This window comes from Kitasatospora sp. NPDC033851 (assembly GCF_055576085.1).
Map to the genome: position 1 here is coordinate 1 of NZ_JBVIRL010000009.1, position 111,842 is coordinate 111,842.

108 protein-coding genes and 3 pseudogenes (1 of these 111 running past the window's edge) are annotated in these 111,842 nt (G+C 72.1%); 56 read left to right on the top strand and 55 right to left on the bottom strand.

Going from position 1 to position 111,842, the window contains the following annotated elements:
* Positions 1–128 precede the first annotated feature (128 nt).
* Complete coding sequence (locus ACZ51D_RS18805) at positions 129–1,091, bottom strand: alpha/beta hydrolase (RefSeq protein ID WP_465662886.1); 963 nt, start codon at positions 1,089–1,091, stop codon at positions 129–131.
* Between the two features lie 95 nt (positions 1,092–1,186).
* Between ACZ51D_RS18805 and ACZ51D_RS18810 the strand changes: the two genes are divergently transcribed.
* Complete coding sequence (locus tag ACZ51D_RS18810) at positions 1,187–1,840, top strand: TetR/AcrR family transcriptional regulator (protein ID WP_465662888.1); 654 nt, start codon at positions 1,187–1,189, stop codon at positions 1,838–1,840.
* A gap of 99 nt (positions 1,841–1,939) precedes the next feature.
* Here the strand turns inward: ACZ51D_RS18810 and ACZ51D_RS18815 are convergent, their stop codons facing one another.
* The 4 genes from ACZ51D_RS18815 to ACZ51D_RS18830 all read right to left on the bottom strand — a co-directional run bounded on the left by ACZ51D_RS18815 (position 1,940) and on the right by ACZ51D_RS18830 (position 5,394).
* Positions 1,940–2,704: a class I SAM-dependent methyltransferase gene (locus tag ACZ51D_RS18815; protein ID WP_465625055.1), complete on the bottom strand. Its 765-nt coding sequence runs from the start codon at positions 2,702–2,704 to the stop codon at positions 1,940–1,942.
* A 139-nt stretch (positions 2,705–2,843) separates the two neighbouring features.
* The gene (locus ACZ51D_RS18820) at positions 2,844–3,542 is read right to left on the bottom strand and encodes a DUF998 domain-containing protein (RefSeq protein ID WP_465662890.1); all 699 of its coding nucleotides are present in this window, start codon (positions 3,540–3,542) and stop codon (positions 2,844–2,846) included.
* Positions 3,543–3,706: 164 nt separating this feature from the next.
* Positions 3,707–3,910 (bottom strand): hypothetical protein, encoded by a 204-nt coding sequence (locus ACZ51D_RS18825; RefSeq protein ID WP_465662891.1) that lies wholly within the window; start codon positions 3,908–3,910, stop codon positions 3,707–3,709.
* Positions 3,911–4,596: 686 nt separating this feature from the next.
* Complete coding sequence (locus ACZ51D_RS18830; RefSeq protein ID WP_465662893.1) at positions 4,597–5,394, bottom strand: class I SAM-dependent methyltransferase; 798 nt, start codon at positions 5,392–5,394, stop codon at positions 4,597–4,599.
* Between the two features lie 292 nt (positions 5,395–5,686).
* On the opposite strand from ACZ51D_RS18830, the gene ACZ51D_RS18835 reads away from it, so the two are divergent.
* Together ACZ51D_RS18835 and ACZ51D_RS18840 are read left to right on the top strand one after the other, a co-directional pair.
* Positions 5,687–6,469 (top strand): hypothetical protein, encoded by a 783-nt coding sequence (locus tag ACZ51D_RS18835; RefSeq protein ID WP_465662895.1) that lies wholly within the window; start codon positions 5,687–5,689, stop codon positions 6,467–6,469.
* A gap of 49 nt (positions 6,470–6,518) precedes the next feature.
* Entirely contained in the window at positions 6,519–6,947 is a 429-nt protein-coding gene (locus ACZ51D_RS18840) for a hypothetical protein (protein ID WP_465625045.1), read from the top strand.
* A gap of 40 nt (positions 6,948–6,987) precedes the next feature.
* On the opposite strand, the gene ACZ51D_RS18845 is transcribed toward ACZ51D_RS18840, so the two are convergent.
* Positions 6,988–9,087 carry a galactose-binding domain-containing protein gene (locus ACZ51D_RS18845; RefSeq protein WP_465662897.1) on the bottom strand — a complete coding sequence of 700 codons (2,100 nt, stop codon included), beginning with the start codon at positions 9,085–9,087 and terminating at the stop codon, positions 6,988–6,990.
* 393 nt (positions 9,088–9,480) lie between these two features.
* Between ACZ51D_RS18845 and ACZ51D_RS18850 the strand changes: the two genes are divergently transcribed.
* Positions 9,481–10,101, top strand: a complete 621-nt coding sequence (locus ACZ51D_RS18850; protein ID WP_465625043.1) for a hypothetical protein — start codon at positions 9,481–9,483, stop codon at positions 10,099–10,101.
* Between the two features lie 57 nt (positions 10,102–10,158).
* Here the strand turns inward: ACZ51D_RS18850 and ACZ51D_RS18855 are convergent, their stop codons facing one another.
* Entirely contained in the window at positions 10,159–11,325 is a 1,167-nt protein-coding gene (locus ACZ51D_RS18855; protein ID WP_465625041.1) for an alanine--tRNA ligase-related protein, read from the bottom strand.
* Positions 11,326–11,923: 598 nt separating this feature from the next.
* On the opposite strand from ACZ51D_RS18855, the gene ACZ51D_RS18860 reads away from it, so the two are divergent.
* Together ACZ51D_RS18860 and ACZ51D_RS18865 are read left to right on the top strand one after the other, a co-directional pair.
* Positions 11,924–12,490, top strand: coding sequence for a carbonic anhydrase (locus tag ACZ51D_RS18860; RefSeq protein ID WP_465662899.1), 567 nt, complete (start codon positions 11,924–11,926; stop codon positions 12,488–12,490).
* A gap of 227 nt (positions 12,491–12,717) precedes the next feature.
* Complete coding sequence (locus ACZ51D_RS18865; protein WP_360504756.1) at positions 12,718–13,644, top strand: alpha/beta hydrolase; 927 nt, start codon at positions 12,718–12,720, stop codon at positions 13,642–13,644.
* Positions 13,645–13,788: 144 nt separating this feature from the next.
* On the opposite strand, the gene ACZ51D_RS18870 is transcribed toward ACZ51D_RS18865, so the two are convergent.
* Both ACZ51D_RS18870 and ACZ51D_RS18875 read right to left on the bottom strand, forming a co-directional pair.
* Positions 13,789–14,424 carry a DUF6215 domain-containing protein gene (locus ACZ51D_RS18870; protein WP_465662901.1) on the bottom strand — a complete coding sequence of 212 codons (636 nt, stop codon included), beginning with the start codon at positions 14,422–14,424 and terminating at the stop codon, positions 13,789–13,791.
* A gap of 265 nt (positions 14,425–14,689) precedes the next feature.
* The gene (locus tag ACZ51D_RS18875) at positions 14,690–15,799 is read right to left on the bottom strand and encodes an FAD-dependent oxidoreductase (RefSeq protein WP_465662903.1); all 1,110 of its coding nucleotides are present in this window, start codon (positions 15,797–15,799) and stop codon (positions 14,690–14,692) included.
* A 123-nt stretch (positions 15,800–15,922) separates the two neighbouring features.
* On the opposite strand from ACZ51D_RS18875, the gene ACZ51D_RS18880 reads away from it, so the two are divergent.
* Together ACZ51D_RS18880 and ACZ51D_RS18885 are read left to right on the top strand one after the other, a co-directional pair.
* The gene (locus ACZ51D_RS18880) at positions 15,923–16,525 is read left to right on the top strand and encodes a TetR/AcrR family transcriptional regulator (RefSeq protein ID WP_465662905.1); all 603 of its coding nucleotides are present in this window, start codon (positions 15,923–15,925) and stop codon (positions 16,523–16,525) included.
* A 198-nt stretch (positions 16,526–16,723) separates the two neighbouring features.
* Complete coding sequence (locus ACZ51D_RS18885) at positions 16,724–17,584, top strand: patatin-like phospholipase family protein (RefSeq protein ID WP_465662906.1); 861 nt, start codon at positions 16,724–16,726, stop codon at positions 17,582–17,584.
* 73 nt (positions 17,585–17,657) lie between these two features.
* Here ACZ51D_RS18885 and ACZ51D_RS18890 read toward each other — a convergent pair whose 3' ends face one another.
* The 4 genes from ACZ51D_RS18890 to ACZ51D_RS18905 all read right to left on the bottom strand — a co-directional run bounded on the left by ACZ51D_RS18890 (position 17,658) and on the right by ACZ51D_RS18905 (position 21,223).
* Complete coding sequence (locus tag ACZ51D_RS18890; RefSeq protein WP_465625031.1) at positions 17,658–18,632, bottom strand: hypothetical protein; 975 nt, start codon at positions 18,630–18,632, stop codon at positions 17,658–17,660.
* Positions 18,633–18,820: 188 nt separating this feature from the next.
* Positions 18,821–19,282 carry a hypothetical protein gene (locus tag ACZ51D_RS18895; protein ID WP_360504768.1) on the bottom strand — a complete coding sequence of 154 codons (462 nt, stop codon included), beginning with the start codon at positions 19,280–19,282 and terminating at the stop codon, positions 18,821–18,823.
* Positions 19,283–19,408: 126 nt separating this feature from the next.
* Positions 19,409–20,248, bottom strand: a complete 840-nt coding sequence (locus ACZ51D_RS18900) for a DUF4389 domain-containing protein (RefSeq protein ID WP_465662908.1) — start codon at positions 20,246–20,248, stop codon at positions 19,409–19,411.
* A gap of 138 nt (positions 20,249–20,386) precedes the next feature.
* Positions 20,387–21,223, bottom strand: a complete 837-nt coding sequence (locus ACZ51D_RS18905) for a DUF4190 domain-containing protein (RefSeq protein WP_465662910.1) — start codon at positions 21,221–21,223, stop codon at positions 20,387–20,389.
* A 1,020-nt stretch (positions 21,224–22,243) separates the two neighbouring features.
* On the opposite strand from ACZ51D_RS18905, the gene ACZ51D_RS18910 reads away from it, so the two are divergent.
* From ACZ51D_RS18910 to ACZ51D_RS18940, 7 genes are all read left to right on the top strand, one after another.
* Positions 22,244–23,257: a 3-oxoacyl-ACP synthase III family protein gene (locus tag ACZ51D_RS18910; protein WP_465625025.1), complete on the top strand. Its 1,014-nt coding sequence runs from the start codon at positions 22,244–22,246 to the stop codon at positions 23,255–23,257.
* Positions 23,254–23,997: a glycosyltransferase family 2 protein gene (locus ACZ51D_RS18915; RefSeq protein ID WP_465625023.1), complete on the top strand. Its 744-nt coding sequence runs from the start codon at positions 23,254–23,256 to the stop codon at positions 23,995–23,997. Before ACZ51D_RS18910 ends, ACZ51D_RS18915 begins: the two co-directional genes overlap by 4 nt.
* A gap of 121 nt (positions 23,998–24,118) precedes the next feature.
* Positions 24,119–25,621, top strand: a complete 1,503-nt coding sequence (locus ACZ51D_RS18920; RefSeq protein ID WP_465662912.1) for an AMP-binding protein — start codon at positions 24,119–24,121, stop codon at positions 25,619–25,621.
* Positions 25,618–26,847: a cytochrome P450 gene (locus ACZ51D_RS18925; protein ID WP_465662914.1), complete on the top strand. Its 1,230-nt coding sequence runs from the start codon at positions 25,618–25,620 to the stop codon at positions 26,845–26,847. Before ACZ51D_RS18920 ends, ACZ51D_RS18925 begins: the two co-directional genes overlap by 4 nt.
* Complete coding sequence (locus tag ACZ51D_RS18930) at positions 26,847–27,758, top strand: NAD-dependent epimerase/dehydratase family protein (protein ID WP_465662916.1); 912 nt, start codon at positions 26,847–26,849, stop codon at positions 27,756–27,758. Before ACZ51D_RS18925 ends, ACZ51D_RS18930 begins: the two co-directional genes overlap by 1 nt.
* 114 nt (positions 27,759–27,872) lie before the next feature.
* Positions 27,873–29,075, top strand: coding sequence for a CapA family protein (locus tag ACZ51D_RS18935; RefSeq protein WP_465662918.1), 1,203 nt, complete (start codon positions 27,873–27,875; stop codon positions 29,073–29,075).
* Positions 29,076–29,420: 345 nt separating this feature from the next.
* Entirely contained in the window at positions 29,421–29,627 is a 207-nt protein-coding gene (locus ACZ51D_RS18940; protein WP_360504783.1) for a cold-shock protein, read from the top strand.
* A 160-nt stretch (positions 29,628–29,787) separates the two neighbouring features.
* Here the strand turns inward: ACZ51D_RS18940 and ACZ51D_RS18945 are convergent, their stop codons facing one another.
* Positions 29,788–30,939 (bottom strand): hypothetical protein, encoded by a 1,152-nt coding sequence (locus ACZ51D_RS18945; RefSeq protein WP_465662920.1) that lies wholly within the window; start codon positions 30,937–30,939, stop codon positions 29,788–29,790.
* A 318-nt stretch (positions 30,940–31,257) separates the two neighbouring features.
* Here ACZ51D_RS18945 and ACZ51D_RS18950 point away from each other — a divergent pair, with 318 nt between their 5' ends.
* From ACZ51D_RS18950 to ACZ51D_RS18970, 5 genes are all read left to right on the top strand, one after another.
* Positions 31,258–31,974: an effector-associated constant component EACC1 gene (locus ACZ51D_RS18950; protein ID WP_465625011.1), complete on the top strand. Its 717-nt coding sequence runs from the start codon at positions 31,258–31,260 to the stop codon at positions 31,972–31,974.
* A 54-nt stretch (positions 31,975–32,028) separates the two neighbouring features.
* A complete protein-coding gene (locus tag ACZ51D_RS18955) occupies positions 32,029–33,168 on the top strand; it encodes a serine hydrolase domain-containing protein (RefSeq protein ID WP_465662922.1) in 1,140 nt (379 codons plus the stop codon).
* 484 nt (positions 33,169–33,652) lie between these two features.
* On the top strand, positions 33,653–34,291 hold the full coding sequence (locus ACZ51D_RS18960) for a ParA family protein (protein ID WP_360504791.1): 639 nt from the start codon (positions 33,653–33,655) through the stop codon (positions 34,289–34,291).
* Positions 34,291–35,502 (top strand): ParB/RepB/Spo0J family partition protein, encoded by a 1,212-nt coding sequence (locus tag ACZ51D_RS18965; protein ID WP_360504793.1) that lies wholly within the window; start codon positions 34,291–34,293, stop codon positions 35,500–35,502. The genes ACZ51D_RS18960 and ACZ51D_RS18965 overlap by 1 nt, the downstream gene beginning before the upstream one ends.
* A gap of 261 nt (positions 35,503–35,763) precedes the next feature.
* Positions 35,764–36,243, top strand: coding sequence for a DUF6882 domain-containing protein (locus ACZ51D_RS18970; RefSeq protein ID WP_465662924.1), 480 nt, complete (start codon positions 35,764–35,766; stop codon positions 36,241–36,243).
* A gap of 63 nt (positions 36,244–36,306) precedes the next feature.
* Here the strand turns inward: ACZ51D_RS18970 and ACZ51D_RS18975 are convergent, their stop codons facing one another.
* On the bottom strand, positions 36,307–36,885 hold the full coding sequence (locus ACZ51D_RS18975; RefSeq protein ID WP_360504796.1) for a hypothetical protein: 579 nt from the start codon (positions 36,883–36,885) through the stop codon (positions 36,307–36,309).
* Between the two features lie 293 nt (positions 36,886–37,178).
* Between ACZ51D_RS18975 and ACZ51D_RS18980 the strand changes: the two genes are divergently transcribed.
* A complete protein-coding gene (locus ACZ51D_RS18980) occupies positions 37,179–37,721 on the top strand; it encodes a HEAT repeat domain-containing protein (protein WP_465662926.1) in 543 nt (180 codons plus the stop codon).
* 60 nt (positions 37,722–37,781) lie between these two features.
* Here the strand turns inward: ACZ51D_RS18980 and ACZ51D_RS18985 are convergent, their stop codons facing one another.
* Entirely contained in the window at positions 37,782–38,714 is a 933-nt protein-coding gene (locus ACZ51D_RS18985) for an alpha/beta hydrolase (protein ID WP_465662928.1), read from the bottom strand.
* A gap of 70 nt (positions 38,715–38,784) precedes the next feature.
* Here ACZ51D_RS18985 and ACZ51D_RS18990 point away from each other — a divergent pair, with 70 nt between their 5' ends.
* Together ACZ51D_RS18990 and ACZ51D_RS18995 are read left to right on the top strand one after the other, a co-directional pair.
* Positions 38,785–39,261: a MarR family winged helix-turn-helix transcriptional regulator gene (locus ACZ51D_RS18990; protein WP_465624997.1), complete on the top strand. Its 477-nt coding sequence runs from the start codon at positions 38,785–38,787 to the stop codon at positions 39,259–39,261.
* A gap of 227 nt (positions 39,262–39,488) precedes the next feature.
* Positions 39,489–40,334 carry an AraC family transcriptional regulator gene (locus ACZ51D_RS18995; protein WP_465662930.1) on the top strand — a complete coding sequence of 282 codons (846 nt, stop codon included), beginning with the start codon at positions 39,489–39,491 and terminating at the stop codon, positions 40,332–40,334.
* A gap of 100 nt (positions 40,335–40,434) precedes the next feature.
* On the opposite strand, the gene ACZ51D_RS19000 is transcribed toward ACZ51D_RS18995, so the two are convergent.
* The 3 genes from ACZ51D_RS19000 to ACZ51D_RS19010 all read right to left on the bottom strand — a co-directional run bounded on the left by ACZ51D_RS19000 (position 40,435) and on the right by ACZ51D_RS19010 (position 41,911).
* Entirely contained in the window at positions 40,435–40,653 is a 219-nt protein-coding gene (locus tag ACZ51D_RS19000; RefSeq protein ID WP_465662932.1) for a hypothetical protein, read from the bottom strand.
* Positions 40,654–40,853: 200 nt separating this feature from the next.
* Complete coding sequence (locus ACZ51D_RS19005) at positions 40,854–41,675, bottom strand: hypothetical protein (RefSeq protein ID WP_465662934.1); 822 nt, start codon at positions 41,673–41,675, stop codon at positions 40,854–40,856.
* Complete coding sequence (locus tag ACZ51D_RS19010; RefSeq protein ID WP_465662936.1) at positions 41,672–41,911, bottom strand: hypothetical protein; 240 nt, start codon at positions 41,909–41,911, stop codon at positions 41,672–41,674. The genes ACZ51D_RS19005 and ACZ51D_RS19010 overlap by 4 nt, the downstream gene beginning before the upstream one ends.
* Before the next feature lie 126 nt (positions 41,912–42,037).
* On the opposite strand from ACZ51D_RS19010, the gene ACZ51D_RS19015 reads away from it, so the two are divergent.
* Both ACZ51D_RS19015 and ACZ51D_RS19020 read left to right on the top strand, forming a co-directional pair.
* The gene (locus tag ACZ51D_RS19015; RefSeq protein ID WP_465624987.1) at positions 42,038–42,610 is read left to right on the top strand and encodes a TetR/AcrR family transcriptional regulator; all 573 of its coding nucleotides are present in this window, start codon (positions 42,038–42,040) and stop codon (positions 42,608–42,610) included.
* Between the two features lie 84 nt (positions 42,611–42,694).
* Complete coding sequence (locus tag ACZ51D_RS19020) at positions 42,695–43,864, top strand: damage-control phosphatase ARMT1 family protein (RefSeq protein WP_465624985.1); 1,170 nt, start codon at positions 42,695–42,697, stop codon at positions 43,862–43,864.
* Positions 43,865–44,014: 150 nt separating this feature from the next.
* On the opposite strand, the gene ACZ51D_RS19025 is transcribed toward ACZ51D_RS19020, so the two are convergent.
* Together ACZ51D_RS19025 and ACZ51D_RS19030 are read right to left on the bottom strand one after the other, a co-directional pair.
* Positions 44,015–45,154, bottom strand: coding sequence for an alpha/beta fold hydrolase (locus tag ACZ51D_RS19025; protein WP_465624983.1), 1,140 nt, complete (start codon positions 45,152–45,154; stop codon positions 44,015–44,017).
* A gap of 270 nt (positions 45,155–45,424) precedes the next feature.
* A pseudogene (locus ACZ51D_RS19030) lies at positions 45,425–46,549 on the bottom strand (DUF4185 domain-containing protein).
* A 416-nt stretch (positions 46,550–46,965) separates the two neighbouring features.
* Here ACZ51D_RS19030 and ACZ51D_RS19035 point away from each other — a divergent pair.
* The 3 genes from ACZ51D_RS19035 to ACZ51D_RS19045 are packed head-to-tail and all read left to right on the top strand — an operon-like array spanning position 46,966 to position 49,616.
* Entirely contained in the window at positions 46,966–47,367 is a 402-nt protein-coding gene (locus ACZ51D_RS19035) for a WXG100 family type VII secretion target (RefSeq protein ID WP_465624981.1), read from the top strand.
* 3 nt (positions 47,368–47,370) lie between these two features.
* Complete coding sequence (locus tag ACZ51D_RS19040) at positions 47,371–49,080, top strand: alpha/beta hydrolase (protein WP_465624979.1); 1,710 nt, start codon at positions 47,371–47,373, stop codon at positions 49,078–49,080.
* Positions 49,077–49,616: a hypothetical protein gene (locus ACZ51D_RS19045; RefSeq protein WP_465624977.1), complete on the top strand. Its 540-nt coding sequence runs from the start codon at positions 49,077–49,079 to the stop codon at positions 49,614–49,616. Before ACZ51D_RS19040 ends, ACZ51D_RS19045 begins: the two co-directional genes overlap by 4 nt.
* A gap of 144 nt (positions 49,617–49,760) precedes the next feature.
* On the opposite strand, the gene ACZ51D_RS19050 is transcribed toward ACZ51D_RS19045, so the two are convergent.
* The 3 genes from ACZ51D_RS19050 to ACZ51D_RS19060 form a co-directional block, all read right to left on the bottom strand.
* Entirely contained in the window at positions 49,761–50,753 is a 993-nt protein-coding gene (locus tag ACZ51D_RS19050; protein ID WP_465624975.1) for an asparaginase, read from the bottom strand.
* A gap of 226 nt (positions 50,754–50,979) precedes the next feature.
* The gene (locus tag ACZ51D_RS19055) at positions 50,980–51,888 is read right to left on the bottom strand and encodes a CehA/McbA family metallohydrolase (RefSeq protein WP_465624973.1); all 909 of its coding nucleotides are present in this window, start codon (positions 51,886–51,888) and stop codon (positions 50,980–50,982) included.
* A 265-nt stretch (positions 51,889–52,153) separates the two neighbouring features.
* Positions 52,154–53,161 carry a GlxA family transcriptional regulator gene (locus tag ACZ51D_RS19060; RefSeq protein WP_465624971.1) on the bottom strand — a complete coding sequence of 336 codons (1,008 nt, stop codon included), beginning with the start codon at positions 53,159–53,161 and terminating at the stop codon, positions 52,154–52,156.
* A 52-nt stretch (positions 53,162–53,213) separates the two neighbouring features.
* Between ACZ51D_RS19060 and ACZ51D_RS19065 the strand changes: the two genes are divergently transcribed.
* Together ACZ51D_RS19065 and ACZ51D_RS19070 are read left to right on the top strand one after the other, a co-directional pair.
* Positions 53,214–53,609: a cupin domain-containing protein gene (locus ACZ51D_RS19065; RefSeq protein ID WP_465624969.1), complete on the top strand. Its 396-nt coding sequence runs from the start codon at positions 53,214–53,216 to the stop codon at positions 53,607–53,609.
* Positions 53,610–53,767: 158 nt separating this feature from the next.
* On the top strand, positions 53,768–54,310 hold the full coding sequence (locus ACZ51D_RS19070; RefSeq protein WP_465624967.1) for a hypothetical protein: 543 nt from the start codon (positions 53,768–53,770) through the stop codon (positions 54,308–54,310).
* 36 nt (positions 54,311–54,346) lie between these two features.
* On the opposite strand, the gene ACZ51D_RS19075 is transcribed toward ACZ51D_RS19070, so the two are convergent.
* Positions 54,347–55,666: a histidine-type phosphatase gene (locus ACZ51D_RS19075; protein ID WP_465662938.1), complete on the bottom strand. Its 1,320-nt coding sequence runs from the start codon at positions 55,664–55,666 to the stop codon at positions 54,347–54,349.
* Between the two features lie 344 nt (positions 55,667–56,010).
* Between ACZ51D_RS19075 and ACZ51D_RS19080 the strand changes: the two are divergent.
* Both ACZ51D_RS19080 and ACZ51D_RS19085 read left to right on the top strand, forming a co-directional pair.
* A pseudogene (locus ACZ51D_RS19080) lies at positions 56,011–56,618 on the top strand (inorganic phosphate transporter).
* Positions 56,615–56,860 (top strand): hypothetical protein, encoded by a 246-nt coding sequence (locus ACZ51D_RS19085; RefSeq protein ID WP_465624963.1) that lies wholly within the window; start codon positions 56,615–56,617, stop codon positions 56,858–56,860. Before ACZ51D_RS19080 ends, ACZ51D_RS19085 begins: the two are co-directional and overlap by 4 nt.
* Positions 56,861–57,071: 211 nt before the next feature.
* On the opposite strand, the gene ACZ51D_RS19090 is transcribed toward ACZ51D_RS19085, so the two are convergent.
* Entirely contained in the window at positions 57,072–57,299 is a 228-nt protein-coding gene (locus ACZ51D_RS19090) for a hypothetical protein (RefSeq protein ID WP_360504834.1), read from the bottom strand.
* Between the two features lie 540 nt (positions 57,300–57,839).
* Here ACZ51D_RS19090 and ACZ51D_RS19095 point away from each other — a divergent pair.
* The 3 genes from ACZ51D_RS19095 (at position 57,840) to ACZ51D_RS19105 (ending at position 60,462) form a co-directional block, all read left to right on the top strand.
* A complete protein-coding gene (locus ACZ51D_RS19095) occupies positions 57,840–58,043 on the top strand; it encodes a cold-shock protein (RefSeq protein WP_045694210.1) in 204 nt (67 codons plus the stop codon).
* A 368-nt stretch (positions 58,044–58,411) separates the two neighbouring features.
* Entirely contained in the window at positions 58,412–59,965 is a 1,554-nt protein-coding gene (locus ACZ51D_RS19100) for a DEAD/DEAH box helicase (protein WP_360504836.1), read from the top strand.
* Positions 59,966–60,246: 281 nt separating this feature from the next.
* Positions 60,247–60,462, top strand: coding sequence for a hypothetical protein (locus ACZ51D_RS19105; protein WP_465624960.1), 216 nt, complete (start codon positions 60,247–60,249; stop codon positions 60,460–60,462).
* A gap of 22 nt (positions 60,463–60,484) precedes the next feature.
* Here ACZ51D_RS19105 and ACZ51D_RS19110 read toward each other — a convergent pair whose 3' ends face one another.
* The 8 genes from ACZ51D_RS19110 to ACZ51D_RS19145 form a co-directional block, all read right to left on the bottom strand.
* Complete coding sequence (locus ACZ51D_RS19110; protein WP_465624958.1) at positions 60,485–61,702, bottom strand: glycosyltransferase; 1,218 nt, start codon at positions 61,700–61,702, stop codon at positions 60,485–60,487.
* A 70-nt stretch (positions 61,703–61,772) separates the two neighbouring features.
* Complete coding sequence (locus ACZ51D_RS19115) at positions 61,773–62,804, bottom strand: alpha/beta fold hydrolase (RefSeq protein ID WP_465624956.1); 1,032 nt, start codon at positions 62,802–62,804, stop codon at positions 61,773–61,775.
* Positions 62,801–63,034, bottom strand: a complete 234-nt coding sequence (locus tag ACZ51D_RS19120; RefSeq protein WP_465624955.1) for an acyl carrier protein — start codon at positions 63,032–63,034, stop codon at positions 62,801–62,803. The genes ACZ51D_RS19115 and ACZ51D_RS19120 overlap by 4 nt, the downstream gene beginning before the upstream one ends.
* A 48-nt stretch (positions 63,035–63,082) precedes the next feature.
* Positions 63,083–64,075: a beta-ketoacyl-ACP synthase 3 gene (locus ACZ51D_RS19125; RefSeq protein WP_465624954.1), complete on the bottom strand. Its 993-nt coding sequence runs from the start codon at positions 64,073–64,075 to the stop codon at positions 63,083–63,085.
* A 58-nt stretch (positions 64,076–64,133) separates the two neighbouring features.
* Positions 64,134–65,042 (bottom strand): alpha/beta fold hydrolase, encoded by a 909-nt coding sequence (locus tag ACZ51D_RS19130; RefSeq protein WP_465624952.1) that lies wholly within the window; start codon positions 65,040–65,042, stop codon positions 64,134–64,136.
* Positions 65,043–65,155: 113 nt separating this feature from the next.
* Entirely contained in the window at positions 65,156–65,479 is a 324-nt protein-coding gene (locus ACZ51D_RS19135; protein ID WP_360504850.1) for an acyl carrier protein, read from the bottom strand.
* A 44-nt stretch (positions 65,480–65,523) separates the two neighbouring features.
* Entirely contained in the window at positions 65,524–66,576 is a 1,053-nt protein-coding gene (locus ACZ51D_RS19140; protein ID WP_465662940.1) for a beta-ketoacyl-ACP synthase III, read from the bottom strand.
* Positions 66,577–66,957: 381 nt separating this feature from the next.
* On the bottom strand, positions 66,958–67,731 hold the full coding sequence (locus tag ACZ51D_RS19145) for a hypothetical protein (RefSeq protein WP_465624950.1): 774 nt from the start codon (positions 67,729–67,731) through the stop codon (positions 66,958–66,960).
* Between the two features lie 437 nt (positions 67,732–68,168).
* On the opposite strand from ACZ51D_RS19145, the gene ACZ51D_RS19150 reads away from it, so the two are divergent.
* The 3 genes from ACZ51D_RS19150 (at position 68,169) to ACZ51D_RS19160 (ending at position 70,911) form a co-directional block, all read left to right on the top strand.
* Positions 68,169–69,680: an MFS transporter gene (locus ACZ51D_RS19150; RefSeq protein ID WP_465662942.1), complete on the top strand. Its 1,512-nt coding sequence runs from the start codon at positions 68,169–68,171 to the stop codon at positions 69,678–69,680.
* Positions 69,568–70,233, top strand: coding sequence for a TetR/AcrR family transcriptional regulator (locus ACZ51D_RS19155; protein WP_465624946.1), 666 nt, complete (start codon positions 69,568–69,570; stop codon positions 70,231–70,233). The genes ACZ51D_RS19150 and ACZ51D_RS19155 overlap by 113 nt, the downstream gene beginning before the upstream one ends.
* A 159-nt stretch (positions 70,234–70,392) precedes the next feature.
* Positions 70,393–70,911, top strand: coding sequence for a DinB family protein (locus tag ACZ51D_RS19160; protein WP_465624944.1), 519 nt, complete (start codon positions 70,393–70,395; stop codon positions 70,909–70,911).
* Here the strand turns inward: ACZ51D_RS19160 and ACZ51D_RS19165 are convergent.
* Entirely contained in the window at positions 70,898–71,071 is a 174-nt protein-coding gene (locus ACZ51D_RS19165) for a hypothetical protein (RefSeq protein ID WP_465624942.1), read from the bottom strand. The two genes, ACZ51D_RS19160 and ACZ51D_RS19165, sit on opposite strands and share 14 nt — an antisense overlap.
* Positions 71,072–71,711: 640 nt before the next feature.
* Between ACZ51D_RS19165 and ACZ51D_RS19170 the strand changes: the two genes are divergently transcribed.
* Positions 71,712–73,070, top strand: a complete 1,359-nt coding sequence (locus ACZ51D_RS19170; protein WP_465662944.1) for an alpha/beta fold hydrolase — start codon at positions 71,712–71,714, stop codon at positions 73,068–73,070.
* On the top strand, positions 73,067–74,659 hold the full coding sequence (locus tag ACZ51D_RS19175; protein WP_465624938.1) for an alpha/beta fold hydrolase: 1,593 nt from the start codon (positions 73,067–73,069) through the stop codon (positions 74,657–74,659). The genes ACZ51D_RS19170 and ACZ51D_RS19175 overlap by 4 nt, the downstream gene beginning before the upstream one ends.
* A gap of 196 nt (positions 74,660–74,855) precedes the next feature.
* Here ACZ51D_RS19175 and ACZ51D_RS19180 read toward each other — a convergent pair whose 3' ends face one another.
* Both ACZ51D_RS19180 and ACZ51D_RS19185 read right to left on the bottom strand, forming a co-directional pair.
* Positions 74,856–75,911 (bottom strand): aldo/keto reductase, encoded by a 1,056-nt coding sequence (locus tag ACZ51D_RS19180; RefSeq protein ID WP_465624070.1) that lies wholly within the window; start codon positions 75,909–75,911, stop codon positions 74,856–74,858.
* Positions 75,912–76,024: 113 nt separating this feature from the next.
* Positions 76,025–77,062 carry an SMP-30/gluconolactonase/LRE family protein gene (locus tag ACZ51D_RS19185; RefSeq protein ID WP_465662946.1) on the bottom strand — a complete coding sequence of 346 codons (1,038 nt, stop codon included), beginning with the start codon at positions 77,060–77,062 and terminating at the stop codon, positions 76,025–76,027.
* 144 nt (positions 77,063–77,206) lie between these two features.
* Here ACZ51D_RS19185 and ACZ51D_RS19190 point away from each other — a divergent pair, with 144 nt between their 5' ends.
* The gene (locus tag ACZ51D_RS19190) at positions 77,207–78,463 is read left to right on the top strand and encodes an alpha/beta hydrolase fold domain-containing protein (protein WP_465662948.1); all 1,257 of its coding nucleotides are present in this window, start codon (positions 77,207–77,209) and stop codon (positions 78,461–78,463) included.
* A gap of 89 nt (positions 78,464–78,552) precedes the next feature.
* On the opposite strand, the gene ACZ51D_RS19195 is transcribed toward ACZ51D_RS19190, so the two are convergent.
* The 5 genes from ACZ51D_RS19195 to ACZ51D_RS19215 form a co-directional block, all read right to left on the bottom strand.
* Positions 78,553–79,035, bottom strand: coding sequence for a nitroreductase family deazaflavin-dependent oxidoreductase (locus ACZ51D_RS19195; RefSeq protein WP_465624075.1), 483 nt, complete (start codon positions 79,033–79,035; stop codon positions 78,553–78,555).
* 315 nt (positions 79,036–79,350) lie between these two features.
* The gene (locus ACZ51D_RS19200; RefSeq protein ID WP_465662950.1) at positions 79,351–80,391 is read right to left on the bottom strand and encodes an alpha/beta hydrolase; all 1,041 of its coding nucleotides are present in this window, start codon (positions 80,389–80,391) and stop codon (positions 79,351–79,353) included.
* A gap of 304 nt (positions 80,392–80,695) precedes the next feature.
* On the bottom strand, positions 80,696–81,862 hold the full coding sequence (locus ACZ51D_RS19205; protein WP_465662952.1) for an alpha/beta hydrolase: 1,167 nt from the start codon (positions 81,860–81,862) through the stop codon (positions 80,696–80,698).
* Between the two features lie 343 nt (positions 81,863–82,205).
* Positions 82,206–83,009 carry a hypothetical protein gene (locus ACZ51D_RS19210; RefSeq protein ID WP_465624080.1) on the bottom strand — a complete coding sequence of 268 codons (804 nt, stop codon included), beginning with the start codon at positions 83,007–83,009 and terminating at the stop codon, positions 82,206–82,208.
* The gene (locus ACZ51D_RS19215) at positions 83,006–83,638 is read right to left on the bottom strand and encodes an RNA polymerase sigma factor (protein ID WP_465663109.1); all 633 of its coding nucleotides are present in this window, start codon (positions 83,636–83,638) and stop codon (positions 83,006–83,008) included. The genes ACZ51D_RS19210 and ACZ51D_RS19215 overlap by 4 nt, the downstream gene beginning before the upstream one ends.
* A gap of 56 nt (positions 83,639–83,694) precedes the next feature.
* Between ACZ51D_RS19215 and ACZ51D_RS19220 the strand changes: the two genes are divergently transcribed.
* The 7 genes from ACZ51D_RS19220 to ACZ51D_RS19250 all read left to right on the top strand — a co-directional run bounded on the left by ACZ51D_RS19220 (position 83,695) and on the right by ACZ51D_RS19250 (position 90,091).
* Positions 83,695–83,925 carry a carboxymuconolactone decarboxylase family protein gene (locus ACZ51D_RS19220; RefSeq protein ID WP_465662954.1) on the top strand — a complete coding sequence of 77 codons (231 nt, stop codon included), beginning with the start codon at positions 83,695–83,697 and terminating at the stop codon, positions 83,923–83,925.
* Between the two features lie 184 nt (positions 83,926–84,109).
* Positions 84,110–84,310: a hypothetical protein gene (locus ACZ51D_RS19225; RefSeq protein WP_465662956.1), complete on the top strand. Its 201-nt coding sequence runs from the start codon at positions 84,110–84,112 to the stop codon at positions 84,308–84,310.
* 268 nt (positions 84,311–84,578) lie between these two features.
* Positions 84,579–86,615, top strand: a complete 2,037-nt coding sequence (locus tag ACZ51D_RS19230) for a S8 family serine peptidase (protein ID WP_465624084.1) — start codon at positions 84,579–84,581, stop codon at positions 86,613–86,615.
* 362 nt (positions 86,616–86,977) lie between these two features.
* Positions 86,978–87,595: a hypothetical protein gene (locus ACZ51D_RS19235; protein WP_465624086.1), complete on the top strand. Its 618-nt coding sequence runs from the start codon at positions 86,978–86,980 to the stop codon at positions 87,593–87,595.
* Positions 87,596–88,196: 601 nt separating this feature from the next.
* The gene (locus ACZ51D_RS19240; protein WP_465662958.1) at positions 88,197–88,694 is read left to right on the top strand and encodes a hypothetical protein; all 498 of its coding nucleotides are present in this window, start codon (positions 88,197–88,199) and stop codon (positions 88,692–88,694) included.
* 145 nt (positions 88,695–88,839) lie between these two features.
* A complete protein-coding gene (locus tag ACZ51D_RS19245) occupies positions 88,840–89,577 on the top strand; it encodes a YcnI family protein (protein ID WP_465662960.1) in 738 nt (245 codons plus the stop codon).
* Between the two features lie 148 nt (positions 89,578–89,725).
* Positions 89,726–90,091, top strand: a complete 366-nt coding sequence (locus ACZ51D_RS19250; protein WP_465624091.1) for a hypothetical protein — start codon at positions 89,726–89,728, stop codon at positions 90,089–90,091.
* 67 nt (positions 90,092–90,158) lie between these two features.
* On the opposite strand, the gene ACZ51D_RS19255 is transcribed toward ACZ51D_RS19250, so the two are convergent.
* Complete coding sequence (locus tag ACZ51D_RS19255) at positions 90,159–90,929, bottom strand: hypothetical protein (protein ID WP_465624093.1); 771 nt, start codon at positions 90,927–90,929, stop codon at positions 90,159–90,161.
* Positions 90,930–91,106: 177 nt separating this feature from the next.
* Entirely contained in the window at positions 91,107–91,793 is a 687-nt protein-coding gene (locus tag ACZ51D_RS19260; RefSeq protein ID WP_465624094.1) for a TetR/AcrR family transcriptional regulator, read from the bottom strand.
* Positions 91,794–91,996: 203 nt separating this feature from the next.
* Between ACZ51D_RS19260 and ACZ51D_RS19265 the strand changes: the two genes are divergently transcribed.
* Entirely contained in the window at positions 91,997–92,869 is an 873-nt protein-coding gene (locus ACZ51D_RS19265) for an NmrA family NAD(P)-binding protein (protein WP_465662962.1), read from the top strand.
* 387 nt (positions 92,870–93,256) lie between these two features.
* On the opposite strand, the gene ACZ51D_RS19270 is transcribed toward ACZ51D_RS19265, so the two are convergent.
* Positions 93,257–94,009 carry a phosphotransferase family protein gene (locus tag ACZ51D_RS19270; RefSeq protein WP_465662964.1) on the bottom strand — a complete coding sequence of 251 codons (753 nt, stop codon included), beginning with the start codon at positions 94,007–94,009 and terminating at the stop codon, positions 93,257–93,259.
* Positions 94,010–94,493: 484 nt separating this feature from the next.
* On the opposite strand from ACZ51D_RS19270, the gene ACZ51D_RS19275 reads away from it, so the two are divergent.
* On the top strand, positions 94,494–94,646 hold the full coding sequence (locus tag ACZ51D_RS19275; protein WP_465662966.1) for a hypothetical protein: 153 nt from the start codon (positions 94,494–94,496) through the stop codon (positions 94,644–94,646).
* Positions 94,647–94,736: 90 nt separating this feature from the next.
* On the opposite strand, the gene ACZ51D_RS19280 is transcribed toward ACZ51D_RS19275, so the two are convergent.
* The gene (locus ACZ51D_RS19280; protein ID WP_465662968.1) at positions 94,737–95,711 is read right to left on the bottom strand and encodes a GlxA family transcriptional regulator; all 975 of its coding nucleotides are present in this window, start codon (positions 95,709–95,711) and stop codon (positions 94,737–94,739) included.
* Positions 95,712–95,926: 215 nt separating this feature from the next.
* Here ACZ51D_RS19280 and ACZ51D_RS19285 point away from each other — a divergent pair, with 215 nt between their 5' ends.
* Positions 95,927–96,880 (top strand): NADP-dependent oxidoreductase, encoded by a 954-nt coding sequence (locus tag ACZ51D_RS19285; RefSeq protein ID WP_465662970.1) that lies wholly within the window; start codon positions 95,927–95,929, stop codon positions 96,878–96,880.
* A 148-nt stretch (positions 96,881–97,028) separates the two neighbouring features.
* Here ACZ51D_RS19285 and ACZ51D_RS19290 read toward each other — a convergent pair whose 3' ends face one another.
* Complete coding sequence (locus ACZ51D_RS19290) at positions 97,029–97,766, bottom strand: GbsR/MarR family transcriptional regulator (RefSeq protein ID WP_465624106.1); 738 nt, start codon at positions 97,764–97,766, stop codon at positions 97,029–97,031.
* Between ACZ51D_RS19290 and ACZ51D_RS19295 the strand changes: the two genes are divergently transcribed.
* On the top strand, positions 97,677–98,840 hold the full coding sequence (locus ACZ51D_RS19295; protein ID WP_465662972.1) for a serine hydrolase domain-containing protein: 1,164 nt from the start codon (positions 97,677–97,679) through the stop codon (positions 98,838–98,840). The genes ACZ51D_RS19290 and ACZ51D_RS19295 overlap by 90 nt on opposite strands.
* A gap of 221 nt (positions 98,841–99,061) precedes the next feature.
* A complete protein-coding gene (locus ACZ51D_RS19300) occupies positions 99,062–99,766 on the top strand; it encodes a DUF4232 domain-containing protein (protein ID WP_465662974.1) in 705 nt (234 codons plus the stop codon).
* Between the two features lie 354 nt (positions 99,767–100,120).
* On the opposite strand, the gene ACZ51D_RS19305 is transcribed toward ACZ51D_RS19300, so the two are convergent.
* The 5 genes and pseudogenes from ACZ51D_RS19305 to ACZ51D_RS19325 form a co-directional block, all read right to left on the bottom strand.
* Positions 100,121–101,452, bottom strand: coding sequence for a nucleotidyl transferase AbiEii/AbiGii toxin family protein (locus tag ACZ51D_RS19305; RefSeq protein ID WP_465662976.1), 1,332 nt, complete (start codon positions 101,450–101,452; stop codon positions 100,121–100,123).
* Positions 101,449–102,177 carry a hypothetical protein gene (locus ACZ51D_RS19310; RefSeq protein WP_465662978.1) on the bottom strand — a complete coding sequence of 243 codons (729 nt, stop codon included), beginning with the start codon at positions 102,175–102,177 and terminating at the stop codon, positions 101,449–101,451. The genes ACZ51D_RS19305 and ACZ51D_RS19310 overlap by 4 nt, the downstream gene beginning before the upstream one ends.
* 101 nt (positions 102,178–102,278) lie before the next feature.
* Positions 102,279–103,103, bottom strand: coding sequence for a polysaccharide deacetylase family protein (locus tag ACZ51D_RS19315; protein WP_465662980.1), 825 nt, complete (start codon positions 103,101–103,103; stop codon positions 102,279–102,281).
* Positions 103,104–103,376: 273 nt separating this feature from the next.
* A pseudogene (locus ACZ51D_RS19320) lies at positions 103,377–103,601 on the bottom strand (IS630 family transposase); the annotation flags it as partial.
* Positions 103,591–104,028: a hypothetical protein gene (locus tag ACZ51D_RS19325; protein WP_360503803.1), complete on the bottom strand. Its 438-nt coding sequence runs from the start codon at positions 104,026–104,028 to the stop codon at positions 103,591–103,593. The pseudogene ACZ51D_RS19320 and the gene ACZ51D_RS19325, both read right to left, overlap by 11 nt.
* Positions 104,029–105,049: 1,021 nt before the next feature.
* On the opposite strand from ACZ51D_RS19325, the gene ACZ51D_RS19330 reads away from it, so the two are divergent.
* Positions 105,050–105,829 (top strand): class I SAM-dependent methyltransferase, encoded by a 780-nt coding sequence (locus ACZ51D_RS19330; RefSeq protein WP_465662982.1) that lies wholly within the window; start codon positions 105,050–105,052, stop codon positions 105,827–105,829.
* A 266-nt stretch (positions 105,830–106,095) separates the two neighbouring features.
* On the opposite strand, the gene ACZ51D_RS19335 is transcribed toward ACZ51D_RS19330, so the two are convergent.
* Positions 106,096–106,782: a response regulator gene (locus ACZ51D_RS19335; RefSeq protein ID WP_465624117.1), complete on the bottom strand. Its 687-nt coding sequence runs from the start codon at positions 106,780–106,782 to the stop codon at positions 106,096–106,098.
* Entirely contained in the window at positions 106,779–108,224 is a 1,446-nt protein-coding gene (locus ACZ51D_RS19340; protein ID WP_465662984.1) for a sensor histidine kinase, read from the bottom strand. Before ACZ51D_RS19340 ends, ACZ51D_RS19335 begins: the two co-directional genes overlap by 4 nt.
* 186 nt (positions 108,225–108,410) lie before the next feature.
* On the opposite strand from ACZ51D_RS19340, the gene ACZ51D_RS19345 reads away from it, so the two are divergent.
* Positions 108,411–108,998 (top strand): hypothetical protein, encoded by a 588-nt coding sequence (locus ACZ51D_RS19345; protein WP_465624121.1) that lies wholly within the window; start codon positions 108,411–108,413, stop codon positions 108,996–108,998.
* Entirely contained in the window at positions 108,995–109,666 is a 672-nt protein-coding gene (locus tag ACZ51D_RS19350) for a class I SAM-dependent methyltransferase (RefSeq protein ID WP_465624123.1), read from the top strand. Before ACZ51D_RS19345 ends, ACZ51D_RS19350 begins: the two co-directional genes overlap by 4 nt.
* 182 nt (positions 109,667–109,848) lie before the next feature.
* On the opposite strand, the gene ACZ51D_RS19355 is transcribed toward ACZ51D_RS19350, so the two are convergent.
* Positions 109,849–111,842: the 3' portion of an ATP-binding protein gene (locus ACZ51D_RS19355; protein WP_465662986.1), read on the bottom strand. Its footprint extends 1,156 nt past the window's final position; 1,994 of the gene's 3,150 nt are visible here — the last part of the coding sequence; the start codon falls outside the window, past its right edge — the gene reads right to left on this strand; the stop codon is at positions 109,849–109,851.

The window sequence follows — 111,842 nt, forward strand, 5'->3', positions numbered from 1 at the left end:
CCCGGCACCGATCACCGCACCCACCGCGGCAGACCTCGCCGACCTCGTCGGGCGAACCCACACCAAGAACGCCAAGTAATTAATCGGCGGCTCCCTGGGTCCGAGCGCGGGGTGCCTTCCCTGCTCCCTCACTTCGACAGGGCCGCGCGGAGGAACCGGAGGATCTCCGCCTGGGCGGCCTCGGCCTGAGGTTCGACGCCGGGCAGGGAGAGGAACGCGTGCTTCGCGCCCGGGTATTCGGAGAGCCGTAGGGGAGTCCCGGCCGCGCGCAGCCGCTCGGCGTAGCGGCGGCCGTGGTCGGCGAGGGCGTCCTGGGTGGGCAGCACCACGAGTGCCGGGGCGAGGCCGCTCAGGTCGTCCGCGTGCAGCGGCGAGAGTGCGCGGGCGTCGGTTCCCGGCGGGGCGGCGAGCCGCTGGAAGAGCCGCAGTAGCGGCAGGGCCCGGGTCGGGCTGTAGGCGTACTCGGCCATCGAGGCGTGGTCGAACATCGCCTCAGTCACGTCGCCTACGGGGTTGACCAGCACCTGCGCCGCGAGTTCCAGGCCGGCTTCCCGGGCGCGGATGGCCGTCAGGGCGCTGATCAGCGCGCCGCAGCTCTCGCCGAGGACGGCCGTGCGCGCCGGGTCGACGCCCCACTGCGCGGCGTGCCGCAGCACGTGGTCGAGCACGTCCCAGCCGTCGTCGGCGGCGTCCGTGAGCGGGCTGTCCGGGGCGAGGAGGCGGTGCTCGACGGAGACGACGAGCGCGGGCAGTCGGGTGGCGAGATGGCTGTTGGTCCAGTCGCACTGCGCCGCCGTGCCCACGAAGCCGCCTCCGTGGACATGGAGCACGAGTGGCAGGTCGGTTCGGGCGGCGGCTTCGCCGTCGCCCGGCGGCGCCGGCCGGTAGACCCGGACCGGGAGGTCGCGTCCGGGCAGCGCGATCCGTCGCCAGTCGATGGCGGCGGCGGGGTCCGGCTCTCCGAGGATCGCCCGCGCCGCGTTGGAGGCCCGGAAGCGGTTCTCCGCGTCGCGGTAGGCGAGTAGTTCCTCGGTCGTGATCGCCGAGAAGTCCGGCTCCGGCGGCCGCGCGGCGGTAGTGGTCTCGCTCATGTGTCCTTCTCCCCCTCTGAGTTGTCCTCATTATGCACGCACCGCGTGCAACGCCAAGTGCATAGACTAGGCTGAGTCCTGACGAGAGGGGCGAGATGACTGGCCGAAGGCGATGGTCGACCGAGGAGATCCTGGATACGGCGACGGAACTCCTGCGCACGGGCGACGCCGAGTCGTTCAGCGTGCGCAAGCTCGCCGCCGTGCTCGGGACCGACTCCTCCAGCCTCTACCGCCACTTCCGCAACAAGACCGAACTGCTGCGCGCGGTCGCCGACCGGATCCTGCTCGCCGCCATGGACGGCCACCGCCCCGAGGGCGACTGGAAGCAGCGCATCACCGCCCTTGGCCTGCGCCTGCGCGAGGCCTTCGGCGAGCAACCCCAACTCGCCACGGTCTGGGGACGCTACGGGTCCGGCGGCACCGGATCCCGGCTGGTCATGGAAGAACTGCTGCAGGCCCTGCGCACGTCCGGCCTGCCCGACCAGGAGATCCCGGCGCGCTACCACCGCATCGTGACCCTCCTCGCCGCGCTGATCTCCTCCGAGGCCGGCATCAGCACCATCACCCCCGAGGAGTACGAACAGGGCATGGAGCAGTTCCGCGTCGCGGTGCTCGGCGCCGACCCCGAACGCTTCCCCGCCCTGGCCCACTTCGCCCGCGACGTCCGCCCCCTCGGCGCGGACCGCCGCGCCGCGTTCGAGGAGATCCTCGCCGCCCAACTCGCCCACGTCGAGGCCCGGATCCCCTGACGTGCCGGATCACGAGTTCGGTGCGGTCGGAAGAGGAGGGCCGCCCCTTCCTCGGATCGCCAACGTACTCGGGCCGCCGACATACTCGGGCCGCCGAACTTACCCGGATCGCCGACGCGCGAGATGGACGATGATGTCGGCGGCGATCTCGACCGTCTCGGGCAGGACCCGCGTGATCGCGTCGTACGTCTGTTGCCGCCTCGATCGCGGCAGTTGGAGGTACGCCGAGACGGTCGACAGGTAGCCGACGTAGTCAGGAGCGCTCATCGTCAAGCGCCGATTGATGACGGCCTGCTGGACGTCGAGGAACAACGGAGACCGCTGCAGCTCCGTACCCGGCCACTGCATTTCCTCATCCGGAGCAGTCCCGTCGGGAGACGGAACCTCGTCGCTCTCCAGGAACGGCGCCCGTGCCGCACGCACAGACTCCTCGACAGCCGGATCGGCCGGCTGAACCGGGCCGCCGAACGAGGCAAACACACCGTCCGGTTCCAGTAGCGCGGCCACTCTTGGCCACCGGCCCTCCGGGCGTGTCCAATGCAGGGCTGCCGCCGCATAGACCAACCCATGGGTTTCGCCCGGCCGCAGGTCCTCCAACGCGGCCCGCACGGTCGTCACGTTCGCGGGCACGGCCTTGTTCAGCTCGGCGAGCATGGCGGCGTCGGGCTCCGTCGCCGTGACCGTGACCCCATGCTCGGTGAACAGGCGGGTTGCCTTGCCTGTCCCCGCACCGATCTCCAGGGCGGTCCGAACCGGCCGGCCCGCGTACGCCATCACCACGTCGAAGAGCTCTGCGGGATACCCCGGCCGGAACCTTTCGTAGGCTTCCGCGATTGCGCCGAAGCTCAGTGCACGAGCAGACATGCCGAGCATCCTGGCACGACCGGGGCAGAGAGCGTCTGGCAGTACTCCGTGGTTTCGACGGCGGCAAACTGATCAACGGCCGCGAACGGCACAGCGTGGTCGACACGCTCGGCCTGCTGCCCGTGACCCGCCGGCCCGTTCAGGCGCGGGCGGTTGTCAGCGGCGCGGGCCCTGGGTCGGCGGAGCCGGTCAGGGCCCGCCGAGTCGCCAGGGCCAGCAGCACCAGGCCGATCGAGGCGGCCAGGGCGAGGGCTCGTTCCGCGTAGCCGGCGCCGTCGTGTCCGTGCAGTCCGATGAAGGCGATCACCCCGATGAACATCACCGAGCTGAAGGCCAGCGCGAAGCCGGAGTACCCCTGCCAGGCCGGGACGGCGCGGAACCGGGCGGCCAGGACGGACGGCGTGATCACCATGACCGGGAAGCTGAGGAACGAGATCGCCAGGTGCCCGGTCGCGTGCCAGGAGGCCGAACCGAGGCTCTGTACGCACCCGGGATCGGCCGCCCGGCAGTCCAGCCGGAAGAACAGGTCCCAGACGTTGTCCAGCCCCAGCGGGGTGGCGGCCACCAACCACGCGGCCACCGGCCGCCTCCCGCCGCCGGAGGCCAGCGCCGGGCCCAGCGCGAACAGGGCGAACGCGATGGTCAGCAGGCCCGCGACGCCCTGCGCCGTGAGCACGAACCAGGGATGACTGGCCGTCAGCGCACCCAGGTCACTGATGCCCTCCGCAGACACCCGGTAGTGCCGGCCTTCCGCGAGACTGCCCACCAACCACGAGACGGTGAAAAGGAGTTGGGCGACGATGGCACCCCAGACCAGTGCCCCGCGCGTCCTGCTCATCCGCCGGCCCCCTACCGTCGATGTCAACCACTGCGCTACTCGTACGGTTGTGTCAGTTCGGGGCGTCCCTCGCGCCGCCGACGACGACAGACTCGGCGAGAACACGGGCCACGAGCCGCAGCCCACCGGGTCCGCACCCCGGACACGTCCTACGGGTTCGGGTTCTACAGGTAGTGCCCCTGGTTCGCCGCTTCCATCCCCGGCGCCACGGGCGCGGCGAGTTCGGCGAGTTCGTGGGCCCCGGAGACAGCGGACGCCGGCACCTCCCGCTCGGCAGCGTGCGACGGCGTCGCGAGGCCGAACGAGGCACCCGCCACGACGACACTCGTGACAGCCAGCCTCGCGAACCCGCCAGTCACATCCGGCATGTGCTACCTCCCCGTTCATCACCCGCCCTGGTAGCGGAAGTTGACGCGCCCAGGTAACCACCGCCGGACACGGGACACAACCCTCCCGACCGCACCGCCCGGGGGGACGGGCCCCGGCCGCCCCGTGATCGACTTCGACGGCGGGCTGCTGACCTGCTAATATTCTTCTCGTCGCGAGGGAGATGATTCCTCGCCAGGCGTCAGCGGTGCTACCAGAGCACGCCCTACTTTCAGTAGGGAGAGTCCGTGCAACCCGGGCCTGGCGCTCCACTGTCGGACGAGGTCCGGTACCCACACGGGTACCGGACCTCGCTCGCGTTCACAAGCCGTTCACGGGCCGGACGAAACGGATGTGCCACCTTCGCGCGTTGGGTCGGCACGGTGATGATGGCAGGTCCGCTCTTCACGGCAGTGCTGGTAATCGCGCCCTTCACGCCGGCCTCGGAGTTGCACGCCTTCCTCCATGCCAACAAGCGCGTGCAAATCGAGCAACGGCGGCTGACGGCGACGCGCCGGATGGCCCCGTGACCGACCTCGGCTCCCACCACGCCCGCGGTGCCCACCACCCCCGCAGCGCATGACGACGGACTCCGACGTGGTGCGGTGGGGGCGCGACACGTGCTCGTGTCGTTCACGAGGCTCTCCGCCTCAAGGAGCGCAGTCTGCCGGCGGGAACGCCGGGGCCGTCAGCGGGTGACGGTCACCACCAGCGCGCTGAGCGGCCCCTCGACCGGGCCGGTGCCGAAGCGGTCGGCGATCGCCGCCGTGACCGTCCGGGTCACCTCGTCCAGGCTGTGCCCGCCCCGGGCCTCGATCTCGCCGCGCAGCGGGGTGCCCTGGCACAGGGCCGTCGCCACGTCCTTCGCCGAGTCGGCGCGGCCCCGTTCGGTGACGGTCTCGATCTGCGGGACGCTGGTGAAGCCGCCGTCCGCCAGGTCCCGCGCGATCGCGGATGCGTCGTGGTATCCGTACGGGATGCGGCTCAGGAAGTCCGGCGGGTCGGCGGGGAAGAGCTCGGCGGCGGTCGCCTCGGTCACCGCGAGGAAGTCGTTCGCCGCGATGTCGTTCCACACGCTGAACGACAGGACACCGCCGGGCCGCAGCACCCGGACGGCCTCGCCGAAGGCGCGCGGGCGGTCGGGGAAGAACATGGCCCCGAACTGGCAGACCACGGCGTCGCAGGAGCCGTCCGGGAACGGCAGTGCCATGGCGTCCGCCGCGGCCCAGCGCACCGGGCGGGCGAGCGGCACGGCCTGCGCGCGGTCGAGCATCGGCCGGCTGAGGTCGGTCGCGGTGATCGAGGTGTCCCTCGGCAGGACGGCGGCCAGCTCGCGGGTGAGCGCGCCGGTGCCGGCGGCGGTCTCGAGCACGTCCCGGGGGTGGCGCTGCGCCAGGCGCCGTGCCAGGTCGCGGGCGTAGGGGCGGAAGAGCAGCGGCACGAGGTACCGCTCGTAGACGTCGGGGACCGCGCCCTCGAAGGCCATGCCATCGCACCTTCCGTCGCATGCGGCGGGACCGGTGGCCCACCGCCGGGCCCGTGCGCGGCACCCGGTGGTGCGAGTCTGGCACGCCCGGCGCGCCCGTCCCGGCCACGGCACACCGGCGGTGCCGGCCGCCGGGCCGCCGGGCCGCCGGGGCGGCCTGCTGCACGACGCCTCCCCCGCCACGGTCCCGGTGAAAAGCCTTGAGGGCGTCTCCCGTGCTCTCTAGGATCGTGGGGCGGGGGCACCCCGGCGGGGTGGGACGAGCGCGGTGGGACGAGCGTGGGGGGTGGCAGTGACGGCTACTCAGCGATCACTGATCGTCGACGGCACCCTGAAGTTCTTCGCCTTCGTGTTCGGTTCGGGGGCGTTCGTCTTCAGTACCCTGGCCGGCTCCAACACCAACCGTCAGCTGGAGTTCATCCTCTACGGCATCGCCACGACCGCGCTGACTCTGCTGGTCGGATCGGTGGAGGCCAGGCGGGCGCGCACGGTGCACGGACAGATCGAGGCGCTGGCGCGGGAGACGTCCCGCGGTCTGAACGAGTTGGTGACGGCGGTCGCCCCGGGCACCACGTTCACCGCCAACATCAGCGGCCTCCTGGCCGCTTCGGAGGATCCGAGCGCCGAGCGCGGGCGACTCGACCAGGCTGTCGCAGCGGCCGCCGCCAGGATCCACCACTCCTGTCGAGGCGTCTACTACTCGTGGAATCCGGTGACCACGACCTTCACCTGCCGCGGACGCTCCCTCGACTCGGCCTCGCCGGTGGAACGGATCGGTCCCGGTGACTTCGGGATCGGCGCCCTGCGCAAGGTCGTCGCCACCGGTCGGGTGTTCCGCCGGACCGCCACGAAGTCCTACTTCCGGGGCAACGTCCCCGGAACCCCCGCGGACGACGCAGTGGTGATCGTCCGGGTGCAGGCAGGGACCGTACCGCTCGGCGTGCTCGCGGTGGACGCGAAGACGGACTCCTGGAGCGATGTCTTCCACGACCCCGACCGGCAGGAGTTCAGCGACCAGAACGTACGGCAGCTGCTGATGCTGGCCGATCTGCTCGCCGGCGGGCTGGCCGGCTGAACCCGACACCGCAACGGGCCGGGCGCAGCGCCCCCAGGAGGAGGAGCGAATGAGCAGCGGGTACAACGCGGCACCCGACGGCCCGCGGCGCCGCGGCTTCCGCAGGCGGGCGGTCCGGGCGGAACGGGGCTGGGAGGAGGGCGACATCGAACCCTACTTCTTCGACCCCGGCGAGTTCACCGGCGGCGCCGAGGGCGACGCCGCTGCGCAGATCGAGGAGATCCACCGCAGCTCGCCCGGCAGCCGGCTGGGGCTCTCGTACGCCATCCTCGGCTCGGCCGCCCTCGGCCTGTTGCTCTGGTTGTACTCCCGTACCGTGTGGGCCTTCGCACCTGCCGGGTTGGCCGTCCTGGCTGTCGTCGTGCTGGTCTGGTTCGAGGTGACGGACCGGGCCGAACGGTCCCGGCGCCGGATCGCGCGGACGGGCCGCACCGGATGGGAGTCGGCTCCGGGCGAGGGCGAGTTCCGGGAGCGGTGAGGCCCACGGACCCCGACCCCGCCCAACAGTGGCCCGGTGCCTAGCTGCTGTAGACGCCGACCTCGTGCAGCGAGTAGCCCCACTGGGTGCCGCGCTGCACCCCGTGGATGCGGACGTGGCGGGCCGGGACGCCGGCGAACCGTGCGGTGTCCAGGCCGCCGTCGCCGGTGGTGGTGGACCACACCGGCTGCCAGTTGCTTCCGTCGGTGGAGACCTCGATCCGGTACGCCCGCGCGTAGGCGCGTTCCCAGTCCAGCGTGACGCGCCCGACGAGGTTGGTGGACCCGAGGTCGACCTGGAGCCACTGGTCGTCGCTCCACTCGCTGGCCCAGCGGGTACCCGGGTCGCCGTCCACCGCCCGGCCGGGCGCGTAGCTGACGAACGGGTTCCACCACTCGGTGGTGCTGGCCGTGGCCGGGCGGCCCGCGGCCAGGTTCACCGTGGCCCGGTGCCGCTCCGAGGCCCCCCAGGTGGTGAGGTAGGACTCGGCTCCGTGGAAGAGGTCGTCCACCACGCCCTGGCCGCCGACCTGCCGGATGTCCTCCAACCAGTCCGGTACCAGGCCGTAGTGCGCGGCGCCGTCCGTGTTGATGTCCCAGGTGCGCGCGCCGGTGGTCTGGCGGTCGATGAGGGACCCGCCGTCCGCGCTGCGGAACGGGTAGCGCACCGGGTTCGCGGTGTCCGCCCCGCGCGGGCCGGGCCAGCCGCCGACGCCGTTCATGTCGGTGCCGTAGCCGTACCCCACGTGGTACTTGGCGCGCAGCGCGTCGGTGCGCTTGGCCTCCGCGCTGAACGCCTCGGCGCCGTTCATGTACTGGGCGACGAAGCCGCCGAGCTGGTAGACCCGCTCGATCCAGTCGAGGTCCATCCAGCTGTGCGAGGAGAGCACGCCCGGGTAGGACTCGGACTCCAGGATGTCGAAGGACCGCCCGGCCGCTTTGACGCTCATGTGGTCGACCTCGAGCATCATCTTGCGTTTCATCAGCCCGCGCACCGCGTACTCGCCGAGGTCGGTCAGTCCGCGGCTGTTGCACTGCGCGTCGCCGGCGTAGGCCGGCACCGCCACCCCCGCCGGGAGCTGCTTCTGCGCCTCGGGCGCCGGGGCGAGGCCGATCGGGTTGTCGTGCTGCGGCCCGGCGCACTTCTCGGTCTTCCAGAAGGTGCCGGTCGAGAGGAACTGGCCGACGTTGATGGCCGTCCCGAGCGCGCCCTCGTCGAAACGCACCCCGCAGAGCGCGTTGTCGAACTTGTGGCAGAGGAACATGCTGCGCACGCCCAGCCCGTACAGCTCGTCCAGGCCGCGGTCGATGTCGGCCTTTCCGCACTGGGCGACGTCGAGGATCTGCTTGCAGCCGAACGGCTCGGAGGTCTCCACACCGAGGACGACGGCCAGCTTGCCCTGCTCGATCACCTCGCGGGCCTGCGTGCTGTCGGTGACGATCCGGAACCAGCCCTTGCCCGGCCCGCCGTACATCGTGTCGACGTACGCCTGCAGCTCGTACGTCTTCTGCGCCTGGAGCCGGATGGAGGTCATCTCGTCGCAGCTGCGGTCCTTGAAGAAGTAGACCGAGCAGATCACCCCGTTGGTGACCAGGTCGTTGACGAGGACCCGCTGGCCGCCGCGCCAGGCGCGTTCGATCCAGGCGTAGTAGTTCTGCTGGTGGGTCAGCGAGTCGTGGGCCGGCCAGTCCTTGAAGGTCGGCCAGCCGACCGGGTCGTGCTTGCCGTCGCCGCCCTTGGTGACGAAGTCGAAGATGGCGAGCGAGCCGTCGGGGTAGTGCTCGGGGCAGTCCTTCAGCGCGTCCGCGATCCCGGCTGCGGAGAAGGACTTGCCGCAGATGAGTCGGCCGCCGAAGGCCTCGTTGGCCATGATGTGGTCGTGCGCGTCGACGAAGCCCCGGACCTTGCCCTGGGCGTCGGTCCCGCGGAACGGCTCGCCCGTGACGTCGATCTGCGAGTCGGGCACGGGCCGTGCGGTCGGGGTCCACCAGCCCGTCCCACCCGTCCCGTCGGTCTCGCCGGTCCCGGCGCCCCCACCCGGCGCCGCGGGCGCCGGAGCGGCGAGCACCATGGCGGCCAATGTGAGGAGTGCGGCCAGAAGTGCGACGAATCCGCGCCTGCTGCTGCGGAGTTGGTGCATGGTCACCACCCGGGTCCGAGGTGAGGGGGTGGCGCGGCCGGGCACCGGGCACCGTCCGGGACGCGCGGACCGACCCGTCCGGGCCGGTTGTCATGGACCGCGCACTCGGTGTGACGAGGATCGCCGTTGTTGGACTGGGAGTCAATAGCCGTGCGTGGGCCGGGCGTCGGCCCTCCGTGGCGAGGGATGCGGGTGCGGGGCTTCGCAAAAGGAGTTTGAGGCCGCCGGCACGCGTGCTGTACTGGGCACATGGGGGTTGACGACGGGCGGATGCGGCTGCAACTGACGAGCCATCCGATTGCCGGTCCAGGATCAGGCCTCGGACCCGGCCTCGGATCGGGACCAGGATCCGGCCTCGGATCGGGGCGCGGCCGGATCCTGAGCACCGGTCCCATGCTCCGCAACACGTTCGTCCTCCCGCCCGACAGCCAGGTAGGCTATCTGTACGCGAACCGCGCCGATCTCCTCCGCCTCGGCGCCCTGTTCCGCGTCGCCGCGACGAGCCCGCACAGCGCGATCCACATCCCGGTCCCGCCGGCCGACCGACTGGTGACCTCCCTCGGCGGCGGCGACGCCCGGCCGCGGCCCGTGCTCCTGGCCCGTGAGGACACGGGACTGCGGCCTTCCGACTGGCCGGGTCTGCGGCACGGGATGCGCCGCGCCTCGGCGCCCTTGACGGTGACCGCCCCGGCGGCACGGTCGCACGATCGGCCCGACGACGTCCGTCGCCGAGCCGATCGCCACCCCGCCCGCTTCGCCGAGCACGCCGCGACGATCATCATCACCGCCCGCGCCGAACTCCTGTTCTGGATCGGCGACTGGCTCACCGCCGTCGGCGACCAAGTCGCCCAGGACAGCCACGTCCATCGGCACGGCGAGAGCTTCCTCGGCGACATGGTCGGATTCTTCGACCCCCATGGCACGAACCGGCCCATGCACGCGTTCTGCGTCGTCGCCGTCGAACCGATCTTCCACAAGGCCCGCTGGCGCAAGCAGCGAACGCCCGTCGGCTGACCCGGGACGACGAAGGGCGGATCCCGGGAGAGCGGCCGGGGCGCGTCGGTTGCACCGTCACCGCGACCGCAGGTCCAGGACGAGGTCGCGCGGCAGGCCGTGGGTGTCGTGGAGGTAGTGGAGGTCGTCCTCGGTCAGCGGGCCGCGGAAGCGGGGGCGGGAGAGCACCCGGCGGCCGCGTTCCAGGAGGCGGTCGAACCGGAGTTCCTCGTCGAGCAGCACCCGGCGCACGGACTCCGGGTCCACGTCCTGGCGGAAGCGGTCCAGGGTGTGCCGGACCAACTCGAGCGGCAGGTCGCCGAGTCCGCGCCGCGGGTCGTCCCGGCGGAGCACCGTGAGCACCCGGCGTACCAGGCGGCGCAGCACGTAGCCGCGGCCGGTGTTGGACGGGCGGACGCCGTCGCCGATGACGACGATGCCCGAGCGCAGGTGGTCGCAGACCAGCCGCAGTGACGGTTCGTCCAGCTGCCACAGGGGCGGGACGAGGCGGCGCCAGGGGTCGAAGACGTCGCACTCGAAGACCGACGTCCGGCCCTGCAGCAGCGAGGAGAGCCGTTCCAGGCCGAGTCCGGTGTCGACGTTGCGTTGGGGCAGCGGGACGAGTGTGCCGTCGTCGAGGCGCCGGTGGCGCATCATCACGTGGTTCCACACCTCCACCCAGCGGTCGTCCCGGGTGGGTGTCGACTGCGGCGGGGTGTCGCCGGTCCACAGGAAGATCTCCGAGTCCGGGCCGCACGGGCCGGTCGGCCCGTTGGACCACCAGTTGTCCTCGACGGTGAGTTCGACCGGCACGCCGCGGTCCTGCCACAGCTCCAGCGAGCCGGTGTCCGGGCCGACCCGGTCGTCGCCGCCGAAGACGGTGACATGGAGCCGGCCGGGGTCGATGCCGAGCCCGTCGGTGAGCAGCCCGTAGCCCCAGTCGAGGCTCTGCGGGCCCTCGTAGTCGCCGAGGGACCAGGTGCCGAGCATCTCGAAGACGGTCAGGTGGGTGCGGTCGCCGACCTCGTCGAGGTCCGTGGTGCGCAGGCAGCGCTGGACGTTGACCAGCCGCCTGCCGAGCGGGTGCGGGCGCCCCTCCAGGTAGGGCGTGAGGGGGTGCATGCCGGAGGTGGTGAACAGCACCGGGTCTCCGGGCGGGGGCAGCAGGGTCGAGCCGGTGATCCGGCGGTGGCCGCGCTCCTCGAAGTACTCGATGAAGGTGCGGACGAGCTGGTCGGTGTTCACGGGGTGGCTCCTTGGCGTGAGTCGCGTGAGTCGCGTGAGTCGTGTGTGTCAGGGGACGACGCACCGGACAACAGGTCCACGCGATCATCGGAACCGAGGAGGAAACACCTCGAAGCCACCACCGGCGGACCGTTTCCGGTCGCCGTGGGGAGGGGTACGTCAGGCGGCGGCAACCGGCGAGCTGGTCGCTCGCGCGGTGGCGGTGATCGGGCCGGTGACGTTCATGGCAGCGAGGGTAACGCGGCCGGCGCCCCGGGGCACCCGATTTTCCGCCCGGACGGCCCGACGGGCTGCCCGAGCGGGTTCCGTGGGCCGTTCGCGGCAATGTGGCCCGCGCCCGCTTGCGCCTTCCGCCGGGCCACCCGCACCCCGCTGGACAATCGGCCCGGTCGAGGCACGGAACGTGTCCGAGCGGCATCGAGGGGATCAACCGATGGAAAGAACCGGACACCCGGGTCGTAGGACGCTGATTGCCGGCGGCCTCGCGGGCGCCGCGGCCGCGCTCACGGGGTGCGCGGCGACGAGGGCGGCCTCGTCCTCGACCAGTGCTTCGCCGCAGGCACGGCCCACCACGCCCGCCGCGGCGTTCACGAGGCTGATGGACGGCAACAAGCGCTGGGTGAGCGGAGACCTCCACCACCCCGACCGGGATCCGAACCGGCGTCAGTTCGTCGCCCAGGAACAGGAGCCCTTCGGGGCGATCCTCTCGTGCATCGACTCGCGGGTGCCGCCCGAGCTCCTCTTCGACACCGGCCTGGGCGACCTCTACGTGATGCGCACGGGCGGGGAAGCGGTCGGCCCGGTGGTCACCGGATCCGTCGAGTACGGGCCCATGACGAGTGCCACCCCCCTCGTCGTGGTCCTCGGTCATCAGCGCTGCGGCGCCGTCAAGGCGGCGTACGAGTCCCTCCGTGACAACAAACCGCTGCCCGGCAACCTGCAGGCGATCGTCAAGGCCCTGCAGCCGGCGTACGAACAGGCGGCCCGGGAAGGCGGCGCCGACCCGGTCGAGACCATGGCCCGCGCCCAGGTCACGCTGACCGCGGCCGATCTGCGTTCCAACCAGGACCTGGCCCCACTCGTGGAGAAGGGCTCCCTCGCCGTGGTCGGCGCCTACTACTCGCTCGACACGGGCGCGGTGGAAGTCCTGTCCGGCACGCCCTGACCCGCCGGACGAGCCGTACGCGCCGGGGCGCCGTCCCCGCGGCCGGGGCGGCGTGGTGTCGTGCGGATGACGCAACGTCGGTGCGCGCGGCCTGTCGGGCGCAGCGTCATTTGACTGTTCCGCCGGCCTCCTCCCGGGCCCAGAGTGAGGTCCGGGGCGACGCCCGCCCGGAACGGGGGCGGAGCCGACGAGCAGGCGACGAGCCGACCGACAGGAAGAGTGCCCGCATGGCCAGGTCCGACATCAGTTTCGACAGCGCCGGCATCGAGATCGCCGCGCACCTGTACATCCCCGACGATCCGGCGCCCCGCCCGCTTGCGGCGCTGGTGGTCGGCCACCCGGGCACGGGGGTGAAGGAACAGACCTCCGGCGCGTACGCGCGGCGGATGGCCGAGCGCGGGTTCGTCACCCTCGCCTTCGACGCGGCCCACCAGGGCGAGTCGGGGGGTCTGCCTCGAGGGCTGGAGGACCCGGCCCAGCGTGTGGAGGACTTCAAGGCCGCGGTGTCGTACCTGGTCACCCGTGAGGAGGTCGCCGAAGGGCGGATCGGCCTGCTCGGCATCTGCGCGTCCGGCGGCTACTCGCTGGCCGCCACCGGCGGTGACCGCCGGGTCCGGGCGGTGGCCGCCGTGTGCACCGCCGATCCCTCCCGCCAGTTCCGGCTGGGGGCCGACGGCGGCCAGGACCCGGCGGTCTTCCGGGCCCTGCTGGACGCGGCCGCCCGGGCCCGCACCGCCGCTGCCCGCGGCCAGGACCCCGGCGTGATGACGATGTTCCCGCAGACGGCCGAGCAGGCGGGCGCGCTCGGCGGCGAGCACGGCGCCGAGGGCTTCGAGTACTACTGCACTTCGCGCGGCGAGCACGAGCGGTCCGCGAAGTTCCTGGCCTGGGAGAGCATCGACAGGCTGGCCTGTTACGACCCGTTCTTCGCCGTCCCGCTGATCGGCCCCCGCCCGATGCTGCAGATCGTCGGCGAGCGTGCCGTCACCTCCTGGATGGCTGTCGAGGCGCACCAACGGGCCACCGGACCCAAGGAGTTGTACCGGATCGAGGGCGCGAGCCACGTCGACCTCTACGACCGGGAGGAGTACATCGACCCGACCGTCGACAAGCTGGCCGAGTTCTTCACGGTCCACCTGGGTGCCGAAAGCTGACCGCGGGCGGCGGCGGGCGGCGGGGGCGGCACGGGGTCGTCGCGAAGGGGCCGGCGTACGAGCTGCCGGCCCCGCTCGCGCTGCTCGCCCGCAGTTCGCCCCTCCCCCTCGCCGCCGCCTCACGGTGTCGGCCGTGGCGCGGACCTACTGGGCGGCGACCCAGCCCGGGAGGGTCGGCAGCACCGTTTCGGCGACCCGGCGCAGAGCGGCGTCGTCGGGGGCCTGGCCGTCCTGCCGGAAGACGGTGAACTCGTAGGCCCGGCCGCCGGGGTCCTTGGGATCCCACGCGACGACGATGTTCCGCGTGACGGGGCCGTCCCCGCCGGACTTCCCGTTCGAGGGGAAGAGTTTCAGCGCGTGACCGGAGTAGGTCACCGCGGGGTGACCGAGAACGGTGGCCCGCTCGGCGTGGAACTGCTGGGTGTCGGCCATCGACCAGACCGAGGTCTGACTGTCCGAGACGCCGACGACACTGCGCTGCAGGCGCACCTCCGCCATCGCCACCCCGTTGGCGAAGGTCCCGGGCTGCGCGGTCGAGACGTGGTCGTCCGGCGTGCCGAGCAGGGTCGGCAGATCAGGGCGGTTGAGCGCGGCGCACAGCGCCTGGTACGCCGCCGCGGGGTCGTTGGGTCCGGGCCCGCTGCATGTCGCCGGCGTGCGGTTCTCCTTGAGGACGCCCAGCCCCCACAGGGCGGCCAGGGTGCCGAAGGCCAGCACCGACGCAACCGCCGCGACCACCACGACGCGGTTCGTTCTGTCGTGGTCCTTGCCGGTTTCCATCTTGGGATCCCCCTCCCCGGAACGCTCGTCCTCGGCCACTCGGGGAGCCGTGAGCGGAGACGATCTTACGGTGCCGCGCTAGCGCCACGACCACGAGGTCCGCCGACACCCGACCCCCTGACCTGCGCGGTCATGGGTTCCCTGCCTCCGCCACCGGAACCGGGGACAGTGCGGCCGGGGACGGTGGAGTCGGGGGCGGTGGGGCCGGGGCGGTGCGGCCGGGGCGGTGGGGCCTGGGCGGTGGGGCCTGGGCGGTGGAGTCCGCTCAGGGGGTCGTCGCGGGGACGAGGTGGTCGAGCCCCTGCGCGCTGGCCGTCGCGGCTTCGATCGAGCGCGGCAGCATGACGCTCTCGTAGGCGCGGACGGCGTCGTCGACGCCGGCTTCGGTCACGAGGGCGTGGGCGAGGTCGGAGCCGTCGAGCATGGCGAGGTTGGCGCCCAGCCCGACCGGGGGCATCAGGTGTGCGGCGTCGCCGAGCAGCGTGACGCCGGGAACGTGCTCCCAGGTGTGCGAGGCGGGCAGGACGAACAGGGGCCGGTTGACGTATCCGTTGTCGCTGTCGCGCAGGAGGTAGCGCAGGCTCTCGTCCCAGCCGTCGAACATCCCCAGCAGGTGGGTGCGTACGGCCTGCCGGTCGCCGAGGTCGACACCGGCGGCCGCGTGCCAGTCCTGCGGCGCGCGCAGCGCGATGTAGGCGCGGATGTGGCCGTTGCTGTTGCGCTGGGCGACCAGGGTCCGGCCGGTTCCCTTGGCCAGCATCGATCCGTTGCCGACCAGCCGCGCGAGGTCGCGGTGGCGGGTGTCGCAGTGGTCGAATCCGGTCTCGACGAAGGTGACGCCGGTGTAGCCGGGTGCGGCGTGCGACAGGGCCGGGCGTACGCGCGACCAGGCGCCGTCGGCGCCGACCACCAGGTCGAAGTCCTCGGCGGTGCCGTCGGCGAGGAGCAGTCGGCAGGTGCCGTCCGGCAGCGGGGTGACCCCACGGACGGCGCGGTCCCACCGCACGGTGCCCTCGGTGATCGAGTCCAGGAGCAGACCGCGCAGTTGGCCCCGGTCGATCTCGGGGCGGCCGCCGTCGGCGGAGGGCCCCTGCTGCGCGATGAGGGCGCCGGTGGCGAAGTCGAGGACGCGCCACTCGTCTCCCTCGGGGCGGGCAAGGGCGTGGAACCGGTCGAGAAGTCCCGCCGAGCGCAGGGCGGCCTGGCCGGTGTCGGGGTGCATGTCGAGGGTGCCGCCCTGGGGGCGGGCGTCGGCGGATGCCTCGCGTTCGAAGACGGTGACGGAGCGGCCGTGCTGCTGGAGGACTCGGGCGCAGGTGAGGCCGCCGAGGCCGGCGCCGACGATCGCGATGCGGGGGTCACGGGCAGAGTTCACGGGAGTGTCCTTCGGGAGGTGGATGAGTTGCCGGGAGCCCGGCACCACCAAGAAACCACACTCACTAAAAAAGCACAATGACTAAACTTTTGCAGTGGATGCACCATGGGGTACGGTGGGCGAGTGACCGAACCGACCGAACCGACCGGGCGCCGCGAGCGCAAGAAGGCCCAGACCCGCCAGTCCCTGGCCGACGCCGCACTCGAGCTTTTCCTCGAACACGGCTACGACCAGGTCGGCGTCAAGGACATCGCCGACGCCGCCGACGTCTCGGTGACCACCCTGTTCAAGCACTTCTCCGGCAAGGAAGCCCTGGTCTTCGACCAGGACGACGACCTGGAAGCATCCCTCGTCGCCGCCGTACGCGAACGCCCCCCGGGCCGGTCCATCCCGCAGGCGCTGCGCGAGCACCTCCTGCTGAAGCAGACCCAGCTCTCCATCCACGCCGCGGACCCGCGATTCGCCGACTTCACCCGCCTGGTGGAGGACACCCCCGCACTGCGCGACTACGCCCACCGCATGTGGACCCGCCACGAAGCCGCCCTGACCCGGGCCATCGCCGAGGCCGTGGGCGCACCCGAGGACGACGTCAGCTGCGCCGCCCTGGCCCGCTTCGCCCTCGAGGCCCGCGGCCTCATCCTGCGCCACGCCGAACCGCGCCGAGCCGCCGACGAAGCCTTCGCACTCCTCGAACACGGCTGGGCAGCCTCCCACCCGGGCAACTGACCCGCTCCGCGAAAAGCCCCGGCGGGCCCGGCTACGGCTACGGCTACGGCTACGGCTACGGCAATCGAAACCCGCCACTGACACCCGATCGGGGCCCGCAAGGCGGGGCCAACGTGCGCCGCCCGCTGCCGGTGTACCCTCACACTCAAGGTGAAACGGGGATCAGTCCCCGATTCGCGGCCAGGGGAGAGGAGTGCCATGAACGGGACGGCGCTGGTGCTGGGCGGCGGCGGACCGGTCGGCGGTGCGTGGCTGACCGGCGTACTCGCGGGCCTCGCCGACGGCGGAATCGACCTGACGGCCGCCGACACCGTCATCGGCACCTCGGCCGGAGCCGTCTTCGGCGCCCGCCTCGCGAGCGGCGAACCCGCCCGCGACCTGTACGAACGTCAACTGGCCGGCCTCGACCGGGTCGAGATGGGTGTCACCGCCGCACAGACCCTGCGCTTCCTGTGGGCGGCCCTCGCCACCCGCGACCCGGAACGCTCCGTCCGGCGCCTGGGCCACGCCGCCCTGACCGCGCGCACCACCCCCGCCCACGACCTCCACGACACCATACGCACCCTGCTGCGCGACGCCACCGCCTGGCCCGCGCAGACGACGCTGCGCATCACCGCCGTGGACGCGGAGACCGGCAGCGTCGAAGCCTTCGACGCGGGCTCCGGCCTCGACCTCGCCGACGCGGTCGCCGCCAGCTGCGCCGTCCCGCTGGTCTGGCCGCCCACCACCGCCCTCGGGCGACGATGGATCGACGGCGGCACCCGCTCCACCGGCAACCTCCAACTGGCCGCCGGCCACCGGCAGGTGCTGGCCGTCTCGCCCGTGCCCACCGCTGTCGGGCCGCACCCCAGCGCCCAGCAGCAGACAATGGAACTGCGCGCCGCCGGCGCGCGCACCACCCTGATCACCCCTGACACCGACGCCCGCCGCGCCATGGGACGCGACCTGACCGCCAACGCCCGGCGCCCCGCCGCCGCCCGCGCCGGCCACCGGCAGGGCACGGCCCTCGCCGCCTCGCTCGCCCGCACCTGGCCGGCGCGGCGCACGACCGGGGAGTGAGCGGCGGGGCGGATAACGGCGACGCCAACCGATCGGGCCGCCGCCCCGCCCTGCGGCACCGACGGCTGGAGCGTCAGCCGACGCGCAGCGTGAGGACCGCGGTGTGCACGCGTCCGTCGGTCTGGAACTGCAGGAAGACCCGCCAGTTCCCGGGCCTGCCAAGCAGGGCGTAGAAGGTCAGCGTCGGCCCGCCGTGATCCCCGTTGACGCGGGTGATGGGGTGGAGGTGGGCCAGCGCCTGGTCCCCCTCGTGGAAGGCGCTGAGGTGGGCGTAGCTGTCGAGGTACGGCTGCAGGTCGGTGACCGGTCGGCCGTCCTCGCTGATCGTGACGGTGAGCGGGCCTGCCCGACCGGCCGTCAGGTCGCCCCGGACGGCGACGGTGTACCCGTCGACCGTGGTGCTGTCGGTGACGGCGGGCAGAGGCGCCGGGGCCGCGTCGCCGGGCACCGTCACGGTGCGGCTGAGGACGAATTCGCTGCCCTTGCGGGGGCCGGTGTTCGGTGTGAAGGAGGCGTACAGCCGCCAGTCGCCCGGTTCGAGGGCAGCCAGGTCGGCGGCCCAGGTGCCGTCGGCGGCCATCGTGGGGTGAAGGTGCTGGTAGCCGGTGAGGTCCGAGCGGATCGCATAGAAGTGCAGTTGCTTGCCCTGGACTTCGGCGAAGTCGGTGACCGGCTTTCCGTCCGGCCCGACGACGGTGAACGGATAGCTCACCGCCTGGCCGGCCGGGAGTCCGGTGGCCCGCGAGTCGAGGCGGTAGCCGTCGCTCTCGGCGGCGAGCCCCTCTCCGGCCGGCATGCCGGGCATCCCCGCTGCGCCGGTCACGCCGGGTGTCGCCGTCGTGCCGTGGTCCATACCCGGCATTCCGGAGTGCTCGGTGTGCGCGGAGTTCGCGGAGTTCGCGGAGTTCGCGGAGTTCGCGGAGTTCGCGGAGTTCGCGGAGTTCGCGGACGAGCTTCGCGCAGGCAGCACGAGCAGGGCGATCGAACCGACGGCCAGCACGAGGGAACAGGCCCAGAGGAAGCGGTGTCCCATCCAACGATTGCTCACTGCGAACCTTTCCTGCGCCCTTCGGCCGATCAGGCCGCGATGCCCAGGAGATCCGGAAGGCCCGGCATCGATAACGGAAAGTCGATGCCTTCGCGGGGGCGGCCTTCGCGGGGGCGGCCATGGTGAAGAGTCCACCGGCAGCCGGGAGGTGTTCGGCCCCCCTTCAACCCGCTGGGCCTGTGCCCTGCCTACCGTCCCAGCTGGTCCGCCAGGGCCTCGATGGTGCGCCGCCTCGGGGTGAGGGCCGCGACCGCCGATCCGTCCGCGAAGTGCAGCCGGAACCGGGCCATCGCCTGCAGCCTCGGACGGCGTTCGATTCGCGTGACCAGGTGGCGCGGTACGTGCCACAACACCTCGCCGGCCTTCCGGATGTCGCGCGCCGAGACGAACGCGACGCGCCGGTCGGTGACCACGAGCAGCTTGTGGATCGCCGTACCGGCACCGGTCGGGAAGCCGTGCGCCAGGCTGCCCGTCTCGCCCGCGACCGCGCCGACCCTCGCCAGCCTGTTCCCGAGTTTCGCGCCCGCCCCGTCCCCCAGGCCCTTGGCCCCGGCCACCGGGTAGACGGTAGCCACGTCCAGCGTCCGCTCGCCCGCTTCCAAGAGCGGTTCCACGGCCTGGCGGTAACGGTTCACCAATTTGTCGGTCATTCGCTCAGGCTAGCGAAGATCACGAGCCGGCCGACCACCCGTACGGCGCTGCCCCGATCCCCGTGAAACGAACGGCTACCAGCGACTACGACCGGCTACCAGTGGCTGCGAGCAGCTACCAGCGGCTTACGACCGGCCCGTCGGGTTCCGGAACGCGCGGTCGGCGGGGCCCGGCACGAGGGGGGCGATGACGTGCTGGGTCGGGTTGGTGGTGTCGTCGGCGCCGTCGTCCGAGTTCACCGAGGTGGTGATCGAGCTCGTCGCCCAGGAGACCACGCCGAGGAGGATGAAGACGACGAGCAGGCCGCGTCCGGCGCCGCTCAGGACGAGCGGGCGGGTGGCCGACACCGGGCCGTCCGGCTCGCTGCCCGGCTCCTCGCCGAACAGGCGCTTGGGGTAGGCGGAGGAGAGCATCACGAAGTAGGCGGTACAGCGCATCCGGTAGCGCAGGATCGCGGTCGTCGCCTCGTACAGCGGCTGCGGCATCCGGCCGAGGACCAGCACCACGAGCCAGATCACGAACGACACCATCCACCAGCCCGCGTACAGCAGGCCCTGCACGATCGCGGCGGGGATGACGAGGATGATGCGGAAGAGGACGGCGAGCCGGTTCAGCTCGCCCGGCCGCAGTCCGACCTGCACGGGGTGGTCGGGGGCGTCGAACCGGAACGGCGGGTAGCGGTCCACGGTGAGCATCAGGTAGGCGGCGAAGCGGGTCTCGTACGGAACGAACGCGGTGAGGTAGTCCACCGCGAAGCCGGGCAGCCGGCCGAGCACCAGCGCGCCGAACCAGCCGATGACGGCGACGAAGAACGCCACCACCGACAGCACCCACACCACCACGAACTGGGGGATCAGCAGCAGCACGCGCAGCAGCACCGTCCAACGGTTCTGTGCACCGGCCGCCGGCATGTCCAGCACCGGGAGCCACTCACGGCTGACGGGGGCGGGGGGTGCCTGCCACATCCGGGCCTCCACGGTCTCGGGACGACGGGGCCCGGAGGTCGGACGGCCGGGCGTCCTCCGAAGATCGCAGCACCCCGCCCGGCCCGCGCGCCACGCTGCGCCGGACGGGTCAGCGCTTCGCAACCTGCGGGGGCCGGGTCAGTCGGGCGAGCCCGACCAGATGACGTTCTTGCGCTGCAGCCCGGAGCCGTAGTTGAACTCGACGGTGAAGGGATCCGCCGCGCCGATCGGCAGGGCGTACGCGGACAGGCCGGTCGCCTCCTGGCCCGGCGACAGGGAGCCGGCGAGGACCTTCAGCCGGTTGCTCCCGTCGATCAGCGAGTAGACGAGGCCGCCCTTGGCGTCCCTGACGAACGGCATGCCCGATCCGTACAGGGAGAGCTCCTGGGATCCGGTGTTGACGACGGTGATCTTCACCTGGATGATCCTGGCGTTCTTGGGGGCCTCGAACACCGTCTCGCTCGGCACGTACGGCACCGGCGCGGCCATCGTGACCTTCAGCCCGTCCCCGTACGTGTAGGACTGGCCGAACGACAGGCGCCGGGCCCGCTCGTCCGCGGCCGCCTTCTCCCGCTCGGCCTCGACCCTCTTCTGCTCGGCCTCGACCCGCTCCTTCTCCTTCGCCGCCCGTTCCCGGGCGGCCTGGATCGCGGCCTCGGCGCGAGCGCGTGCGGCATCCGCCTCCGCCCGCCGCTCCTCGTTGACCGCCTGCACCCGTACCACGACGAACGCCCCGGCACCGACCGAGACCAGCAGGCCGGTGACACCCAGGATCACGCCCGCGAGCGCATTCGCCCGGTTGGTCGCCACGCCCTTGCGCACGTGGCCCAGGCCGATGGCACCGAAGACCACGGCGAGCAGGGCCGGCAGCCAGGACAGCCAGAACAGGACGACGGCGAGGCCGAGGACCGTACCGACGATCCCGAGCACCATCGCCGCGGTGCCCAGGCCGTTGCGGGGCTGCGGCGCCGGCATCGGATACGGCGGCCAGTACGGCACACCCGGGGCCTGCCCGGGGGCAGCGGCAGGGGCCGGGACCTCTCCGGGGGCCGCGGCAGGTACGGCAGCAGTCGCGACGGCAGGCGTAGGCGTAGGCGTAGGCGCAGGGACCGTGGCCCCGCCCGGCGCCGGAGACTTGCCCTGACCCGGGTCCGGCGGCGCCCACGGGTTGCTGTCGGCCGACCCCTCGGCAGACTGCGGGCTGCTGTCGGCCGACCCCTCGGCAGACTGCGGGCTGTCGGGCGGGACGGAAACGGTCATACGGGATCCTTCGAGAACGTTCAGATGACGAGCGGCCGTCCAGCCCCGGGTCGAGGTCTTCCTGACGCCCCGGCGACGGCGGCCCCGGCCTCCCCGCGAGAGCGGTCACCAGCCCGGGCCGCACCCGCACGCCGGCACCCCCGGGACGGGACACCACCAGGGCCGGCGCGTGATCAACATACAGGCGCCCGGAAACGGCCCCCACACCGCGGTCCGCAGCCCGACCCAGGACCCGCAGGCGAGGTTCGTCGGCGCCCGACCGGTCAGGTAGCGCGGCGGTTGACCCCGTGGAAGCCGAGCCCGGTGAGCGCGGCGCCCGCGAGGAGGTAGAGCGCGGCGTGGTTCAGCGTGGTCGCGTCGAGCCGGATGAGGCGAACCAGCTACTCGTGACGACGCCGCCATGACGGCAGCGACGTCGTATCCATGCCATCCGCCCGCCGCCACTGAACGACGCTTCGCAATCCGCGCACGACTGACAGCGAAGCGTCATATCGGCGCGGCTTGCCACAGCGCCTGCCGATCACTCAGTTCAGCACCACGGGCGCGACAATCAGCGGCCGGCCATGGAAGGGATCCGATGGAGAAGGCCACGACCGAACGTACTGTGAACGGCGGTCCCTCGCTGCCCGGGGGCGGGATGCGGCGGGTTGCCCAGGCCCGGTCGGGTAGGCGGTCGGGCCTGGCTGAGTACCCGTACTCAGGCCGGGCGGCCGGGTCCGGCCGGAGCATGGGGGCATGCAACCAGCAGCGATACCGAGGATCGGCATCACCGCCGTCGGCTCCCATCTGCCGGCCCGCCGGCTCACCTCCGGGCAGCTCCAGGACGAGGTCACCGCGGGCGGCCGACTGGCCCTGCCGGAGCGGATGTTCGAGAAGGCGACCGGCATCCGCACCCGGCACTTCGCCGGCGACGACGAGTTCGCCTCCACCCTTGCCGTCGGCGCGGCGCGGCGCGCGCTCGCCGCTCGCGGGCTGCAGCCGCAAGACGTGGACCTGCTGCTGTTCGCCTCCGCCACCCGGGACGTGTGCGAGCCGGCCACCGCGCACATCGTGCAGGCCGAACTCGGCACGCGTGCGCACGCGTTGGACGTCAGCAACGCCTGCAACAGCTTCCTCAACGGGATCGACCTGGCCCGCGCGATGATCCTGGCCGGACGGGCCCGGCGCGCGCTGGTCGTCACCGGCGAGACGCCCAGCCGGGCGATGCGCCGCACGCCGTCCTCCCCGCAGGAGGTCCGGGACGGCTTCGCCGGCTACACCTTCGGCGACGCCGGGGCGGCCGTCGTCGTCGAGGCCGTGGAGCACGGCGGCATCCTGGAGGTCGAGACCGCCACCGCCTCGGAGCACTGGGAGGCCGGCGGCATCCCCGGCGGCGGCTCCCGGCACCCGCGCGGCGACGAGCACAGCTACTTCCGGGGCGGCGGCAAGGAGCTGCGCGGCATCTTCGAGGAGATCGGCCCCGCCGTCCTGGCCCGGCTCGCCGCCCGCACCGGCCTCGGCTGGGACGACTACGCCCGGGTCCTGGTGCACCAGGTGACGGTCCCGTACCTGGAGCGCTTCGTCGAGCTGACCGGGGTGCCGCCGGAGAAGCTGGTGCTCACCGTGCCGGAGCTCGGCAACATCGCCAGCGCCACGCTGGGCGTGCAACTCGACCGGATTCGCGGCACGTTGGCGCCCGGCGACAAGGTCCTGCTGGTCGGGCTCGGCGGCGGCGTCAGCCTGATGGCCGTGGTCTGGGAAGCGTCGTGAGGACCGACCTGTGGGTGGTGGTCCCCGCCTTCCAGGAGGAGGCCCGGATCGGGGGCGTGCTGCGCGCCCTCGCCGCCCAGCGCGACCGCGACTTCACCCTGCTCGTCGCCGACAACGGCTCCACCGACGGCACCGTCGCCGCCGTCCGCGCCTTCGCCGCCCACGCGCCGTTCCCGGTCGAGGTGGTGGTCGAGCCGGACAAGGGCGTCGGCTCGGCGGTGGACACCGCCTTCCGCCACGCCATCGCCCGCGGCGCCGCCCTGCTCGCCCGCACCGACGCGGACTGCCTGCCCGAACCCGGCTGGACGGCCGCGGCCCGGGCCGCTCTGGTCGCCTCCGGCGGCCTGGTCTGCGGCCGGGTCACCGCCCGCCGCGACGAGCACGGGCCGGCCGGGAGCGCGGTGTTCCTGGTCCTGGTCGCGCTCGGCGCCTTCTTCGGCCGGATCCGGCCCGCCCACCGCCGCCGGCACGGCTACCTGACGCCGTACCGGATGCACGCGGGCAACAACATGGCGATCACCGCCGAGCTGTACCTGGCCGTCGGCGGCATGCCCCGCCGGCCCTCCCCCACCGACCGGGCGTTCCTCAACACGGTCCGCCGCCACACCACGGCGGTGGTGCGCCGCCGCGACATGGTGGTGCAGAACTCCACCCGGCGGATCCGCGCGTACGGCGTGGTGGGCACCGCCCGCTGGTACCTGGAACGCGGCGCCGACCCGCGCCCCGTCGACGTCCGCTGAACCGGCCGGTGACAGTCGGCGATAGCCGATGACTGCTGGTGACCGGCGGTTTCCGCCGCCCCGACGTACGCCGTCCCGACGTCCGTCCTGCCGATCCCGCGCCCCGAAAGCAGCCCCTGCCGTGCTCGACCGCCTCGCCCACGTCCTGCGCACCGACCACCCCGACCGGCCCGCCGTCCTGCGCCACACCCGAACCGGCGCCATCCGACCGGTGATCCGCCGCGGCGAACTCGCCGACCTGGCCGACGGCTACGCCGCCGCGCTGCACGCCCACGGCCTGGGCCCCGGCGCGACCGTCGGCGTCGCCGTCCGCCCGGGGCCGCGCGCGCTCGCCGTCATGCTCGCCGCACACCGGCTGGGCCTGCGCATCGCCGTCCTCGACCCGACCGCCGGGCCCGACGTGCTCGCCGCCCGGCTCGCCCTGGCCCGCCCCGATCTCGTCCTCGCCGACGCGGCCGCCCAGGCCGTGGCCGGCTGGGCCGGGCCCTTCGCCCGCCGCGCCGACCTGGCGCTGCCCTGCCTCGCCGCGCTCGGGCCGGTCGCCACCCTGGGCCGCCGGCTGCCCGGCTGCGCACCGCGCCTGCGCCCGGCCGGTACCGCCCCGCCCACCGCTCCCCCGCCGGGCGACGACGACGACCGCAACGGAGACGCGGTGATCGTCTTCACCTCCGGCACCACCGCCCGTCCGCGCGCCGTCGTGCACACCCGGGACGGCCTGGCCGCCGGGCTGCGCACCGTCGCCGACCTGGTCGACCCGCGCCCCGGGACGGTCGTCCTCGGCGGGACCTTCTTCGTCCTCGTCCCGGCACTCGCCGCAGGCGCCGCCGTCGTCCTGCCCGCCCGTCGCCCCGCCGCGCTCGGCCGCCAGCTCGCCCGGCTCGCCCCCGCCCACACCTATCTCACCCCGCCGCAGCTGCGCGCCGCCCTCGCCGCCGGGGCCCGCTTCACCGGCCGGGTCTGGACCGGCTCCGCCCCCGCCGACGCCGGCCTGCTGCGCCGCGTCAAGCAGTCCGGCGCCCACCAGGCCTGGAGCGTCTACGCGTTGACCGAACTGTTCCCCGCCGCCGCGGTCGAGGAGGCGGAGAAGAGTGCGCACGGCGGGGACGGCGACCTGGTCGGCGCACCCCTGCCCGGCGTCCGCGCCCGCATCGACACCAACACCGGCACCGGCACCGGCGGTGAACTGCTGCTCACCGGCCCCGGCGCCCGGCACCGCTACCTCGGCGAGGAGCCCGACCCCTGGGTGCGCACCGGCGACCGCGCCGCCCTCACCCCGGACGGCCGCATCGTGCTCGCCGGACGCCTCAAGGACATGGTGCTGCGCCGCGCCGAGAACATCTACCCCGGCCTGTACGAACCCGCGCTGCACCTGCCGGGCGTCGAACTCGCCGTCCTGGTCGGCGTGCCGGCCGGGGACGGCGACGAGCGGCTGGTCGCCCTGGTCCAGCCGGCCCCGGGCACCGACCCGCGACGGCTGCGCGAGGACCTGCGTCGGCCGCTCGACCGGATGAGCGCGGCCCGGCCCGACGCCGTCCTGTTCGGCGAGGTCCCGCTCGCCGGCCGCTCCCGCAAGCCCGACCGCGCGGCGGCCGCCGCGCACTGCGCCCGGGAGTTGGCCCGGTGACCCACCAGCCGACCGACCAGACGACCCAGCCGACCCACCAGCCGACCCACCAGCCGACCCAGCCGCCGTCCGACCAGCCAACCCGTCCGATGCCCCCACCCGCCGCCGCCCGCCGGGCCCGCCTCCGCGACCGCCGGGTCTACCTGCGCAGCCACCCGGTGCTCTTCGCCCTGCTCGCCGCCACCCGCCGCCGCCCGGTGGTCCGGCTCGGCCGAACCGTGCTCGTGCACGGCGGCGAGGCCTACCGCGAGGCACTCACTCGGGTGCCGCTGGACCGCACCGCACCCGGCACCACCGGCGGCGCGGCGGCCGAACTCACCGACGGCGGCCTCCTGTTCGACCAGGACGGCGCCGAGCACCGCGTCGCCCGCCGCACCCTGGCCGGCGGGCTCAACGCCGCCGCGCAGCAGCGGATCCGCCCCCACTGGCAGGCGTTGCTCACCAGACGGATCCCGGACCTGGCCGACGGCGAGCTCGAACTCGTCGCCCTGGCCCGCGAACTGGCCGGTGTCACGACCGCCGCCCTGACCGGCGCGACGGGCTGCCCGCACCAGCTCGCCCACGCCGCGGCCGAGGCCGCCGCCCACGCCGCCCGCGACCACCTCCCCGGCCCCCGTCTCCGCCTGCGCCTCCGCCGCGGCGGCCCGGGCACGGCCGACGCCGCGGCCCGGCTCACCGCCCTGCTACCCGACGCGCGCGACGCCATGGTGGCCGTCGCCGCCGTGAACACCACCGTGGCCGCCCTGCCCCGGGCGGTCGCCTGGTGCGCCGACGCCGGGCTCTGGCCGGCCGTGAGCGAGGCGACCGCGCCGCGCCTGGCCGCCGAACTCCTGCGCCTGACCGCGCCGTCCCCGCTGCTGCCCCGGGTCGCCGCCGCCGACGCCACGCTCGCCGGGCACCCCGTACGGGCCGGCGACCGGCTGATCCTGGTCGCCCGGCACGCCGCCGGGGCCCACCTCCGCACCCCTGCCTACGACCCGTCCGCCGGCCACGCCACCGATCCAGCCGCCCAGCCCGCCGCCCACGCCACCGACCCGGCCGCCGCCCAGGCCGTCTTCGGCGCCGGACCGCACGCCTGCCCCGGTGCGGGCCTGGCCCGCACCCAACTCGCCGACGTGCTCCTCGCGTTGGCTCCTCACCGGCCGGTCGTCACCCGCGCCCGGGTCGACTGCCGATCCGCCCTGCCCGGCTACGCCGAACTCACCCTCCGACGGGGAAGGCCCTGATGCGCGTCTCGATCACCGGCGCGACCGGCTTCTGCGGCGCCCACCTCGCCCGCACCGCTGCCGCCCTGGGCCTGGACGTCACCTGCCACGGCCGCCGCCCCGGCCCGGTCGGCCGCCACTCCCCCTGGGACGCCACCGCGGGCGAACCCGACTTCACCGGCGCCGACCTCGTCGTCCACTGTGCCGCCGCCGTCGCCGACCTGCCCCCGGGTCACCCCGCCGAAGCCCACCAGCACGCCGTCAACGTCACCGGCACCGAGCGCGTCCTGCGCGCCGCCGCCGGCCGCCCCCTCGTCCACGTCAGCAGCGCCAGCGTCTACGACCCGCGCACCACCGGGAGAACAACACCCGCCCTCACCGAGGACCACCCCACCACCGCCGGCCACCTCAACGCCTACGGCCGCACCAAGGCCGCCGCCGAACGACTCGCCCTCGCGGCCGGCGCCGTCGTCCTGCGCCCCCGCGCCGTCTACGGGTACGGCGACCCCCACCTCGTCCCGCAACTGCTCGTCCGCGCTCGGCACGGCGTGCTGCCACTGCCCGGCCCCGACATCCCGCTCAGCCTGACCGCCGTCGCCAACCTCACCGACGCCTGCCTGGCCGCCCTCGGCCTCACCGGCACCCCGCCCTGGCCGCCCGGCGCCTACAACATCGCCGATGCCACCCCCTACCGCCGCGACGACGCCCTACGCCACGTCCTCACCGCCCACCGCCTCCCCGCCCGCATCGCCCACCTCCCCGCCCCTCTTGCCCGCCTCGCCGCCCGTACCGGCCGCGTCCCCGGCCTCACTCCCTACACCGTCGACCTCCTCACCCGCGGCGTCGTCCTCGACCTCACCCGCGCCCACGCCCAGGGCTGGCACCCCGCCCACGGCCTCGCCGACTACCGCTGCCCCCGCCTCGACCGCTGATCGGGCCGAAGGGACAGCGCCCCGACGGGTCCGTCGGCGTGGGGTCGAGGGGGAGCGGCCGGGGCGTCGCATAGTCGGAAGGCCGATGACACCTTCCGATCATGAGACGAGACGATGATGCGTCTGCCCCGCCGACCGGCCGTCACCATGGCCGTCGCGCTGCTCCTCGCCCCCGCAGGCTGCGGCTCCCCGACGGCGCCGTCGGCGGCCGGCCGGAGCCCCACCGTCGCTGCGCCCGCCGGTGCCACCGCCACCCCGTCCCCGACCGGGCCGCGGGCGTTCACCCTGGTCGCCACCGGCGACGTGCTGCCGCACACCGAGATCATCCGGCAGGCCAAGGAGGACGCCGGCGGGGACGGATACGACTTCCGCCCGATGTTCGCCGACGTCAAACCGCTGATCAGCGGCGCGGACCTCGCCATCTGCCACATGGAGACCGTCTACGGCGCCGACGGCGGGCCGTTCACCGGCTACCCGGCGTTCAAATCTCCGCCGCAGGTCGCTGCCGCCCTCAAGGACGCCGGCTACACCGCCTGTGACACCGCCTCCAACCACACCCTCGACGACGGCCCGGACGGCATCCGGCGCACGCTCGACGCCATGGACGCCGTGGGCCTGGCGCACACCGGCTCCGCCCGCGACGAGGCCGAGGCCGGAAGGCCCGCGCTGCTCCGGGCCGGCGGCGCCACCGTCGCGCACCTCGCCTACACCTACGGCACCAACGGAATTCCGCTGCCCACAGGCCGGCCCTGGGCGGTGAACCTGATCGACCGGGACCGGATGCTCGCCGACGCGCGCGCCGCCCGGGCGAGCGGTGCGGACCTCGTGGTGGTGAGCATCCACTGGGGCACCGAGTGGCAGGACGCGCCGAACGACCAGCAGCTCACGCTGGCCCGCGAACTGGCCGCCGGGCAGGGCGCGGGCCGGCCCGACATCGACCTGATCCTCGGCACCCACGCCCACATCCCGCAGGCCTACGAGAAGATCAACGACACCTGGACGGTGTACGGCCTCGGCGACCAGCTCGCCGGGCACATGTTCACCTACGACGGCGCCGAGGATCCACGCGGCAACTGGAGCTCCATCGCCCGGTTCACCTTCGCCCCGCCGGGCGCGCAGGGGCAGCGGTGGACGGTCGCCAAAGCCGAGTTCATCCCCCAGGTGACGGACCTCGGGCCGCCCTACCGCGTCCTCGACCTACGCCAGGCCGCCCGCCGCAACCCCGGCCGCGCCGACTACGCCCGGGCCCTGGAGCACATCCGCTCGGCGGTGCTCAGCCGGGGCGCCGCCACGTCGGGGCTGGCCATGGTCCCCTGAACCCGGTGGCGGCCCGCGGGCCGCTATTGCTTTCCGGCAGGGTGGAGTGGATGAGCCTTTCAGCTACTGAAGCGACCGAGTTCCGGAGGTGGTGTTCACACCGACGGCGGACGGCATTCGAACCCGAGAGCCACGGATCGACGGTGCGGGATCGGCGTCCCGGTGCCGGGCGGCACGGGCCCGGAGGTCGACGACTGCTCCGCCCGCACCAACCCGGCCGCCGACACCGGCGGTCCCGCTTGGTTCGAGACCGCGTCGGGAGGAGAATGATCAGGTGCCGGAGCCGAGCTGAGGCTGCGGTCGGCGTGGCTCTCATGCCGTGGATTGAGACGAGGGACAGCACCGATGGCAACAGGCGTTGTGAAGTGGTTCAACGCGGAGAAGGGCTTCGGCTTCATCCAGCAGGACGATGGCGGCCCGGACGTGTTCGTCCACTTCTCCGCGATCCAGGGGTCGGGCTTCAAGGAACTGGTCGAGGGCGAGGCCGTCGAGTACGGCCTCGTGCAGGGTCCCAAGGGGCCACAGGCGGAGAACGTCACCCGTATCAGCTAGGGATCTTCGACCGGGCCGGAATGCCTGGTCAGGGCCCGTGCACAAGGCACAGGGGTGTCCTCGAAGCCGTCCGACGGCTTCGAGGACACCCCTGCGTGTTGTGGGGCGGGCAGCGGCAGGGCGCCGGCCCGGCCCGGCCCGGGAAGCGTGCGCGGCAGCGTCAGTGGCCCGCGCCGGGGCTGCGGTCGTCCAGCACCACCCGGGGCCGATTGTCCGGGCCGTCCGGCGTGCCCGTTCCCGGCCGGGTCGCATTGACGACCTCGGCGATCCGCTCGTACGCGGTCACGGCCAGCGACCACGTCTCGATGCTGCGCTCGGCGTCCAGGCCCCGGTGCACCGTCGTGTGCAGGGCGTTGAGCAGCGCGACCGCACTGCGGCCGGACAGGACGGTGTCGGGGTGCTTGTCGAGGTCGGTGCCGCCTCGTTCCCAGTCGCGGCGCTGGTCGCGGTCGGTGCCGGCCGGGTCGGTGAAGTGCGGGTTTCGGTCGTCGGTGCCTGCGGTGCGGACCTGACCGGCGAGGAAGTCCCAGGTGTGCGGGTGGCAGGCGATGACGAGCTTGTGGACGGCCGAGGCCTTGCGCAGGGTGGCGACGTGGGCGGGCCAGGCCATCGTGGGCGGGATGAGGTCGCTGGTGCCACCCGCCGGCGGCCGCAGCGGAGCCCCGGCCGTGGTGGTGCGGGCCTGCTCCGGCGCGGCCGACGTGTCGGCGGCCGGTTCCTGGGGCGCGGGGGAAGCGTGGAGTTGCTCGGCCAGGACCTGCCGGATGTAGTCGCGTACGGCCGGGGGGACGTCTTCGGCGCCGGGCCGGGGGGTGGGCTCGGTCATGGCTGGTTCCTCCGTGCTGGTGGTGATGGTGGTCGGGTCCGGGGCGGGGCCCGGAACGGAGTCGTCGGCCTCGAGGCGGGCGGGGACGAGGTCCTGCTCGTCGAAGGCACCGGGGCCGGGTTGCGCCGCGGTGGCGTCGGGTTCCACCAGCTGCTGCTGCGCGGCTGGTGCGCCGAGGCGATCGGGGTGGCCGGGGTGACCGGCCTGAGCGAGGTCGAGGCGGGCCTGGGCGAGGTCGGCGAGGAGTTCCTCGATGCGGTGCTGCTGCGCGGAGTTGTCCTTGCGGAGCTTGGCGGCCTCGGTCTGCTCGGCGCGCAGGACTCCGATGAACCGGTCGCCGTGCTCGGTCAGTTCGGCCCGAACGGAGGCGAGCAGTCCGCTGATCATCTCCTGGTACCGGGCGGGGAGCCCGTCCAGTTGCGTGCGGACTTCGGACAACTCGGTGACCAGCGATTCGACGTTCCGGCCGGTCTTCGTTACGGGCACTGGCTCTCCCGGGTATCGCGGGCCTTCCCTCGGCCGCGGCGCACTCAGGGTGGCGGTCCGGCTGAGCGCCTTTCCCGAAGATCGGACGGTCTGTCCGGAACACGATCGACTACTGTCCGAAAGCGCCTGGCTACCGAACGATTGTGCGGCGAGGCGTCGATCCTGGACAACGCACGGCGGATCCCGCTCGCCCGCTCGGCCGGACCGTTCGCGTCACCGGGCGGCCCGCAGAAGTTGGCCACTCGGCCGACGGCTGCCTGCCATCATCCCGCTGAGTCCCAGGCCTGTGCCCGGGACGTGAGGCGATGGAGGGGCGCGATGGACGCGCGGATCAGGATCACCGGCGGCGACGAGGTGCGGGAGACGGCGGAGCTGTGGGACTGGCTGCGGCGCGAACGCGCGCTCGCGGGGCTGGTCCGGGCCGTCCCGACCCCGCCCGCCGACGGGGAGTTGGGCGGGGTCCATGAGGTCCTGGAGGTTGCCCTCGGCGCCGGCGGCGCGGGCGCGGTGGTGGCCAGGGCGCTGGAGGTCTGGCTGCGGACCCGGCGCTCGGACGTGACGGCCGAGGTGACGACGATGAGTGAGCCGCCCGAACCACCCGCGTTCGCCGACTCCCGGGCCATCCTGATCGGCACATCACCGCCATCCCGGACCCGGCCAACCCGGCTTCGCAGGTGCCGGTCCTGCGACGGCTCGCCAAGGGGACCCGGGACGACCTGCTGCACGCCGGCCGCCGTGGCCGGCAGCGACTGTCTCCAGCAGACGACCGGGAAGGTGACGGACAAGCAGACGAAGGACGGCACCGGCACCGACTTCGACCTGACCATCGCCCGCGATTGGGCCCACGCCGACACCTCCACGGTCGACCAGGCGTTCTACGACGCCGTGGCGACCGGCTCGCAGGTGAGCCTGAAGCTCTGGAAGGGCCGGGTGATGGAGATCTCCCAGCAGGGCCACCGCTACGTCGTCGAGTACACCCCTTTCCTCGCCTGCGCGCGGGATCCTTCCGGCCGTCAGCCGAGTTGGAGTTCGTGAGCCGGCCCCGCAGCCGCGGGGCCCGGGCAGCGGACGAAGGGGGACGAGGGCGGGATGGGGAGCGGAACGGCGCCGGACAACGCGGCGCAGCGGCGGGTCGAGGCGGTCCTGGAGGAGGTCACCGGCTCCGGTGCGGAGCTCGGCGTGCAGGTGGCCGCGTGGCTGGACGGTGAGCTGGTGGTGGACGCCTGGGCGGGCGCGGCCGACCGGGCCGGGGACCGGCCGATGGGGCCGGACACGCTGGTGCCGGCCTGGTCGATCGGGAAGGGGGTGGCGGCCGCCCTGGTGGCGGTGCTGGTGGACCGGGGCGTGCTGGCGTACGGGGACCCGGTGGCGCGGTACTGGCCGGAGTTCGGTGCGGCCGGCAAGGAGCGGATCACGCTGGGCCAGGTGCTCTCCCACGTGGCCGGGCTGCCGCAGCTGCCGGCGGACGTGACGCCCGAACGGCTGCTGGACCTTCCGGCCACGGCCGCCTGGCTCGCCGGGCAGGAGCCGCTGTGGAAGCCGGGCAGCGCGGTCGGCTACCACGCCTGGACGTACGGGGTGCTGGTGGCCGAGATCCTGCGCCGCGCCACCGGCCGGGGCTGCGACGAGCTGCTGCGCGAGGAACTGGCCGGGCCCCTCGGGATCGCCGACGACCTGCTCTTCCACGCCCCAGAGCACCTGCTGCCGCGGGTGGCCACCTGTGACGACGGCGGCTGGGCGGCTCGGCTGGAGGGGATCCCGGCCGGAGCTCCGTTCTTCGTCTGCGCCCCGCGCGCCGTGCTCCCCGTGGCCGGGCTGGCCAACCGCGCCGACTTCCGGCGCACGCCGCTGCCGGCCAACGGTGTGATGACCGCGCGTGCGGTCGCCCGGCTGTACGCGGCGCTGGCGGGCGGCGGTGAGCTGGACGGGATGCGGCTGCTCTCGGGACCGGCCCTGCGGGAGGCGACCACGGTCCGCGCGAGCGGCGTGGACCGGATGCTGGGCATCCCGTGGACGATGGGCTACGGCTTCCTGATCGGGGACGCCTCCTCGCCGCCGGTGCGTCCGGCGGGCGGCTTCGGCCACAGCGGGTCGGGCGGCAGCACGGCGTTCGCCGACCCGGCGCACCGGTTCTCCTTCGCCCTCGTCAAGAACCGGATGACCACCGGCGGCCTGGACGCCCGACTGGCCGCCGAGATCCGCACGGCGCTGGGCATCGCGGACGGCTGAGGACACGACGGGCCGCCGGGCCGCCGCATCCCCGGCGGCCTGTGCGGCCCCAGCGGCGCGTCGTCGGCGGCGGGGGAATTCCGGCGGCTTCCGATCTGCCGGTCCGTCACAATCCCGGAACGTCACTTCCTGCTGATTATCCGGGTGCGCGATTCGGCGAGTGCCGCGACCGATTCCTGTTCACTCCCCCCTCCCCCGCAGGTCGCTCCCCGAACACGGATCGCCGGGGCGAACCGTCGTTCCCACGAGGGGACGACCGGTTTCCGGCAGGGAATCTCGTACGGAATCCGATACGGAATCAGGCCCGGGAGCCGACCATTGTGCGCAAACACAGGCGGGTCGCGTCAGACTCCCAGTTGATCTTCTGAGATGCTGTTCCTGTCCGCCGTTCACGACTTCGAACGGCGGGCGTCCGCAGTACCGGGTAGTCCGCCCGGGAAGCCCACGGAGAGAACGGAACATCATGAAGCCATCCGTGCTTGTCGTGTCCACCGACCCCCAGGGGTCCGCCGTCGTCTGGGCGGAGAGAGTGGGCGACAACCTGCCCTTCGACTTCATGGCGGCGCACGACCATGCCGAACAGCTGATCCACCTCAAGAACACCGGCGCGAAGATCCACGTCATCGCCAACCAGAAGGGCGGCGTGGGCAAGACCACCACCACGGTCAACCTCGCGGCGTGCACGTTCGACGTCCTCGGCGAGAAGGACGAGTACGAGCACATCTTCATCGACACGCCGGGCACCCTGGCCGACGAGGAGATCCTGCGCCGGGCCCTGGAGATAGCGGATGACGTCCTGGTCCCGATGATCACCGAGCCGCTGTGCTTCGACCCGACGGCCCGGACCATCCAGAAGGTCATCGAGCCGATGAACATCCCCTTCCGGATCGTCATCAACAACTGGGACCCCCGGGACGGCCGCGCCGACCTCGAGGACACCGAGGCGTACATCGCGGCGAAGGGCTGGCCGCGTGCCAAGACCGTCCTGCGCCGCTACAAGATCCACTCGCGGGCGGTCGCCGAAGGCACCGTCGTCACCCAGTACAAGGAGAGCGGCACCGCCTACCGGGCCCGCGAGGACTTCTTCCGGCTGTCCCTCGAGCTCGGGTACGGAGGCCGCTGATGGCAGGCCGTCGCGTCTCCTTCGCCTCGATGGCCACCGACCCGGTCGTCGACGCCCCCGGCGTCGACAGCGCCAACTCCGCGGCCAACAACACCCCGGCCCGGTGGATCCCCACCGCCAACTGCCTCCCCAACCCGCGCAACCCCCGCGACGAACTGGGCGACCTCTCCGACCTGGCGAGCATCAAGGACCGCCAGCTGCAGAGCTGCCTCGCCGTCACCCCGGCCGCCTACCTGCGGCTGTGGCCGGAGGACCGGCAGGCACTCGGCGCGGGCCCGCAGGACGTGGTCGTCGTCAACGGCAACCGCCGCCGCGCCGCCGCGCAGCTGTACGGGCGCGAGCAGCTGCTCGTCGTCGTCGACGACACGGTGGCGGAGTCCAAGGCGACCCTGCTGCGGGCCGCGCTCGACGAGAACATGGCGCGCAAGGACTTCGACCCGATCGAGGAGGCCAACGCGGTCCTGCTCATCGTGGCGCAGTACCCCACCGCCAAGGAGGCCGCCGAGGCCGAGGGCTGGTCCCAGAGCTGGATCTCGCACCGCAAGAACCTGCTGAAGCTCCACCCCGAGCTGCAGCGCCAGGTGCGGGCCAAGGCGCGCGGCGAGGAGGGCGTCTCCATCAACGTCGCGCGCCGGCTGGGGTCGGTGAAGGGCATCGAGGAGATGTCCCTGGCCCAGCAGACGTCGGAGCTGGAGCAACTGCTCCAGGCCGACGCCGACGCGGTGGCGGCCAAGCGGGCGGCGAGGCTGGAGGCGAAGGCCGCGCCCAAGGCCACTCCTGCCGTCGCGCAGGCTCCGCAGCCGGTGGTCACATCTGCACCGGCCGCCCAGCCGACCGCTCAGCCGGCCGCCCGGCCGGTGGCGGAGGCGGCACCGTCGGCGGCGGCACCGGCTGCGGCGGAGCCCGCGGCCCCCGCCGCACCTCGGCCGGAGCCTGCTCCGCGCAGTCCGCTGCCGGACGCCGAGCCCGCCACGGACACCGACCGATTTTCCGCGGAAAATTCCGAGCCGCTCCCGATGCCGGAGCAGCGGGCCGTCGTCCCGTCGTCGGACGAAGCGCCGTCGGCCGCCACTCCGTCGACGGAACTCGGCAACGTCGACTGGCACGACGTCGAGGAACTGGCAGACGCCATCTGCCGCACCCTCTCGGCCGACGAGGCCTACCGCCTCGCCGACGCCCTGGCCAACCGTCTGCTGACGACCAGCAGCTGACACGTGCGTGGTGTCCCGCCTTGCCCATCGGGTGAGGCGGGACACCACGTCTCTTTGAGGCCCCGGCGGGGCATTCCGACCGGCGCCTCCATCGCATGCCTCTCGGAGACTGGGCGGGCCATCCCGAGCCACGGCGCCGGACCCATGACACGATGCCAGTCCTCCCCGCGCCCGCAGGGGCCGACCGCATTCGTCATCCGGCCCAGCCCCGGCCGCCTCGTGAGAGGATCCTGCCGATATTTCTGCGCGAGGAGGCACACGGTGGACGACCGCTCGAAGCATGACCACTCCGGATGGGAGGAGGTCGTGCTCGCGGCCCGCGAGCGTGCCCGCTCGCGGCAGGCCCACATGGTCGAGCGGTTCGGGCTCTCGGGGGATGTGCAGTACCACTGGTCGATGGACGATGCGCAGATCGCGTGGTCCCACGCCGGGAAGGTGTTCCTCACCGGCCGACTCACGATGATCGGCAGCGTCAGCCTCGCCCAGCAGTCCTGGCTGTGGTCCTGGGCGAACGGGTCACTGCCGCAGGCCGTCCTGGGCGACATCGAGCGGGTCCGGCAGTTCGGCGAGGCGAACGACTACCCCGTCCTGCCGTGGCCGGGCTTCGACTACCACCCCGAACTCGTCGCCGAGGCCCGGATGGTCGCGGCATCCGTGCTCGACGCCGAGGGCCTGTGGGCGGAGTCCCTGGATGACGTACAACTCCACTTTCTGGTCCACGACTTGGTACTCGCCGGCTGAACGACGGTCACGGGCCCAGCGGCACTCGGCACTGCCCGGTGCCGTGGACGTGCCTGGAACGCCTCACCCGGTGCGGACCCAGGCAGTGAAGTCGTCAGCGAGTCCGGGCGGGTTGGCCGCCTCGGTCCGGCGGGCGATGGCCTCGTAGTACTCCAGCTCGTGGAGGATCACGGGCACCGGCCTGCCGATGGTGTTCTCGATGACGCCCTCGTCGTGGAGGTCGCGAGCGAGCTGCACGCACGTCTGGTTGAAGTTGGCCTCGATCAGTGCGGCAGTCGGCCCGACGGTGGTCATCCAGTCGTCGGGGTGGGCGGGGTCGTCGTACCAGAGTCCGAGGTCGGCGATCCACCGGTGGCGGGCTGCGGCTCCGTCGGGGTCTCGGGTGAGGTCGCCGATGACAGTGAGCTCGTTCTGGAGCCAGAAGGCGTAGTTCCAGCGGGCTTCTGCCTCGTCGGAGGCGTTCGCGATGCTGCGTCGGAACTGAGCTTCGGTGTTGAATCCGATGGTCAGCGTGGGCTGTCGCGGGTCGTCCCGCTCGTTGTCGACGAAGAACGAGAGGACGTAGATGTCCGCTGCCTCGGCAGCCGGGATCGAGCTGATCGCTCGCGTGGCGAGGGTTCGGAGATGGTCCTGGAAGGTCACGGGGTCGGAGCCTTTCGAGTGCGGAGCCGGATGCCCGGTTGGTCCTCTGGCTCAGGCGGGCGGGTGACCGACGCGTTCGATCCGAGTCGGATCACCGCAGCAGTCCAGGACCGTCCGGCGTGATCACCGGCACCCATGCCTATCAGTGTCGCGGATCCGGCTCTCGTCCAGCCTCAGGGCATGCAGTTCCTCGTTGTGCCCGTGGGAGGCCGGAAGGTGGCGTCGGTCCTCCTTCCCACGGCTGAGGTGAAATCCCTTTGCCAGCCGTTGCCGCGTGACCCGAGACTGGGTCCATGCTCGGATTCGTCAGGACCGACAACGAAGCCCTCGTCTCGTGCTTGGGCGACCCACAGCGCGCCGTGGCGGCCTACCAGGAGCTGCTGCGACGCAAGGAGGACTCGGTGGGCGCCATCCGCGCCGGCCTGTCCCACGAGAACGCGGCTGTCCGTGAGGGCTGTTGCCGCCTTCTGGACCACCTGGTCGACACCGCGTCCATGGGTCGGCTCATCACCATGACCGACGATCCCGACGCCCGGGTCAGGATCGCCGCGTTCCACGCCCTGGCCTGCGACCGGTGCAAGGGCGACACCTGCGCACCGGGCCCGGGCCGGGTCCTCGAACCCGCACTGCAGCACCTGGCCTCCGACCCCGACGCGCAGGTCCGGTCGAGGGCCGCTGAACTCGTCGGCAAGTTCGTCCATACCGATGCCCGCGCCGTCGCCGCTCTGGAGGCGGCCCACGCCCAGGACCCGAGCCCGGCTGTCCGGAAGAAGGCGGGCTGGTACACGCCAGGAGGGGCCATCTACGAACGGACCGTCCCACGCGCACCGCGGTAACGGGACAGCCCTGAGGGATGCCCCGCCGCGGGACAGCGGCTCCGACGGCACCCGTTGCCACTACCGCAGCCGAACGCCCGGCGTGCGCGCGGTGCCCTTTGCGCGGATGCGCTGGCCGAGGAAGAGGGCGGCGCGGTCCAGTGCCTCGTCGGCCTCGTCCAGGACACCGGCGAACGCCTGGAAGACGTGCGGGACGTCGGCGGTGATGTCCAGGATGACGTCCACTCCGGCGTCCCTCGCGCGAGCGGCCATGCGCGTGGAGTCGTCCAGGAGCATCTCGTTGGTGCCCGCCTGGAGGAGCATCGGGGGGAAGCCGGTCAGGTCGGCGAGGGTGGCGGGGCTGAGCAAGGGCTGGTGCGGGTCCTGTCCCGCGAGGTACATGGCCCCGGTGTGTTCCATGGCCGCACGCGTGAAGAACGGATCGATGCCCGCCTTGGTGTCCATGCTCGCGCCCGTCCGGGTCATGTCGAGCCCTGGGGAGAACGCGACGATCGCGGCGGGCACGGGCAGGCCCGCGTCGCGGGCGGCGAGGCAGGTGGCGACGGTGAGACCGCCGCCGGCGGAGTCCCCGGCGAACGCGATCGCCGAAGGGTCCTCGCCGCTGTCGAGCAGTGCGCGGTAGGCGCTCACCCCGTCCTCGATCGCGGCCGGGAACGGGTCCTCGGGGGCGAGCCGGTAGTCCAGCGAGAACGCCCTGAATCCGGTTCTGGTCACCAGGTTCCCCGTCAGCGACATGGCCGTCTGCGGTGAGCCGACCACGTAGGAGCCGCCGTGGAAGTACAGGATCGTCCCGGCCTTCGGGGCGCCGGCCGGCTCGACGAGCATCGCGGGCCGGTCGCCGAGCGTCGCGGTCCGGGTGCGGATCCCGGCCGGGACGATCATTTCGGCCATCATCGCCCTGAACCCGGCACGGAGTTCCTCCACCGCCCGAGGGCCCTCGGGCCGGGGCTGCCGGACCATCGCGTCGATCTTCGCGCGCTGTTGCCTGCTCATCGTCGCCGTCTCCATCTCAAGTGCATTCCAGAGAACTATATGCCCAGGCATTTAGATTAGAATATATGCCATGGCATCTACGTCAAGCGGTGACCGGGTCGACCTCCCGGGCTTCTTCGCCGATCTCGTCCGCTGCGAGACGCGCCTCTACAACGCGCTGAACGACCGTCTCCGCGAACGGCACGGGATCGTCACCTCGCAGTTCGAGTTCCTGCGCTTCCTGCGCGACCACCCCGGGTCCCGGGTGGCCGACCTCGCCGCCGAGTTCGCCATCGGCATCGGCGCGACCAGCAAGGGCATCGACCGCCTGGAGAAGCAGGCATGGGTCATGCGGCAACCCAACCCGTCGGATCGCCGCTCATCACTGCTGGACCTGACAGACGACGGCCTGCAACTCGTCGAGGCCGCGGCGGCGACCTTCACCGAGGCACTGGCCGAGCTGACCGCAGGCGCCCTCGCCGGCCCCTCGGGACCGGCCGCCGTCCAGCTCCTGTCCGAACTTCGCTCCGCACTCGAACGCGACCAGATCGGCATGCCCACGGGCTGACCGGCACGCGCCTCCCGCGCGACTGCCCGTCGGCCCTGGTGGGCGCCCTCCCGCGGATGACGCCCTGTCATCCGCGGTGGCGCGATCCGTCACCCGCGGTGACGTCCTCCGGCCGGTACAGGAAGCGGCCCTGTCGGCTGCGGGACGTGGGACGTCGACCGGGGTCGGGTGTGGGTGGGTGGGTGGGTGGGTGGGTGGGTGGCTTGCCACCGCTAGAGTGCCAACCGATGCCTGTTCACCGCCCACCCCGCCCGAACACCGGTGTGACGTCACATGTGTGGCCGTCCGGCGGGCGCCACCTCTGGCCGTCCGGCGGAACAAGCGCGGAGCAGTCGCACACCCGGGGACACCTGGTCTACGCGGCCGGCGGCGTCCTGGCAGTTCACACCGAGCGCGGCACGTCCGTCGTTCCCGCCAACCGGGTCGCCTGGACCCCGGCCGGGTCCACGCACTCTCACCGCGCCCACGGCGACACCGATATGCGGATCGTCTTCCTCGCACCGTCCCTCGCCCGGCTCCTACCGGACCATCCCGCCGTGTTCCTGGCCTCCGCCCTCGCCCGCGAGGTCCTGCTCGCCCTGACCGGTCCCCGCGACACCGACGACGCCACGCCTGGCTACAGCCGCCCTGCGCGCGCTCGCCTCCTTCGAGTCCTCGTCGACGAACTCGGCGAAGCACACGAACAGCCACTGCACCTGCCGGAGCCACAGGACGACCGACTGCAAGCCGTCGCCCGGATGCTGTACGAGACACCGGCCGACAACGCCACGCTGGCCGAACTCGGGAAGGCGATCGGAGCCGGCAGCCGCACCCTCAGCCGACTGTTCCGCAACGAACTCGGCATGACCTTCTACGAGTGGCGCACACAACTGCGCCTCTACCACGCGCTCGTACTCCTCGCCGACGGCCACGACACCACCCAGACCGCCCACGCCTGCGGATGGGCCAACCCCAGCAGCTTCATCGCAGCGTTCACCGACCTCATCGGAACGACCCCGGGCCGCTACCGAACGGGTCGCCAGACCACCGCCCACGCAGCTCGCCTCCGTGCGGCGGTCAAGTCCTCAGGGTAGGTCCGGACCCCGCCGGGCGGCCCTCGCTTGGTGACAGGTCGGAGAGTCCGGATCAGGAGCTCGACGAAGCCGTCAGCTCGGCGCCGTCATCTCGGCGCGGTCATCTCGGCGCGGTCATCTCGGCGCTATCGACCCGCCAGAGGAGCGCTGCCGTGAGCAGGTCCTTGTACGGCTTGAACTGGAACTGCAGCGGCGGAGCCATGTCGCCGAATGACGCGCCGAACGCGCGCGGCGACTGTGCCAGTCCCGGCAGAATCCGGGCCGCTGCATCGTCGCCGGCCAGTTCGGGCGCCGGGGCTGCGCAGCCCCGGACGCCCACGTGCGGGTTGCCGAGCCAGGGACGCGTGTCGCCGCCGAGTCGTCGACGAAGGCCTTCGGATCACCGCCGAGGAGCGCTTCCAGATGCCGCGGCGTGTCAGAGGCGGGCCCCAGGGCGTGCAACAGGTTGATTCGGCGCCGTACGACGTCCGGTGGGGCGCCGTGCCCTTCGAGGAGGAGCGAGTCGGGCACGGCGCTTCGTCAGGCAGGAACGTTGTTGATGACGGCCTCGGTCAGCGGCGAGAGCTGCTTCGACAGTTTGTCGAAGTCTGCGGTCCGACCATCGGACCACTGGGCCATACCGATGAGCATGCCGTGCCCGTAGGACGCGAAGCCCTGCACGAGGCCGCTGTCGGCCGGCAACCGGCTCAGGCCCGAGTCCGTGGGCGGGATGTGGACGGCGACCTCGTAGGCCTCGGGGTGGGAGCCCAGAAGGGTCACCAGGTGCACGCTGTCGCCCGGGTCCTTCATGGTGAACAGCGCCAGGTTGTACTGGTTGCCCTCGGCATCCTTGTACAGCGCCAGGTCGACGCCGAGACAGCCGTGGCCCTGTGTGATCAACCCGGCGAGGGTCGGCGCCACGGTGTCCGGGCCGGTGCAGCTCGGGTGCGCCACGTCCGCCACCAGCGTGTACCCCTGCACCTGCGCCGGAAAGACGGACAGCGGGATCGCCGAGGTCGGACCGTCGGACGCCGCCGACGGGGCGCCGATCGACGGCGTCGCTGCGTGCGGCGAGGGAGCGGACGACGACGGCACAGCCGCGGCGGTCGGCGCAGGCGGGGCTGCGGCGGCCGGCGCCGGGTCCGGGTCCGGGTCCGGATCCGACGGTCGGAGTAGAGACGCCGCCGCGCCTGCGGCTACCAGCAGCGCAGCGGCCACGGGAAGCAGCAGCCGACGCCGCGCGTTTCGTCGCACGGGCTGACGCGCCCGTTCGGCGGCACTCGGCTCCCGCACCGCGTTGTTCTTCTCAAACTCCTTGACGAACTCTTCCCACAGTTCGTCACCGGATTCACGCATGCTCACAGCTTCCACACCTTAATGATCATCACCACCGGTGGGAAGACTTGCCCCATGCCGTTGCCGGTGGAGGTGCTGCCGAACCGGATGACCCTCGACGTGCCGCCAGCCGGCACAGGGGCTGACTCGGGGGCGAAGGCCGTAACGGTGACGCGGCGGGGTCGGCTTTTCTGACGGGTCGACCGCTCCCTGCCGTCCAGCAGCTCGACGGAGACCTCGCGCGGCGACGGTGTTTCGGACATGATCAACCCCCGGGATCGCGCCGCTAGAATCGGACCAGCGACTCCACTTGGAACGACACGGACTGCCCACTCCGGTGGTCCACGGGTACATCCGCGATCGCCGCGGAGAGGAGGGAGACGAGCGGAATGAGCAGCGGTTCGGAACGGCCCCTGCGCGCGGACGCCGCCCGCAACCGGGCCAGGCTCCTCGACGCCGCCACCGAGGTGTTCACCACCCGCGGCATCGGCGTGCCCACCGAGGAGATCGCCCGCGCCGCCGGCGTCGGCGTCGGCACCCTCTTCCGCCACTTCCCCACCAAGGAAGCACTGCTGGAAGCCGTCATGGTCCGCCGGCTGCAGACGATCACCGACCGCGCCGCCCGGCTCGCCGCCGAGGCCGAACCCGCCGAGGCCTTCTTCGCCTGCTTCCGCCTGGTCGTCGAACAGTCCGCCGGCAAACAGGAGTTCACCCGCGCCCTCACCGAAGCCGGCATCGACGTGCACGCCTCCCTGCGGGAGTCCAGCGAGCTGATGCGGGCGCAGCTCGCCGGGATCCTCGCCGCGGCGCAGCGGGTGGGGGCCGTGCGCCCCGAGGTGGGCCTGCCGGAGCTGATCGCGCTGCTCGTCGGCGTCGGTACGGCGGCGGAGCAGCTCGCGGCCGATCCGGCGGCCCGCGAACGGATCTTCGACGTGGTCTTCGCCGGGCTGCGGCCACGCTGACCCGGCCCGACGCCGACCCGCCCGCCCCTGCCCAACGCCGACCCGCCCGCCCGCCCGATGCCGACGAGAGAGACGAGCCCCACCGTGTCGAACGCGCCCGTGATCCGCAGCGACGTTCCCGGGTCCTTCGCCTGGGGCGTCTTCCACGAACGCCATCCGAAGCTCGTCCGGCAGGTCCTCGACGCCCTGCCGTACGGCCCCGCCGAGCGGGCGGCGGTCGAGCGGCTGCTCGTGGAGAGCACCACCGGCGTCCTGGAGCCGCCGCACCCGGATGCTCCGGACGCGGCCCAGTGGCTGGCGTGGGGTGAGGGCCTGTGGGGCAGGCCGTGGGGCGAGGCGCCGTTCCTGTGGGCGGAGAGCTACTTCTACCGCCGACTCCTCGACGCCACCGGCTACTTCCGTCCCGGTGCGTGGCAAGGCGTCGACCCGTTCGCGCCGTTCAAGGCCGCCGAGTTGGGCGGGGCGGCGGTGGACGAGGAGTTGGCGGCGCTGGACGGGCTCGACGCTCTGCCGCAGGCCCGGCGGGCAGACGCACTGCTGTCGTCCGCGCTGTGGGGCAACCGCGCGGACCTCAGCTTCCGGATCACCGCGGAGCCCGGCGGGCCGGCCGCGTCCGACCTGGTCGCCGACGACAGCGCGCTGCTGTGGGCCGTACTGGAGCGGGCCGGGGGCGGCGGGCGGGTCTGCGTCGTCGCGGACAACGCGGGCCGGGAGCTGCTGCCGGACCTCGTACTGATCGACCACCTGCTGGCCTGCGGCTCGGCGGCGCAGGTCGCCCTGTACGTCAAACCCCAGCCGTACTACGTGTCGGACGCGACGATGACCGACGTCCTCGCCGCAGTCGAACGCCTGCGCAGCGCGCCGTCGCCGGCCGCCGGGGCAGTCGGCGAGCGGCTGTGGCAGGCGATGGGCAGCGGCACGCTCGTGGTCCGTACCCACCCGTTCTTCTGTGCGCCGCTGCCGTTCCACGACATGCCCGCCGGCCTCCGGGCCGAGTTCGCGGGCGCGGCACTGACCGTCGTCAAGGGCGACCTCAACTACCGCCGCCTGGTCGGCGACCGGCTCTGGCCGCCGACCACCCCGTTCACCGAGGCGACGGGGCACTTCCCGTCAGCCGTCGCGGCCCTGCGGACGCTGAAGTCGGACGTCATCGTCGGCGTCGACGCCGCCACCGTCGACCGGCTCGACAGCAGCGGCGCGCCGTGGCGCACCAACGGCCGGCACGCGGTCGTCCAGGTCGACGCACGGCGGTAGCCCGCGATCGGCCCGTCCCCGGCTGCCGCGCGGTCCGGTCCCGTGCCGCGTGCAGGGCGTCGGTGAGCACGGGTGCGGCCAGGGCGGCGGCGAGGGCTTCGTGCCAGGTGTCGCCGAGGTCGTGGTGGCCGGTCACAGCCGCCGGCCGGCCTACGGGGCCGGGCTGATGTTGCCGTTGTCGTCCATCTCGAAGCGGCCCTCGGTCTTGCCGTCGACCTTGGTCTGGTCGAGCCAGTGTTTGGACAGGTTGTGCAGGTTCTTGTGCTGGACCTCCCAGGGCATCGAGTGACTGGCGCACTGCACCGTGACCAGGATCTTGTGCGGTCCCGTGATGGCGTCGTAGAGCGCGGGGACGTGGAAGTCGAGCGCCGGGTTGGGGTTGGACGGTGTCGTGTTGGCTGTCCTGTCGAACTCGCCGTGCACGATCAGCACGGGCACGCTTCCGCCGAGGACGCCTCCCTGCCCCGCGGTCGTGTTGTTCCAGCCCCACGTCACGAAGTTCCGGTACCGGCTGGCGCCCGCGGGCTTCCCGGTCGACGGGTCGACCGGTCCCCAGGTGCGGCCGATCGGATCGATGTCCATCAGGGCGCTCCACACGACGTCGACCATGTCGGACTCACGCTGGTCCGTGCAGTGCACCTCGTTGGTCCAGGCCTGTTCGAAGCCCTTCCTGGTGAGCACGTGGGTGGGGAAGCCCGGCGCCGGCAGGGTCGGCGGGTTCGGCGGACCGAGCGGCGGGAAGATCGGGGCGAGGAGGAACAGGCTCTCCACCTTCCCCGGGTTCTTGATCGCGTACGGCCCCATCGCGAACGCGGCCGCCGACCAGCCGATGAAGGCGACCTTCGAGACGCCGCGGGTGCTGCGGATGTAGTCGACGACGGTGGCGACCTCGTCCTGGTCGCTCTGGGAGTTGGTCAGGACGAAGGGGTAGCTCGCGGTGCGCGAGCCCATCAGCGGGGGCGTGACAGCGGACTGCTGACCGGGGTTGACGTTGCACGGGTCCTCCATCCGGGGACGCGGCGACCCGCCCGACCCCTGGAGGTCCATCATGAAGACGTCGTACCCGGCCTGGGCGAGGGCCTTGGCCCACCCGTACGAGGTGTGCTGGAGGTCGTAGCCCGCCAGCACCGGAATGCTCCTGCCGTGCAGCATGAGGACGGCCTTGCGGTTCGCGGGGGGACCGGACGGCGTGCCGTCATGCTCCCGCACGAAGAGTTCGACCTTCTGGCCCGCCGTTGCGGGGACGGTCGAGGTGTGAGGGACTGCGTGGTCGGTCGTGGTGATGGCCATGGGAGAACCCTTCTGCCGGCTGCGTCGAGGCGGTGGCCTCGGCAACCCCACAGTCGGCGAGGCACGTGCTCGGCGCCACAGCAGAGCCGCCGTCCGACGGCCGGGCTGGCCTGGCCGTACGGGTGGTCCGGGCTGGCCTGGCCGTACGGGTGGTCCGGGCCCGAGCCCGCCTCGACGACCGCCGCTGTCACACGTGCGCCGACGACGAGGAGCGCCTCCTCGAGGGTGCAGGTGCCGGTGCCGGTGCGCGGTGCCGGTGCAGGTGCGCCGTCAGGACAGCATGTTGATCCGGTACTGCATGATCCGGTAGTTCATCGGGTCGTACCACTGGCTGACGACGATGTGGAAGTTGCCGAACGTCGAGCCGGGGATGACGAAGCCGCCGTACGGGCTGGCGACGAGATTGCCGACTTCCTGCCCCGGGGTGCCGGGAAGGATCATGGCCTGTTCCAGGGTCCTGGTCAGGTCCGAGGTCGGGAGGGGGAAGACCATCGCCCTGATCGACAGCGGGTCCATGTTCAGCCACGTGAGGACGTACTTGCCGTCCATGGCGCGGAAGCACATCTCGCCCCACTTGCGGGTGCCGAAGACGGTCGTCGGGGCGGGCGCGTTCCACCGCCAGCCGCCGTCCGCGTAGCCCCACGGCTCGTAGGCGTCCGGGTTGCCGAGGCTGTCCTTGCGGACCCGGTGCAGCAGCATTCCCGATTCCACGTCGCGGTTGAAGACCGTCGACAGGACGTAGCAGTAGCCGTCGTCGGCCACGGCGTACGTCTTCTGCTGGAACTGGCCGCCGTGCAGGTCGCCCGCCCACTGGCACAGGTACTCCCAGGTCGCACCGTTGTCGGTGGAGCGCCAGAAGTCGGTGTGGTGGGTGTCGTAGATGACGCCCCGCATGAGGTGCATGTACATCACGCCGTCGACGACGAACACGTCGGACGGGATCGCCGTCGTGAACCTGTCGCCGACCGGGTTGTGCGGCTCGTCGACGAGGCTGTTGGCGTGGCCGCCGCCGACGCTGCCGTCGATGCGCAGGTTGTTCAGGTCCGCGCTGCCGGAGCGCAGACCGACCGGGGCGCGCCAGTCGGCGGCGCCCACCTGGTCCCCGTCGAAGGTGTCGCCTCAGACGAACAGCATGGTGCCGTCCGGGCACAGGACGGGGATGCCGAGGTCGGTCCACGGCGAGGCGAACGGCCCGGTCTCGACCGGGCCGCTGAGGTTCCTCACCTTGGTCGCGATCGTCGGACCGGTCGGGTCGTACGGGCCGTTGGCGATCGCCGCGGGAGCACCCGAACCGATGGCCCCCGCCCCCACGGCGACGCCGATGCCGATCTTGAGGAGCTTGCGGCGGGAGGGCCCGCCGGTCGTCGCGTCGTTCCCGCCCGATGGGTCTGTCATGCTGTCGATGGCCTTTCCGAGTCGACGGATTCCTGCGGCTCCGAACGGATTCCTGCCGGCTTCCAGTGGATTGCTGCGGCTTCGAGTGGATCGCGCACCCTCGGTGGCCACGGGTCGCCACCGAGGCTACGGCGAGCCGCCGCCGTTCCGACGATCCGTGGACAAACCTTCACTCAAATGAGGTATTCCACACGGCAGTTCACCATCCGGCCCGCGCACCCCAGGCACAGTCCGCTGGTGTCGGCGCGGCCGCCACGGAGCCGCACCCGATACCGCACCCGAGCCTGTGCCCGTGCCCGAGCCGGTGCCCGCGGATCACGGCCGACCTGCAACCGATTACGATCCCCCAGCGATCCTGTCTGACGAAACACGGCCGCGGGAACGCCCAGGGGCCGGACGAACTACGGGGGAAAGACATGGCTGATCCCGATGCGGGCTTGGAGTTCAAGGTCAACCCGGCCGAGCTGGACGGCTGCGGGCAGAGCGCACAGCACATCGGTGGCCTCATACCGGGCGAGACCTCGAAGGTCACCGAGCCGTGCAACCAGGCCGCCGGCGGCCTGAAGGGCTGGCAGACGGCCACCGCCATCCAGAACTGCGGGACGAACTGGAAGACGCTGCTGGACAAGCTCGGCGGTGACATGGGGGACGTCGGCACCAAGCTCGCCGCGTCGGCCACGTACTACCGCCAGGTCGAGAAGGACATCCACGAGAGCATGCGGAACCCGAACGCGCCGGTCCCGGCCGAGCCCGACCCGTTCGGCACGACCTTCGTCCCGGGCCCCGTGAAGCCCTCCAGCGCGAAGGCAGCCGAGTAACCCATGGACATCAAGACCCTCTACGACGCCGACTTCATCAACCTCATCACCGCGAAGACCGCCTTCGACACCCTGACCACCGCCTTCGGCCAGCACCACGAGTCGTGGCAGCAGGAAGTCATCAACCGGCTGAACAACTCGCAGTGGACCGGGACCGCGTCCGACCACGCCAAGGCCCGGATCCAGCTCCTGGACAACGAACTCCAGGCCGCCAAGCAGGAACTCACCCTCGTCGGCACCGCCCTACACGAAGCCTCCGAGGGCTTCGCGGCCGCCCAGGCACACCTGATCAGCGCCCTCGACGACGCGAAGGCCAAGAAGATGACCGTCGCCCCCGACGGCGGCATCACCTGGGACAACGACCCCAAATCGGCCAACTTCGCCGGCACCGACGCCGAGGCGCAGGCCCAGCTGATCAGCAAGCGGATCACCGCCGCGCTCACCGAGGCCGACCACGCCGACCAGACCATCAGCGCCCGCCTTGGCCACCTCGCCACCAACGCGAGCAACGGCACCGGCCTCGACTCCGCCACCGCGAAGGCCGACACCGACGCGGCGAACGCGCTCCAGCAGGTTCCCGCCGCCGGCACCGACCCCAACAGCGTCAAGGGATGGTGGAACAGCCTCACCGACGCCGAGCAGCAGCGGATGATCCTCAACCACCCCGACCAGGTCGGCGGCCTCGACGGCGTCCCCGCCGCCGCCCGCGACCAGGCCAACCGGATCAACCTGCAGCGCGGCAAGCAGGACCTGCAGCGCCAGCTCGACGGCCTCGGCCCCGAGCCCAAGCAGTTCCTCGGCTACGTCAAGGGCGAGCCGATCCCCAACCCCAAGTACGACGAGTGGAAGCGCCAGCACGACGACCTCGAAGACAAGATGAAGGGCGTCAAGGCCATCGAGGACCGGCTCAACAAGCCGGTCGACGCCAGCCACCCGCCCACGTACCTGCTCGGCTTCGACACCAACGGCAAGGGCCACGCCATCGTCGCCGTCAACAACCCGGACACCGCGGACAACGTCTCGACGTACGTCCCCGGCACCGGCGCGCGGCTCGGCGGCGTCGGCGGCGACATCGACCGGTCGGACCTCATGGTCGCCTCCGCGAACGCGGCCAACAAGAAGGCCGGCGATCCCGCCACCACGTCCTCGATCACCTGGATCGGCTACGACGCGCCGCAGTCGATCATCCCCGAGGCGGCGGACGACACGTACGCCAAGAACGCCGAGGACAAGCTGCACAGCTTCGAGACCGGCCTGCGCGCCACGCACGAGGGCAAGCCCTCCAACAACACCATCCTCGGCCACAGCTACGGCACCACGACCGTCGGCTACACCCTGCGCGACAAGGGCCTGCCCGTCGACAACGTCGTCCTCATCGCCAGCCCGGGTGCCGGCGTCGAACACGCCAAGGAACTCGGCGTCGACCCGTCCCACGTCTTCGCGGCACAGGGCGACGACGACATCATCAAGTACGCGGCGCCCGAGGACCTCGGCGGGGCGTGGAGCAACGTCGAGAACAACATCGGCGCCTGGACCGGCTTCAACGACAACCCCGACCACCACGTGGCCTTCGGGCGCGACCCGAGCGTCGACCAGTTCGGCGCCCACATCCTCCCCACCAGCCCGGGAACGGGCCACTCCGACTACTGGAACAACGGCTCCGCCTCCCTGCGCGCGATGGGCGAGGCCATCGCCGGAAAGCCGATCTCATGAGCGAAACCCGCAACACCCGCAACACCCGCAACACCCGCCACGCCCGGCGGTCCGCCGCCGCGGCCGCGCTGGCGGCGGCGACGCTGCTGCTCGCCGCCTGCGGCGCGAACACCGTGCCGGAGCGGTCGAAGCCCACCGTCACACTCGACCAGGCGAAGAAGCAGGTCGACGGCTACCTCGCGGACATCCTGGCCAAGCTGCCGGTCAAACCGACCGCCGGCTCGGGCGACTTCAGCGACCTGGAGTGCGACCACGACGACGTCGGCCCGCACGGCAGGAAGCAGACCGCCCGGGGGTACGACTTCGGGGACGTACCGTCCGCGCCCAAGGCCGAGACCGCCGCCGCCTTCCGCGCCTTCCTGACCGACCGGGGCTTCCAGCCGACCTCGGACGCCACCGGCCCCGACTGGATCAAGCTGAAGAACCCCAAGGACGACTTCCTCGCCGTCCTGGACGGCGTTTCCGACGCGAGCCACAACCTCTCCCTGCGCGTCAGCTCCCCCTGCGTCTGGCCGAACGGCACCCCGCCGGCCTGACCGCCACGCACGCTCCCGTGTGGTCCGCGTCCCCGGCCCCGGCCCCGGCCCCGGCCTCGGCCGAAACGCGGACCACACGGGGAGCCCGCACAGCCGCTCCTGACACCTCGGCGGTGACGGCCGACGGGCTCCGCGACCGACGAGTCAGGGGGCCGCGGCGGCGAAGGCGGCCGTGATGTCGGCGAGGTTGCGGCCCTGGCGGAGCAGGATGTGCAGGAGCAGGCGGGCCTTGTAGGCGTCGAGGTGGCCGGCTCGGATCAGTCCGCGGGCCAGCAGGTCCTTCTCCGAGCCGGGGAAGCCGTATGTGCCCTGCAGGACGGGCCCGTTGCCGATGCGGCTGGCGAGGACGACCGGGATCCGCGACGCGGCCTGCTCGAGGATGCCCACGAAGTTCTCGGGGACGTGACCGACTCCGAACGCGGCGACGACGAGCCCGTCGCACGCCTTCGCCATCGCGGCGAGGAGGGTGCCGTCGTCGCCGAGCGTCGCGGTGTACAGGCCGACGCGGGCCGCGGCGCCGGTCGACGGGCCCGCGAAGGTCGTACGGCGGGCGAGCGGGCCGTGGAGGTGGACGTGCCCTTCGTAGAGCCGCCCGAGCGGGCCGGTGGCCGGGGAGGTGAAGGCGGCGGGGCTGGTGCTGTGGGACTTGCGGACCTGGCGGGCGGCGTGGATCTCGTCACCGAGGACGACCACCGCGCCGGCACCCGTCAACTCCGGCGCAGCGGCGGCGATGACGGCCGCGTGGATGTTCGCCGGGCCGTCCGCCCCGGGCAGGGTGGGGTTGCGCATCGCCCCGGTGACGACGATCGGCTGGTCGCCGGGATGAAGCAGGTCGAGGAGGAAGGCGGTCTCCTCGATGGTGTCGGTGCCCTGGGTGACCACCGCGCCGTCGCAGCCGGTCCGGAAGGCGTCGGCGAGGGCGTCCGAGAGCGCGCTCAGGTCGTCGAAGCCGAGGGAGGCGCTGGGCACGTTCCGGATGTCGTGGACGCGCAGTTCGACGTCGAGGTCCCGCAGGGCGGGGACGGCGGCGAGGAGGTCATGGGCGGACAGGGCCGGCACGACACCGCCGGTGGCCGGATCGATGGTCATGGCGATGGTGCCGCCCAGGGAGAAGATCGCAACCGTCCGTGTGCCCACTGTCGTTGTCTCCTTGTCCGGGGCTCGGGGTCCGGGGTCCGGGGTCCGGGAGCCGAGTGTCAGCCTGTCAGCGGTGCGGCCTGGCGGGGACGATGAAGCTGACGCAGGCTACGGCTATCACGTCTTTGGTGCGCATCGTCGCTATCCCTCTGTGCTCGCGAGGTCCAGCGACACCTTGTCGTCGCTGATCCGCGTGGCGCCTTTGAACTCCAGCTGGGTGCTGATTTTACGTTCGCGGTCCCAGGTGGATCGGGTTGCTCCAGGCCCGTCGCCCGGCCACGTCCTCGACAGTGACCCGGCAGTACCCGCCCGCGAACATCGCTACAGGCAGCGAGCAGTCCGTGAGGTCCGTGCCTTCGAGAACTTGCTTGCCAGGCTTGCTCCCGGTGATCAGCACCTTGCGTACCGGCGAAGATGCCACGGCGATCTGGTCGTTGCTCAGCTGGATGTCGTACAACTCGGGCCCGGTGCTCGAGTAGTAGTGGCCTGCCTTGAGTGCCGTGAGGAGTGCCTCCGGGCAGAGCGACTCCGAGCGGACCTGGACCCAGGCTGCACAGGCCGGTGGATCCTCGGGTTGGAAGTGCGAGTCGTCCGCAGCGTAGGCGCTCAGTCTATGACCGCGGCTGAGCAGCACATCGGTCAGGTGCCAGCTGTCGCCCCGGTCCTCGTAGGCGGACAGCGCGTTGTAGACCTCGACTGCGTGTGCCGCGTCCAGGCTCTCGGCGTCGGAGAGAGTGAGGAGCGATGCGGCAGGGTGTGCCATCCCGATGAACGCGCCGGCGGTTCGTGCACGGCGCGCCAGCTGCGTGCCGCTCTCTCCGGGCCCCGGAGAAGGGAAGCCGAGCGGCAACCCCACCGCGAGAATATGCCACTCCGAGGAGAACTCAGTGCTCGGGCCGTGCAACTCAGCGCCGAGCAGCGTGGTGAACTCGGGGGTTCGTAGCGGTCGGGTGTCTGTCAGCGGAAACCCGTACTTGGCGCGGAAGTGGTCGGTGATCGCCAGAAAGTCGTAGCCGGCTTCGCGGTAGTGGGCCACCGTCTTCTCGGGTGACAGGGCGCCATCGGACTTGTCGGAATGCGCATGCAGATTTCCGCGCCAGAAGCGGCCCGGCTGATTGAAGGGCGATTCGGTCACGCTGCCCCCTCGTCGGCGTGGTCGGGGCGTCCACCCCCGCCGACCTGTCGACTGCGACCTGCGACTGCGACTGCGACTGCGACTGCGACTGCGTGGGCGAACGTAGCACCACCGTAGTCTGGGCCGGACGGCCAGGGTGGTGCTGGACACCCACTTCCCGATGTCCCTGCACGCCGACCTCTGCGGGCCCGTCGGTCTCGACCTGGAGCGGGCCGAGGCCAGCCCGGTGACCGGAGCCGACGCCGCCGACGCCGCCGGCCGGCCGTCAATCGGCCTCGGGCCCGAACCGGCGCTTGTACGCCGACGGGGTGATGCCCGTCTCGCGGCGCATCAGCGCGCGCAGGTTGGCGGCGGTGCCGAGGCCGCTGCGCCGGGCGACGATCTCGAAGCGGTTCTCGCCCCGTTCGATCAGCCGGCATGCCAGGGTGAGCCGTTCCCCGGTGAGCCAGGTCAACGGGGTCGTTCCCAGCTGTGCCCGGAAGCGGCGGTGCAGGGTCGCCGGGCTGACGGCCGCGCGACCCGCCAGGTCCGACACCGTGAGGGGCGCGTCCAGCCTTTCCTGCGCCCAGGCCAGGACGGGTGCGAGGGATTCGTCCGGCAGGTCGGGCATCGGCCGCTCCACGAACTGCCGCTGTCCGCCGTCCCGGTGGGCCGCGAAGACCAGCCGCCGGCTCACGGAGTTGGCGACTTCCGCGCCGTGGTCGCGGCGGACCACGTGCAGCCCGAGGTCGAGTGCGGCCGCGCTCCCCGCGGCGGTGAGGATGTCGCCGTCGTCCACGAACAGCACGTCGGTTTCGAGGTGGACGGAAGGGAATCGGGCCCGGAAGGAGTCCGCCCACTGCCAGTGCGCGGTGGCCCGGCGCCCGTCGAGGACTCCGGCCTCGGCCAGGGTGAAGGCCCCGCTGCAGAAGCCGAGCAGGCGGGCGCCGCGTGCGTGCGCCCGTCGGACGGCCTCCAGCACCGCGTGGCGGCGGGGCACTTCGGGGTCGGGACGGTTGGGGACGATCAGGGTGTCCGCGCTATCGGCCGCTTCCAGTCCCGCGACTCCCGTGAGGGTGAAGAACCCGTCGCGCATCAGGGTGCGGGGCTCGGGGGAACACAGCCTGAAGTCGTACAGGTCGCGCCCGATCTCCGGTCGGCGCAGGCCGAAGACCTCGGTCGCGCACCCGAGTTCGAAGGGGTTGGAGTTCTCGTCCACGATCACGACCACCCGGTGGACGCCCGTCGTGTGAGCGCGACGCGAGGGTTCGCGATGCGAGGATTCTTTCGCCATGTGCAATTCCTAGCACTCACGGCGCTCGGGCGGAGTGGCCCAGGATGGGCCCATGAGCAACCAGCCCATCCCCCTGCACACGGCCCTGGCCTCCTTCGACGCTCTGTGGAGCCCTCGCATCGTCACGCGCGTCAACGACTACGACGTCCGGATCGCCAAGGTCGAAGGCGAGCACGTCTGGCACGCCCACGACGCCACCGACGAGTTCTTCCTGGTCCTCGACGGAGAACTGCACATCGCCTTGCGTGAGCCCGACGGCGAGCGCACGGTCGTGCTGCCGCAGGGGGCGGTCTTCACCGTCCCCCGAGGTACGGAGCACAAGCCGTCCGCCCCGTCCGGCGCCGCGATCCTCATGTTCGAGCCGACCGGCACACCGACCGTGGGCGACCGCCACGACGAGATCCCCGCCCACGTGGACGCGACGACCGGACACACCCTCGACACCTGAACTCCCGGGCGGTACCGATTGCGGGCCGCCCCCATGGGGAACTGCCAGCGCAGGCGCCGGATCACCCGCTCTCAGGATTCGCCGGACCCCGGACGGCTCGAAGGACTACCCTGCGAACGCGCCACGCTACGTGCCGTAGCCGCACCAGAAGGAGTCCCATGCCCTCGACCTGTGACCCCCGATACGCCTCCGTCGGCGACGTGAGCGCCGCGCTCATGGTGATCGACTCCCGGCTCAAGGCCGTCCACGACGGCAAGGCCGGGACGGATGCCGAACAGGAGCGGATGATCGACCAGTTCGCCGCGTCCTTCGGCCCCGATGGGCTCAACGAGCTCCTCGACGGCACGTGCACCCTCATCTACCTGTTCATGAACTGGCTGCGGGGGAGCCTCGAGAACCACGACGAGGACATCGTCGAGTACACGGTGCCCACCCTGGTGGCCACGATGCGCATGATGCCCAGGACCTTCCGCCCCGAGGTCATCCCCACCATGGCCGGGCTGCTCCTCGCCGCGGGCACCGGCCTGAGCCCCAACCTGTGGCGCGCCCAGTACGGCCCGTGGACCGCTGCCGAGATGAACCCCCTCGAAGCCGTGACCGTCCTGCTCGCGGAGCACATCAACCGGATCTCCGGCAAGGACGACCACACCTTCGCCACCCAGCTGATCGCCGACGCCCTGTCCAAGCTGGACCAGGCCTGACGCGCAGCGCCTCGCGACCGGTGCGCCGCAGCGCGGTCAGCCGTGGCCGAGGCGGCGCTCGAGCTCGTCGAGGTCGTAGAAGTGGCTGCCCCGGCTGACGGGCCTGCAAGAGGGTTTGAAGGCGGTCTCCTGCTCGTTGTAGAGCATCCGGACGAGGTGGGTGGCCCGCCCGCCGTCGGAGGGCGCGTTCGCGTACAGGTCCCACTGGATGTTCGCGGCCATCGGTGCGACCCGGGCGCCGCGCCACGGGTTGTCCCGGTAGGAGTACGGCTCCCCGGGCCCGGCGGGACAGGTGCTGCCGGGCAGGCCCAGGAGGACGGCGAGGGGCTCGATCTCCTCGGCGTGGGTGAAGCGCAGGGCGGCGCCCTTGTCGCTGGAGCCGTCCGCCTTCGCCCCGGCCTGGGCGAGGAGGTCGTCGAGGAGGACGCCGGCCATCGTGTAGGTGATCGCGCGGCCGCGGAAGGCCGGGCCCTTCCGGTAGAACTCCTCGGCGTCGTCCAGATAGGCGAACCACCGGGCGTCGCGCGGGGCGAGGAACCGGGCGAGGTCGACGTCCGGCGCCTCGACGCTCAGGTCGGGCGCCGTGGCGTAGAGCTGGTACAGCGAGCGGGCGAAGGAGACCTGCGCGGCGGCCGGCAGCGCGGCCGTGAAGTCGGCGCGGAACAGGCACGCGACGACGTGGTGGGCCGCTTCGGCGGTACGCGGGTCGTCGTCGATCCGCGCGAGGACCGCGGCCAGGTCCGGGTCGCCCGCCAAGTAGGCCTGGTAGTCGGCGTTCTGCGGCTGCCGGTGGAAGTACAGCAGGTCCTTGGCGGTGACCGGGGCCCCGATCAGGCCCGCCAGCGCCGGAGCACCGGAGGCCAGACCGCCGGCGAAGGCCTGGGCACTGGCCACGGCGCGTGCCACGCCCGACGTCTCGACGACGATGGGCTCGCGCTCGGCGGCGATCCTCTCGAACAGTGCCGGCAGGCGCTGCTCCATGCGCTGCGCGGTCCGGCGGTGCTCCTGCGCCCCGCACGCGGAGAGGTTGCCGTAGCCGAGGGCCGTGGCGGCATCGAGGAGTGAGCGCACCTGCGGGCCCAGTTCCGCGCCGAGACCGGAGAGGGCGCCCCGTTGCCCCGCCCTCCGCAGCAGGGCGAGCACCGCCTCGCCGTCCGTGCCGTCCGTCATGGCCCGGGAGCCGTGCCGGGCGACGTTCTCGGTGAACACCGGGCGGAAGCCCCTGGGCGGCTCCTGGTACCGGCCCGCCTTCTCCTGCGGCACGTACGGGGCCTTCGTGCCGTACAGGTCGCGGCCGGCGTACGGAGCACCGGTCCGGTCGAAGCCGCCGGCTCCCTCGGAACGAGTGGTGCGCACATCGCCATCCTCCACCCCGCCGGGCGCCCCGGCGCGCCCGGCCCCGTCGGACGGCATCCCGCGCCTGCGGGCGGGCGTCACGCCGTGGTTGGCGTTGCCGGCCTGTTCCCGGATCAGGTGGACGCGGTGCACGCCGCAGGTCCGCCTGGTGGACAAGGATGAGTGCGAGGCTGGACCGATCGGCTCGCCCTCGCGGTACATGCCGTACGCCGGCCGCCCTGTCACCGGTGATCGCCGGCTCGGTCGCCGCGCTCGGCACCTACCTGGTCTACCGCCTCACCCGCGATGTCGCCGAAGGCCCGCGCACGCGGGGCTTCAGGACCGGTCAGATCGGCTCGGCCTGCATGGTCTCGCTCGCCCACGGCACCAACGACGCGCAGAAGACCATGGGCGTCATCACCCTGGCCCTGATCGCCAACGGAACGCTGGGCGCCGGGGCGAAGTCCCCGACGTGGGTGATCGCCTCCTGCGCCACGGCCATCGCCCTGGGCACGTACGTCGGGGGCTGGCGGGTCATCAGGGCGCTGGGCAAGGGTCCGGTGGAGATCGAACCACCGCAGGGGATGGTCAGCGAGTCGGCCTCGGCCGCGGTCATCCTCTCCTCCACCGACTTCGGGTACTCGCTCTCCACCACCACGTCGCCACCGGGTCGATCCTCGGATCGGGGGTCGGCAGGACGGGCGCGGCGGTGCGGTGGAACATCGCCCACCGCATGGTGGCGGCCTGGCTGCTCACCCTCCCGGCCGCGGCACTGGTCGGGGCGCTGGCCTACTGGGTCGCCCACGGGATCGGCGGTACCGGCGGTGTCGTGGTCGTCTTCGCCGTTCTGGTGCTGGCCTCGGTCGCCTTCTTCATCGTCTCCCGCCACCCGGCCGTCACTCCGGAGAACGTCAACGCCGCGTGGACCGGCTCGGTCGTCCCGGAGCCTCCCGTCGACGAGGTGACCCGGTGAACTCCTGGATCGACCTGGACGCGCTGTGGAAGATCATCGTGGTGGGGCTGCTCGCCGGCGCCGGCCTGCCCGCGCTGTTCGCCATCGGTGTGCGCGCTCTCAGCCCGCCGGTCGGGGCCGACGAGGCCGGCGCGTCACGCCCCGCGTCCGGGGCGCTGGGCTACGCCGTCGCCGCGGTGTGCTTCGCGGTGGTCCTCGCCGCGATCGGCTGGGGGATCTTCGTCATCGTCGACCACAGCTGACCGCACGCGTCCGGTTCGCCACGGTGCGTGGTGTGGTCGGCACCGCCCACAGCTCCGGCCGGCACCGGACAGGTCGGCGCCCGCCCGGCCCCGCGCTCCCGCCCCCGGCGCGCATGGCACACCGGCCCGGGGCGGCACCGGGCTGAACCGGGACGGCCACTGGCGACTCTTGGTGGACCCCCGCGGCCTCCGGCCCCGGGGGTGCCCGGGCTCAGAGCTTGAACATCTCGCTGTACGGCGGGGTGATGCGCTCCTGCCGTGATCCGAAGTCGACGAGTACCGCGATGTCACTGTCGTCTTCGACGGCGATGACCCGGCCGAGGCCGTGCCGGTCGTGGGTGACCCGGTCGCCGACGGCGAAGTGCTTGCGCGGTGCCTCCACCTTGGGCTTGAAGGGGCTGGTGGGCAGGGGGCGGCGGACTGCTGCAGATTTCGACATTGCCCCCAGTATGCGCCGGAAGGCGGAGCCTGGGCCCCTCCGGCGTATAACGAGTTCGAGTGGGACCGGAAAAATCGGGGCGGAGCGGACCGGACGTTCGGGTCGGGGTGGAACGCCGCGTACGCCGCCCGGTACGCCCCGGGGAGGCGCCGGTGGGGGTGGTGCGTCGCCTCCGGGGGGCTCGCGCGGGCGGGCGGGCGCTGCGGGCCTGCGGGAACTACCCGGGAGCCGGCGGCGCCTACGGGGTGCGTCTTGACGCTCAACTGGCTTTCCCTTCAGGCTTGTTGGCGATCCCGCTGACGCGGGGCCGGCACCCCGGGGGCGGCCCCCGCGAAACCAGGGATGAAATAGTCCGCCACGGCGGGCCGCGGCCTGCTAGAGTCGAATCAGTTGCAGTAGTGGTTCCCATGAACTTTGTGTGCGCCTGCTGATATTGCAGGCGCATTTTTCTTTCCCGGCTTTTGCCGGGTGGGTGCTCATCGCGGCGACTCGAGGTTCGCACTGTGCGTGCTTCGGACAGCCTCTGAAGGAGAATTTTTAATGGCTAATGGCACCGTGAAGTGGTTCAACTCGGAAAAGGGCTTCGGCTTCATCGAGCAGGAGGGTGGCGGCCCGGACGTCTTCGCCCACTACTCGAACATCAACGCCAATGGCTTCCGTGAGCTGCTCGAGGGCCAGAAGGTCGAGTTCGACGTCACGCAGGGCCAGAAGGGCCCGCAGGCGGAGAACATTCGTCCGCTGTAATTTTTCTGCCATGGCACCCGCCTAGCAGCGAGGGGCCCGCACCGCGCAATGCCCGGTGCGGGCCCCTCGGCATGGCGCCACGGCGCATTCCCCGGCCGCTCAGGCCCTCTGGCTTCGCCACCGGCGGCCATCCCCACGCGAGACGCACAGCGCCGCGTCCGGATCGGCGCCCTGCCGTGACATCTCACGGTTCGAGGTCCCTTGCTCCCGCCCTCCGCGGTGAGCGCCGACCGTAGGTGACGTGCCGCACGGTTCTGCCGTCCACGCTCCGACCGTCACATTTCCGGCCCGTTCCCTTGCGGTCTCCGCCGGCGCCCCGCGCCGCAGAGCCTTCCTCGTGACGTGCCGCCCCGAGGAAGGTTTCCCGCATGAATCGCTCCAGTCGCTCCCCGTACCGGAACGCCGACTCCCGCTCCGGCGCCGGCTCCCGCTTCTCCTCGGGCTCCCGCTCCGGCGGCAGCTCGTTCTACGGCGACCGGCCTTCCGGCGGCCGTCGCTCCTTCGGTCGCGGCACCCGTCAGGACTCTTCCCTGCAGGGCGAGTTCGAGATGCCGGTGAGCACCACCCCGGCACTGCCGGCCGTCGAGTCCTTCGAGGAACTGGACATGCCGAAGGCGCTGCTGTCGGTGCTGACCCGTCAGGGCGTCACCACGCCGTTCCCGATCCAGGCCGCGACGCTGCCGAACTCGCTGTCCGGCCGCGACGTCCTCGGACGGGGCCGGACCGGCTCCGGTAAGACCATCGCGTTCGGCCTCGCCGTACTGGCCCGCACCGCCGGGCAGAAGGCCGAGCCGCGCCGCCCGCTGGCCCTGGTGCTGGTCCCCACCCGCGAGCTCGCGCAGCAGGTCACCACCGCCCTCACCCCCTTCGCCCACGCGGTGCGCCTGCGGATGACGACCGTGGTCGGCGGGATGTCCATCGGACGCCAGGCACAGGCGCTGAACCGCGGGGCGGAGGTCGTGGTGGCCACCCCCGGTCGGCTCAAGGACCTGATCCAGCGCGGCGACTGCCAGCTGGACGGGGTCGGCATCACGGTGCTCGACGAGGCCGACCAGATGGCCGACATGGGCTTCCTGCCGCAGGTCACCGAGCTCCTCGAGCAGGTCGCCGAAGGCTGCCAGACGATGCTGTTCTCGGCCACCCTGGACCGCAACGTCGACCGCCTGGTGCGGCGCTTCCTCAAGGACCCGGTCACGCACTCGGTGGACCCGTCCGCGGGAGCGGTCAGCACCATGGAGCACCACGTGCTCCACGTGCAGAACTTCGACAAGAACGCCACCATCGCCCACATCGCGTCCCGCGACGGCCGGGTGATCATGTTCACCGACACCAAGGACGGCGCGGACCGCCTGGTGCACGACCTGCTCGCGAACGGGGTGAAGGCCGCGGCCCTGCACGGCGGCAAGTCCCAGCCCCAGCGCACCCGCACCCTGGAGCAGTTCCACAGCGGCCAGGTCACGGCTCTGATCGCGACCAACGTCGCCGCCCGGGGCATCCACGTCGACGGGCTCGACCTGGTCGTCAACCTGGACCCGCCGAGCGACCACAAGGACTACCTCCACCGGGGCGGCCGCACCGCCCGGGCGGGCGAGTCCGGCACCGTCGTCACCCTGGTGCTGCCCAACCAGCGCCGCGCGATGACCCGCATGATGACGACGGCCGCCATCACCCCCGTCACCACCAGGGTCAGCGCCGGCGACGAGGAGCTGGCCCGCATCACCGGCGCCCGCGTGCCCACCGGCATCCCCACCGTGATCGCCGACCCTGTCGTCGAGCGGCCGCGCCGCAGCGCGTCCGCGAGCCGCGGCCGCCGCGGCCGCCCCGCCCACACGAGCGGCGACACCCGGGCCGCCTCCGGCCGCGACAGCCAGGGCTCCGCCGGCCGCCGTCGGGCGCCCAGGCGCGTCTCCCCCACCGCGTAGCACCCGCCGGGCCCGGTTCGCAGGACGGACCGGGCCCGCGCAGCACGCGGGGGACCACGGGGGCGGGGAACCACGGGGGACTGCGGGGAACCACGGGGCACCGCAAGGCCGATGGCCGGCGGCCAGGAGAAGAGGCACCAGAGGTGTGGGGACCGCTCAGCGAGGATGTGCGTCGGAGCCTGGACCTGCTGTTGGCCGGGGACACCGAGGTGGCCCGGGCGTACCGGGCACAGCTACCCCACGTGCGGATGAGGCCCGGATGTACGTGCGGGTGTCCGACGGTGGATCTGCACGTGGACGAGGACGCCGTGGCGGCCGGGCCGGTGGCGGAGCAGAGTCCGGTCATTGCTGACGGAAGTATCCGGACCGTCGACGGTGGCTACCTCGGGGAGGCGATGGTCTTCGCGTTCGGTGGGTACCTTTCGACCCTCGAGGTCTGCGTCTGGGATGACCTGGGTGTCCTGGAGCTGCCGCTCTGGCGGCGGTTGAGCGTTTAGCGGCGGTGGCGTGTCATGGCCATCACCTGATCGTCCCGAGGTGTGTCACCGCATTGTGGATGCCGTCGTGACGTCGGATCCCGGTCGCGAGCCGGTCGGTGGCGTGGCGGTACCCCGGGTGGTGGAGGGATCGCTGCAGGAGCCCGGTGAGGCGGTCGGTAGTGAGGTGGCGCAGGGGGAGGGCGGCGGGTGCCGCGCCGAGGGCGGTCAGGCGCGCGGCCCAGTAGGGCTGGTCCAGCCCGACGGGGACGGGCAGGGTGAGGGTGCCCGCGTTGAGCGAGGCGTGGGTGGTTCCGGGGCCGGCGTGGTGGACGGCGGCGCGCACCCGGGGGAAGAGCCAGTCGTGCGGGCATTCGCCGATGGTGAGGACATCGTCCGTGTCTCCGTGAAGCCCTGCCCAGCCGGACTGGATGACGGCACGGATCCGCAGCCGCTTGGTGGCGCTGACGATGGTGCGGCTGAGGTGCTCGCTGTCGATCCGGCTCATGCTGCCGAAGCCGAAGTAGACGGGGGCCGGCCCGCTGTCGAGGAAGTCCTGGAGCCGGGCGTCGGGCTGCCAGCCGGGCGGGCGTGCCGCCGGCCAGTATCCGGTGGTGGCGTGCCCCGGGGGCAGGCGGAAGCCCCGCGGCAGGAGGGCGTCGCTGATCCCGTAGAGGACCGGCCGGTGGCGCAGGGTTCGCAGGACGCCCGTCGCCTGCCGTGGCGGGGTCCCGAGGCTGCCGGCCAGGTGGGTGAGGGCGGGCGCGTACATGGGGTGGAGCAGCGTCTTCACGGCGGTGTCGGCGACGGCGTGCTGCCTCCAGGGCAGGGCGGTCATCAGTCGCGGAAGGATCATGGCGTGCGAGACGGTGTAGACGCCGAGGCACGGCAGCCGCAGTGCGTCGGCGATGACCGCGCACAGGGGGTGCATCAGCGGGTGCGCCAGGAGGACGTCGGTCCCGTTGTCGGCGGCTTCCAGCAGTGTGCGTGCCGCCGTGGTGGCGATGTCCTGGCCGTTGCGCAGCCGTTCGCGCCACGGCTTGCGCTGGGCCGTCAGCGCTTCTTGACGGTCCAGCGGCATGGTGTGGACGGGCAGGCCGTGGTCGGCGAAGCGGGGCGCGTGGCGGCGGGAGGTGGCGACGGTGACGTGGTGGCCGGCGTCCCTGAGCCCGAGGGCCAGGCCGGTGTAGGGGGCAATGTCGCCGGTCGTGCCCCAGGTGGCGAGGAGGACGCGCGTCGCGCTGTCCGGTGCGGGGTTCAAGGTGGCTTGGTGCTTCCGGGAGGCGGGGCGGGCGGGACGGGGTAGGCGGGCGGGGCGGTAGGGCGGGTGGTCACAGGCGCAGGGTGGTGGTGCCCGGGGTGGTGAGCGGCTGCTGGTGGAGGAACCGGCCGATGAGGTCGGCGAAGTCACGGTCGCGTTCCATGTGGAGGAGGTGGTCGGCGTCCTCCATGACGGCGAAGGTCACGTCCGTGATGGTGCCGGCGACGGCGCGGTTGTCCGCGACGGTGGTGATGGTGTCGTGTTCGCCGACGCCGACCAGCGCGGGTGTGCGCCGGATTCCGCCGGGCGGGAGCAGGCCGTCGAGGAGGAGGTGGCCGCGGTCGCGGACGTAGCGGACGAGGGGGTCCTGCGCGGACGAGGTCAGCTGGTTGAGCAGGACCCGGGCGGCCGCGCGGATCATGAGGACGCGGCGACCGGCCCGGGGGTTCGTCAGGAGGCCGACCAGTTGTTCGGCGGCTTCCCGGTGGGAGGCGGGGGCCGCGAGGGTCCGGGGGTGGGCCGTCCGGCCGGCGCACGGGCCTTGCAGCGCCGCTTGGTCGCCGTGTCGGTCGACGTGTCGGTCGACGTGTCGGTCGCGGTGGCCTTGGCGGGAGTCGGCTTCCCGGCGCAGGCCTTCATGGATCAGGGCGGTGAGGCGGGCTCCGGGGCGCGGGGCGGCCCCGAAGATCATCAGGTGGGTGACGCGGGCCGGGTGGTCCTGGGCGAGTCGGTAGGCGATGGGGTAGCCGGAGGAGACGCCGAGGGTGGCGAAGCGCTCGATCCCGAGGTGGTCCGGGGCTCGGAGGGCGGCGTCGGTCAGGTCGTCCCAGCTGAGGTCGGGGTGGCGCCGTCCGTCCGGGCCGACGGCCCCACCGCCGGGCGGACCGGCGGACGGCAGGTCGGGGATGAGCAGGGGGTGGCGGTCGGCGAGGTGGCGTTCCAGGCGGGCCCATGAGTGACGGTCCTGAAGGCCGCCGCCGAGAACCAGCACCGGGACCGCGTGGTCGGCGGTGCAGGGGGTGACGAGCCGGCAGGGGTAGGTCGTGCCGCGCCACGGGATGGCATGGTCCTGCACGGTGACGGTGCGGGGCGGGGCTGTCATGCGGTGGCCCTCTGGTGGCGTTCGACGAAGTCGGCCAGCTCGGTGATGGTGGAGGTGGCGGACAGGTCGGATTCGGTGATGACCAGGCCGTGGTCCTCCTCCAGGACCATGGCGAGGATGGCGACGGCCATGGAGTCGACGCCCGCGTCGGCGAGGGTCGCCTCGGGGGTGACGGGCCCCGGAGGCAGGGCGGCCTTGTGGGTGAGGACGTGGATGACGGTGGTGAGCATGTCCTGCATGGGACCGGGCCCTTCCGGGTGGCGTGTCATGGTGGCCTGTCATGGGTGAAGAGTGAGGTTCTGGGGCCAGGTGGCGGTGGTGGCGGCCCAGGTCAGGCCGCTGCCGAAGGACACCAGGACGGTGCGCTGGTCCGGTTTCAGCGTGCCCTGCTCGGCCGCGTGGGCCAGCAGCAGGGGCACCGACGCGGCGGCGGTGTTGCCGACCGTCTCGATGTTGGTCGGCATCCGCTCGGCGGGGAGGCCGAGGTCGGCGGCGACCGCGTGGGTGATGGTGGCGTTCGCCTGGTGGGCGACGAGGACGTCGATGTCGTCCAGGGTCCATCCGGCGGCCGCGGTCGCCGCGCGGACCGCGTCGCTCATGCGGCGCACGGCCTGTTTCAGCACATGGCTTCCGCTCATGCGCAGGTAGAGCTCGCCGCCGGCGTCGAGGGGGAGGCGTTGCCGGGCACCGCCCGCGGGGATGGCGATGATGTCCGCCAAGGTGCCGTCGCTGCCCCACACCGTCGGGCCGAAGGTCGGTGACTCCCCCGGTCGGGCGGCGCGCAGGACGGCGGCTCCCGCACCGTCGCCGAACAGCGGTGCGGTGTTGAGGTCGTGGGGATCGACCATGGCCGAGGCGCTCTCCGCGCCGATGACGAGCACGCTGCGCGCGGTCGCCGAGCTGATCAGGCCCCGGGCGAGTTCGCATGCGTACAGGAATCCGGAGCAGCCGGCGTTGAGGTCGAACGCCGCGATGCCGGTCATGCCGAGCAGGCTCGCCACCTCGGGGGCGCCGGCGGGGCAGAGCCGGTCGGGTGTGGTGGTCGCGAGGATCAGCGCGTCGACCTCGGACGTGCCGGCCGAGTCGAGGGCACGGCGGCCCGCCTGCGCCGCGAGGTGGACGGTGGCGGTGCCCGGAGTGACCCGGCGGCGCTGGGCGATGCCGATGCGCCGGTGCACGAAGGCGGCCGTCTGCGGTGCCATGACCTGGCTGTTGTCCACTACCGTCGGCGGGAGCCAGCTGCCGAGTCCGCATAGCACGGTGTGCGTCAAGTCCCCTCCTGGAGAGCCTTCTTGGGCGGCCGGGGCCGCTGTCGTCACAAGCCGCCGGTCAGCCGGCCGTCGCCGCCACGCGCTCCTGCGGGGCGGGCAGCGGGGCCGCGTCTTCGAGTAGGTAGGGCAGCGCCGTGGTGGGACGGCCGGTGAAGTGGCGCATCACCAGATCCGACGCTTCCCACCGCCGTTCCATGAAGACCCAGTGGTCGGCCTCGGGGATGACGGCGAACCGGCAGTCGCCGATGGTGGCCGCGAAGTCGCGCTGCTCGGCGGCGGAGCTGATGGTGTCGTGCTCCCCGCAGAAGACGAGGGTGGAGACGCCGTCCAGCCTGCCCGTCGGGTCGAGGTTCTCCAGCACCGACCGCTCCATCGTGGCGAATCCGTGGGCCGTGCTGTTCACGGCCCGCAACGTCATCCGCCGCACCAGTCGGTGGACGATGTCCCGCTGACGGATGGGCGCCCGCCCCTGCGGGCACAGGAACATCTCCATGAGGACGTCCACCAGGCCCTCGGCGTCGTCGGCGGCCATCCGCTCCGCGCCGCGCCGCCACAGGGCGGTCAGTTCGTCGCTGATGCGCACGGGCACCCCTCCGAGTGCGAGCCTGACGACCCGGTCCGGGCGACGCTGTGCGCAGCGGTGGGCGACCGCGGCGCCGAAGGAGTAGCCGAGGAGGTTGACGCGGGCCACTCCGAGGTCGTCGAGCAGGGCCTCCACGACCTCGCACATCGTCTCCATCCCCTGCTCCGGGCGCAGCGGGGTCGAGTCGCCGGCACCGGGGAGGTCCACGGAGACCAGGTCGGCGAAGGGAAGGACGTGCTGCCGCAGGACGGACCAGCCGTTCATGCCTTGCAGCACGCCCCCGATCGCGAGGACCGGAGCGATCGACGGGTCGGCGGCCCGCAGTAACTGGTACGAGAACGACAGCCCTTCGTGGGTGAGCCTGCGGATGGTCACTTCGCTCATGGTTTCTCCAACCGGTGACGGACGCGAACCGGTGCAGGACACGGACCGGCAATGGACGCGAACCGGTGCTGGCCGCGAACCGGTGCTGGCCGCGACGGCCCTGCCCGAGCCGGTCAGCCGCGCGCGGCCATCCGCTCCGTGGCGGCTCCCGGGCCGGGGACCGCGGCCGTCCGCTCGGTCGCGGCTCCCGAGTCGGCGATCGCGGCTTCGACCAGGTCGGCGGTCTCCTGCAGCGTCAGGCTGCCGGTGGCGTGAGCGTCGTCCAGGTGGACGCCGTAGTGGTCGGAGAGGGTGACGAACAGTTCCACCTGGGCGATGGAGTCCAGGGCGAGGCAGGAGAAGCTGGCCTCGGGGGTCAGTTCCTGCTGCGGCACACCGAAGGCCTGCGCCAGGTAGGAGGTGATGAAGTCCAGCGGTCGCTGATCGAGCATGTCCATGGTTCTCTTCTCCTTCTGTGCCAGATTCTGTGTCGGATTCCGTGTCAGAACACCGGTTGGATGTCGGGCCAGGTCATCGCCACCGCGCCCCACACCGCGCCGCCCCCGAAGGCGGTCAGCAGCGTGCGGGCCCCGGCCCCGACGGCCTTCTCGCGCACCACGTCGTCCATGACGAGCGGGATCGAGGCGGAGGAGGTGTTTCCCACCTCGCGGATGTTCCCCAGCCGGCCGGGCGGGCGGATCCCGACGAGGTCGGCCACCTTGTCGAGGATGCGCTGGTTCGCCTGGTGCCCGATGAACGCCTCGACGTCCTCCGCTTCCCAGCCGACCGCCCCCAGCAGGGACCGGGACACCTCCGTCATGCGCCGCGTCGCATGCGCGAACATCTGCGGGCCCTGCATCCGCAGACACCGCGCGTCGTGCCCCGCTGCCTGCACCACTGCCTGCCCTGCATCCGGCCGGGCATCCGGTCCGGCATCCGGCCGGCGGGAGCCGCCGGCGGCGATCACCGCCAGATCCTTCTGCGTGCCGTCGCTGCCCAACTGCGTGGCCAGCACCGCACCGGCCTCGTCGGCGGTACCGCGACGCAGGACGACAGCCCCCGCCCCGTCGGCGAACACGACGGCCGTCCCCCGGTCCGACATGTCCGTGATCGTCGACAGGGTCTCCGCGCCGATCAGCAGCACGGTCTCCGCGGCGCCCGCCCTGATCCACGCGTCACCGGCCGCGACGGCGTAGACGAAACCCGAACAGGCCGCCGCGATGTCGAACGCCGGCACCGTACCGAGGCCCAGCTGCGCCGCGACCCACGGCGCCGTCGCCGGGGAATGGTGATCGGGGGTGGTCGTGGACACCACCACCAGGTCCACCCGCTCCACACCCGCGCTGCGCAGCGCCCGCTGACCGGCCCGCACCGCCAGGTCCCCCGTGCTCTCCCCCGGCTCGGCCCAACGGCGGGTCTCGATCCCGGTCCTCGACCGGATCCACTCGTCGCTGGTCTCCAGACGGGACAACGGCGCATCGGTGTTGCGGACGACCCGTGACGGCAGGTGCGATCCCGTCCCGATGACCACTGCGGCCGGGCAAGCTGACAACACGTCCCCCTGGATGAACGTCGCTACGGGTGGGAAACCTCAAGGCCTCAAGGAGTGTCCCGCCGACCGGGCCGGAGACACTCCCTATCAATCGGATTCGCCTCGGCGCTCACACAACCGGGGGCGCCGGATACTCCGTACGGCCGAACCCGGGTTGCGACCGGGCCCGCCTCGGCGGCAACAGCCCGTCGGCCGAGGAAACCAGGCAGGAGCTGCACAGCCAGGCAGTCGCTGCGCCCCCAGGCGGGCGCTGCGCAGCCAGACGGACCCCCGGTGTGGTGCAGCATGCCGCTGCGCCGGGCGCGGCGCCGGTGACCGGGTCCGGCTGGTGGTCATCGCCGACGAGACGGGACTGGTGACGGCTGCTCGGTGAGGTCGCTGCGACTACTTCCGCTGCATGGACAGGTAGCAGGGGTCCTGTTCCTCGGGCTCGCACAGCATGCTCGGGGACGAGGCCCCGTACACGTCCATCGTCTCGGAGCCGTTCAGGACGATGCTCTGCTCCTGGCCACGGCCCGCTGTCCCGGTGCGCGTCCAGTGCCCTGACAGGTAGACGGGCGGTCGTGTCTCCGAGATCCGGTAGGGGGCTTCGCCGATGAAATTGGTGCGGTACCGGCCGTCCGGTAGCAGCTCCAACACCCTGCCACCGACGCCGCTCCACGTCCCGACGAGGGCCTGGTCGGAGGGGTCGGGCGGCGCCCAGCGCTGATCGGCCTGGTAGCAGGCGAGGCCCCAGGTCGCCCCGGCGGCCAGGAGGGCGGACCCGGCGAGTACGGCGCCGCCGCGCTGCCACCGCGCCCGTCCGCGCGCCGTCACCGCGAAGCGGAAGGCGACGATCAGCGCCTGGAGCGGCCACAGGAACGCGAGCAGCATGCCCAGATCGCACCAGACCAGCCAGACGAGGGAGTTGGCCTTCCCGCGACCCGGCCGGACGGTCGGCCCGACGAGGCCGGCGACCGCCATGCCGACCGCCCAGGCCAGCGCGACATCGACGTACAGGTCGAACCCGGCGGCGTCCGCCGGCTGCGGGCCGCTCCAGTCGAACAGTGCCCGGACGGCGCACCAGAGAAGAACCCCGACGATCCCGAGGCACGCGAACGCCCGGCAGGCGAACAGCAACGTGCCGAGCGCTGTTCGCACCCAGATCGATCTCTTCACGCAATCCCCCTGGTCAGCGCGTTCCACCAGAAGGTAGCCCGGATCCACCCTGCCTGACCGAACGGGTCGTCCCTGGTACAGAACTGCGACAGCAGGCCGCTGTGTTCGGCCACTGTGTGCGGCCTCCGGAACCGGGACACGGTCTGCGATCGCCGGGTCGGAACGGCCATCGCTTCCGGGGGATTCGACCTCGGCGTCTGTGGTGGGGCCGGCGGGCTCGGGCCTGGCGGCGACGTCGTCGTCGGAAGCGCGACGGGCGCAGCAGTCGACGGCCGGCTCGGTGCCTGCGGGCCGCTGTGGCAGGTAGCGACGGCCGACCTCTCTTGCGAGGTGAATGGCGTTCACCTAGGGTGGTGAACGCCATTCACCTGCCAGGGAGTCCTGCCGTGCCCACTGATTCGCGTCCGTCGACGTCTCCGACCGCCGACCGTGGCGTCATGGCCGTTCTGGCAGCCGGCGGCATCGTCACCACGCTGGTGCAGACCGCGGTCGTGCCGCTGCTGCCGCAGCTGCCCCGGCTGACCGGCGCGGCGCCGGTCGATGTCGGGTGGGTGGTCACGCTCACGCTGCTGACCGGCGCGGTCGCCACCCCCCTGCTGGGGCGTGCCGGGGACATGTACGGCAAGCGACGGATGCTGCTGCTCGCGCTCGGGGCGCTCGCCGCCGGGTCGCTGGTGTGCGCGTTCGCCTCCACCCTCCCGTGGCTGTTGGTGGGGCGGGCGCTGCAGGGTGTGGGCGCGGCGGTGGTGCCACTGTCGATCAGTTTCCTGCGGGGTGTGCTGCCGCCGCAGCGGACGGGTTCCTCGGTGGCGCTGATGAGTTCGACGGTGGGCATCGGCGCGGCTCTCGGCCTGCCGCTGGCCGCGCTGCTGGTGCAGTACGCGGACTGGCACGCGATGTTCTGGGCCATGACCCTGCTCTCGACGGGAGTGCTCGCCCTGGCGTGGCGGCTGCTGCGGGAGGAGCCCGTCCGGTCACCGGGGCGCTTCGACCTGCTCGGGGCGTGCGGGCTGAGCGCGGGGCTGGTGTTTCTGCTGCTGGCGTTGTCGAAGGCGGGTGAGTGGGGCTGGGGCAGTCGGCGGATGCTGGGTCTGTCGGGGGCGGCGCTGCTGATCCTGACGGGCTGGACCGTCCAGCAGCGCCGCGCGTCGCGGCCACTGGTGGACGTGCGGCTCGCGACGCGTCCGGCGGTTCTGCTGCCGCACCTGGCCGCGTTGCTGGCCGGGTTCTCCTTCTACGCCAACTCCCTCGTCACCGCGCAACTGGTCCAGGCGCCCCGGGCCACCGGATACGGCCTGGGGCTCTCGGTGATGGCGGCGGGTGCATGTCTGCTGCCCAGCGGTGTGATCATGGTGCTGTGTGCTTCGCTGTCCGCCCGCCTGTCCGCCGCCCGCGGGGCCAAGGCCACCCTCACCCTGGGCACGGTGGTCATCGCGGCCGGCTATGGTCTGCGCTTCGCCGACAGCCGGGAGTTGTGGGCGGTCATCGCGGGCGCGGCCGTGGTCTCGGTCGGCACGGCGCTCGCCTACTCCGCCCTGCCCATGCTGATCATGCGGGCGGTGCCGCTGGAGCAGACCGCCGCGGCGAACGGCCTCAACGTCCTCATGCGCACCATCGGGCAGGCCCTGTGCAGTGCGGTGGTCGCCACCGTGCTGGCCCAGCACACCCGCCTGTTCGCCGACACGGCGGGCGTGGCCGTGGCGGCGCCGACCCTGTCCGGGTACCGCCTGGCGTTCGCCGCGGCAGGCGCGGTTGCGCTGCTGGCCTGCGCGGCCGCCTGCCTCATCCCGCGCCGTCCGCGCCCCGCGCCGTCCCCCCTCCAGGAGACTGAACAAGATGCCCGACCCGAGCTCCGCCTCCCCGCGCAGCGCCCGTCCGCGAACGACCTCCAAGAACCCGCCGGCACCGCCGCCGACGCCCGCCCCGGACCGGCCGGCACGACCGCGTGACGCCGACGCCCGCCGCGCGGACATCCTCGCCGCGGCCCGGCGCGCCTTCGCACGCCACGCCTATGCCGACACCACCATCGCCGCCATCGCCGACGACGCGGGCGTCAGCCCGGCGCTCGTGATGAAGTACTACGGCACCAAGGAACACCTGTTCACCCAGGTCTTCACCTTCGACGCCGACGCCACCGCCCTCTTCGACGCCCCCCTGGACCGCCTCGCCCGGCACATGGTCCTGCACCTGCTCGCCACCCAACGCGGCCAGACCCGCGACCCGATCCTGCGCATCGCCTTCTCCCGCCACCACCTGGAGCTCGGCGGCCAGGCACGAGCCAACTTCCGCACGCAGGTCATCGACGCCCTCGCCGCCCGCCTCCCCGGCCCGGACGCCCCGCTGCGAGCGGAGATGGCCATCGGCGTGCTGCTCGGCCTCGGCGCCCTCTACGCGACCGTCCAAGCCGACCGGCTCACCCGACTGGACCCCGACGACGTCGCCGACCTGTACGTCCCCCTCCTGCAACCCCTGCTCTGCGGCGAGACCCCGACGGGCCGCTGACCACCACGGGATCGGCCGGACCCCGCCGGGGGCGTGTCAGTGTGACCTTGCGTAAGTGCCGTGGGGTCACCGGCTGCTGACCGGTCCTCGAAGAACAGCGAGAACCGGTCAGCGGGCCGCCCTGCGGGTGCCGGTCCGTGCCGTGGCAGACTCGGCGGCATGACTTCCTCCCTGCCCGAGCCGGACCAGCAACTCTCCGACCCCAGCGAGCTGCTGCTGGACTATCTCGACTACTACCGGTCCGTGGTCGGCGCCAAGGTCGAGGGCATGTCCGACGCGGAACTGCGCGTCAGTCGGCTCCCTTCCGGGTGGACCCTGATCGAGTTGCTGAAGCACCTCGTGCACATGGAACAGCGCTGGCTGCGCTGGGGCTTCCGGGGCGAGCAGGTCGCGGCGCCCTGGGGCGACCGCGGGCCGGCGGACCGCTGGTACGTCGCGCCGGAGGAGACGGCCGCCGACCTGATGGCCGCGCTGCACTCGGGCGGCGAGTACACCCGGGCCGTCGTGTCGGGTACGCCGCTGTCCACCGTCGCCGCGGCCGGCGGCCGTTTCCCGGACGACGGCACCGCGCGGCCCACCCTGGGCTGGATCCTGTTCCATGTCCTGCAGGAGTACGCCCGTCACGCGGGCCACCTGGACATCGTCCGAGAACTCGCCGACGGCGTCACCGGCGAATAGCCACCGGCCTGCCGGGACCGGTCAAGATGTCGCCCGCGCCCTGGTAGGCGAATACCTCGATCGAGAACAACTCGTCGGGCTTGACGGCGAGTTGTCCCGAGCCCTGGGTGAATACGGTGCCGTGGTCGAGTCTGCCGGTGGTCGTCCGGTGGATGGCCACGGCGCCTAGAGTGGCCGCGGCAGCCAGGACCACGGCCTCCGTCAGCAGGACTCGGCGCCACCGCGTCCTCACGGGGTCGCCCATGAGAATCTCCCCCGATATCCCGTCATGCAGCCCGAAGATCGCCGGACAGCATAGCGGCCGTTCCGCCCCCTCCGGCCGACCAGAACCCCACTGCCCGCGCCGGGGGTGAGACCGGGCTGCTCCGAGTGGCGCCGACGGGTGGTGGACGTCCGTCCGCGAACGCAGGCTGGCCGTGCGGTGTCCGCCCGGACCGTGCGGCGGCGGGCGCGGCACCGCGGCGGCGTCCCGGACGGGGCGGCCGGGTACGTCAGAGAGACGGGGTCTCATGGTTCATCAGGACACCGGTCCGGGTTGCCTGCCGTCCGTTCGCGGGATCGGCGGGTTCGTACGAAGGCGGACACGGTACCGGTGCGCAGGGCGCCGCTCCCGGGGCGCGCGCACGGGGGCGGCGCTGGTCGCCGCCGGTCTGGCCTTCCTGGGTGCGGTCGGGCCGACGCCGAGCAGTGCCCTGTCGGCGCCCGTCGGTGGGCCCTGGCCGGGAGCTCGGGCGCACTTCGTGTCCGGGCCCTGCCCGGAGACACCCGAGCCGGTCCCCGGGCGGTGCGGGTTGCTGGAGGTGCCGGAGAGCCGCACCCACCACCGTCACCACGGGCGGACGATCCGGCTGGCCGTGGCGATCATCCCGGCCACGTCGGCAACGCCGGCCCAGGACCCGGTGGTGTTCATGGAGGGGGGTCCCGGCGGCGACGCGTTCGGGAGCATCCCCTTCCTGATCGATGCCGGGGTGAACCGGGACCGCGATCTGATCGTCATGGCCCAGCGCGGGACGCTCCACGCGCAGCCGGCCCTCACCTGCCCGGAGATCGACCGGTTCTCCGTGGAAGCCGTCGCGCTGCGCTACGACGCCCCGTCGACCGGGCGGCGCCTGGTGGGCGCGGCGAAGGAGTGCCGGGACCGGCTGACGGCCGACGGCGTCGACCTCAGCGCCTACAACACCACCGAGAACGCCGCGGACTTCGCCGATCTGCGCAGGGCCCTGGACATCGACCGGTGGAACGTCTACGGGTACTCCTACGGCACCGAGCTGGCCCTCACCTACCTGCGCCTCCACCCCGAGGGGATCCGCTCGGTGGCGATCGACTCGGTCGTGCCCCCGCAGATCGTGAGCCTGCCGTGGACCTGGGACAGCGCCCGGGAGGGGATCGGCGCGATCCTCGCGGCGTGCGCGGCCCAGCCCGACTGCGAGCGCCGCTACCCGAACCTCCCGGACACCCTGACGGAGCAGGTCCGGCGGCTGGAGGCGCACCCCCTGAAACTGACGGCCCAGCCGCCGAGCGGGGGCGACCCGGTGGAGGTCGTCCTCGACGGCGGCGCGATGGTGAACCTGCTGGTCGCCAACACCGTCAAGGCCGTCGACGCCCCCGCCGCGCTCGACGAACTCGCCCGCGGCAACCCGGAGCGGTTCGCGCGGGCCCGCGCCGCCGACGCGGTGGGCGCCATCGGCGAGTTCGGCCACGGCCTGACGCAGTCGGTGGCCTGCAGCGAGTGGGTCCCGCGCTTTTCGGAGTCCGACCTGCTGGAGGCCGGGCGCCAGGCCTTCCCCGGGTGGCCGGACCGGGTGCTGGCCCAGGCACCGCAGCTTCCCTTCGAACACCACCTGTGCCGCGCCTGGGACGTCCCGGACCGCACCGCGATCCAGCGGGTGGCCACCGTCAGCGACGTGCCGACGCTCGTCGTCTCCGGAACCTTCGACTCGAAGACCGGCGCGAGCTGGGGGCCGTTCACGGCTCGGACGCTGTCCCGCTCGACCACCGTACGGATCCCCGGCATCGGCCACTGGGTGGTCCCCCAATCGCCCTGCGCGCAGAGCGTCCTGGCCTCCTTCCTCACGCATCCGACCGCGCCCGACACCGGCTGCGTGGCCGGGCTCTCCCCCAAACCGTTCACCATCACCCCGGACCCGGAGACCGCATGATGTCCATCCGCCCACCTCACCACCGGCGCACCGCGCGACGGCTCCTGGCCACGCTGGCCGGCGCCACGGCCGGCGTCCTCGTCACCGGCCTCGCCGTCGTGCCCGCCCAGGCCGACACCGGCGCCACGGAGCGCCTCGGCACGGTGGCCCGGACGGTGGGCCACGCCCACTTCCAGCCGGGCCCCTGCCCACGGACGGCGGACCCGGCTCCCCCGGTCAAGCGGCCCCGCTGCGGAACGCTCACGGTGCCCGAGAACCGCTCCCGGCACGACGGGCGGACGATCACCCTCGCCGTCGAGATCGTGCCCGCGGCCACGAAGAGACCGGCGCCCGACCCGATCGTGTGGCTCGCCGGCGGGCCCGGCGACGACGCGGTCTCCGAGATCCAGCTGGCGCTCAACGGCAACCTGAACCGCGACCGGGACGTGATCTTCATGTCCCAGCGGGGAACCTACTCCGCCGACCCGCAGCTCACCTGCCCGAACATCGACGAGTTCAACGCGCGCGCCCTCAACCTCGTCTACGGCGCGCCGTCCACCGGGCGCCTGCACGTCGAGGCGACACAGGCCTGCCGCGACGAACTGGTGGGCCGCGGGGCCGACCTCAGCGCCTACAACGGCACCGAGAGCGCCGCCGACTACGCCGACCTGCGCGAAGCGCTGTGCATCGACCAGTGGAACGTGTTCGGCATCTCCTACGGCACCGACCTGGCCCTGCTCTACATGCGCCTGCACCCGGAAGGCATCCGGTCGGTCGGCATCGACGGCGTCCTGCCGCCGTCCCTGGCGGGCGGGGCCGTCACCTGGAAAGCCGCCCGGGAGGGCACCGACGGCCTGTTCAAGGCCTGCGAGCAACAGGCCGCCTGCAACGACCGCTACCCGGGCCTGAAGGCCACCTTCGAGCGCCTCGTCGGCGAACTCGAAGCGCAGCCGGTCACCACCACCGTCACCGTCCCGGGCCAACCCGGCCCGGTGGAGGTCGTGCTGGACGGCGGAGTCCTGGTGAACTGGCTGGTCTCCGCCACCCACGTGGCGGCCGGAGTGCCCCGCTCCATCGACGAGCTGGCCCACGGCAACCCGCAGCGGATCGCCGAACAGTGGGCCGGGGGCAAGCTCAGCCCGCAGGCCATCGGCAGGACCTCCCACGGGCTCGCGTACGGCATCTTCTGCAGCGAGTGGACGCCGTTCGAGAGCCAGGCCGAGTTGATCGAGGGCGGGCGGCGCGAGTTCCCGTCGTTCCCCGAATCGGTGCTGGCCAACGCGCCGCTGCTCGCCTTCCTCCACGCGGACTGCCGCGCCTGGGACGTTCCCGCGGCACCGGCCTCGATCCGGGACGTGACGCACAGTGACATTCCGTCGCTCGTCCTGTCCGGCGGGTTCGACGCCCAGACCGCACCGAGCAGCGGGCCGTACGCCGCAAGCACGCTGAGCCGGTCCACCGAGGTCACGGTCCCCTACGTCGCCCACGTGGTCTTCGCCGACTCGCCGTGCGCACAGTCGATCACCCGTTCGTTCTTCGACACCCCGACCGCCCCCGACACGGGATGCCTCGCAGGCCTCCAGCCGCCCGCGTTCGAGATCGGGGCGTAGTCGGGGCGTCATCGGGGCGTCGGGGCAGCCCGACCCATCGATCCCGCCGTTCGGGCGGGCGGGGGGGGGGGGGGGGGGGGGGGGGGGGCCCCCCCCCCCCCCCCGCGCCCGGGGGGGGGGGGGGGGGGGCGGGGCGGGGGGGCCCCCCCCCCCCCCCGACGCCGTCCTGCCCCCGGTCAGGCCCGGTCAGGTTCGGTCAGGCCCGGGAGGGGCCCGCTCCTGCCCCGGTGGTCGTGATGGCCGCGGCGATCTCGTCGAGGTCGGCCGGGGTGAGGTTGACGTGGGCTGCCCCGATCCAGCCGTCGACCTGGGCGGGGGTGCGGGCACCCACGATGGCGCCGGTGATGCCGGGCCAGGCCAGGGCCCAGGCGACGGCGGTCTCGGCGACGGTGACGTCGTGGCGCTCGGCGATCGGGCGCAGCGCGTCGGCGAGCCGGAGGTTCGCGGTGAGTCCGGTGGTGAAGTCCGCGTGCGCGGAGCGCCAGTCGTCGGCGGGCAGGTTCGCGGCGCGCCCGGCGGTGAACGCGCCGGTCAGGAGCCCGGATTGGAGCGGGGAGTAGGCGATGACGCCGGCGCCGTGGGTTTCGGCCCAGGCGATGTCGAGGGCGGCGGTGCGGTTGATCGCGGAGAACGGCGGCTGGATGGCGTCCACGTGCGCGATGCCTTCGGCGGCGTCGAGTTCCGCGACGGCGTGATTGGACAGGCCGATCGCGCGGACCTTGCCCTCGGCTTTCAGGTCGGCCATGGTCTGCCAGTACTCGGCCAACGGCGTCGCGTTCGGGGACACCGCCCCCGTGCCGTGGCCGGTGTACTCGAGGGACTCGCCGGTGTCGGGGTAGTGCACCTGGTACAGGTCGATCCGCTCGACGCCCAGGCGGCGCAGGGAGTCCTCGACCTCGCGGCGTACGCTGGCGGCCTTCATGATCCGGCGCGGGGACGCGGTGGGGTCGGCCGGGTCCCAGACCAGCCCGGCCTTGGTGAACACGAAGGGCCGGTCCGCTTCGGGGAGATCGGCGATGGCCTTGCCGACGAGCTCCTCGGAGTGCCCGAGGCCGTAGACCGCGGCGGTGTCGATCCAGTTGACTCCCCGCTTCAGGGCGTGGCGGATCGCGGCGACGGACTCGGCGTCGTCGCTCGCGCCCCAGCCGAACGCCCAGCCGGAGCCGGACACCGCCCACGACCCGAAGCCGAGCCGGGTGATGTCCATGTCCGTGGTGCCCAGGCGTCGGGTGGGCAGGCTGTCATGCGTCATGCCGGTGTGCTCCTCGGTCCTTTTGGTCCTTGCATTCGGTGTTCTGCTCGTGGTCCTCGCCGCTGCTGCTGCGGCTGCTGCTGCTGCCGAACGGGAACGTGCCTGGTCGGACGTCACGTCAGATCGCGCAGCGGGACGCGGACGACGGAGTAGGGCAGGTGCGGATCGGTGACGGCCCACTGGAAGTTGACGGCGAGGATCGCGTCGCCGTCGAAGGCCCCGGTGGAGGGCCGGTCGAGCAGTGGGTTCGTCGCGCGCCGTTCGAGGGTGCCGGAGGCGTACCCGGCGTCGAGCCGGACGACGTCGACGATGCTGTGGTTGTCGCCGATGTGGTCGACGCTGCTGAGCGCGTACAGCGTGTGCCCGCGCATCAACAGGCCGTCGCCGGTGACGCCCGCGCCACCGAGGTCGATCCTGCGGATGTCCTTGGTGCGGCGGTCGATGCGGTACAGGGCGCTGTCGTTGTCATGCGCGACGATGACGTACCGCTGGTCCGGCGTGACCACGATGCCGTTGAGGTTGAAGCCGTCGCGGAAGACGATCGGGGTGCCGGCGAACTCCTCGAACACCGGCAGCCGGGAGGTGGCCGGGGCGTGACCGCCGAGTTGGTCGGCGGCGATCCGGTACAGGCGCGGCTGCACCGAGTCGGTGACGTAGACGTCGCCGTCGTCGGCGACGGTCAGATCGTTGAGGAAGCCCGCGGTCGGGCCGGCGTGGGAGGTCAGGCCGGTGTCGAAGGTGTGCAGCAGCTTGCGGGTGTGCGTGTCGTACACCCACACCTTCCCGGTGGAGCCGCCCGCGATGATCAGGCGTCCGTGCGCGTCGACCTTCATCCCGACCGCGGTGGCACGCCCGTCGGCGCCCGGCGCCAGGAACGGCTCGACGGCCCCGGTGCGCAGGTCGCCCCGGTAGACGGCACCGTCACCGGTGCTCCCGGTGTAGAAGTACGGCTCGTGCGGGTCCCGGGCGATCCCCTCCGGACCCGCGTCGGTTCCCGGGATGGCCCACACCGTCGGGCGATGGGCGGCAGGGGGACGCCAATCCTCCGGTGCCTCCGGTGCCGCCGCGGCGAGGGGCGCGGCGGCCGTGGCGACAGCGCCGATGGCGGTGGCGAGGGCGAAGGCGCGGAGCATGGTGCGAGATGTACGCATGGTGTGCTTTCGGTTCGTCGGAGTGCTGCGGACCGACGCTTACGCTCGCACTCCCGGATCCGCCGGGGGAAAGGCCGAATGCGCAATGCGGTGATGCACGGATCGCATCACCACGTGCCGCACGTCCGGGAGATACTCGCCCTCATGACCACGGCGAACGCGGACCAGGAACGACCGCCGGGGAGGCTGGTACAGCTCCCCCAGGCACCCGACGCGATCGAACTGCGTCATCTGCGGGCGTTCGTCGCGGTCGCCACCGAACTGCACTTCGGCCGGGCCGCCGCACAGCTGTACGTGTCGCAGCCCGCACTGAGCCGGCAGATCCGCTCACTCGAACGACTCGTCGGCTGCGATCTGCTGCGCCGTTCCACCCACCAGGTGGAGCTCACCCTGGCCGGAGCGGCGCTGCTCGACCGCGCCCGCCGGGTCCTCGACGATGTCGACGAGGCGGTCTCGGCAACCAGGCGGATCGGCGGTGAACTCGCCGCCCGCATGGCCCAGTACTGGGAGCCGGTCGGTGACGCGACGGACCGGGAGCTGCTGGCGCTGCGCACCGCGTACGAGGCGCTGCACGCACAGTTCGCGCCGCCGCCCGAGGTGACCGTGCGGCCCGTCAACGCCGACGGCGTCCCGTCCCTCCTGCTGACGCCGCCGAACGAGGCGAGCGCCACGGTTCTGTTCCTGCACGGCGGCGCGTACGTCAGCGGATCCGCCTTCGGCTACCGGCCGTTGGCCGGTGCCCTCGCCACCGAGTGCCAGGTCGGCATCCTGCTGCCCGACTACCGTCTTGCGCCCGAGCATCCGTATCCGGCGGCGGTCGAGGACGCGCTGAGTGCCTATCTCTGGCTCGTGGACAGCGGGACTACGCCAGGGGAGGTCACCGTTGTCGGGGACTCCGCCGGCGCGCACCTGACCCTGTCCGTCCTCCTCACCCTCAGGCAGCGGCAACTGCCGCTGCCCGGCCGCGTGGTGCTGCTCTGCCCGGGCGTCGACCTCGCAGGCCGCGTCCTGGACGACGAACCGCAGGAACCCCAGCCGGCGGCCCTGACGGCGGAAGCGCTGCGGCGACGATTCATCACCGACTACCTTGCCGGCCACCCGACGGACGATCCCGTCGTCCGCCCGCTGACGGCCGACCTGAGCGGCCTGCCGCCGATGCTCGTCCAGGCGGGCACCGGCGACCCCCTTCTCGCGGACGCGCGCCAACTGGTGGACCGTGCACGCGAAGACGGTGTCGATGTCCGCCTGGAGCTGTACCCGGTGGCCACCCATGACTTCCACATCTTCTGGTCGTTCCTGCCCGAAGCCGCCGACGCCCTCTACCACGCGGGCCGCTTCATCCGGAACACCACCCACAGGCTCTCCCGCCCGACGGCGACCGGGACGACTCCCGCCAGCTGAACTCGGCGCCCGAGCACGCATCGACGAGCCGTGCCGAGCAAGCGGGGCCGAGCGGGGCCGAGCGGGGCTGGGCCGGGCTGGGCCGAAGCTCAGTTCCCCGTCGGCGCCGGGTCCTTCGCCGGCCCGGCGAGGGGCTCGGGTTCGAGTACGAAGACCGGGATCACGCGGTGGGTCCTCTCCTGGTACTCGGCGTACGGCGGATACGCGGCGACCGCGCGCTGCCACCACTGGGCCCTCTCGTCCCCGGTGAGCTCACGGGCCCTCATGCCCCGGCGTTCGGGGCCGTCCTGGAGATCCACCTGCGGATCGGCCTTGAGGTTGAAGTACCAGGCCGGGTGGCGTGGGAAGCCGCCCTTCGAGGCCACCGCCGCGTACCGCCCCTCGTGCTCCACGCGCATCAGCGGAATCTTGCGGATCCTGCCGCTCCTCGCGCCGCGCATCGTGACGATGACGACCGGCAGGCCCGTGTCCCAGAGCGTTGCGCCCTGTGCGCCACCCGAACTCTCGTACAGCTCGACCTGTTCGCGCACCCACTGCGCCGGACTCGGCTCGTACTCGCCCTCAAGAGGCATCGCATTCACCCCATCGTCGTGCACGGATCATGTCGGGACATTCCAACACAAGCCTCGCGCCACAGGGAGACCGCCGCTCCCGCCCTGCCGACGACTTCACGTGCGACGGCAAGGTTCCGGTGTCACACCTGGCCTTGTGTCTGCGCAGGTTGTGTCTGCGCAGGTCAGGACATCCTCCGGCAGCAAGGTCGAAGGAGACAGGACAGCTGTAGAGCTTCGCCACAGCCCGTCGTAGGCCGGGCATGCCGCCCTGGGAGGTGAAGCGGGCCCCACAGTCTCAGGCGCAACAACCTCGACCGGCACTCTCGCGAGTCGTCAACTGTCGCTCTGTGGACCGGTGAGGTTCTTGGTGAGCCATTCCAGGGACATCGGGACCAGCTTCTCGAAGTCCGTGGTTTTGTGGTTGCCGCCGGGCTGCTCGTAGTACTCGACGGTGGTCGGGGGGACAGCCTTGGCGACCCAGGCCTTGACCAGGTTGACCTCGTAGGGGGTACCGCCGCCGGCGGTGGCGAGCATCTTGACGGCGGCTTTGCTGGTGGCGATCAGCTTGTCGGGACCGTTGGCGGCCTGCTCGGCCTCGTGGCCCTTCCAGAGCAAGGAGTCCGCCTTGAAGTCGCCGTCGATCGGTACGGCGGCCTTGTAGAGGTCGGGGTGCTGCAGGGCCAGCTTGGCGCTGCAGTCCGCGCCGCTGGAGGCGCCCATCAGGCCCCAGCTGTCAGGGCCTTTGAGGGTACGGAAGTTGGCGCGAACGAAGTCCGGGATGTCCTGGGACAGCCAGGTGCCCATCTTGGGCTGGCCGGGTATGTCGGAGCAGTCCAGGGACCGGTGCTCGTCAGCCGTCAGGTTCTGCACCGGCATGATCATGATGAAGGGGTGCGCCTTCTGCTCCTGGACGAGCTGGGCGTCGATCTCCTGGATCGGCAGCTGGTTGTCCGTCCAGGTGTTGTAGCCGTTGCTCTGACCGCCCGCGTAGAGGGTGAGCACGGGGAAGCCGAACTTGGCATACCCCGGGTCGCTGTACTGCGGCGGCAGCCAGACCCAGACCTGGGCGGAGACGCCGGACTTCTTGCCCGCCAGGGTGGTCATCATGATCGGGCCGGCCTTGGTGTCGCGGGCCTTCTTCAGGTCGGTGGCCGGGCCGGTCGGCATCATGACCTTGGAGTCCTTCGGCGGCGTGCTGCTCGCCGCGGCGGAGGGCGTGGACGGGGTGCCCGCCGCCGCGTTGTCACCCGCCCTGGGATCGGCAGCCTGCTTGCCGCCACCGCTGCAGGCCGCCAGGGCGGAGCACAGTGCGAGCGCGGTGATACCGGCCAGGACCGCACGGGCGCGGGTGGGGTGTGACTGCGGCTGCTGCATGGTGAAAGCTCTCCGATCGATATCAGGCCCGGCCTTGCCGGTACCGAGCAGTGGTCCTGGGTCCCCGACCTCAGGACGATTGGGTGCGGGCACGGGCGTCCGCGGTCCAAGGCCAGGAGCCCAACGGCGAAGACGTCCCGCCCGCCGCGGTCCGCCGACATCCTGGCGGGCGGGCTCACCCCGCACCCAGGCGTCGCGGTCCGCCGCGCGCGGCGGGAAGCCGGTTGCCGGCCTTGAGGGCTGTCCGCTCCAGTGGGGTGCACCGAGCGCGCGCAAGCGAGCGCGCCCCGCGGCCGGGCCGTCGTCAGCGGGGCGGGATGATCCCGGTCAGCCACTTGAAGGTCGGGACGACCAGCGGCTTCCAGGTCGATGTCAGGTGCGCGCCGGTGGTCTCGAACGGGGTGACGGTGGTCGGGCTCTTCGCCGCCTGCTGGAGGGCGGTCGCGTCCTCCAGGCCGTCGCCCCGCTTGCCGGTCACGTAGAGCGCGACGTTCGGCGGGGTCGCGGCATGAGTGAGGATGTGGAGCGGGTTGGCGCTCTCGCGCAGCTTCGGGTCCTTGGCGGTCAGTGAGCTCGGTTCGCCGGCCGGGTCGTTGTAGCCGGACATGCTGATCGCGGCGCGGTAGCGGTTGGGGTGGGCGAGCGCGAGGCGCAGGGCGCAGTGGGCGCCGGCGGAGTAGCCGGACAGGGCCCAGCGGTCCGGGGTGGTGTCGGCGCGGAAGTTGTCCGCGATCATCTGCGGGACGTCGCGCGAGAGCCAGGTGTCGGCGTTGACCTTGCCCGGGATGTCGGCGCAGCCGGTGTCGGTCGTGCCGAGGAGGGTGACGCGCGGTGCGACCAGGATGAACGGCGTCACCTGGCCCGATTTCATCAGTGGTTCGAGTTGCTTGGTCGCCTCCATGGCCTCGCCGAACCAGGCGCTGGAGGATCCGGGGTATCCGGCGAGCAGTTCGACCACCGGGAAGGTCTTGTCCTTGTAGGCGGGGTCGTCGTACTGCGGCGGCGTCCAGACGAGTACCTCGCCGTCGACGCCGGAGAGCCTGCCCTTGAGGTCGGCCTGCTTCACGTTGCGGGGTACCGCGTCCGAGTCGGGCGCGTGGAAGGCCTGCGCCACCTTCGGCGCGTGGGAGCCGGACGGGCCGCCGGCGGCACCCTCGCCGGCCAGGCCCTCGTCCTTCGGAGGCACGGGCACGGCCCGGACGTGGCTGGCGGTGCCCAGCAGGTCGCCCCAGCTGTCGTAGAGCTGGTTCTCGTCGTTGACGATCACGAAGACCATGGCCACGGCGGTGAACTGGCAGAGCAGCACGGTGCCGAGGTAGGAGAGCGCGCGCAGCGGCGTGCGCCGTCGTTGCGCCGTACGTCCCGCCCCCAAGAGGGGTCCTCTGCCCAGCCATTGCGCCATGGCCAGCGCTATGGAGGCCGCGAACAGCACGACGGTGAGGACGAGGAAGGGACTGCCAGTCAGGTTCATCGCGTTCGTGCCCGGTTTCTGTGCCGCCCGGGCCCGTGTGCCCGGTCGCATGGGAGACAGCTTGGAACGGCCGTTCGGTTGCTGTTTTCTGGGAGTTTCCTGGGAGCTGCCGAGGGCCTGCCCCCTGGTGGACGTCGACCACGGCGCGGGCGACGCGGTAAACGACGAAGCGGAGCACGCCCTCGACCGCCCGGCCAGGTCGTCCGAGGTCTTCGTCATCGAGGCCGCCACTGCGGGGCCGGGGCCCCGGACAGCCCTGCCACGTGATCACCGTTGCCGAGCGACTACCACCGCCCTGCTTGGCCTCGCGCGGTGAGCCGCCGGCCGACCTGGCCGACCTGGCCTACTTGGGGAACAGCGAGTCCCCGGTGACCGTGCGGGTGGTGCCGTCAGCGAGGGTGAGGGTCACCGACTCCGGCACGCCACCGTTGTTGTGGTCGGAGCCGGGCCACCATGCGGTCCAGCGGCCGTCCTGCACGGTGACCTCGAAGGTTCGCCCGGCGTCCTTCATGGTTACCGCCTTGACGTCGGCTCCGACGAAACCCTCTGCGTAGTTGAACGTCGCCGAACCGCTGCCGTGGGAGCCGCCCGTGTCATAGGTGATCACATCGCGCGCAACGGGCTTCACGGCACCGACCGCCATCGACAGCCCACTGTTCTTCGAGGCGACGTAGCAGAGCATCACGGTGCCGCCGCGGGCGACCACCATGGAGGTGACCTTGCCGCGGAGGTCCGCGTTGGTGATCGTGACGGGCTCGCCGGCGCCCGGCATCCCCTCCAGGCACCACTTCAGGGTGGAGGCGCCCCGGCCGGTGGAGGTGTCCACGGGGGTCGGGGTGCTGGTCCAGCTGGAGAGCTCGACGGAGCTCAGCGGCCCGCTGTTCGCCCGGTCGTACAGCGTCACGCCCACCACAGCCGTGCCCACGGCGAGGGCACCGGCGAGCGTGAAGGCCAGCCGTCGTCGCAAGCGCGGCCTGGCGGGCTGCCTGGTGGGCGAGGTGGCGGGGGTGTCGAGTTCGATCCGGCTCATCAGGCGCTCCCGATGTAGGGCGTGGCGTCCTGGCGGGAGGTCGCGCTCGGCCGGCACGGGCAGTCGCCCGAGCAGTTCGGCGCGCTCGACCGGATCCGGCCGCTGGTCGGCGTTCACTGGTGTGCCTCCTTGGGGGACAGACCCGCGGTCGCGGGCCCACTCTTCATCTGGTGCGGGGCGAAGTCGGGTTCCCTCTTTTTCCGCGGAGTCTTGCGGGCGGCCGCCTCGGTGAGGCGGTGCAGCTTGGCCCGGGCACGGGAGAGCCGGGAACGGACCGTGCCCACCGGTACGCCGAGGGCCTCGGCGGCCTCCTGATAGTCCAGGCCCGCCCACACGCACAGGGCCAGCACCTCACGGTCCGGCCGCCGCAGCCGCGCAAACGCTTCCTGCAGGGCGGCGATCCGCGCCGCGTCGTCGATCCGCCCAGCCACCTCCTCCGCGAAGTCGGGGAGGCCCTCGGGCACGGGCGGCAATTGGGCCATCACTTGCCAGTGCCGCCGGGCGGCCCGGCGCTGGTTGCTGACCAGCTTGGTGGCGATGCCCAGCAGCCAGGGCCGCAGGGACCCGCCCTCGGCGCTGACCCGGCCGTGCTGACGCCATGCTTCCAGGAAGGTCAGCGACATCACGTCCTCCGCCGCCGACCATTCCCCGGCCAGCCGGAACGCGTGGTTGTACACCGAGCGCGCGTACGCGTCGAAGAGCTGCCCGAACGCGTCCCGGTCACCGGCACGCACCCGAGTCCGTATCTCTGGATCCGAATAGTCCACGCCCACTATCTGGTGCGACAGTTCAAGCCGTTCCCATGACGCACATCACATGGGCTCTGGCGCTCACCGTCGGCCGGCTCACCCGCGGCGTGCTGCGGGCCAGGGTCCGCGAGCGGCTCGCCCTCCTGGTCGCCCAGGAGAACGACTGCACCTACTGCGTCAGCGCGCACTCCCTGCGCGGCAGCAAGCTGGGGCTGAGCGACGAGGAACTGCTCGCCACCCGCGACGCCACGGACACCGACCCGCACACACCCGGGCCCTGCTGACGCTCGCCCGCGAACTCATCCGCACCCACGGACAGATCAGCGACGAGACCCGCGCCCTGATCAGGGCGGCCGGCGTCACGGACGCGGAAGCCGGCGAGGTGGTCGCGCACGTGGCGCTCAACACGCTCTCCAACTACTACAACCACCTGGCGCGTCCGGAACTGGACTTCCCCGAGGTGAAGGCATGAGTGACGACTGGAACGAGGCGTCCGTCGAACTGGTCGCCGGCTCGGTGGTGAACGCGGACGGCAAGCCGACCTCCTCGGTACCGCAGGCACTGGTCTCCCTCCAGGGCGGCTTCGCCAAGCTGCGCCTGCCGGGCACCGAAACGGTGCAGGTGGTCTCGGCCCCGGCCGTCCGCCTGATCACCCTGCACTCCGCCTGAACCCGCCGGTCCGACGCCGGCGGCCTGACCCCGGCGGCCTGAATCCGGCCGTCGCCGGATACCTGCGGCTGCACGGCCGTCCAAGCCGGGACGGCCCGGGCCGGGATCCCGGTGCCGACACCCGAACCACCGCACCTCCCCCGGCGCCGTACACGAACCGATGCGGCCTCGCCTGCCACACGCCGTACCCGATCGGTGACACGATGCGACCGCCCCTCCGCATCGCGAGACCCGGGAGTCCGCTTTGGCCCGAATCACCATCAACGGCGTGACCGTCGATCCGCTGGCCCAGTCCATCGAGATGGCCCACGCGTCGCTGGTCTCCGAGGACGCCTCCGCGTCCGACTACCTGCTCGTCCAGACCACCCATGTGCCCACCGCCGAGGAGAAGGAGCAGTTGGCGCGGCTCGGTGTGATGATCCATGAGTACGTGCCGGAGAGCACCTATCTGTGCGGCTACCGGCCCTCCGATCTGGCGGCCGTCCGGGCGCTGCCGTTCGTGGCCTGGGCGGATGTGTACCTCAAGGGTTTCAAGATCGCGCCCTCGCTGCGGTCGGGGCGGATGCGGCCGGCCCTCGCCGTGCTGGCCGATCCCCTCGAGGCGGCCGGCTCGCGCACCCGTACCGTCGACATCGTCCTGCACGAGGACGTCGACGCGGGCGCGGACGCCGTCCGGCAGCGGATCGCCGCGGCCACCGGGGCCGACGCCGGCGCCATCCGGCCGGAGCGGCGGAAGGTACGGATGGAGGTCCGGGAGAGGGACCTGCCCGCGCTGGCGGCCCTCGACGAGGTGCAGCAGGTCGAGGAGGTCCCCGTGATGGGACTGCACAACAGCGTCGCCGCAGGGCTGATGAACGCCCGGATCTCGCTCGACGGGACGCGGTTCCGCGGCGAGGGCCAGGTCGTGGCCATCGCCGACACCGGCCTCGACCTCGGCTCCACGACCGACGTGCATCCCGCCTTCAAAGGACGGGTGAAGCGCCTGACCGCCCTCGGCCGGACCGGCCCCGACCGGACGGACGACCCGAAGGGCCACGGCACCCACGTGGCGGGCTCCATTCTCGGCGACGGCTCGTCCGCCCCCATGGGAGAGGCCGTCCAGGGCACGGCCCCCGAGGCCACCCTGGTCCTGCAGTCGCTCCTGGACGACCAGGGCGGGCTCGGCGGAATCCCCACCGACCTCGCCGACCTGTTCGGACCGCCCTTCAACGAGGACGGGGCACGGGTCCACAGCAACTCCTGGGGTCCGGTCCAGCCGAGCCTGCCGTACGACAGCAGCGCCTTCGAAGCCGACCAGATGGTCTGGGACCACAAGGACTTCGTCATCTGCTTCTCGGCCGGCAACAGCGGCCAGGACCGCGACCGCAGCGGCCGCATCAACCAGGCGTCGGTCAGCGGCCAGGCGGGGGCCAAGAACTGCATCACCGTCGGCGCCAGCGAGAGCAGCCGCCCCCACATCCCCCTCACCTACGGCCAGTTGAACTCGATGTCCTTCCCCGTGAGCCCGATCCACGACGACCCGCAGGCGACCGATCCGAAGGGGATGGCGGCCTTCAGCAGCCGGGGTCCCACCCAGGAAGGCCGGATCTGCCCGGACGTCGTGGCGCCCGGTACCTCGATCCTCTCCACGCACTCGCGCGCCGCCGCGCCGAGCACCCTCTTCGGCGTCTCCTCCGACCCCGCCTTCTTCTTCGACAGCGGCACCAGCATGGCCACCCCGCTGGTCGCGGGCTGTGTCGCGGTGCTGCGCGAGACGCTGGTGAAGAACGGGACGCCCGAGCCGAGCGCCGCGCTGCTGAAAGCCATGCTGATCAACGGCGCGGAGGACCTGCCGGGCCAGTACCTGCCCACCGAGGCCGGCGCGTCCCCGAACAACAACTCCGGGTTCGGGCGCGTCAACCTCACCCGCTCGGTCGTCCTCCCGGGCAACGGCGACGGGGCCGGCGGCCAGGCGGGCAACCCGGCGGGCAGCCGGGCGGGCTTCGTCGACGAGGCGGAGCTGGAGCAGGACAAGGAACGCAGTTTCCGCGTCCCCGTCCCCGACGCCGGCCACACCCTGAAGATCACCCTGGTCTGGACCGACCCGCCCGGCGCCGCCCTGCAGAACGACCTCGACCTGATCGTCCGCGCCGGCGGCACGGAACGCCACGGAAACATGGGCACCGACCCCGGCTTCGACCGCGCGAACAACGTCGAACAGGTCCACTGGGACGGCATCCCGGCCGGCGACGCCGAGATCGTCGTCCGCGCCCACCGCATCACCAAGTTCGCCCAGCCCTACGCCGTGGCCTGGCGCATCGACTGACGCCGGCTGACGCCTCCTCGGCCGTTCTCCGGCTCCGGCCCGCGCCGGAGCCGGAGCCTTAGCCGGACGGAGCCTGAGCCGGACGGAGCCTGAGCCGGGCGGATCCGGACGGAGCCGGGCGGATCCGGACGGAGCCGGGCGGAGCAGCGGCGAGCCCACCGATGTCGGCCGCGGCGGTCGGGTGAACTCGTCCTACTCCTCAGGGGTCGGCCTCCCCCGCGAGGGTGAGCCGCTCCGTGCTCAGGGCGGATGTGCCGTCCTTCCTCTCGCTGCGATCTTCGATTCAGCAAGGTGCGCTGACGGGATCGGCGGACGAAGAGACCGTCCGCGCCGACCGGGCGTCCGGACCGGGAGGACCCCTCATGACCGCTCGCTCGTTTCTGGCAGGGCTGCACGGCCGGACAGCGGCTGGAGTGCCCCGTTGGGCGGTGCGGGTCGCCTACGCGATCACGCTGACCGTACTGCCCGCCGGGCTCTGGCGGGTCCTGAGCGTCGACCTCCGGATCCCGCTGATGGATGCCCCGAGCGACGGCCGCCCGCCGCCGGACTGGTTCGGCTTCGAATGGTGGTACGTCATCGGGCTGAGCGCGGTCAGTGAGGCGCTGGCGTTCCTGGCGGTCGGTCTGGTGAGCGGGTGGGGCGAGGTGTGGCCCCGGTGGATCCCCTGGCTGGGCGGCCGCCGGGTGCCGATCCTCGCCGCGGTCATCCCGGCCGGCCTCGGCGCGACGTTCAACACCCTGCTCTGGCCGTACGCGATGACCATGATCTCCTTCGGTCGCAGGATCGACGGGGGCGTCGACCCCGGGGTGGGCTCACACGGCTGGCAGGCCTTCGTCTTCTACGCGTCGTACTGGCCGCTGGCCGCCTGGGGGCCGCTGCTCGGCATCCTCACCGTGCACTACTACCGCCGTCGCCGCGCTGCCGAGTCCGCCGCCGCGGAGGTCCCCCGCAAGATCGAGGCGGCGCTCGACCCGGCATGACGGCCCGTCGGGGCGGGTGGTGATGGCCGCGGCTGTGGGGCGGGATGGCCGGTTCCGGCTCATTGCCCTCCCTGCGCCGGGTAGGACGGCGCTGACGACGCCCATCCCGCGACCGCTGGACCGACGACGCGATCGCGGGACGCGAGGGACGCCTCAAGACCCTGACCACCGGACTGACCGACTACGCCGGCAACATCGTCAAGCGGTACATCTGCGGTACATCTTCGGGGGTGCCTTCGTGGAGCGCATCTGCCTCGACGGCTCGCAGCAGGCCAGTGGTCTCACCATCAGGTACTTCACCTTCGAGATCGGCCAGCCGCCGGGCCGGGGCCAGACCTGGGTGTTGTCACCGCCCGTGCCGGACTGCCAGGACGGGACCGGAACGCCGGGCGGGTTCCCCGGCCGGATTCCGAGGGCGGGTTCACCGGGTCCGGCGTGGCTGTCATGATGGGGCGGCCATGCTCGCGCTCCCCGATCCCGATCCCCCTGGGCCTCGTGCCGCCGCCGACGTGCGGGTGGTGCGGGCGGGGCCGGGCTGCTGGTGGTCGGCTGGTTTCTCGTCGTGCTCGTCGGCGTCGCCGGGGCAGGGCGGAAGCGGTCGTTGCCCGCCATCACGTGCGGGTTCACGGTCGGCCAACTGGGTCTGCACCTCTTGTTCCAGTCCAGCCCCGGCCTGTGGCTGCCCGCCCCGCCGAAGCGGCCGGAGGCCATGCCCGGCGGGCACGTGCACACCCATCACCCCGCGCCCCCGAGCCATGCCGCGCACGCCGTCACCCATGGCGGGCTGCTCGGGCACTCGCCGGCCATGGCGGTCGCCCACCTCGCCGCTGCCGTCCTGACCGGGTGGCTGCTGCACCGGGTCGAGGTGGCGTTGTGGCGTCTGATGGATCTGGCGCGGACCCTGTCCGCACTGGCGCGTCACTGGCGTCGGCGGTTCACCGACGCACTCGCCCGCCTGCTCGGCGACTCCGGTCCGGCCGCGCCCTGGCCGGACTGTCGGGTCGGCCCGGTCCCTACCGCCCGCAGACCGGTGTTCGGGGCGGTCGTCCTGATGCACAGCCTGGTGAGGCGGGGGCCTCCGCAGGGGGTGGGTGCGTAGCCGACGACCGGGCCTTCCGGGCCCGCGCCGCCGGTTCGACGTGCCTGTCGACCACACCCCCGAACACTGCACGAGCGCCCGGGGCGGCCCTGCGCCGCCACACCGGGCCGCGACGTGCCGATCTCCCGGACGGAGAACCCCCTTCATGCGTTTCACCACCTCTCGCCGTGCCGTCGCCGCGGCCGCACTGGCCACGACCGCCGTGCTCGCCGCCGCGGCCCCCGCGTTCGCGCACGTGACCGTGCAACCCGGCTCGGCACCCCAGGGCGGTTACCCGGCGGTAGCCTTCCGCGTGCCCGACGAGAGCGACACCGCCTCCACGACCAAGCTCGAAGTCGCGCTGCCGACCGATCACCCGGTGGCCTCGGTCGCCACCGAGCCGATCCCCGGCTGGACGGCCACGACGGAGAAGACCAAGCTCGCCAGCCCGATCAAGACCGACGACGGCGACGAGATCACCGAAGCCGTCTCCAAGATCACCTGGACCGCGGGCGCCGGGACGAAGATCGCCCCCGGCCAGTTCCAGGACTTCCGGATCTCGCTCGGCCCATTGCCCACGGACACCGACAAGCTGGTCTTCAAGGCCCTGCAAACCTACGACGACGGCAACGTCGTGCGGTGGATCGACGAGAGCACCCCGGGCCAGGCCGAGCCGCAGCACCCGGCCCCGGTCCTGGCGCTCACCAAGGCCGCCGCGGGCGGCGACGGCGACCACGCGGCGGCGGCCGGTTCGCAGGCGGCGCCGGCGGCGGGCGGGTCCTCGTCCTCGTCCTCGTCCGACAGCACCGCCCGGACACTGGGCATCGTGGGCATCGTCGTCGGCGTGGCCGGGACCGCCTTCGGCGTGCTGAGCCTGCGCCGCCGCAGCAGCAAGCAGTCCTGACACCACCCCGGGCGGGCGCCGAACCGGGCGCCCGCCCGGGCAAAACAAGCCGTGGGGCTCCTGGTCCTGCCGAACACCCTTTCCCTCCAAGGCATCTCGACTACGCTCACCGTCGTCATGGCCAAGATCGAACGAGGGGGGTACACCCATGCCGTACGAGACCGGCGCGAAGGTGAAGCTGACCAGGGACACGCAGGTCACCTCAGGCGACCCAGCGGCCAGGATCGGCGTCCCCGGTCCGCTGTTCCTGGCCGAGGGCTTGGGGGGCGTCGTCACGGGCGTGACGAAGGAAGCCGGCGGCGTGGCCCAGGACCACCTCGCGAGCTTCGATCAGCAGATCCGCGGCACCCGGCTCGACGGCTTCGCGGCCCACCTGGTCGAGGACCTCCGTCAGCAGGTCATCCGGCACGGAGCGTTCGACGGCGCAGTCGGCGCTCGGATCAGATACCGGGTGCGCTTCGAGAACGGGTTCGTCCTCGACGGTCTGGAAGAGGACTGGCTGACCAAGGCCTGAGTATCCGCCGACGCCCCCGCCCGGCCGGCGGGGGCGTCGCGGTCTCGCCCAATGCGTGCGGCCGTCCTCAGCCCGGGTAGGTGATCGAGCCCAGCGGCGGGCAGGGGATGAGAAAAGTGCCGACGCCGGGACGTTCGACGAAGGCCCGGGCCGCGCCGGCCTGCAGGCGGTGGGATTCCAGGTCGTCGGCGTGCCAGGCGTCGCGCCTGGCGCGGGAGTAGTCCCACGTGTCGTCGATGAGGCTGAGGCTGACATTGCCGGAGCTGCGCTGGAGGTCCGCCTTCACGGCGGCCTGCTGGAGTGCGGTCTGGGTCGCGGCGACGTCGATGCGGGTGATCAGGACGCCGAGGGTGTTCGGTTCGCGGGTCGGCATGGGGGCCTGCGGGAGCAGGGACACCCCGGTGTCGAGGCGGCCTATGTTGTCGACGCCGGCCCGCTGCGCGTCCCTCATCATGATCTGCGCTTCCCGGTGCAGCCAGAACAACTCGTCGAGGTCGGCCGGGGTGATGCGCATCCGCTGGTACAGGGCCTGGAAGCGGGGGTCCCGGTGCAGCGGGAGCATGGGGGCCATGTGCAGCACCACGCAGTCGTTGAAGCCGCCCGACACCGCGGCCTCGAGGTGGAGGATGGCCGGTTCCGCCTGCCCCTGCGCGCACGCCAGCCCGCCGAGGCTCGCGTGGCCTGCGGCGGCGAGCCACGCACCGCTGGGGCCGAGTGCCGTGGCACGGGCGATGACGTCGTGGAGGCCCCTGGTGCCCGCCACGGCGGCTCCCTTGGTCAGGAGTTCCACCAGCACGTCGTGAAGACGGGTGGCCAGTGAGTTGACGGTGTCGACCATGGATCTCCTCGGACCTCGGCGGTGACGAGCTCTCGGGGCGTCAAATACGTGCAGTCCCCGTGGAGATGACGGGCGGACGGGGTGAACGGTTCCTTCTCCCGCTCGGCCGTGATCACGAGTGCCGTCGACCGTCGTGGCCGCTCGTCGTCGCGGCCGGGCCCGTGGCGCGGTGCCGGGTCAGCGTTGCAGCCACTCGTCGAGCAGCGCGGCTTCGGCTGTGCTGAGGGTGGGCAGTTCGGGCAGGAGGGTGCGGAAGGCCGCGACGACGGCCGCCGGGTCCTGGGTGGGGACGGCGGGCCGGTCCACGAGAATGGCGCGGGCGATCGCGTCGAAGGCGGCGTCGGCCAGGTGCGGGTCGCTCTGCCCTGGTGGCAGGGTCAGCAGGGTGTGGACGGTGCCGATGCCCGCCGAGCGGATGAGGTTGACGGCGCGTTCCTCGCTCACCCGGAGCCGTCCGGCGGCGGCGATTCTGTGCACACGCTCGGCGAGGATCCGCACGCCCTCGGCCTGGGCCGGGGTGTCGCGTGCGCGGGCCGGGTCGAGCAGCAGGCCGTAGACGTACGGGTTGGCCAGGCCGAAGCCGATCTGCGTGTTCCAGCCGGCGCGGAGGTCTTCCACCGGGTCGTCCGAGGGCGCGGTGGCCTGCTTGCCGGCGACGTGTTCGGCGAAAACGTGGTCCGCGGCGGCGTCGAGCAGCTCGTCCTTGTCCTGGAAGAGGCGGTAGAGGGCCGGGGGCTGCAGCCCGGCCTCCTGGGCCACCCGGCGCGTGGTCACCGCGGCCGGCCCCTGGTCGCGCAGCAGGCCGGCCGCGGCCTTCACGATGCGGTCCCGGGTGATGTCTCGCCGCTGCGTGTTCTGTGCCATGGGGGCGATGGTATCGCGCACGCATGACCGGCGATGTTATCGCCGATATCACCGGTATCGGCACGCTCGGCTGTACGACCCACCCCATGACACCAACGGATCATGGGATCGCCCGCCGGATGAACGCCCGTGCTTGCATCCAACGGTAGTACCAGTGTTATCGTAACTTCCGTTCCGTTGGAAACATCAGATGGGAGCCACCGATGCTGATCGTCACGGGAGCCACCGGCCACCTCGGAGCGCTGATCGTCGACCGCCTGCTGGAACGGGTACCGGCCGACCGGATCGGCGTCAGTGTGCGCGACGTGAACAAGGCCGCCCACCTTGCCGAGCGCGGCGTCCGAGTCCGGGCGGGAGACTTCACCGAACCCGACAGCCTGCAGCACGCCTTCGACGGCGCCGAGCGCGTCCTGGTCGTCTCCGCGGCCATCCGGGGCGTCGGCGCGCTGACCGCCAACACCGCCGCCATCGACGCGGCGCGGGAAGCCGGCGCCCGGCGCATCCTGTACACCAGCCACCAGGCCGCCTCCCCCACATCGCGCTTCCCCCCGCAGAAGGTCCACGCGGCCACCGAGGAGCACCTCAAGCAGCAAGGAGTGCCCTACACCGCCCTGCGCAACGGCTTCTACGCCTCCGCCCTGGGCCCCTACATCGGCGCGGCGCTGGAGACGGGCACGCTCGCCGTGCCGCAGGACGGCCGGGTGTCCTGGACGGCCCACGAGGACCTGGCCGAAGCCGCGGCCGCCGCCCTGACCGAAGAGACCGGCAAGGGAGCACTCGAAGGGATCACCCCGCCGCTGACCGCCCCCCGCACGCTGGACTTCGCCGACATCGCCGACGTCCTCAGCCGCATCACCGGTCGGACCATCACCCGAGTCGTCCTGGACGACGACGAGTGGACGTCCGCGGCAGTCGCCGGCGGGATGCCGCGGCCGGCCGCGGAGTTCGCCTTGACGATGTTCGGCGCATCACGCAACGGCGAGTTCGACGTCACCGACCCCACCCTGGAAGCCACCATCGGCCACCCCTCGAGGACCGTCCACGAGGCCCTGGAGGCCGCCGTACGCTCCCGGTGACGGTAGACGGATAGTCGTTTTTCGACACCATCCCCTCCGCTGCCGGACGTCTGTGAACGGACAGTCAGGAGTGCAGGGGGTCATCGGGGTTCGAGGGTGTCCTTCAGGACGTCGAGGTTCTTCGCGACTGCGTGCCTGATCCGAGGGCCGGCGACCGCGGCGACGGCCTTGAGGGCGGGTCCGCCTCGTGCACCCGGCGGCCTCCCGGCTCGATGCCGCAAATCGAACGGGGCAGGACTCCCAGCGCCCGCGGCCCTCCAGCGACGACCACACCCACGCCGCCCGGAACCCCGCCGCTCGTTCTCGCCTACCGCGGACGCCGGAACCGCGCTCCGGTACTCCCTGAGAGCCAGTCAGGCGCTGAGAGCCAGTCAGGCGCGCGCAGCCTCACATCCGGGATCTCAGCACGTCGACCTCACAGCCCGGTGCGAAGGGGTCGAAGCCGTGCTCGATCAGCCAGCGAACCGCCAGCAGGCTTCGCAACGACCACCACGCGTGGATCACGTCGAGGTCGAGGTCGATGTCGGTGCCATAGCCGGCCATGACGTCGTCGAGGTGCTCCTCGTGTCCGAGCGTGAAGGTGGCGAGGTCGTACAGGGCATCACCCTGGCCCGCCTCGGACCAGTCGATGATGCCCGTGACCTCGTCGCCGTCGACGAAGACGTGCGCGATCTGCAGGTCGCCGTGCGTGAACGCCGGAGTCCACGGTCGGAGTGCCGCCTCGGCGACCCGGCGGTTGCGGGTGACCAGGTCGGCGGGCAGGACGCCGTTCGTCACGAGCAACCCGCACTCGTCGTCGAGTTCCGCCGCCAGCGCGACGACGCTCCGGCCGGCCCGGCCCGGCCGAGGCGGCAGCGGCGCGTCGTGCAGCTTCCGGATGGCGGCGCCCGCCGCTGCCCACGCCGTCGGCGACCCGGTCGACGGCCCACCGAGGCGCCCAAGCGTCCTCCCCGGAAGTGCGGCGATCGCGAGCACGGGCGGCTTGCGCCACAGGACCTCCGGGGTCGGGACCGGCGCCAGGGACATCGCCTCGACCTCGACGTCGATGCGCGCCTGATCGGCGTCCACCTTCAGGAACACATCGCCGACGCGCAGAGTCGCACGCTCGGAATGGGCGACGACGACTTCGACCTCATCCATGGGCGATCAGTATCCCGGGGATGTTCGCCGACGTCGCCGGGTTTCTCACGTGCGACTACGCGGCTGACCGCGTCCCGCAGTCCGCGGCCTCGCGCACGACGCCGACCGCTGACCGTCCCTGCCCCGCACCCGCGGCCCGCGCCCGAATCGGTCGGGGCGGGTCGCGGGTGCGCCGTGCACGGGTGTCGGGTGTAGCTCTTCGGGTGCTGGGGCGGGATGGTCAGGGGGTCGCCGCAGCCCCACCGACGGGTGGTGCGGCTGGACCACTTCTTGTCCGCCCCGTCCTTGCCGTTCTGGTTGAGCATGCCGCCGAGGGCGCTGAGGTTGCTGGCGGAACAGGTTGGCGGTGGCGATGGCCTGCGCGGTCTGGAGGCCGGCCGGGTCGGGCATCGCCATCAGGGGTGTGAACCGCGCCTCGGAGGCGCCCAGGGGGGCCACCTTGGTGTCCAGGTTCTGAGCTCGCGAGGCGGTGGAGACGGGGGCGATGTCGGCCGGGGTGATCTGGATGGGCGAGTCCTTCCAGTTCCAGAACCGGGTGAGGTCGATCTTCTCGGCCGAGTTGGCCCGGCCGAGGACGGCCTCGGCGAAGACGCCCTTGGTGGCGATGGCGACCGTGCTGGTCACCGGCGTCCCGTAGGCGGTGCCGGTCGCCTTGCGGGCGTTGGTCCACGCCTCGCGTTCCTGCTCGCTGGTGAAGTTCCACCGGAACCCGAGGTAGTTGCCGGTCTCAGCAAGCCGCCGGGCGGAAGGTGCGGCGGTAGGCCTGGGGGCTGACGCCGATCGCCGTCTGGAGGTGCCGGCGCAGGGAGGCGCCGGTGCCGAGGCCGGAGCGGCGGGCGACCAGGTCGACGGGCCAGTCGGTGGTTTCCAGGTGGTGGCGGGCGAGGTCGACGCGCTGGCGGGTGAGCCACTGGCCGGGGGTGGTGCCGGTCTCCTCGCGGAAGTGGCGGGAGAAGGTGCGGACGCTGGTGTGGGCGTGCGCGGCGAGGTCGGCGACCGTCAGGGGTTCGGCGAGGCGTTCCATCGCCCAGGCCCGGGTGGCGGCGGTGCCGGAGTTGCCGGCGGCGTTCGGTTCGGGGACGGGGCGTCGGATGTACTGGGCCTGCCCGCCCTCGCGCCACGGCGGGACGATGCAGGAGCGCGCCACGTCGTTGGCGATGCGGCTGCCGTGGTCGCGGCGGACCAGGTGCAGGCACAGGTCGATGCCGGCGGCGACCCCGGCGGAGGTGAGGATGTCGCCGTCGTCGACGAACAGGACGTCGGGGTCGACGCGGGTCGTGGTGAACATCCGCTGCAGACGGTCGGCCTCGCCCCAGTGCGTGGTGGCGGGCCGGTGGTCGAGGAGCCCGGCGGCCGCCAGCACGTAGGCGCCGGTGCAGATGCCGACGATGCGGGTGCCGGGGCGGATGCCGGCCAGTGCCTCGCGCAGCGCGTCCGGCAGACGGCCCTCCTCGCGGATCGGGCCGAGCCCGTGCGAGGGCGGGAGGACCACGGTGTCGACCGCGCCGAGGAGCGCGGCGTCGTGGGAGACGGCGAGGGCGTAGTCGGCGGCGGTGTGGACCGGGCCGCCGTCGAGGCTGCACGTGGTGACGGTGTAGAGCGGGCGGCCCGCCTCGTCGCGGGCGGCGCCGAAGATCCGCGCGGGGATGCCGAGCTCGAAGGGGACGACGCCGTCCAGGGCCAGTACGCCGACATGGTGCATGGCCGGATCCTTTCACTCCGTGGCCGTCGCGCCACCACCAGGGACCCTCCCGTAGGGGCAGTCTGACGACGTGCCCGAACAACCGGCGCACACGGAACCCGACGGGACTCGGCGGAGCCCGACGGAGCCCGACGGAACCCCGCTGGATCCGACGGAACCCCCGCGGAATCCGTTGGAACCGACGGAACCGACGAATCCAGGAGAAGAGAACCTTCATGCCCATCACCATGCGTGCCGTCTCCCAGGACACCGCCGGGGCGCCCGACGTCCTCAAGGTCGTCGAGACGCGGCGCCCGGAGCCCGTACGGGGCGAGGTCCTGGTCCGGGTGTACGCGGCCGGGGTCAATCCGGCCGACTGGAAGACCCGCGCCCGCGGCGAGTTCGCCACCGGCGCCACACCGCCGTTCGTCCTCGGGTTCGACGTCTCCGGCGTGGTCGAGGCCGTCGGCGCCGGCGTGACGGTCTTCCGGCCCGGCGACGAGGTGTACGGGATGCCGCGCTTCCCGTACCCGGCCGGCGCCTACGCCGAGTACGTCACCGCACCTGCCCGCCACTTCGCGCCCCGCCCCCGGAGCCTGACCCACCTCGAGTCGGGCGCCCTTCCGCTGGCCGGGCTGACCGCCTGGCAGGCCCTGGTGGACACCGCCGACGTGCGGCCCGGACAGCGCGTGCTGGTCCACGCCGCGGCCGGCGGGGTCGGCCACCTGGCCGTCCAGATCGCCAAGGCCCGCGGCGCCCACGTGACCGGCACCGCGAGCGCCGCCAAGCACGGGCTGCTGCGCGAGCTCGGCGCGGACGAGGTCGTCGACTACCGCACCGAGGACTTCGTCGAGGCAGTCCGCGACATGGACGTCGTGCTGGACACCATCGGCGGCGCCAACCTGCCGCGCTCCCTGCGCACCCTGCGCCCGGGCGGCACCCTCGTCTCGATCATCCCGCCGGACGAGACCTTCCCCCACGCCGAGGCCGAGGCGGCCGACGTCCGGGCGGCGTTCATGCTCGTCGAGCCCGACCACCAGGGCCTGCGCGAGCTCACCCGCCTGGTCGAGGACGGCCGCCTGCGGGTGATCGCCGACGCGGTGTTCCCGCTGGAGGAGGCCGCCGAGGCCCACCGCCTGGGCGAGCAGGGGCGCACCACGGGGAAGATCGTCCTGTCGGTCGCGGGGTGAGGCGGTCTGGTTGATCCTGCGATCCTGTGACAGGCCGAGGTGGTTCGGCGGACTCGGCGCCGTCCGGCTCGGTTGCGCGGAGGAAGTCGGCGGCCTTGCCCGGCACGGCGGAGGAGCCGAGGAGCGGAGGAGCGGAGGAGCCGAGGAGCTACGGGAGCAACTCGCCCTCGGCGAACCGCTGCTCCACCGAGCGGACGAGGTCGATGCCGATGTGCTCCAGGAAGACCGCCGCCGTCGTGAGCCGCGCCCCGGCGGGGGAGGCCGCGCCGAGCAGGCCGGCGCCGTTACGGGTGAACTGGGCCAGCGTGGCGTTGCGTCGGGCGCTGGCGAGCATCGAGCGGTACCAGACGTCGTCGTCGATCACGTAGCGTTCGCGGCGGCTGTGCTCGTCGCGTTCGCGGCGGATCAGTTCCTGGCTCTCCAGGTAGGCAACGGCCTTGGAGACCGAGGCCGCGCTCACGCCGAGCCGCTGCACCAGTTCGGCGGCGCTCAGGCGGCCGGTGTCGGTGACGTAGAGACAGCTGAGCACGCGGGCCGCCATGGGCGGCAGGCCGAGGTGCACCAGCAGGTCGGCGAACTGTCCGGTGAACTCGGTGATGGCGGCGGCGTCGCGTCCGTCCACGGCGGAGTCGTGAACGTCGGCGGCCGTCGCGGCGTCGCCGGGGAGCCGGGCGGGGCTCGACTGGCGGCGACGGGAGCGCTGGACGGTGGCGCGGTGGGCGCTGGCCGCGCGGTAGCCGGAGGGACCGCCGTTGCGGGCGATCTCCCGGGCCACCGTGGAGGTGGGGCGGGCGAGTTGGCGGGCGATCTCGGCGTAGTCGAGCCCGGCGACGAGCCCGGCGGCGATCGTGCGGCGGTCTTCCTGAGTCAGCCTGGCGCCGGGCACGGGCGGCTCCTCTCCTTGCGGGTGCCGGGGGCGATGGCCGAGGTCCAGGACGGCGGCTCGACCTGGTTCGGTCAGGCCGGCGCAGCCGACCTGACCACCGGTCGCAAGCTCGGCCCGCAGGACCGATTCCGGATCGGCAGCACCACCAAGACCTTCGTCGCCTCCCTGGTCCTCCAACTGGAGGCCGAGCACCGGCTCGGCGTGGACGACACCGTCGAGCAGTGGTTGCCCGGGGTGGTGGACGGCAACGGCTACGACGGAGCGAAGATCACCATCCGTCAGCTGCTCAACCACACCAGCGGGATCGCCAACTTCGCCATGTCGGATCAGGTCAGCAAGGACTTCTCCGGAACGGCCTTCCTGCAGCACCGGTTCGACAGCTTCACGCCGCTCCAGCTGGTCCAGCTCGCCCTCACCGACAAGCCGCTCTTCGCACCCGGCACCGGCTGGACGTACTCCGACACCAACTACGTGCTGGCCGGCCTGATCGTGGAACGGGCCACCGGGCACAGCCTGGCCCAGGAACTGGCCGAGCGGATCACCAAGCCGCTGCACCTGAAGAGCACCTACGAGCCGACCGGGGACGACACCGGCATCCACGGCCCGCACAGCCGCTTCTACTCCCGGCTGGCAGACTCCGACAAGCCCGACACCCCGACCTACGGCATCTACGACGTCACCGACCTCAACCCCTCCTGGGGCTACGGATCGGGCGACGTGATCTCCACCCTCGGCGACCTCAACACCTTCTTCCGCGCCCTGATGCAGGGCCGGGTACTGCCGCCCGCCCAGATGAACGAGATGTTCACCATGGAGGACCCGAACAACGGGTGGGTCCCGGACTCCCACTACGGCCTGGGCATCGGCCAGGTCACCCTCTCCTGCGGTGACGTCTGGGGCATGGGCGGCGCGATCAACGGCTCCTGGTCCTACACCTTCGGCACCCGCGACGGCCGCCACATGCTCTCCACCGAAGTGAACGGCGACTGGGCCTACGGCGACCTGAAGTGGCCGATCGGCGTGTTCACCGCCGAGCTGGAGGCCGAGTTCTGCAAGGGCGGGACACCCTCCTGAGACGCCCTCCTGAACGGACATGGGCCGCGACCTGGGCCGCGACCTGCCCGGTCGCCGCCGTTGTCCGGGAGCCTTCCGGGTCTCGTCACCGTCCTGTCACACCTGACCGCTCGGGGAACCGGCGCCGGGGCGGCGGTGTGTACCGGGCAGGTGCCTGCGCTGGGTCGGCACCACTCCATCCCTCGGGGGACGCCATGCAGGACATGCAGCACGGACAGGACATGCGGGACAGACAGAAGGCCCGCAGAGCCGCGGTCGCGGTGGTCTCAGCCGCCACCGCCACCCTGCTGATCACGGCGTGCGGGCCCGGGAGCGACGAGCCTTCGACCGCCGGGGCACCGTCGGTGGCGGCCACCGCCTCGTCCGTACCGAGCCCCACGTCCCCGGCCCCCACCAAGGGCAGCACACCGTCGGCGGCGCCGGCCACGGGACCGGCCACGGGAGGCGCGTCGTCCAGTGGAGCGGCGTCTGCCGGTGCAGCGGCGCCGGCTTGCGCAGTCGGCGATCTGAAGGCGGACGCCCACCAGGCGAAGCAGCGCCCCGAGGGCACGGGCGTGGGAGCGGCGATCGTAGCGTTCACCAACACCTCCGCGCACCCGTGCACGCTGCAGGGCTTTCCGACGGTCGCCGGGGCGGCCAACGGCTCCCCGGACCGCAACGCCCCACTCACCGTGACGCACACCGGCCCGACCGCCCCGGTCCGAGTGGCCCCGGGCGGAAAGGCCTGGGTGAAGCTCACCTTCGTCCAGGTCCAGGGCGAGGCCGACGGCTACTGCGTCTCCGGTGCGACGCCGGTCGCCTACCCCACCCTCGTCCTGGGCCTGCCGGGTGCCGGAGCACACCAAGTAGCCCTGGACGACGGCCTCTTCGCCGAGTGCGACAACAAGGTGACCACCACCGCGCTGCTGGCCGCCAGCCCGTCCTGACGAACACTCCTGCCACAGCCGACGGGCGGGCGCGCTTCGGCGCGGCCGCGCCGGTGGCAAGCCACCGTCGGCGCGGGCGGTCTCGCAACCGGTGGAGCGGACCGGTCCCCGGTCAGAGGTGGCAGACCAGGATGCCGCCCAGGCAGGTGATCGTGCCGTGCGGTGTTGCTCGTCACCGGGGCAGCTCCGGAGTGTTCGTGGGCGCGGGCCGAGAGCAGTCCCACCCGGACGATCCCCGGGTGGGACGGGCCCGGTGCGAGGCCGAGCAACTCGGCGCGTCGGCCATCCGGCGGCCTCGGCCATCAGGCGCGTCGGCCATCCGGCAGCCTCGGCCATCGGATGCCGAGCGCGGTGTCAGCCGGCCGCACCGCCGGCAGGGCGGTCGCCTTCGACATCCGAGGCATAGCGGGCGGCGGCCTCCGCCAGCTTGCGGGTCGTCCGCTCCGATGCGCCGCCGAGGTGGGCGGCGAGATGGTCGGTGATGGTGCGGCCGGCTCCGTCGAGGTCACCGCCGAGCAGTTCGCTGGTGACCACGAGGGAGTTGTCCACCGGCAGGTAGTGCTGGCGCATCCGCTGCTGGACCTCGTCCATTCCCTCGCGCGCCAACACCTCCCGCAGTTCCTCGGTCAGCGGGGCCAGCCACCGGGCGCGCAGCGCGTACTCGCCGAGGTCGGCGAAGGTGGCGTGGAGCCCGGCGAGCAGTTGCGCCGGGTACTCCTCGACGGGCTCGGCGAACCGCGGGTAGTCCTTGGCGAATTCGTCCCAGTCCACCTCGAGCCCGCTGATCTGCTGCGGGAGGACCGGCCGGCGTGACCAGTTCTCGTCGGACTGGGTGAAGACCTGGCGCAACAGGTCGTACGGCACCTCGGCGGTGCGCGAGAGCAGGATCGCGTCGTACAGGTCCTTGCCCTGCGGGTGGTTGTCCGAGACCAGCCACAGGACCTTCCACGCCAGCGAGAGCTGCGGCGTGGCTCCGAGCAGCGGGCCGGCGACGCCCGGCAGCCGGTAGGGCTGCGGCGGGACGGGCAGGTGCTCGGTGAAGACGAAGTCCAGCTGGACGGTCCCGCCCGGGACGCCCGGTGCCGTCCACGGCAGGACGAGCCTGCGCCCGGGAACCCTGCTGTACGTCCAGATCTCGTCGCTGACCGCCTGGTCGGCGTGCAGCCGGACCGTACCCGAGAGCCGTTCGGCACCGGCGGCGAGCTCATCGAGCATGCGGTCCGTGCGCTCGTCCTCCAGTTCCCACTCCACCGGGCTGACCACGAAGTCCAGGTCGCCGGGCTCCCGCGCCTCCTCGCCGTACCAGGCCCTCAGCAGGACGCTGCCGCGCAGCACCAGGTGCTCGGCCCACGGTGACCCGGCGACGGCGGACAACGCCGTGTTCAGCGCCTCGCGCCGCGCCGCGAGCCAGCGTTCGGCGAGCTGCGGGTCGGCGAAGGCGGGCTCGCTGGGCCGAAGGGCCCGGCTGTACCCGGCGAGCGCGGGATCGAAGACCGGCTGCTGGTTCACCGCCTCGTCGTCGATCGGCCGGATGCTCCTGGGCAGGTCCCGGTCCTCGCGGACGTCCTCCGCCGGCGGCTGCCTGGGCAACACGACGCCCTGCCACGGGCCGTACTTCAGGTCCTCCCACGCCAGCGGCGACTGCGGCTGGGGCTGCTGTTGGGACTGGGACTGGTCCTCGGTCATCTCGGGTCTCCCTCTCCGTACGGCCCGGCACTGTGCCCGTGCTCGGTTATCCACCCCGCGTCCAGGGTCTCGTCACTGTCCACGACGACGAACTCGCGTTCCACCGACACCACCTCGCGACCGTCGGCGGCAAGCTCCCCCAGCAGCGCCTCCAGCCGACGGCCCGCGGTGCCCAGGCCGACCAGGCGGCACCGCTGGGTCACGAACCACTCGCACCGGCCGTCCTCGCGCACCCGGCGCGGATTGCGCGACAGGTGCGCACCGTGCAACGCGACGAGCTCGGCGAGGCGGGCCGGGTCGGCGGCTGCGGAAACCGGCCTCGGAAGCAGCAGTTTGACGTGGTGCTCGAAGTACCGGTGGGCTCCGTGCGGCACGGCGTCCTCGTCCGAGGCCGGAACGCCCTCCGCCCACGGCGTGGCCTCGATCTTCGCCCGCAGGACGGTGAACCCGGCCCGGACCAACCGGTCCGTGGTCCGGAAGACGACCGAGGCGACCTCGTCCAGCGAGCCGCCGGCGCACAAGGTCAGCATCGGCTGCGAGGGCACCGCGCCACGCGCCAGCAGAATGTGGGTGAACTTCAGGCCATGACCGTCGGCCCACGCGGCCAGCGCCTCAGCGGCACCAGGCCGCACGGTCAAGTGCACCTCGAAGTCACCCCGGACGTCGGGAGGAGCGGGCAGGACGGGCCGGTCGTCACGGCGCTGGTCAGGGCAGATGGCGAGCATGGGAGCATCCTGCCAAGCCCCTCTGACATCGGATCGCACACCCTGGTCTGCAGAGGCCGCTCCGGGTCATCGCCTCCCTGCGTCGCCCTGGCGGCGAGGTGTCACGGGGTGCTCTGGACCGGGAATCCTGTGGGGCGGCCCTGGGCCTTCAGCCAGCCGAGCACCTGGTCGAGGGCCTCGACGGTCTGCTGGCGGTCGCCGCCGCCGTCGTGGAACAGGATGGTCGGGCCGTTGCCGATCTCCTTCCTGACCGTGTCGACGATGGCGGCCGTACCGGGCTTCTCGAAGTCCTTCGAGTCGACGTTCCAACCGAGCGGACGCATGCCGTTCGCCGCAGCGATGCGCCGGCTGTCGGGGGTGAACGAGCCGCCGGGAGCCCGGTAGTACAGCACTTGGGCGCTGCCGCCCGCGGCCTGCTCGATCATCTTCTTCGCGTCCAGGATCTCCTTCTCCTGGTACGCGACGGGCTTCTTGTCCATGGAGGTGTCATGATCCACGGTGTGGTCGCAGAGCCGGTGACCGCCCGCGACGACCTGCTTGACCAGCTCGGGGTGGGCCTTGGCCTGCGGTCCGATCATGCAGAAGGTCGCCCTCACCCCGTACCGCTTGAGCACGTCGAGGACCTTCGGGGTCCAAGCGGGGTCGGGACCGTCATCGATGGTGATGTTGACGGCGTTGCCACCGGCCTCGGACGCGTGGGCTATGCCCTCCGGTACGGCCCCGGATCCCTGCTGTGCACCGCCGCCGCTGCTCGGGGCGCCGCCGTCCTGGCCGTCATGGCCGTGCGTGACGCTCCGGTTGGGGGCGGGGACCGACCCGGTGACCGTCGGAACAACCCAGGCGCTCGCCGCCACAACGACAACCGCGACGGCGACGGCCGCCCGCGACCGGTTGCCCAGCTTCCCCATGCGCGCCTTGAAATCCATCAACGACCACTCCCCCCAACGCACCTGCCCGCTTCTGAGGTCGATGACGTCAGCCGGATCGGAGCGGGTTCCCCGGCCCGGCGCCCGTAGCAGGACAGTGACAACTTGATGTTTCGATCTCAGCGTCTTTGCACCACACACCAGGGCTTCTCCGGTCCCTGCGGAGAATCGCCTCAACGGCGTAGGTCCGGTCACGGCACCGGACAAGTACAGGCTGGTGGTGCGATCAGCTCCCGCGGCTACCCCTCAGGAGTGACACGGAGCCGCCGAAGCCCGGCCAGGAGCTCGAAGTGGCGGGCAGGCCAGGCCGATCTCATCGAACCCGATGAATGACATTCCGCACGTCTCCTCGTCCGCCGGCACAAGCTGGGCAATCATCGGGACCCGGTTCCCGCCGGCGGAGGCCAACCGCAGCATCGCCCGCCGATAGCGAACCGAGCCGGTACTGCCCCGCCGCACGATCCTCTGTAACCGGTGGCCCTCCCGGTCAGTCACCACTCCGCAGGTCACCCAGGCCCTCCTCGAAAGCCGGGAGGACGTACTGCTCTGTGCCACGCCCCGGCATCTCGAGCTTCTTGAGCTGTCCGCCGACGATGTGGGAAACCAGCGGCACGGGCAAGCCCTCCGGCCAGAGTCCGGTCCTCCTGCCCTCCGAGAGCACCCGGCGGAACGCGCCGGTGGATCCCCGAAGACTTCGGCCGTTCGCTTTCAACTCGCCGGCGGCGCACTCGCCTTCGCCTTCGACGACCTGGAGCAGGATCTGCTGCGCACGGGGCGGCAGGCGGTCGTAGTACGACCGGGCCCGCTCCGGGGTCCAACGGTCGTCGGGCACCGCAGTCACGACGGCGGCCGGCATGGCAGCGAGGGCGAGCAGCTTCTCGAGCGCCTCGGGGGTCGGATTCTCCACCGTGATCGTGATCTTCATGGCGGACACCCTTGCACCTCAGAGGCCTGAACACAAATAACCACAGCAAACATGCCAGAGACAAGGAGGACACCTCGAGTGCTCCTTGTGTACCGATCTATGTGCTGCGCCCCATGAACTGGATTCAGAGGACGCCGTACAGGGCCTGGTACCGATCGGCTGTCCCAGACGGATCATCAGCCCGCCCCGGCGGAAGGGAAGCCCCCATGGACGACGCGGCCGCCGACGCCTGCCCTGGGTTCCGCAGCCGCGTCGTGTGCGGGCCGGTCGGTTACCCCCGTATGACATTCTCCCGTGGATGGGTCCACGAGACCCGTCTCGTGTTTGCCGACACAGTTGCTGAAGATCGGCCACGTCGAGATTGGCTCCGGCGGTCTGTGCCATGGACGCGGTCATGTTTTGGGCCCAGTCCTGGGCATCCTGGCGGGCCTTGACGGGGAGAGGATCGTCGGGACCGGGCGAGGACATGCATCCTCCGACGTACACGCCCACCTCCGTGCATGCCGTCCCTGCCGTCCCAACTCCTCCCCCGCCGTGGGCGGACTGCGGAGGATGCCGGGCAACATGCGACGCCCGGTCGGGTCGTGATCCGGTCCGGGGCGAACGGGGGTCGGCGGCAGCTGATCGAGGGTGCGGAGCTCGCCGGGCCGGGAGCTGGTGGACGTTGCTTCCGGCCGGGAGCCCGGTGGACGTGCCTCCGGCCGGGTCCGTCCCCTGCGCGGACCCGGCCGGTAGCCCATGGGGCGGGTGCGGGACGGGCGCGTCGACCGGGTTTGGGCCCGGTGTGCACCTGTCCTGTGCCGTGGGGGTCGAGCCTAGGGCGGGGCGTCTTACCGATGGCTTACCGATTGCCTGCGGGCGGTGAGGCTTCGGTAACGACCGCGGGAGGAATTGAGTTCGGGTGTGCTGGCATTGACCTGGTGGTTGATCAGTGGAGAACCTGCGCACGCTGTTTCCAGGTCGGCGCCCCTGGGCGCGGTAACCGGGATAGACGTGTTGACAGCGTGGCTAGGTTTGGATCATGAGCGAACGCGGGGCGGACGGCACCTCAGGGGATGCGGACTACGGCAGGATAGGCGGCGGCTACGCCACCTACCGGCAGCCGGACGCAAGGATCGAGCAGGTGATCACCGCCGCCTTGGGTGGGGCGCGCACGGTGGTCAACGTCGGGGCCGGGGCAGGGTCATACGAGTCCCCAACGCTGGAGGTGACGGCAGTCGAGCCGTCGGCGACGATGCGCGCCCAGCGGCCCGCGCACCTGTCGCCCGCCGTCGATGGCGTCGCCGAGCACCTGCCGTTCGGCGACGATTCGTTCGACGCTGCGATGACCACCTTCAGCGTGCACCAGTGGAGCGACTACAAGGCCGGGATGCGCGAGATGCGCCGAGTGGCGCGGGGCCCTGCGGTCGTGCTGACCTGCGACCCCGATCTCGTGCGGGACTTCTGGCTGTACGAGTACGCGCCGGAGGTGTTGGACACCGAGGCGCGCCGCTATCCGGCGATCGCGGATTTGACCGAGGCCCTCGGTGGACATACGACGGTGACCCTGGTGCCGATACCCGTCGACTGCACCGACGGCTTCAACGAGGCGTACTACGCGCGCCCCGAGATGCTGCTCGACCCCGGTGCCCGGCAGGCGTGCTCGGCGTGGAGCTTCGTCGACGAGCGGGCGCGCGAACGGTTCGCCGCGGATTTGCGGGGTGACCTGGACAGCGGAGCTTGGGACGCCCGGTTCGGCACTCTGCGGCAGCAACCTTTTTACGAAGGTTCGTTGGTTGTGATCCGGTCCGTTCCGGCCTGATTCCTGCTCACAGCGCTCTCGGTCCTGGCCGAGTTCTTCGACGTGGACCGCTCCGGCGTCTATGGCGCGATCCGCCGGCTCCGTCCCCTACTCGTAGCCCGGGGCTTCGCCACGAACCGCGCGGCGCGTTTCTCAGGTCGGTTCGTTGAGGGTCCGTGACTTCCTGAACAACCTCGCCCCGAATCCCGCCGCGGCCAGGTGGGTGAGCGCGCGCATCTGGCGAACGCGGCGAACTCGGGGTCGGCGATCGTTCTTCTCACCCTGCCCTACCGTCTACCCGGCGTGAGTCCGTTCTCGTAGGCGATGATCGCCAGGTGGACGCGGTCCCGGGCCTCGAGCTTGGCGAACAGACGCGCGACATGGGTCTTCGCCGTCGCCGCGCTGATCACCAACCGCTCGGCTATCTCACCGTTCGACAGTCCCTGTCCGACCAGTGCCAGCACCTCGCGCTCCCGGTCGGTGATCCCCGCGATGAGACGTGAGTCCGCGGCGGGCTCGGTGGCCGGTGCGGGGGCCGCGGGGGTGGCGGAGGTTCCGGCGAAGTCGGCGATCAGCCGTCGGGTGACGCTCGGCGCGATCAACGCGTCGCCGGCCGCCACCACGCGGATCGCGTCCAGGATCGCGTCCAGGGCCATGCTCTTGAGCAGGAATCCGCTGGCGCCGGCGCGCAGCGCGCCGTAGACGTACTCGTCGTCGTCGAAGGTCGTCAGCACCAGCACCTTGGGCGGGTCCGGCTCGGCGGTCGCCTGCCTGGTCGCCTCGATCCCGTCCATGCCCGGCATCCGGATGTCCATCACCACGACGTCCGGCCGCAGCTCACGTACCAGGCGCACCGCCTCGCGGCCGTCGCCGGCCTCGCCGACCACCTCCAGGTCGGCGGTGCCGCCGATCAGGATCCCGAGCCCGACCAGCATCAGCGGCTGGTCATCGACCAGCAGTACTCGCACGCTCATGCCGGGAGCCTAGCCGTTACCCGGAATCCGCCCTCCGGACGCCGGCCGGCGCTGAACTGGCCGGACAGCAACGTCACTCGCTCGCGCATGCCGAGCAGGCCGAAGCCGCTCCCGCCGGCCGCCGTCGAGGGCCTGGGACGGCCGGGCCCGCCGGGACCGTCGTCTCCGTCGTCCACCACCTCGATCGTCACTCCTTCCGGCTCGTATCCGACCGAGACCCGGCACGTCCGCGCACCGGAATGCCGCAGCACGTTCGTCACCGACTCCTGGATGATCCGGAACGCCGACAGTTCGATCTCCGGCGGCAGCGGACGCCGCTCGCCCCGCCAGGCCACGTGGACCCGCACCCCGGCGTCGGCCGTGCGTTCGGCGAGCCGCGGGACGTCGGCCAGGCTGCCGGCCGGCGCCAGCGGAGCGGCCCCCGGCATGGCGTCGTCCGGCTCGGCGCGGCGCAGCGCCCCGAGCATGCGCTGCAGCTCGAGCAGCGTCTGGCGGCTGGTGGACTCGATGCCGGTCAGCGCCTGCCGCGTCTGCTCGGGCTTGGTGTCCACGACCCGCGCCGCCGCTCCCGACAGCACCGTGATGATCCCGATGCTGTGCGCGACGCTGTCGTGCAGTTCGCGGGCGATCCGCAGCCGCTCGGCCATGACGGCGCGGGCCGCCCTCTGCTCGTGCAAGGCTCCGAGGTATTCACGGCGTTTGCGATACACCCCCCCGATAACCCACGCGACCGCGAGCCACAACGCGTAATGCCCGGCCCACCCGGCCGCGTCGCCGACGGAGCCCTCGGGGTTGACGTGGGTGAAGTTGACGAACGCGGTCGCGACGGCCGCGACGGAGCCGACTGCGGCAGCCTTCGGCCGCCGGACGGCGAGGTACCCGCCCAAGGCGACGAGCAGGACGAACACGGTCAAAGGCCGCGCGCCGAAGATGTCGCTGAGGGCTGCTTCGCCCAGGATCGCCGCGAAGACTGCCGCCGGCAGACGGTGCACCAGCAGAACCGGAAGGGCGAGCACGACGCACAGACCGATCGTCTGGAAAGGCCCGAGGCCGGGAAACCAGAACAGGCCGTCGAAGTGCCTAGCCTCAGGGACCGGCATCGTAAAGCGGAGCATCAGCGCGTAAAAGCAGGCGGTGGCCAACACCACGGCCTGTGACCTCAGCCAGGTCACGCGCTTCGATGTCGGGAGACGCTGGAGAAGCTCTTCCATACGGAGATCGTATTCAGCGGCTTCGGCTCCGCGCGTCGCCCCGGGGATGTACGCGGGGTACACCCCCGAGCCGACGGCCTGGGGAACGGTGACATCCACCAGCCGACGCGACGGATCACGCTCTGTTCGTAGGTTCGTGACCATGACGAACGCACCGATGATCGATCTTCGCGACACGACGAAGAAGTGCGACGGCGGCCCGCCCGCGCTGGCCGGTGTGACCTTGTCCACGACGATGCGGATGATCCTGGGCCCGGGCGCGCCCGATTCCGGCGCCCCTTTCGCCGATGGACGCCCCCAAACCAGGCTCTGCGACCCGGTCAAGCAGGTCTGGGCGCCAGCGGATGCCACCGCAACGAACCCGTCGCTCGAGCGCCCCGCACCTCACGTCCTGGCCGTAAGTAGCCTGGCATCACTGTGCTCTGGACCAGCGAGGTGCTGACCGCTTCCGGCGTGTCCGGCATCGTGCGCCGCCATATTGGCGGGTTCTCCCCGGGCATGAAGCAGGGCCCGGAATGTCGGACCACCAACACGATCGAAGCGCTCAGAAGCGCTGACCACGTGCGCTGGTCGGCGGTGCCGGACAGACCCGGTACCCGAAGCCCGCGACGTCTCGGCAGGGCCTTCGCCACCGCGGGCCTGATGATGATCCCGTGGGTTCTCTATCTGTCGATGTCTTTGCCGAAGAAGGCGATGGATAGTCACTGGGCCCTGGACTGGGTGGGTCTGGACAGTTGCGAGGCACTGGCCTTATTCACCACCGGTCGATTCCTGAAGCGGGCGGATAACCGCTCCACGCTGACCGCCACAGCGGCCGCTGCGCTTTTCCTGACAGACGCCTGGTTCGACGTTACCGCGGCGACATCCGGGGGCGCGCTGGCTATCGCGGTCGTGATGGCAGTATGCGCGGAAATTCCAATCGCCATCGTGTGCACCGTCTTGGCCTTGCGACTGATCCGCCACCCATTCCCACAGTCCGAAACCACTGAACAGGAATCACTATGAACGCCAATATCAGTCGGATGCCGAACCGTACCTACCCGACACGCCACACCAAGATCGCGGCGGCGGCCGGTGTCGCTGCTTTGACGGCGGGAGCCTTGTGGTTCACCGATCAGGCACCCTACCCATACGCACAACGTCGACTACTCGACATTCAGCTTCCATTCCTGACCAAGACAGATTTGGACTCGATGCTCCAGCCGCGAGCAGGAGAACGCATCCTGGAACTGGGCCCTGGCACCGGCCTGCAAGCGTTGCACGTCGCACCACAGTTGGGCCCGAACGGACGCCTGGACATCGTGGACATCCAACAGGAAATGCTGGACCACGTAATGACACAGGCAGGGCGGGGTGAAATCTCCACGATCCACCCACACCGCGCGGACGCTCGTGAACTGCCCTTCGAGGACCACAGCTTTGACGCGGTCTACGTGGTTACAGCTCTTGGCGAGATCCCTGAACCGGAGCGAGTGCTGAGCGCGGCGACACGCGTACTGAGGCCCAGCGGGCGATTGGTGGTGGGCGAGTTCTTCGACCGGCACTGGATTTCGTTCGGCCGCCTACACCGGATGGCCGACCAAAACGGCCTGCACTTCACTGCGCGTCGTGGGCCCAGCTTGGCGTATATGGCCCGATTCCGCCCGTGCGGACGCACGGCCACCAGAGGCTAGAACACCTGGTCGCTGCGTTTTTTGTTCTTGAGGCACGTTTTCCGTTCCTGGTCAGGCTGTTCGTGGGAGTCTGGCCAGGGCGATGGCGTGGTTGACGTGCTGGTCGAGGAGTTTCAGGGCCCGTCGGAATTTCTCCCGAGGTCGTAAGGGCGTCCCCGCCGGTCGAGCCCGGGTGGCGGCCGTCAGTTCTCGCGGGTCGGGGCGTCGGGGCCGGTGACAGGCGTGTCGCTCAGGGCGCAGGCCTCGGAGAGCACGCGTGCGGCCGAGTCGGGCAGACCGGCCGCGTCGTAGGCACGGCCGAGGGCGCGGAGCGCGCCGGCGAGGAAGGAGCGCCAGCCCCGGGCGCGCCACACCAGGACGGACTCCTCCAGGTGGGCGATGGCCGAGGCGTGCTCTCCGGCCGCCAGGTCCAGTTCGCCGAGGATGCCGAGGGCCTGGGCGAGGTGGTGTCCGAGGTCGAAGCGCCTGGCGATGGCCAGTCCGGCCTCGGCCGTCTCGCGGGCGCGGGCATCGCCGGTGGCCGCGTACAGGGTGGCCAGGTAGAGCAGGGAGAACACCTCGACGTAGCGGTCGTCGAGGGAGCGGGCCATGGCGAGCGAGCGGGTGAGCAGTTCGCCGGCTCGTTCCGGCTGCCCGGCGCGGCCGTGGGCGGCTCCCAGGAACTGGATCGCGGTCGCCTCGAAGCGGGTGTTGCCGATCAGGCGGGCGAGCCGGAGTGTCTCGGTCAGGTGGTCGATCGTGCGGTCGAGGTCGGTCTCCCCGTAGGCGATCGCGATGATCTGGTGGGCCCGGGCCTGGACGCCCGGGTGGTCGTGGGTGGTGGCGAGGTCCAGGGCACGGCGGGCCGCGTCCAGGGCTTCCTGTTCGCGGCCTTGGGCCACCAGGCTCCAGGCGGCCAGGACCAGGGCGTCGGCCGTCCCGCCGGGTTCCCGTACCTGCTCGAAGAGACGCTGCAGGTGCCGCGCGCGGTCCTCCAGGGCGACCATCGTCTGGGCGCCGTCCGGCAGGTCGGCCGTGGTGTGGGTGCCGTCGGCCGGGGTGGTCCAGGTGGTCACCTCGATGAGGCCGCGGGTGAGCACGGCCGTGCCCAGGGTGTCGCCGGCCGCCCGGCAGGCCTGGAGGGCGGCCAGGTGCGTGGTGCGCCAATCGTCGTACAGGCCGCGCACGTCGCAGTACTTCTCCTGGCAGGCGGCGAGGTCCCAGGCCAGCGGCACCATGCGCAGCGCGGCGGCCTGCCGGGCGCTCGCGTTCAGGGCCGGCTGCTCGGCGTCGAACCAGGCCGTCGGGTCGTCCAGCAGTGCTGCCGCGAGGGCGGACGGCAGCGGGTGACGGGGCGCGTCGCCGTGGATCGGGGCGAAGCACGGCCCGGGCACCTGGTCGGCGGCCTGCTCGGCGAGCCAGAGCCAGGCGCCGAAGGCCCGTCGGAGCGCGGCGGTGCGTGCGGCGGGTTCGTCCGCGGCCTCGGCGTGTTCGCGCGCGTACAGCCGGACGAGGTCGTGGAAGCGGTAGCGCGGGTGCGGTTCCGTGCCGGTCTCCTGCAGGAGTTGGGCGTCGATCAGCTCTTCCAGCTGCCGCTCGGCCTGCTGCAGCGGGATGTCGGCCATCGCGGCCGCGGCCCACGGTGCGAAGTCGGGGGCGTCGAGCAGGCCGAGCAGCCGGAACGTGCGGCGGGTCGGCTCCGACAGCCGCGCGTAGCCGACGGCGAAACCGGCCCGGACGGCAAGGTTTCCGGCCTCCAGTTCGTCGAGGCGTCGCCGTTCGTCGCGCAGCAGGTGGGCGAGCCGGGCCAGGGTCCAGCGGGGCCGGGCGGCCAGGCGGGCCCCGGCGATGCGGACCGCGAGCGGCATGCCGCCGCACAGCTCGACGATCTGGGCGGCGGCCACCGGTTCGGCGGCGACGCGGTGGTCTCCGAGGATGCGGCGCAGCAGGGTCTGCGCGTGGGGGGCGTCGAGTTCGTGGAGGTCGATGAGCTGGGTGCCGGGCAGCGCCGTGAGCGGGGTGCGGCTGGTGACGAGGACGGCGGGGCGGGCAGCGGGATGCCTGAGTGAACGGTGGGCAGGGTGGCCGGCCGGGAGGTCGGCAGCGTTGTCGGCAGGGTGGTCGGCAGGGTGGTCGGCAGGGTGCGCCGGTGTGCCCGGGAGCAGCGGGCCGATCTGCTGCTCGTCGGCGGCGTTGT

Coding starts and splice junctions, on each gene's coding strand:
- ACZ51D_RS18805 (WP_465662886.1), bottom strand. CDS start 1,091: ATGAGCGAGACCACTACCGCCGCGCGGCCGCCGGAGCCGGACTTCTCG.
- ACZ51D_RS18810 (WP_465662888.1), top strand. CDS start 1,187: ATGACTGGCCGAAGGCGATGGTCGACCGAGGAGATCCTGGATACGGCG.
- ACZ51D_RS18815 (WP_465625055.1), bottom strand. CDS start 2,704: ATGTCTGCTCGTGCACTGAGCTTCGGCGCAATCGCGGAAGCCTACGAA.
- ACZ51D_RS18820 (WP_465662890.1), bottom strand. CDS start 3,542: ATGAGCAGGACGCGCGGGGCACTGGTCTGGGGTGCCATCGTCGCCCAA.
- ACZ51D_RS18825 (WP_465662891.1), bottom strand. CDS start 3,910: ATGCCGGATGTGACTGGCGGGTTCGCGAGGCTGGCTGTCACGAGTGTC.
- ACZ51D_RS18830 (WP_465662893.1), bottom strand. CDS start 5,394: ATGGCCTTCGAGGGCGCGGTCCCCGACGTCTACGAGCGGTACCTCGTG.
- ACZ51D_RS18840 (WP_465625045.1), top strand. CDS start 6,519: ATGAGCAGCGGGTACAACGCGGCACCCGACGGCCCGCGGCGCCGCGGC.
- ACZ51D_RS18845 (WP_465662897.1), bottom strand. CDS start 9,087: ATGCACCAACTCCGCAGCAGCAGGCGCGGATTCGTCGCACTTCTGGCC.
- ACZ51D_RS18850 (WP_465625043.1), top strand. CDS start 9,481: ATGCTCCGCAACACGTTCGTCCTCCCGCCCGACAGCCAGGTAGGCTAT.
- ACZ51D_RS18860 (WP_465662899.1), top strand. CDS start 11,924: ATGGACGGCAACAAGCGCTGGGTGAGCGGAGACCTCCACCACCCCGAC.
- ACZ51D_RS18865 (WP_360504756.1), top strand. CDS start 12,718: ATGGCCAGGTCCGACATCAGTTTCGACAGCGCCGGCATCGAGATCGCC.
- ACZ51D_RS18870 (WP_465662901.1), bottom strand. CDS start 14,424: ATGGAAACCGGCAAGGACCACGACAGAACGAACCGCGTCGTGGTGGTC.
- ACZ51D_RS18885 (WP_465662906.1), top strand. CDS start 16,724: ATGAACGGGACGGCGCTGGTGCTGGGCGGCGGCGGACCGGTCGGCGGT.
- ACZ51D_RS18895 (WP_360504768.1), bottom strand. CDS start 19,282: ATGACCGACAAATTGGTGAACCGTTACCGCCAGGCCGTGGAACCGCTC.
- ACZ51D_RS18900 (WP_465662908.1), bottom strand. CDS start 20,248: ATGTGGCAGGCACCCCCCGCCCCCGTCAGCCGTGAGTGGCTCCCGGTG.
- ACZ51D_RS18905 (WP_465662910.1), bottom strand. CDS start 21,223: ATGCCGGCGCCGCAGCCCCGCAACGGCCTGGGCACCGCGGCGATGGTG.
- ACZ51D_RS18910 (WP_465625025.1), top strand. CDS start 22,244: ATGCAACCAGCAGCGATACCGAGGATCGGCATCACCGCCGTCGGCTCC.
- ACZ51D_RS18930 (WP_465662916.1), top strand. CDS start 26,847: ATGCGCGTCTCGATCACCGGCGCGACCGGCTTCTGCGGCGCCCACCTC.
- ACZ51D_RS18935 (WP_465662918.1), top strand. CDS start 27,873: ATGATGCGTCTGCCCCGCCGACCGGCCGTCACCATGGCCGTCGCGCTG.
- ACZ51D_RS18940 (WP_360504783.1), top strand. CDS start 29,421: ATGGCAACAGGCGTTGTGAAGTGGTTCAACGCGGAGAAGGGCTTCGGC.
- ACZ51D_RS18950 (WP_465625011.1), top strand. CDS start 31,258: ATGGACGCGCGGATCAGGATCACCGGCGGCGACGAGGTGCGGGAGACG.
- ACZ51D_RS18955 (WP_465662922.1), top strand. CDS start 32,029: ATGGGGAGCGGAACGGCGCCGGACAACGCGGCGCAGCGGCGGGTCGAG.
- ACZ51D_RS18965 (WP_360504793.1), top strand. CDS start 34,291: ATGGCAGGCCGTCGCGTCTCCTTCGCCTCGATGGCCACCGACCCGGTC.
- ACZ51D_RS18980 (WP_465662926.1), top strand. CDS start 37,179: ATGCTCGGATTCGTCAGGACCGACAACGAAGCCCTCGTCTCGTGCTTG.
- ACZ51D_RS18985 (WP_465662928.1), bottom strand. CDS start 38,714: ATGAGCAGGCAACAGCGCGCGAAGATCGACGCGATGGTCCGGCAGCCC.
- ACZ51D_RS18990 (WP_465624997.1), top strand. CDS start 38,785: ATGGCATCTACGTCAAGCGGTGACCGGGTCGACCTCCCGGGCTTCTTC.
- ACZ51D_RS18995 (WP_465662930.1), top strand. CDS start 39,489: ATGCCTGTTCACCGCCCACCCCGCCCGAACACCGGTGTGACGTCACAT.
- ACZ51D_RS19010 (WP_465662936.1), bottom strand. CDS start 41,911: ATGTCCGAAACACCGTCGCCGCGCGAGGTCTCCGTCGAGCTGCTGGAC.
- ACZ51D_RS19015 (WP_465624987.1), top strand. CDS start 42,038: ATGAGCAGCGGTTCGGAACGGCCCCTGCGCGCGGACGCCGCCCGCAAC.
- ACZ51D_RS19025 (WP_465624983.1), bottom strand. CDS start 45,154: ATGGCCATCACCACGACCGACCACGCAGTCCCTCACACCTCGACCGTC.
- ACZ51D_RS19035 (WP_465624981.1), top strand. CDS start 46,966: ATGGCTGATCCCGATGCGGGCTTGGAGTTCAAGGTCAACCCGGCCGAG.
- ACZ51D_RS19040 (WP_465624979.1), top strand. CDS start 47,371: ATGGACATCAAGACCCTCTACGACGCCGACTTCATCAACCTCATCACC.
- ACZ51D_RS19045 (WP_465624977.1), top strand. CDS start 49,077: ATGAGCGAAACCCGCAACACCCGCAACACCCGCAACACCCGCCACGCC.
- ACZ51D_RS19060 (WP_465624971.1), bottom strand. CDS start 53,161: ATGGCGAAAGAATCCTCGCATCGCGAACCCTCGCGTCGCGCTCACACG.
- ACZ51D_RS19065 (WP_465624969.1), top strand. CDS start 53,214: ATGAGCAACCAGCCCATCCCCCTGCACACGGCCCTGGCCTCCTTCGAC.
- ACZ51D_RS19070 (WP_465624967.1), top strand. CDS start 53,768: ATGCCCTCGACCTGTGACCCCCGATACGCCTCCGTCGGCGACGTGAGC.
- ACZ51D_RS19090 (WP_360504834.1), bottom strand. CDS start 57,299: ATGTCGAAATCTGCAGCAGTCCGCCGCCCCCTGCCCACCAGCCCCTTC.
- ACZ51D_RS19095 (WP_045694210.1), top strand. CDS start 57,840: ATGGCTAATGGCACCGTGAAGTGGTTCAACTCGGAAAAGGGCTTCGGC.
- ACZ51D_RS19100 (WP_360504836.1), top strand. CDS start 58,412: ATGAATCGCTCCAGTCGCTCCCCGTACCGGAACGCCGACTCCCGCTCC.
- ACZ51D_RS19115 (WP_465624956.1), bottom strand. CDS start 62,804: ATGACAGCCCCGCCCCGCACCGTCACCGTGCAGGACCATGCCATCCCG.
- ACZ51D_RS19120 (WP_465624955.1), bottom strand. CDS start 63,034: ATGCTCACCACCGTCATCCACGTCCTCACCCACAAGGCCGCCCTGCCT.
- ACZ51D_RS19130 (WP_465624952.1), bottom strand. CDS start 65,042: ATGAGCGAAGTGACCATCCGCAGGCTCACCCACGAAGGGCTGTCGTTC.
- ACZ51D_RS19135 (WP_360504850.1), bottom strand. CDS start 65,479: ATGGACATGCTCGATCAGCGACCGCTGGACTTCATCACCTCCTACCTG.
- ACZ51D_RS19150 (WP_465662942.1), top strand. CDS start 68,169: ATGGCCGTTCTGGCAGCCGGCGGCATCGTCACCACGCTGGTGCAGACC.
- ACZ51D_RS19155 (WP_465624946.1), top strand. CDS start 69,568: ATGCCCGACCCGAGCTCCGCCTCCCCGCGCAGCGCCCGTCCGCGAACG.
- ACZ51D_RS19160 (WP_465624944.1), top strand. CDS start 70,393: ATGACTTCCTCCCTGCCCGAGCCGGACCAGCAACTCTCCGACCCCAGC.
- ACZ51D_RS19175 (WP_465624938.1), top strand. CDS start 73,067: ATGATGTCCATCCGCCCACCTCACCACCGGCGCACCGCGCGACGGCTC.
- ACZ51D_RS19180 (WP_465624070.1), bottom strand. CDS start 75,911: ATGACGCATGACAGCCTGCCCACCCGACGCCTGGGCACCACGGACATG.
- ACZ51D_RS19185 (WP_465662946.1), bottom strand. CDS start 77,062: ATGCGTACATCTCGCACCATGCTCCGCGCCTTCGCCCTCGCCACCGCC.
- ACZ51D_RS19190 (WP_465662948.1), top strand. CDS start 77,207: ATGACCACGGCGAACGCGGACCAGGAACGACCGCCGGGGAGGCTGGTA.
- ACZ51D_RS19195 (WP_465624075.1), bottom strand. CDS start 79,035: ATGCCTCTTGAGGGCGAGTACGAGCCGAGTCCGGCGCAGTGGGTGCGC.
- ACZ51D_RS19200 (WP_465662950.1), bottom strand. CDS start 80,391: ATGCAGCAGCCGCAGTCACACCCCACCCGCGCCCGTGCGGTCCTGGCC.
- ACZ51D_RS19205 (WP_465662952.1), bottom strand. CDS start 81,862: ATGAACCTGACTGGCAGTCCCTTCCTCGTCCTCACCGTCGTGCTGTTC.
- ACZ51D_RS19220 (WP_465662954.1), top strand. CDS start 83,695: ATGACGCACATCACATGGGCTCTGGCGCTCACCGTCGGCCGGCTCACC.
- ACZ51D_RS19225 (WP_465662956.1), top strand. CDS start 84,110: ATGAGTGACGACTGGAACGAGGCGTCCGTCGAACTGGTCGCCGGCTCG.
- ACZ51D_RS19235 (WP_465624086.1), top strand. CDS start 86,978: ATGACCGCTCGCTCGTTTCTGGCAGGGCTGCACGGCCGGACAGCGGCT.
- ACZ51D_RS19245 (WP_465662960.1), top strand. CDS start 88,840: ATGCGTTTCACCACCTCTCGCCGTGCCGTCGCCGCGGCCGCACTGGCC.
- ACZ51D_RS19250 (WP_465624091.1), top strand. CDS start 89,726: ATGCCGTACGAGACCGGCGCGAAGGTGAAGCTGACCAGGGACACGCAG.
- ACZ51D_RS19255 (WP_465624093.1), bottom strand. CDS start 90,929: ATGGTCGACACCGTCAACTCACTGGCCACCCGTCTTCACGACGTGCTG.
- ACZ51D_RS19260 (WP_465624094.1), bottom strand. CDS start 91,793: ATGGCACAGAACACGCAGCGGCGAGACATCACCCGGGACCGCATCGTG.
- ACZ51D_RS19265 (WP_465662962.1), top strand. CDS start 91,997: ATGCTGATCGTCACGGGAGCCACCGGCCACCTCGGAGCGCTGATCGTC.
- ACZ51D_RS19270 (WP_465662964.1), bottom strand. CDS start 94,009: ATGGATGAGGTCGAAGTCGTCGTCGCCCATTCCGAGCGTGCGACTCTG.
- ACZ51D_RS19275 (WP_465662966.1), top strand. CDS start 94,494: ATGTCGGCCGGGGTGATCTGGATGGGCGAGTCCTTCCAGTTCCAGAAC.
- ACZ51D_RS19280 (WP_465662968.1), bottom strand. CDS start 95,711: ATGCACCATGTCGGCGTACTGGCCCTGGACGGCGTCGTCCCCTTCGAG.
- ACZ51D_RS19285 (WP_465662970.1), top strand. CDS start 95,927: ATGCCCATCACCATGCGTGCCGTCTCCCAGGACACCGCCGGGGCGCCC.
- ACZ51D_RS19300 (WP_465662974.1), top strand. CDS start 99,062: ATGCGGGACAGACAGAAGGCCCGCAGAGCCGCGGTCGCGGTGGTCTCA.
- ACZ51D_RS19305 (WP_465662976.1), bottom strand. CDS start 101,452: ATGACCGAGGACCAGTCCCAGTCCCAACAGCAGCCCCAGCCGCAGTCG.
- ACZ51D_RS19310 (WP_465662978.1), bottom strand. CDS start 102,177: ATGCTCGCCATCTGCCCTGACCAGCGCCGTGACGACCGGCCCGTCCTG.
- ACZ51D_RS19315 (WP_465662980.1), bottom strand. CDS start 103,103: ATGGATTTCAAGGCGCGCATGGGGAAGCTGGGCAACCGGTCGCGGGCG.
- ACZ51D_RS19325 (WP_360503803.1), bottom strand. CDS start 104,028: ATGAAGATCACGATCACGGTGGAGAATCCGACCCCCGAGGCGCTCGAG.
- ACZ51D_RS19330 (WP_465662982.1), top strand. CDS start 105,050: ATGAGCGAACGCGGGGCGGACGGCACCTCAGGGGATGCGGACTACGGC.
- ACZ51D_RS19335 (WP_465624117.1), bottom strand. CDS start 106,782: ATGAGCGTGCGAGTACTGCTGGTCGATGACCAGCCGCTGATGCTGGTC.
- ACZ51D_RS19350 (WP_465624123.1), top strand. CDS start 108,995: ATGAACGCCAATATCAGTCGGATGCCGAACCGTACCTACCCGACACGC.